General features: G+C 39.6%; 72 protein-coding genes and 1 tRNA gene (2 of these 73 running past the window's edge). 57 read left to right on the top strand and 16 right to left on the bottom strand.

Features of this window, described 5'->3' with window-relative positions:
• The 5 genes from FHT21_RS08220 to FHT21_RS08240 all read left to right on the top strand — a co-directional run.
• Positions 1–2,717, top strand: partial view of a hypothetical protein gene (locus FHT21_RS08220; protein ID WP_167294213.1) — the 3' portion only. It extends 694 nt beyond the left edge of the window; only the last 2,717 of its 3,411 coding nucleotides appear in the window; its start codon lies off the left edge, out of view; its stop codon occupies positions 2,715–2,717.
• Complete coding sequence (locus tag FHT21_RS08225) at positions 2,710–4,119, top strand: SGNH/GDSL hydrolase family protein (RefSeq protein ID WP_167294214.1); 1,410 nt, start codon at positions 2,710–2,712, stop codon at positions 4,117–4,119. Before FHT21_RS08220 ends, FHT21_RS08225 begins: the two co-directional genes overlap by 8 nt.
• A gap of 222 nt (positions 4,120–4,341) precedes the next feature.
• On the top strand, positions 4,342–6,621 hold the full coding sequence (locus FHT21_RS08230; RefSeq protein ID WP_167294215.1) for an FAD-dependent oxidoreductase: 2,280 nt from the start codon (positions 4,342–4,344) through the stop codon (positions 6,619–6,621).
• 30 nt (positions 6,622–6,651) lie between these two features.
• On the top strand, positions 6,652–8,331 hold the full coding sequence (locus FHT21_RS08235) for a sodium:solute symporter family protein (RefSeq protein WP_243853914.1): 1,680 nt from the start codon (positions 6,652–6,654) through the stop codon (positions 8,329–8,331).
• Positions 8,332–8,442: 111 nt separating this feature from the next.
• Entirely contained in the window at positions 8,443–9,366 is a 924-nt protein-coding gene (locus FHT21_RS08240; protein WP_167294216.1) for a DUF4886 domain-containing protein, read from the top strand.
• Between the two features lie 254 nt (positions 9,367–9,620).
• Here the strand turns inward: FHT21_RS08240 and FHT21_RS08245 are convergent, their stop codons facing one another.
• The gene (locus tag FHT21_RS08245) at positions 9,621–10,595 is read right to left on the bottom strand and encodes a hypothetical protein (RefSeq protein ID WP_167294217.1); all 975 of its coding nucleotides are present in this window, start codon (positions 10,593–10,595) and stop codon (positions 9,621–9,623) included.
• 355 nt (positions 10,596–10,950) lie between these two features.
• Here FHT21_RS08245 and FHT21_RS08250 point away from each other — a divergent pair, with 355 nt between their 5' ends.
• Positions 10,951–11,283 (top strand): hypothetical protein, encoded by a 333-nt coding sequence (locus FHT21_RS08250; protein WP_167294218.1) that lies wholly within the window; start codon positions 10,951–10,953, stop codon positions 11,281–11,283.
• 135 nt (positions 11,284–11,418) lie between these two features.
• Positions 11,419–11,880: a hypothetical protein gene (locus tag FHT21_RS08255; protein ID WP_167294219.1), complete on the top strand. Its 462-nt coding sequence runs from the start codon at positions 11,419–11,421 to the stop codon at positions 11,878–11,880.
• Positions 11,881–12,798: 918 nt separating this feature from the next.
• Here the strand turns inward: FHT21_RS08255 and FHT21_RS08260 are convergent.
• From FHT21_RS08260 to FHT21_RS08270, 3 genes are all read right to left on the bottom strand, one after another.
• Positions 12,799–12,871 (bottom strand) — tRNA-Lys (locus FHT21_RS08260).
• 180 nt (positions 12,872–13,051) lie between these two features.
• Positions 13,052–13,750, bottom strand: coding sequence for an NUDIX domain-containing protein (locus FHT21_RS08265; protein WP_167294220.1), 699 nt, complete (start codon positions 13,748–13,750; stop codon positions 13,052–13,054).
• A gap of 1 nt (position 13,751) precedes the next feature.
• Positions 13,752–14,423, bottom strand: a complete 672-nt coding sequence (locus FHT21_RS08270; protein ID WP_167294221.1) for an HAD family phosphatase — start codon at positions 14,421–14,423, stop codon at positions 13,752–13,754.
• A 191-nt stretch (positions 14,424–14,614) separates the two neighbouring features.
• Here FHT21_RS08270 and FHT21_RS08275 point away from each other — a divergent pair, with 191 nt between their 5' ends.
• Complete coding sequence (locus tag FHT21_RS08275; RefSeq protein ID WP_167294222.1) at positions 14,615–15,766, top strand: aldose epimerase family protein; 1,152 nt, start codon at positions 14,615–14,617, stop codon at positions 15,764–15,766.
• A gap of 89 nt (positions 15,767–15,855) precedes the next feature.
• Here FHT21_RS08275 and FHT21_RS08280 read toward each other — a convergent pair whose 3' ends face one another.
• From FHT21_RS08280 to FHT21_RS08300, 5 genes are all read right to left on the bottom strand, one after another.
• The gene (locus FHT21_RS08280) at positions 15,856–17,019 is read right to left on the bottom strand and encodes an alpha-hydroxy acid oxidase (protein WP_167294223.1); all 1,164 of its coding nucleotides are present in this window, start codon (positions 17,017–17,019) and stop codon (positions 15,856–15,858) included.
• Positions 17,020–17,167: 148 nt separating this feature from the next.
• Positions 17,168–17,989: an amidohydrolase family protein gene (locus tag FHT21_RS08285; RefSeq protein WP_167294224.1), complete on the bottom strand. Its 822-nt coding sequence runs from the start codon at positions 17,987–17,989 to the stop codon at positions 17,168–17,170.
• A gap of 12 nt (positions 17,990–18,001) precedes the next feature.
• Positions 18,002–18,331, bottom strand: coding sequence for an L-rhamnose mutarotase (locus FHT21_RS08290; RefSeq protein WP_167294225.1), 330 nt, complete (start codon positions 18,329–18,331; stop codon positions 18,002–18,004).
• A 1-nt stretch (position 18,332) separates the two neighbouring features.
• Complete coding sequence (locus FHT21_RS08295; protein ID WP_167294226.1) at positions 18,333–19,187, bottom strand: fumarylacetoacetate hydrolase family protein; 855 nt, start codon at positions 19,185–19,187, stop codon at positions 18,333–18,335.
• Between the two features lie 33 nt (positions 19,188–19,220).
• Positions 19,221–19,985 carry an SDR family oxidoreductase gene (locus FHT21_RS08300; protein WP_167294227.1) on the bottom strand — a complete coding sequence of 255 codons (765 nt, stop codon included), beginning with the start codon at positions 19,983–19,985 and terminating at the stop codon, positions 19,221–19,223.
• A 267-nt stretch (positions 19,986–20,252) separates the two neighbouring features.
• Here FHT21_RS08300 and FHT21_RS08305 point away from each other — a divergent pair, with 267 nt between their 5' ends.
• From FHT21_RS08305 to FHT21_RS08335, 7 genes are all read left to right on the top strand, one after another.
• A complete protein-coding gene (locus FHT21_RS08305) occupies positions 20,253–22,988 on the top strand; it encodes a hypothetical protein (protein ID WP_167294228.1) in 2,736 nt (911 codons plus the stop codon).
• Positions 22,988–24,541: a glycosyl hydrolase family 65 protein gene (locus tag FHT21_RS08310; RefSeq protein ID WP_208398893.1), complete on the top strand. Its 1,554-nt coding sequence runs from the start codon at positions 22,988–22,990 to the stop codon at positions 24,539–24,541. Before FHT21_RS08305 ends, FHT21_RS08310 begins: the two co-directional genes overlap by 1 nt.
• A gap of 209 nt (positions 24,542–24,750) precedes the next feature.
• A complete protein-coding gene (locus FHT21_RS08315) occupies positions 24,751–26,337 on the top strand; it encodes a glycoside hydrolase family 28 protein (protein WP_167294229.1) in 1,587 nt (528 codons plus the stop codon).
• 1 nt (position 26,338) lies between these two features.
• Positions 26,339–29,155, top strand: a complete 2,817-nt coding sequence (locus tag FHT21_RS08320) for a glycoside hydrolase N-terminal domain-containing protein (RefSeq protein WP_167294230.1) — start codon at positions 26,339–26,341, stop codon at positions 29,153–29,155.
• 3 nt (positions 29,156–29,158) lie between these two features.
• Entirely contained in the window at positions 29,159–32,791 is a 3,633-nt protein-coding gene (locus FHT21_RS08325; protein WP_167294231.1) for a malectin domain-containing carbohydrate-binding protein, read from the top strand.
• Between the two features lie 98 nt (positions 32,792–32,889).
• On the top strand, positions 32,890–34,458 hold the full coding sequence (locus tag FHT21_RS08330) for a sodium:solute symporter (protein WP_167294232.1): 1,569 nt from the start codon (positions 32,890–32,892) through the stop codon (positions 34,456–34,458).
• 57 nt (positions 34,459–34,515) lie between these two features.
• Complete coding sequence (locus tag FHT21_RS08335) at positions 34,516–35,448, top strand: dihydrodipicolinate synthase family protein (protein ID WP_167294233.1); 933 nt, start codon at positions 34,516–34,518, stop codon at positions 35,446–35,448.
• A gap of 259 nt (positions 35,449–35,707) precedes the next feature.
• On the opposite strand, the gene FHT21_RS08340 is transcribed toward FHT21_RS08335, so the two are convergent.
• Positions 35,708–36,577: an AraC family transcriptional regulator gene (locus FHT21_RS08340; protein ID WP_057935132.1), complete on the bottom strand. Its 870-nt coding sequence runs from the start codon at positions 36,575–36,577 to the stop codon at positions 35,708–35,710.
• A gap of 224 nt (positions 36,578–36,801) precedes the next feature.
• Here FHT21_RS08340 and FHT21_RS08345 point away from each other — a divergent pair, with 224 nt between their 5' ends.
• From FHT21_RS08345 to FHT21_RS08460, 24 genes are all read left to right on the top strand, one after another.
• Positions 36,802–38,436, top strand: a complete 1,635-nt coding sequence (locus tag FHT21_RS08345; RefSeq protein ID WP_167294234.1) for a fucose isomerase — start codon at positions 36,802–36,804, stop codon at positions 38,434–38,436.
• A gap of 10 nt (positions 38,437–38,446) precedes the next feature.
• The gene (locus tag FHT21_RS08350) at positions 38,447–39,115 is read left to right on the top strand and encodes a DUF3826 domain-containing protein (protein ID WP_167294235.1); all 669 of its coding nucleotides are present in this window, start codon (positions 38,447–38,449) and stop codon (positions 39,113–39,115) included.
• 77 nt (positions 39,116–39,192) lie between these two features.
• The gene (locus FHT21_RS08355; protein ID WP_243853916.1) at positions 39,193–42,291 is read left to right on the top strand and encodes a TonB-dependent receptor; all 3,099 of its coding nucleotides are present in this window, start codon (positions 39,193–39,195) and stop codon (positions 42,289–42,291) included.
• A gap of 26 nt (positions 42,292–42,317) precedes the next feature.
• Positions 42,318–44,153, top strand: coding sequence for a RagB/SusD family nutrient uptake outer membrane protein (locus FHT21_RS08360; RefSeq protein WP_167294237.1), 1,836 nt, complete (start codon positions 42,318–42,320; stop codon positions 44,151–44,153).
• Between the two features lie 30 nt (positions 44,154–44,183).
• Positions 44,184–45,119 (top strand): hypothetical protein, encoded by a 936-nt coding sequence (locus FHT21_RS08365; RefSeq protein WP_167294238.1) that lies wholly within the window; start codon positions 44,184–44,186, stop codon positions 45,117–45,119.
• A 493-nt stretch (positions 45,120–45,612) separates the two neighbouring features.
• Positions 45,613–48,879, top strand: a complete 3,267-nt coding sequence (locus FHT21_RS08370; protein WP_167294239.1) for a SusC/RagA family TonB-linked outer membrane protein — start codon at positions 45,613–45,615, stop codon at positions 48,877–48,879.
• A gap of 11 nt (positions 48,880–48,890) precedes the next feature.
• Positions 48,891–50,714, top strand: coding sequence for a RagB/SusD family nutrient uptake outer membrane protein (locus FHT21_RS08375; RefSeq protein WP_167294240.1), 1,824 nt, complete (start codon positions 48,891–48,893; stop codon positions 50,712–50,714).
• A 392-nt stretch (positions 50,715–51,106) separates the two neighbouring features.
• Positions 51,107–52,762: a polysaccharide lyase gene (locus tag FHT21_RS08380; protein ID WP_167294241.1), complete on the top strand. Its 1,656-nt coding sequence runs from the start codon at positions 51,107–51,109 to the stop codon at positions 52,760–52,762.
• A gap of 1 nt (position 52,763) precedes the next feature.
• A complete protein-coding gene (locus tag FHT21_RS08385; protein WP_167294242.1) occupies positions 52,764–54,395 on the top strand; it encodes a polysaccharide lyase in 1,632 nt (543 codons plus the stop codon).
• A 197-nt stretch (positions 54,396–54,592) separates the two neighbouring features.
• A complete protein-coding gene (locus FHT21_RS08390) occupies positions 54,593–57,754 on the top strand; it encodes a DUF6298 domain-containing protein (RefSeq protein ID WP_167294243.1) in 3,162 nt (1,053 codons plus the stop codon).
• A gap of 1 nt (position 57,755) precedes the next feature.
• Entirely contained in the window at positions 57,756–59,156 is a 1,401-nt protein-coding gene (locus FHT21_RS08395) for a glycoside hydrolase family 140 protein (protein ID WP_167294244.1), read from the top strand.
• 292 nt (positions 59,157–59,448) lie between these two features.
• Positions 59,449–60,285, top strand: coding sequence for a glycoside hydrolase family 43 protein (locus tag FHT21_RS08400; protein WP_243853918.1), 837 nt, complete (start codon positions 59,449–59,451; stop codon positions 60,283–60,285).
• A 95-nt stretch (positions 60,286–60,380) separates the two neighbouring features.
• Positions 60,381–62,213: a six-hairpin glycosidase gene (locus tag FHT21_RS08405; RefSeq protein ID WP_167294245.1), complete on the top strand. Its 1,833-nt coding sequence runs from the start codon at positions 60,381–60,383 to the stop codon at positions 62,211–62,213.
• A 191-nt stretch (positions 62,214–62,404) separates the two neighbouring features.
• Positions 62,405–63,760 (top strand): sialate O-acetylesterase, encoded by a 1,356-nt coding sequence (locus FHT21_RS08410; RefSeq protein WP_243853920.1) that lies wholly within the window; start codon positions 62,405–62,407, stop codon positions 63,758–63,760.
• Positions 63,760–66,573, top strand: coding sequence for a glycoside hydrolase family 2 TIM barrel-domain containing protein (locus FHT21_RS08415; protein WP_167294246.1), 2,814 nt, complete (start codon positions 63,760–63,762; stop codon positions 66,571–66,573). Before FHT21_RS08410 ends, FHT21_RS08415 begins: the two co-directional genes overlap by 1 nt.
• Positions 66,574–66,655: 82 nt before the next feature.
• The gene (locus FHT21_RS08420; protein ID WP_208398894.1) at positions 66,656–69,394 is read left to right on the top strand and encodes an alpha-L-rhamnosidase; all 2,739 of its coding nucleotides are present in this window, start codon (positions 66,656–66,658) and stop codon (positions 69,392–69,394) included.
• Positions 69,395–69,542: 148 nt separating this feature from the next.
• Positions 69,543–70,202, top strand: a complete 660-nt coding sequence (locus FHT21_RS08425; RefSeq protein WP_167294247.1) for a DUF3826 domain-containing protein — start codon at positions 69,543–69,545, stop codon at positions 70,200–70,202.
• Between the two features lie 93 nt (positions 70,203–70,295).
• Positions 70,296–71,432 carry a sialidase family protein gene (locus FHT21_RS08430; RefSeq protein WP_167294248.1) on the top strand — a complete coding sequence of 379 codons (1,137 nt, stop codon included), beginning with the start codon at positions 70,296–70,298 and terminating at the stop codon, positions 71,430–71,432.
• A gap of 1 nt (position 71,433) precedes the next feature.
• Positions 71,434–72,972, top strand: a complete 1,539-nt coding sequence (locus tag FHT21_RS08435) for an acetylxylan esterase (protein ID WP_243853922.1) — start codon at positions 71,434–71,436, stop codon at positions 72,970–72,972.
• 5 nt (positions 72,973–72,977) lie between these two features.
• The gene (locus FHT21_RS08440) at positions 72,978–73,907 is read left to right on the top strand and encodes a TIM barrel protein (RefSeq protein ID WP_167294249.1); all 930 of its coding nucleotides are present in this window, start codon (positions 72,978–72,980) and stop codon (positions 73,905–73,907) included.
• A gap of 197 nt (positions 73,908–74,104) precedes the next feature.
• On the top strand, positions 74,105–76,576 hold the full coding sequence (locus tag FHT21_RS08445; RefSeq protein ID WP_243853923.1) for an L-rhamnose mutarotase: 2,472 nt from the start codon (positions 74,105–74,107) through the stop codon (positions 76,574–76,576).
• A 66-nt stretch (positions 76,577–76,642) separates the two neighbouring features.
• Positions 76,643–77,728 carry a Gfo/Idh/MocA family oxidoreductase gene (locus tag FHT21_RS08450; RefSeq protein ID WP_167294251.1) on the top strand — a complete coding sequence of 362 codons (1,086 nt, stop codon included), beginning with the start codon at positions 76,643–76,645 and terminating at the stop codon, positions 77,726–77,728.
• Between the two features lie 160 nt (positions 77,729–77,888).
• Positions 77,889–79,478 carry a sodium/solute symporter gene (locus FHT21_RS08455; protein WP_167294252.1) on the top strand — a complete coding sequence of 530 codons (1,590 nt, stop codon included), beginning with the start codon at positions 77,889–77,891 and terminating at the stop codon, positions 79,476–79,478.
• A 118-nt stretch (positions 79,479–79,596) separates the two neighbouring features.
• Positions 79,597–81,762, top strand: coding sequence for an amylo-alpha-1,6-glucosidase (locus FHT21_RS08460; protein WP_167294253.1), 2,166 nt, complete (start codon positions 79,597–79,599; stop codon positions 81,760–81,762).
• 50 nt (positions 81,763–81,812) lie between these two features.
• Here the strand turns inward: FHT21_RS08460 and FHT21_RS08465 are convergent, their stop codons facing one another.
• The gene (locus tag FHT21_RS08465; protein ID WP_167294254.1) at positions 81,813–82,586 is read right to left on the bottom strand and encodes an IclR family transcriptional regulator; all 774 of its coding nucleotides are present in this window, start codon (positions 82,584–82,586) and stop codon (positions 81,813–81,815) included.
• Positions 82,587–82,862: 276 nt separating this feature from the next.
• On the opposite strand from FHT21_RS08465, the gene FHT21_RS08470 reads away from it, so the two are divergent.
• From FHT21_RS08470 to FHT21_RS08540, 15 genes are all read left to right on the top strand, one after another.
• Positions 82,863–85,622: a family 78 glycoside hydrolase catalytic domain gene (locus FHT21_RS08470; protein WP_167294255.1), complete on the top strand. Its 2,760-nt coding sequence runs from the start codon at positions 82,863–82,865 to the stop codon at positions 85,620–85,622.
• On the top strand, positions 85,619–86,731 hold the full coding sequence (locus FHT21_RS08475; protein ID WP_167294256.1) for a glycosylase: 1,113 nt from the start codon (positions 85,619–85,621) through the stop codon (positions 86,729–86,731). Before FHT21_RS08470 ends, FHT21_RS08475 begins: the two co-directional genes overlap by 4 nt.
• Position 86,732: 1 nt before the next feature.
• Positions 86,733–89,294: a glycoside hydrolase family 2 TIM barrel-domain containing protein gene (locus tag FHT21_RS08480; RefSeq protein WP_243853924.1), complete on the top strand. Its 2,562-nt coding sequence runs from the start codon at positions 86,733–86,735 to the stop codon at positions 89,292–89,294.
• A 178-nt stretch (positions 89,295–89,472) separates the two neighbouring features.
• Positions 89,473–90,633 (top strand): extracellular solute-binding protein, encoded by a 1,161-nt coding sequence (locus FHT21_RS08485; RefSeq protein WP_167294257.1) that lies wholly within the window; start codon positions 89,473–89,475, stop codon positions 90,631–90,633.
• Positions 90,630–91,781: a CaiB/BaiF CoA-transferase family protein gene (locus FHT21_RS08490; RefSeq protein ID WP_167294258.1), complete on the top strand. Its 1,152-nt coding sequence runs from the start codon at positions 90,630–90,632 to the stop codon at positions 91,779–91,781. The genes FHT21_RS08485 and FHT21_RS08490 overlap by 4 nt, the downstream gene beginning before the upstream one ends.
• 258 nt (positions 91,782–92,039) lie before the next feature.
• Positions 92,040–93,203 carry a CaiB/BaiF CoA-transferase family protein gene (locus tag FHT21_RS08495; RefSeq protein ID WP_167294259.1) on the top strand — a complete coding sequence of 388 codons (1,164 nt, stop codon included), beginning with the start codon at positions 92,040–92,042 and terminating at the stop codon, positions 93,201–93,203.
• Entirely contained in the window at positions 93,196–94,434 is a 1,239-nt protein-coding gene (locus tag FHT21_RS08500) for an extracellular solute-binding protein (RefSeq protein WP_167294260.1), read from the top strand. The genes FHT21_RS08495 and FHT21_RS08500 overlap by 8 nt, the downstream gene beginning before the upstream one ends.
• The gene (locus FHT21_RS08505; protein WP_167294261.1) at positions 94,431–95,513 is read left to right on the top strand and encodes a Gfo/Idh/MocA family oxidoreductase; all 1,083 of its coding nucleotides are present in this window, start codon (positions 94,431–94,433) and stop codon (positions 95,511–95,513) included. Before FHT21_RS08500 ends, FHT21_RS08505 begins: the two co-directional genes overlap by 4 nt.
• 269 nt (positions 95,514–95,782) lie before the next feature.
• Positions 95,783–96,223, top strand: coding sequence for a MaoC/PaaZ C-terminal domain-containing protein (locus tag FHT21_RS08510; protein ID WP_167294262.1), 441 nt, complete (start codon positions 95,783–95,785; stop codon positions 96,221–96,223).
• Between the two features lie 75 nt (positions 96,224–96,298).
• Complete coding sequence (fucP, locus tag FHT21_RS08515; protein ID WP_167294263.1) at positions 96,299–97,591, top strand: L-fucose:H+ symporter permease; 1,293 nt, start codon at positions 96,299–96,301, stop codon at positions 97,589–97,591.
• Between the two features lie 120 nt (positions 97,592–97,711).
• A complete protein-coding gene (locus FHT21_RS08520) occupies positions 97,712–101,131 on the top strand; it encodes a glycosyl hydrolase (protein WP_167294264.1) in 3,420 nt (1,139 codons plus the stop codon).
• 26 nt (positions 101,132–101,157) lie between these two features.
• Positions 101,158–101,748 (top strand): hypothetical protein, encoded by a 591-nt coding sequence (locus FHT21_RS08525; protein WP_167294265.1) that lies wholly within the window; start codon positions 101,158–101,160, stop codon positions 101,746–101,748.
• A gap of 45 nt (positions 101,749–101,793) precedes the next feature.
• Entirely contained in the window at positions 101,794–103,857 is a 2,064-nt protein-coding gene (locus FHT21_RS08530; RefSeq protein WP_167294266.1) for a glycoside hydrolase family 127 protein, read from the top strand.
• Positions 103,858–103,989: 132 nt separating this feature from the next.
• The gene (locus FHT21_RS08535) at positions 103,990–105,417 is read left to right on the top strand and encodes a sialate O-acetylesterase (RefSeq protein WP_167294267.1); all 1,428 of its coding nucleotides are present in this window, start codon (positions 103,990–103,992) and stop codon (positions 105,415–105,417) included.
• Between the two features lie 112 nt (positions 105,418–105,529).
• On the top strand, positions 105,530–107,791 hold the full coding sequence (locus FHT21_RS08540; RefSeq protein ID WP_317169960.1) for a DUF5703 domain-containing protein: 2,262 nt from the start codon (positions 105,530–105,532) through the stop codon (positions 107,789–107,791).
• A 423-nt stretch (positions 107,792–108,214) separates the two neighbouring features.
• Here FHT21_RS08540 and araA read toward each other — a convergent pair whose 3' ends face one another.
• The 3 genes from araA to FHT21_RS08555 all read right to left on the bottom strand — a co-directional run bounded on the left by araA (position 108,215) and on the right by FHT21_RS08555 (position 112,393).
• Positions 108,215–109,705 carry an L-arabinose isomerase gene (gene araA / locus FHT21_RS08545; protein ID WP_167294268.1) on the bottom strand — a complete coding sequence of 497 codons (1,491 nt, stop codon included), beginning with the start codon at positions 109,703–109,705 and terminating at the stop codon, positions 108,215–108,217.
• 289 nt (positions 109,706–109,994) lie between these two features.
• Positions 109,995–110,696, bottom strand: coding sequence for an L-ribulose-5-phosphate 4-epimerase (locus FHT21_RS08550; protein ID WP_167294269.1), 702 nt, complete (start codon positions 110,694–110,696; stop codon positions 109,995–109,997).
• A complete protein-coding gene (locus tag FHT21_RS08555; protein ID WP_167294270.1) occupies positions 110,693–112,393 on the bottom strand; it encodes a ribulokinase in 1,701 nt (566 codons plus the stop codon). Before FHT21_RS08555 ends, FHT21_RS08550 begins: the two co-directional genes overlap by 4 nt.
• 188 nt (positions 112,394–112,581) lie before the next feature.
• Between FHT21_RS08555 and FHT21_RS24920 the strand changes: the two genes are divergently transcribed.
• Complete coding sequence (locus FHT21_RS24920; protein ID WP_243853928.1) at positions 112,582–112,788, top strand: hypothetical protein; 207 nt, start codon at positions 112,582–112,584, stop codon at positions 112,786–112,788.
• Positions 112,789–112,814: 26 nt separating this feature from the next.
• Complete coding sequence (locus tag FHT21_RS24925) at positions 112,815–113,111, top strand: GNAT family N-acetyltransferase (RefSeq protein ID WP_317169961.1); 297 nt, start codon at positions 112,815–112,817, stop codon at positions 113,109–113,111.
• 13 nt (positions 113,112–113,124) lie between these two features.
• Here FHT21_RS24925 and FHT21_RS08565 read toward each other — a convergent pair whose 3' ends face one another.
• Positions 113,125–113,985, bottom strand: a complete 861-nt coding sequence (locus FHT21_RS08565) for an alpha/beta hydrolase-fold protein (protein WP_167295531.1) — start codon at positions 113,983–113,985, stop codon at positions 113,125–113,127.
• A gap of 183 nt (positions 113,986–114,168) precedes the next feature.
• A complete protein-coding gene (locus FHT21_RS08570) occupies positions 114,169–115,146 on the bottom strand; it encodes an NmrA/HSCARG family protein (RefSeq protein WP_208398895.1) in 978 nt (325 codons plus the stop codon).
• Positions 115,147–115,246: 100 nt separating this feature from the next.
• On the opposite strand from FHT21_RS08570, the gene FHT21_RS08575 reads away from it, so the two are divergent.
• Positions 115,247–115,343 carry the 5' end (the start) of a helix-turn-helix domain-containing protein gene (locus tag FHT21_RS08575; RefSeq protein WP_167294271.1) on the top strand. The gene runs 281 nt beyond the window's last position, so 97 of the gene's 378 nt are visible here — the first part of the coding sequence; its start codon is at positions 115,247–115,249; its stop codon lies off the right edge, out of view.

Raw genomic sequence — 115,343 nt, forward strand, 5'->3', positions numbered from 1 at the left:
GGGTTTGGCAACAGGTAAGTACTGCAAACATGGAAGACCACCGGGTTTTCTTAATCAGTACTAATGCTACCGCCATCCAGTTTAATAAATATTATCCAACCTGGGACAGCCAAAAACCAAAAGCATATTTTGTTTTTAAGGGTTATAAATATGCAGTTTATCAGCCTGGGGCCGATCTCAATCCTTTTGAGGCTGGTAACCTCAGCGAGGCCATTCCCATAACTGCAGAAGCTGTAGATAAACAAACCATAAAAGTTCAATATGTAACCAGGAATGGTTCTGCAATAACCGGTTTGTGGACATTACATCCGGGTCAGCAACATATTGATCTGCGGTTGATCTGCAAGACTGCCCAGCCAGGGTATTATAGCATGGGGATCGAAGCCTTCCAGCCTGTTTCCGATCAGGAGCTGGAAAGCGTATCGATGGCACCCATGTTTCAGTATAAACGGCTTTCTGACGGCCCGCAAATGATGATTACTTCAATGATGCAGCAACCCTTGGCTATTGTTTCTTCAAAAACAGGGCAAGGTATTGTTTCTAGTTATGTGGCAACAAGTCCTGAATTATTTAAAAAAGACTGGGGTTCTGTAGACTATGCGCCTGCAGGTTTTACACTAAAGAACCACAATAACCAGATACAGCCGGTTATGTTTTCTCCGGTTCTGGGAATGAATGATTCTAAATACCGTGCAGGAGAGTTAATTGACAGGCGATTTATTATTGGTGTAAAATCGGGCAATTGGGATTCGGCCATGGATTATGTGTCGAAGGAAGTGTTTGAGGTAAAGGACTATCGGAAACAAGAACAAGCTTCGCTTACTGATGCGGTATTCAACATGATTGAGCTGGTGAAAAACGACAATGCTGCGGGATGGTCGACTAAGCTAAAAGGTTTTTTTGATATTGAAGGTGACCCTAAAACAGCACCTACAGTTGTAAATGCCACACCATTGGCCAACATCGCGCTTTCTGTATTGCAGAATGATGAAGAATTTTACATCAGCCGGTCATTGCCAACTATAGAATTTACGCTTTCCAGAAGCGGATACCGATGGGCAACCGATATTGTTCCAACAGCTTATAATGCTACACGAAAAACGCTGGAGTTCAACCCGCTTACCTCTCAGTTCACCACATCTTATTACGTAGGATTGGATCGTTTATTGGGCGGATTGAATCCCTGGCTGAAAAATATAGCACTACCGGGAGATAGCCTTAGGGTGGCAAAAGGCTACTCAACAGATTTCCATTCATGGAACCAAGCGCTTTGGGCATACCAGCTCACAGGCCAGGCAAAATGGCTGCAGCAGGCAAAAAAAGATGCAGATCTTTTTATTCAGCAAAAAATATATAACAATACCAATAAAGTATTGAGTCATGTACCTTTTTACAATGCCAGTTTTTATGCACCCTGGTGGGACCTGCTGGATCTCTATGAAACAACAAAAGATAAAAAGTATCTGAAAGCCGCAGAATATGGTGCACATTTTACCATTGCGGGAATACGCAGCTATCCGAAAGTGGAAGATAGCCTGCAAACCATTCACAAGAATAATCATTATGATGGCGTTACGCACATCTGGTGGAAAGGCAACGAGCCTTATCGTTTAGGTTTTCCACGGAAAAATGGTGATGTACAGGAAAAGAAAGTACCCGAATGGCTGGTATCGCCGGTAGGCCTGGGCCTGGAGCAGCCTAGTACTTATTTTACCCGTGTAAAAGATCAAACAGTCCGTCCGGTATTTATGAGTAGCTGGGCACCCCATTTGCTGCGCTTGTTCCAATATGAAAACAACCCTATCTACGAAACCTATGCCCGCAATGCCGTAATCGGTCGTTATGCAAACTATCCTGGATATTACGCTACGGGTTTTACCGATATACCCATGTCAGTTGATTTTCCTTATAAAGGGCCGGATGTGAGTTCCATTTATTATCATCATATCCCACCACATATCGCTTTTAGCCTTGATTACCTGATCTCAGAAAGCATACAGCGTTCGAATGGAAATGTAGCGTTTCCTTATAGCAAACAGGAAGGATTTGTCTGGTTTAACAATCGGGTATATGGTGGCAGAAAAGGAAAGATCTTTGGCGATCAGGAGGCTACATTGTGGATGAATAAGGGCCTGGTAAATATTCAGAATGCAGGAATCAATTATGTTACTGCAATTTCGGATAAGAACTTCTGGATCCTGCTTTCCTCAGAAGCTGAGTCTGAGCAAAAAGTAGCCGTACAATGGACTGATGCTACGGCTGCGCTAAAGGATGGGAAAGCCCTGGTTTATGCGCAAAGCGATCAGTCAGTTTCCAAGGATTTTAAAGCGGCCAAGATTGATGTTGTTGTCCCTGCAAAAGGATTCAAAGCAATTGCTATTCCATTAAAGGCGAACCGGGTAGCAAAGAAATATCAGCCGGTAAAAGATGGAATGAAGGTGATTGACCTGGGGGCTCCCTGGGGACGTATATTCCTGTTCCGTATCCGCTCTCCCTTTGGTTGGGATACCTGCTATGGATTTGCAGAAACGGCTCCTTTAAGTGGGTATTCGGTAAGCATCAATTGTAACAACCAGCTGCAGGAAATAAAGCAATATCCTTACGAATGGAGTTTTAATAAACTGGGGATGGGCGAGGACGCAAAACTGGAACTCATTTTTAAAAGTAATGATGGGAAAACAAAATCAAAAAAAATTGTACTCAATGGTAATGAATAAAAAAGGTGTGAAAACTGCATTGCTTGCTTGTTTATTAATGCCTGTTACTGCATTTTCTCAAACCAGGCCTGATAGTGATAAGATTGCGGCCTCCCAGGCAGGGGCTTCTCCTCTTTATTTTGATGTTTCTGCATCCAATATCCCAGTAATTGAAGTTAGTAATTTCAACAATGAGCTGGAGTGTAATGTTAGGGGAGGCTTTCCGGGCTTCTTTGAAAAAGTAAATTCGGGTAAAAAGGTGGTAGTTGCTTTTATTGGAGGGAGCATTACACAGGCAAATTTTGGTTATCGCCTTCAAACGGCCAAGTACCTGGAGCAAACCTATCCTCAGGTCAGCTTTCAATGGATCAATGCAGGTGTATCTGGCACGGGAACGGAGCTGGGTGCATTTAGGATCAATGAACAGGTACTTAGCCACCAGCCCGATCTTATTTTTATAGAATTTGCCGTTAACGGCGCTTATGCCGCCGGGATGGAAGGGATGATCCGTCAAACAATCAAAAAGAACCCCAATACAGCTATTTGTTTGCTGTATACCATTTTAACTGGACAAACTGCCTTTTATCAAAAAAATGAGTTGCCACCAAATATTAAAGGATTGGAGCAGGTTGCAGCACACTACGACCTACCTTCTGTGAATTTAGGAATGGAGCCAGCAAGCCTGGAAGCAGCAGGAAAGCTAATCTGGAAAGGAAACCCAGCTGAGCAGATGAGAATTTTGTTTTCTGAGGATGGAATCCACCCGACTACGGTAGGGGGAAATTTCTACGCTGCGGCCATAGCCCGTGCTTTCAAAAAAATTGAGACAGCAAAGCCCTTAAAAAAGAAGGAGCTGCCAAAGCCATTAATTAGTGCCGCATGGGAGGAGGCAACAATGGTAGATCCATCAATTTTGCCAGTTCCTGATCAAGGCTGGAGGGTGTTACCAACTGATACTGATCCAAACCTTAAAAAATTCAGTCCCTGGTTTTCTAATGTACTTTCTGCTAATAAGCCCGGGGCCACATTTAGTTTCCGTTTTAAGGGTGATATGCTGGGTGTATTTGATATTGGCGGACCTGAGGTTGGGCAACTGGAGTGGGTCATAGATGGGAAACTGGTAAAACTAAGCAGAGAAAAGGAGGGGAGTTTTATTTATTACCAGGCAAAAGATACAACCGCTGCTGACGTGTTGAATAGATTTAACAGCTACTGCAATAACCGTTACCGCGGGCAGTTTGATGTAATTAAAGTGCCTCAAGGGAACCATTTGGTAAAGGTAACCCTGTCTGGCCAGAAAGCCGATAAACTCATGATCCTGCCTGAGGACAAGAGGGCGGATATTGTTCAACATCCTGAAAAATATGATCAGACAGTGATCTATTTAGGTCGGATTTTACTAAGAGGGACATTACTGAAATGAAACAGATTTTTAAATTAAAAAAGCATATTAAATTCTTCTGCTTTTCGGCTGTGCGCTGTTTATGTAGCTATAGAAAGTAAAATCGGTTGCAGTAAGGCATGGCAGTCCGGTAGAAAGTAATGGTGCCAATGTTTTTAATGCAAAAGGATTTCCCTTGTCGCCATTCAGAACAGACGATTGGAAAAGTATAACAGAAGGAAAGAAATAATATAAAATATTTTTATGATCACAAATCAAGGAGGCGAAAAGAGGCAGCTGCGATCTAACGAACTCGCGGCAGATCTTGCCATTATAGGGGGTGGGGTATCAGGAACCTGTGCCGCAATTACCGCTGCAAGGCAAGGGTTAAAGGTTGTACTGGTGCAGGACAGGCCCGTGCTTGGCGGAAATGCGAGCAGTGAGGTAAGGTTATGGATGCTGGGGGCCACATCACATATGGGAAATAATAACCGTTGGGCAAGAGAAGGTGGTGTGGTGGATGAGCTGATGGTTGAAAATATGTACAGGAACCCCGAAGGAAATCCGTTGATTTTTGATACGGTTTTGCTTGATAAGGTTGTTTCAGAACCTAATATTACCTTATTGCTTAATACCGGGGTGTATGATGTAGAGAAATCAGCCGCAGATCAACTGAGCGCCGTAAAAGCCTTTTGCAGTCAGAATTCTACCGAATATACGATACACGCACCACTTTTTTGCGATGCATCAGGAGATGGCATTGTGGCCTTTCTGGCTGGTGCGGCGTTTAGGATGGGAGCAGAGGCCAAAGAAGAATTTGGAGAACAGTTTGCGCCTACAAAAGAATATGGGGAACTGCTTGGCCATAGCCTGTATTTTTACAGTAAGGATACCGGCAAACCCGTAAAGTTTGTAGCCCCTTCTTATGCATTGGATGATATTACAAAAATCCCCAGGTTTAGGAATTTTAATGCCAGGGAATACGGATGTAAACTTTGGTGGCTGGAGTATGGAGGAAGACTGGATACGGTACACGATACTGAAAAAATAAAATGGGAACTCTGGAAAGTTGCCTACGGTGCATGGAACTATGTAAAAAACTCAGGCAATTTTCCTGAAGCCGAAAACCTTGCGCTAGAATGGGTAGGCACCATACCGGGCAAAAGAGAAAGCCGCCGTTTCGAAGGCGAATACATCATCAAACAACAGGATATTGTTAATCAGCAGCTGCATGATGACGCCGTTGCATTTGGTGGCTGGAGCATAGATCTGCATCCGGCAGATGGGGTGTTCAGCGAGAAACCCGGCTGCAATCAATGGCATAGTAAAGGTATTTACCAGATTCCATACCGCGCTTTGTACAGCCGCAACATCAGGAATCTTTTTTTGGCGGGAAGGATTATCAGTGCAACGCATGTTGCCTTTGGCTCTACAAGGGTTATGGCTACCGCCGCCCATGCGGCGCAGGCAGTTGCCATGGCAGCGAAAATCTGTAAAGACAAAAACCTGTTGCCAGCGGAGATCTATCACAAAGGATTTATGCCCGAACTGCAGACTGAGCTGCTGCGCGGTGGGCATCACATACCAGGTCTTGTACTCCATGATGCGCTCGATCTTGTGCGCAGTGCGCAGATTACAGCATCTTCAGAACTGTTGCTGACAGGTCTTCCCGAAAGTGAACTGTTTAAGCCACTCGAGTTTTCCGTTGCACAGATGATCCCCCTAAAAGCAGGTGCAATCGGGGCTTTTGTTGTACATGCAGAAGGGGATGCGGCAACGGAGTTGGAAGTAGAACTTAGGATTAGCAGTAAAAAGAGCAACCATACGCCAGATTTGACCATAGGTAAAGTTTCACTGCCAATAAATGTTGGGCGTAATTGCCTGCAGATTAGCTTTGATGCGATAATACCTGAAGAAACCTATGCGTTTCTTACCTTTATGAAGAATCCTGATGTTAGACTGCAGTTCTCAGCGAAGCGGGTTACGGGACTATTATCCGTGTTCAACGCCATTAATAAAGACGTATCCAATTATGGAAAACAAAGTCCGCCAGAGGACATCGGGGTTGATGAGTTTGAATTCTGGTGCCCCAAGCGCAGGCCCGAAGGGCACAATCTTGCATTTAACTACGCATCTGGTATCAATGCTTTTGGTGCTGCAAATGTTACCAATGGCATAGATAGACCAGTTTCTGCGCCAAATGCATGGGTGGCCGATTGGAAAGATAAGCATCCGGCATTAAGCATCAGCTGGAAAGAAATCAAGACTGTTAAACGGATCGAGTTGTTATTTGATACCGATTTTGATCATCCAATGGAGTCTGTCCTGATGGGGCATCCGGAAAATGTGATGCCGTTTTGCGTAAGGAATTATGTAATTAAAGATGATAAAGAGAACGTTGTTTTTACTAAAACCGGTAATTATCAAACCAGGAACATCATTGAGCTAACTGAGCCTTTAAATACCAGGAGCCTAACGATATATTTGGAACATCCTTCAGACGAGGCACCTGCGGCTTTGTTCTCCGTGCGTTGTTATCAATAATACTAAATAACTAAATAGCAGATAAATTAAATGGGAAAATTAGATTTTGTGGTAATGGCGATTTTTGCCTTACTTATATTCGGTATCGGACTTACATTTACCCGTGTGGGTAGTAAAAGCGGGCAGGCTTTTTTCGAAGCAGGAGGAGAAACACCCTGGTGGATCAATGGCTTATCCTTGTTTATCAGCTATTTTTCGGCCGGAACCTTTGTGGTTTGGGGATCTATCGCTTATAAACATGGGCTGGTTGCCAATGCAATACAGTTAACAATGGCCATCAGTGGCTTAATTGTCACCTTTTTTATTGCCGGAAGATGGAAAAAAACAGGCGTTGCAACTGCGGCTGAATACATCGGCAAACGTTTCGGTGCGGCCGAAAAACAGTTTTATACCTATATGACCTTACTGCTAAGCCTGTTCACCACTGCTGCAGTTTTGTATCCGGTTGGTAAGATGGTGCATGTAGCTACCCCATACTCACTAGAAACCTGTATCATTGTGATTGGGTTGATCATTGTGATATACACCGCTGCTGGCGGATTATGGGCGGTTTTAGTGACTGACGTGGTTCAGTTTGTAATACTTACAGCAGCGGTACTGATTGTGATCCCTATTGCTTTTTCTCAGATCGGCGGACCTGCAAACCTTGTGGCAAAAGCGCCGCCCCACTTTTTTGAGCCTTTTAACCAGGACTATACCTATGGGTTTATGCTGGCTTTCATTGTATATCAGACCTTTTATATCGGTGGAAACTGGTCATACGTGCAACGTTATACCAGTGTGTCAAACCAAAAAAACTCAAAAAAGGTAGCAGGTATATTTACCATCTTGTATTTTGTAAGTCCTTTTATCTGGATGATCCCGCCAATGATCTACCGGGTGATCAATCCAAATCTTCAGGGACTGGAAAGTGAAGATGCATACATGATGTTGATCCAAAAAGTAATGCCGGCAGGTTTGATAGGGCTTGTGCTGGCCGGAATGGTTTCTGCCACATCCAGTAAAGCCAATACAACGATCAATATGGCCTCAACTGTTTTTGCGCAGGATATTTATAAAAACCTGCTAAGACCAAAAGCCTCAGAAAAAGAAGTGATCTGGATGGCCCGATTCTTTACCCTGGTTTTTGGCGTTCTAACAATTGTTGTTGCCATTTGGATTCCAAGCGCCGGGGGAATTGTTGAAGTGGTTTTAAGTACTGCCTCTATTGCAGGTGGAGCATTGTTTGCACCGATCATCTGGACACTTTTTTCTAAACGTCAAAGCGGATTTTCAGTAGTTACCGCTACTGTGGCATCATTGCTGATCAACCTTTTCTTTAAAGTAATTACTCCCGGTATTTGGGGCTTAAAATTCGATCGTACCATGGAAACCTGCATGGGAATGGGTATTCCAATAGCGGTACTTTTGTTTTTTGAAATATATTATACTGCCAAGGGGCATATTTCTATTAAAGTAGAAGAAATGGAGCAGGAAAAAAGAGTTACCGCGGTACGGGTTGTAGATCCGGCCCTACATATAGAGGCTGCAAAGCAAAATAAATTCGGGATAGGTGTTATTGCACTTTCAATGGGCATTGTGGGGATAGGCATCGGAATACTTGGGTATATCGCAAAGGATTTTTCAATAACCGTAATGGCAGTTGGCGGTTTAATCCTGATTTCGGCAGGGTTAATATGGCGGGTAGCCAGCAAAAAGTTAGTTGTTTAATACAAACAGTACAGAAGTTTTTGGGTGGGTGCTTTTTTACTATCAGGAGCAGAACGCTATAAATACAGGAAAACCCATCCAAAGGTGAGGTAAAAACAAAAATATATAAATATGATACGATTCTTTTTAAAGTACAAAGGCAGCAGATTATTCATTTTTTTGCTTGTTTTTAATCTTAATGCTTTCAGCCAAACCAATAACAATACATTACACTTATTTGTAATTGGAAACAGTTTCTCGCAAAATGCGACCACTTTTCTGCCTCAAATGGCCAAAGAAACGGGTAAAAATTTAGTTATTGGTAGGGCAGAACTTGGCGGTCATTCTTTGGAGCAACATTGGGGTTATGTAGAAAAATTTGAAAAGGATTCAACCGATGTCCAAGGAAAGCCATACGGAGGCAAATCGTTGAAAATGTTATTGTCGCAAGGTACTTGGGACGTAGTGACCATTCAGCAATATTCATACCTTTCGGGCGATTCATCAAGCTACAATCCATACGCGAAAAAACTTGTAGACTATATTAAAAAGCTTCAACCAAATGCAGAAATCGTGATTCACCAAACTTGGGCTTACCGTGCTGATGCAAAGAAATTTGGGAAAGTTGGGCCAGAGCAATTGGCTAAAAACCAGTTTGAAATGTGGCAAAAATCTCGTGAAGCATACCACAAACTAGCAAAACAGTTTAATGCCAGGCTTTTACCTGTTGGCGATGCGTTTGAAGAAGTAGCGACCAATAAAAAATATGGCTATAAAAAGGATACGGCTTTCGATTTTGAACATCCTGTTGCATCCAATTTACCTGATCAAACTCATTCTATCAATGTGGGCTATTTTTGGAACAAACAAGAATTGGCCTTTGATCCAAACCATGCGAATGATGCGGGGAAATATTTAGGCGGTTTGATTTGGTACGGGATACTTTTTAAAGATTCCCCGAAAAAAATAGGATTTAAACCCGCATCTGTTTCAGATGATTTTAAAAGTTACCTGCTTGAGGTTGCCAATAAGGTTATAAAGGTTTCCAAAAACTGATTTTTGTGATTTCAATCTCCTTCAATAATGTTATTTGGCAATTACTTTTCTCTTTCCTTTCTCATTTTCATCAGTCTCCCAAGCTCATTGTATTCTGTCATCTTGGTGTCTAGTTCTGCAGTCCGCTTTAAATTAGCTATAAATTTATTGCTTATCCGCACGATCGTTGACCCACAGTGGGGCAAAGATTTTTTCGCTACACTCGTTTTTGATTGCTCTAAAATCTACAGCATCTATGTCATTATCATCTTTATTTATCGGAGAATTTCCAGTTTGTCTGAGCCTTCAGGTTTATGCAGATAAAAAGTATGGGCTTTTGGCATCATATTTTTTGCTGTTTTAGAAATAAGGGGGGAATAACCATAGGTTTGAGGATCCTTACAGACTAATGTAACCACTTTTCCTCCGCCATAAAATTTCAGTTCTGCATCTGGGCAGGGATAGATGAAACTTCTCTTTTCAACAGCATAATCTGCCATCGATTTGGTAAGATCTTTTTCTGCATCTTTATTCCAGGGGGTAGAAGCCGCTTCTTCGCGAATGCTTTGCTTCAGCATTGATAAATATTTTTGCTGATTTCCTTCTTCAAGTGTTTTTTTGAAATCTAAATAAAACGCATCCACTTCTTTTCGGATTTTGGCAGAATTTTGAAGATTCTGGCTTTTGTCCCAGCCGGCTATTTTCCAGTTAATGTCTTTATTATCAAGAATAAAAGATGTTTTGTACTCAGCAAAGTTTTGTGGTTTATTATCTAATTTTGGAGTCTGATAACTAAGAACCTGCCACTGATATTGCTGACCTTTATCTTTGGCATTCATCTGATCTAAGATTGACATTGGCTCTTTATTTTTCGAAATTTCGACCTTGACAGATGAATTCGGGGAAAGGGAAGGAGCGAACACGGTTTCATCCTTTTTAGCGGGGTAAAGGCGAATGGTAACCTCTTGTTTGCCAGGCTGAAGAATATACTGATTGAGATTTACCGTCAATCCTGAGCGTTCTCCCAATCCGAAATGACTTGTAACTGGCATGTCGTTAATTAAAATTTCATAAGAACAATCTGCATGTTCGTATTTTAATCTAAAAAGCATTCCTTCCTTTTGATAGGGTGAATCGTTCTCACCTGTTTTTTTGGCTGGATACGAGTGCCTTAGTGGTTTTTCTATCTGTGAATAAACGCTCATTGTTGTCAAAAGCAATCCTAAAATTATTATAGTTTTTCTATTCATATGTAGAGTTTCAGATCAATTATAATAATTTTATCACATATTCGAGATTTATTTTAAATTGCTTTCAGGTTTATTCCTGCTCAAGAAGATAAAGCGGATTCGGTTATATTGGTAGATACGATGAAGCGCTAAACTTATAAAACCTTTAAACGGGGGGGTACGACTAATGATATTGCTAATATGTTTTTTTATAATTTAAGAAGAGCGTCACAAATATTAAAATGAATCCCAGAAAGCGTCTTGCGATTGATGATGTGAAAAGCAAAGGACATGAAGCCATTTTCGAAGGTTATGGAAAAGCAGCCGATTACAAATAAAATAAGAAACAAAATATATGTCGCATATAAATTTAGTGATGTCTTTAAAAGATTTTTCTCAATATGTTGAAGATATTATAGAGAAAGAGAATGGTAGTTTTTTTATTGAGACAAAAGATGATGATGAAATTTCCTTACAGAAAATTAATCACGGAGAGGCAGATAAAATTAAAGACAACAGAGAGAAAAGTCTTAGATTTTATATAGTATCGGAGAATCTGGATACTATTTTCCAAACTGAAATTTTTGATGAACTGGAGCCTATCATAATAGATGGGGAAGGAGGTAGAAAAACTGATGAAAGCTGTTTTATACAAATGATAATTTGCAGTATGGGCTGTTCACCAATAATGAACAAAAGCTTTATTTGATCAGATAGATAGGCAGGGTGTTCAGCAACCTAATACCGTTTGATAAGGACAGTCTTTAAAATAACATCGCATTTGGCCATTTCAAGTATGATGTTATTGCGTTCTTCTGATCTGCAATTAAAAATACTTTTTAAAATGAAAAATAAATTATTACTAGCGATCCTCATCGCGCTGTCCGGTATTCATGCATCAGCACAAAGTGTATATACCGGCTATGTTAAATTCAAAAAGAGTGGTTATAGTTTAGTGGTTGATAATGCAAAAACGGAGAAAGAGAAAAGAGAAGGAGAAAAGTTTATCAGAAATTTGATTTTGCAGGTGTATGGTAACGATGCCTTAACAAACGGACTAGGTACCGATATCGAGGAGCATGTTATTGTTGTAGGCAGGAGTAAAGATGCAATTGAATCGATGAACGCTTACTACAAGGATCAGCTAAAGGGTAAGAGCATTGAAAATATATCAATCGCCATTTACAGTATATTAAAAATCAAAGGTGCTGTCAGTTCAGAAGCAGGTGGGTATTCGCTGATAGACCTGAAAAATAAGAAGGCCTATGACCTTTATGATGAAAGAATCATTAACTTAACGATTTAACTTTTTTCGTTGAAGATCTGGAAAAGTCACAATATTTCTGGACTGTGGCTGTTGGGAAAAAAGATTATAATAAAATATAAACGATATCAAAATGCATATATGGCTGGGCTGTATATTTCATCAAATGTAACCCCTCTAATTCAGGCCAAGCTGGCCGCCAATTTAGTTGCCAGATGTAGTATATAATGTTAATTCCCTCTCAACAGATATAAACATTGGTACCAAACTCCCTTTTCCTTATCGCATGCCCCGTCAGGTCTAACTCAAGACCGATTTTCTTGCAAAACCAGGCATTTACATGTCCCAAGTTAGAAGCGACACCTCAAATTCCAAAAAAAAACGGCATGATTGACTCAAATCAATAGCCAGGTCACAAGAGTCGCCTCGCATAGAGATGCTAGACTAGAGCCTCTTATTTTACGCCAATCTGAAAAGTTATTACAGAAGAATATGTTGAAAAAAGTTTGATCTGAAGACCAAAACGGCCAGTTTGCCCTGAAATGGGGTGATCAGCTTAAAATGAAACAGGGTGTCAGCTTAAATGCGAAACGCGCGGCCATTTTTCCTGAAATACCCACATTAACAGTTATTCTTAAATAAACTGGCACACGGCCGCCACGATAGTTTTTCTGCCTTTTAAGATAAAAAAGCAAGCTAAAATTAGTTTTCATATAAACTGAATTAAGGTTAACAAAATTAGCCCTGCAGTCTGAAAACGTCAAGATGTTCGATGATCGAATATCTTGTTAATCAAGTGATTATATGTAATTCGATGAGTAATTTTAGTTCCAGAATTACTCACCGAATCGCACACACTTTTAATATGAGAATCGGTGAGTATTTTGATTTTTCTGGTAAACAAAAAAGCTTGCAATCATTTGATTTGCAAGCTTTTAAGTAGTTTGATACTATCTTCTGTGATCCCGCTGGGATTCGAACCCAGGACCACTACATTAAAAGTGTAATGCTCTACCAGCTGAGCTACGGAATCATTTCCTTTTGTTTAAGGAGGTGCAAATATAGGGATTTATCCTTTTCTTGCAAACATTTTTTAAAAATGTTTTTGATGTTTTTCTCTGAGGTTAAAAATAGCCACTCTAACTACTTGATTTTAAATTTTCTACAATCAAAATTAACCTTAAAATTTACTTTATCCCATCAACAATCCACATTACTTACTGGCTTTAGGGATAAAGTTTAAAAATGATTGGAATTGTGCTTTGTGCTTATTTTTATCCAGTTTAAAATAAAAAGCACCACGACGCGAGCTTGATTTATCCTTATCAGCCTGTTTGATTAATAATCCACTGGCTGTAATCTTACGGATAAAATTTCGGTTATCAATTGGCGAATCGTAAACCTGTTCGTACAAGGCCTGAAGTTGTGGTATGGTAAACCGCTTGGGCAATAGCTCAAACAAAATAGGATGTAGGGCAGCCTGATAGCGAATTTTATCCATCGCTGCCTTAACCATCACATCGTGGTCGAAAATTAGTTCTGGAACTTCTTTAAGTTTGAACCACTCAGCATGATATTGGTCGTTTATCTGTTTATGGTATTTATTGATGTCTATCAGTGCAAAATAAACTACCGAAACCGTTCGTTCAATAGGGTCGCGATCTGGGTGGCCGTATGCATGCAACTGTTCCAGGTATACATCGTGTAAACCGGTTAATTCCAGTAAAATCCTTTTAGCGGCACCGTCAAGATCTTCTTGCTCACCAATAAAACCACCCATCAAACTCCATTGATCTTTTACCGGTTCTATTGCTCTTTTTATCACCAAAAGTTTTAGCTGGTCGCCGTCATAACCAAAAATAATGCAGTCTATTGCAACAAGAACAGGTTTTTGATTTAAATATTTTCCCATATTAAAATAGCGTATTTAGTTTAGCATCGTTATAATCTGTAATATAACCTAAGATATTCGGATAACCTTCAAACTCTTCGATTGTATGTGTGGTGGTTAATACCATACAGGGCATACCTGCATTTAAGGCAGATTCTACACCTTTCGGCGCATCTTCGAAAACCAGGCATTCTGCTGGTGTAATATTCAATGCTTTCGCTGCCTTTAAAAAAGTCTCTGGATCTGGTTTGCTTGTTTTTACATCATCTGCACTAATTATGGCATCCAGATAATGACGGATATTCAAGCCATCTATTACAAAATCTATATTAAAAGGTATTGCTGCAGATCCGATCGCCATTGGGATGTTAGCCTGTTTTGTTCGGTCCAAAAATCGATCTAATCCATCAATCAAAGCCAGGTGCGGCATATAACCTTGTTGATAACGCTTTTCTTTGTCGATAGAAAGGCGTTCTATTTCTTCAGCATTAAATTTACCTTTCCCGAAAACACGTTCTAAAACTTCGTGGTTCTTTCCATACATTTCTTTTTTTACGCTTTCGTAATCGAGACTGGCACCTAAGTCTTCCGTCATAATACTATACCAGGCCAAAGTATGGTATTCCATATCATTAATCATAGTACCGTTCAAATCGAAAAGAAAAGCTTTAGGCTTAAAATTCAAATCATACATATAGCTGCTAAATTATGTGATTTTTTTTACTGTTGGCAATCCTCTTCTATATTATGAAAAATAATAAGTATAATCGTTACTTTAACGTTAATAAATTTTTCCTACTTTAGCCTTAACCAAAAATAAATTAATATGGAGCCGAGTCTAATTTTGTGCGCAATTGTAGATCCGCTTTCACAAATTTTTAATCCATGAAAAAAATATTCTTTAAGGCTTTGCCCTTCGCTACACTATGTTTAGCCATTTCTTTTACTTCATGTAATCCTAAATCTGATAAGGAAACACAGGCAAACGTAAAAACCGATTCGTTAAAATACAGCAGCACCATTGATGGTAAAGCCGTTAAACTTTACACGTTGAAAAACAAACAGGGTGCTTCGGTATCGATTAGCAATTACGGCGGTAGGGTGGTTTCGCTGCTGGTGCCAGATAAAAACAATAAATTAACAGATGTGGTATTGGGTTACGATAGCGTGGGTGCTTACCGTAAAAAAGGCGAGCCGTTTTTTGGGGCCTTAATTGGCCGCTACGGAAACCGTATTGGCAAAGGTAAATTTACTTTAGACGGAAAAGAATACCAGTTACAGCTTAACGATGGGGTAAACACCTTACACGGCGGTACCGATGGCTTTTTCGGCAAAGTGTGGGATGCGAAACAACTGGATAGTACTAAGCTTGAATTAAGCTACGTTTCTAAAGATGGCGAAGCGGGTTATCCGGGTAAACTGGATGTGAAGGTAACTTATACTTTAACTGACGACAACGCCCTGCAAATTGATTACGTAGCAACCACTGATAAAAGCACCATTGTAAACTTAACCAACCATGCTTATTTTAATCTAAACGGCGAAGGTGATAGCACCATTTTAGACCACGAGCTAACCATTGATGCGAATGCTTATACACCAGTTGATTCAACCCTGATTCCGACAGGTAAATTGCAACCTGTTGCAGGTACTGCTTTCGATTTTAACAAAGCCAAACTAATAGGCAAACAAATTGGCGATAACGATGAGCAACTGAAATTTGGTAAAGGTTACGACCATAATTTTGCCTTAACCCATCACGATGGTAAAACACCGGTGGCTGTGGTAAAAAGTGCTAAAACGGGTATTATTTTATCGGTTATTACCACCGAGCCTGGCTTGCAGTTTTACAGTGGTAATTTCTTAACGGGTGTTGATAAAGATGGTAAAGGGGGTAAATCGTATCCACACCGTTCGGCTTTCTGTTTAGAAACACAGCACTTCCCTGATGCACCAAACCACCCGAATTTTGCTTCAACCGTACTTAAACCGAGCGAAACTTATAAAACGAGTACAACTTATAAGTTCTCAAAATAAGTTAATTGGTTAACCGTAAGTGTATGAAAGACCTCGCAGGTTTCTAAAATCTGCGAGGTCTTTTTATTGCAAAGACTATCTCCCTTAAATTACAATAACCTTTCAGGGAATTGTGAAATTTTTTCGATGGTGAGCTGTTGCATAATCTGATATAAATGCGCTTTAAACATATTAATGGTATGATCTCCGCCTTCGTTACCCAATGCACCAACGCCATACATAAACGGGCGGCCCATAAAGTTGAATTCAGAGCCTACCGCATGTGCCCTGGCTAAATCAACGCCCGAACGGATCCCTCCATCTAACATGATTTTAAGTTTAGATTTATAGGCTTCATTTCCGGCAAGTTTAATTAAAGAGTGGATAGATGATTCACCCGCATCAATTTGTCGTCCGCCATGATTCGAAACAATAACCCCATCAACACCGATCTGTATAGCTGCCTGCATATCTTCATCAGTAGCAATGCCCTTTAATACCAATGGTCCTTTCCAGATTTCGCGAATAGCCGAAACCTTTTCTATGTCAACTTTCCCTGTAAACGTTCTATTCATAAACTGCCCCAGCTGCGACATATCCATTCCTTTTTCCATATATGGCTTTAACGTAGCAAAAGAAGGGATACCATGTTGAAGTGTTTTAATGCCCCATAATGGCCTTGCAAATGCCTGTAAAATATTGTTTACCGACATTTTAGGTGGTATAGAAAGGCCACTTTTAATTTCTTTATATCTTAACCCGAAGGCGGGAACATCTACCAGCACAACCAAAACCGGGCACTCAACCGCTTTTAATCGCGATAAAATATCATCCCTCAGTTTATTTTCAGTAGGGTGATAAAGCTGAAACCAGGCTTTTCCTTCAGAAACTTCTGCAATGCGCTCGATACTGCTGGTAGATACCGTACTCAGCGTATAGGGAATATCGTGTTTGGCTGCAGCCTTGGCCAGAATCTCAGGTGCATTGGGCCACATTAAACCCTGTAAACCAATAGGGGATACGCCAAAAGGTGCACTGTATTTACGGCCAAAAAGCTCAACCGACATATCAATATCTCCACCTACACGTAAATAATTTGGTTTTAAGTATATATCATCGAAATCTGTTTCGTTACGGGCAAGGTTAAGCCCTTCGTTACAGCCACCTTCTAAATAATCGAATGCAAATTTCGGTATCCTGTTTTTTGCTTTACGTCTAAGGTCAGCTACAGAAGGATATTGAGGGTGATAAGGAAACGTAATTTTTTTGCTCATTATTTAATTATTGTCTTAGCTGAAGGCATGTTAAAAATCGAAAACTAACACAATATGTTGTAATCTCCGTCCTGCACTATCGGCTATATTTCGTTTTTTGGAGAATTTAGGCACCAGGTATTAGCTCTGGCAGCGTAAAAAGCAATCTTTAAAGGCTGTAAAATCTCTTCGCATTATCAGAAAAGATCATTTTTCTTTCAGCAACCGTAAACCGTTCTGTATACTTATTTACCAAATCAAACCAATCTTGGTAAGGCCTGCTGATTAACATCACCGGCCAATCGCTACCATACATTAACCGTTCAGGGCCAAACTGTTCAAATATGACATCGAAGCAGTTAAACAACTCTTTTTCGGTCCAGTTTTTCCAGTCAGCCTCGGCTAACAGGCCAGATACTTTACACAATACATTTGGGTTGGCAGCCAAAGTTTTAATATTTTCTGCCCACACTTTCAAATCCTGACTTTTTACATCCGGCTTGCCGCAATGATCCAATACAAATGGTTGATCGGGAATTTGATCAACCATTTGTATAATGGCTTCCAACTGATTGTGGTAGCACAACAAATCGTAAGTATAATTGTACTTTTTTAACCGCTTAATACCTGTAATAAAAGCCGGATTAAGGATAAAATCGCGGTTCTCGGCCTGCAGGACATGTCGCCAGCCTTTAATAGTTTTATGATTTTGCCAAAAGCTTAAACGTTCATCCAGATTGGGGTTAAGCAAATCAACCCAACCCACAATACCTTTTATAATTTCGCTCTGCGCTGCCAATTTCAAGAGAAAATGGTTTTCCTCTTCAGACTGACTGGCCTGCACAGCAATACATCCGGTAATATGCAGATTGTTGTAAGGCTCCACCAGGTTTTCAGGAGAAAAATCTTTTTGGATGATTTGCATATCGTCATTAATCCAGTTATCTCTAACCGAGTCAAAATTCCAAAAATGTACGTGGGTATCAATCATATTAAAAAAGCACTAAAGTTTAAATATCTGGTCCATTAAGATCCATTTTTCGCCCGGTTTGGCACCAGGTAGAGCCTGCTGGAATTTCCACATGAGGGTTTCCCATTCCTGCACTTTAGGATTGGCTAAATCAGCAGCGCTTTTCGCTTCAAAAGAAAAGCTTTCGTTCACTTCCATAATCATAAACAGCCTATTACCAGTGTGGTATATATCCAGATTTTCGATGCCAGACGAGCTGATACTTTCTTTAATTTCAGGCCAAACTGATTGATGGTATTGCTTATATTCTTCAATAAGCTTTGCATCATCAACCAGATCGAGTGCCAGGCAATATCTTTTCATATTAATTTTCGCTGTAAGCTTTAACAGTTTGCTTGCTGGTACCTAAACCATCAATACCTAATTCCACTACATCTCCAGGTTTTAAATACCAAGGCTCAGGTTTTTGGCCTAAACCAACACCCGCAGGCGTACCCGTTGTAATTACATCGCCCGGTAAAAGGGTCATAAACTGACTGATATATGAAACCATAAACGGCACATTGAAAATCAGGTTTGAAGTGTTACCATCCTGCAATGTTTTACCGTTAACAGTTAACCAAAGGCGTAAGTTATGCACGTCGGCAATTTCATCCTGTGTAGCAATAAATGGCCCGATCGGCGCGAAAGTATCACAGCTTTTTCCTTTTACCCATTGGCCGTTTCTTTCAATCTGAAACTCACGTTCGCTATAATCGTTGTGCAACACATAACCTGCAATATGATCCAAAGCATTTTCTTCGGAAACATAACTCGCTTTTTTACCCACAACAATGCCCAATTCTACCTCCCAGTCGGTTTTTTTACTGTTTTTAGGAATAATTAAGTCATCATTTGGGCCAACTATGGCAGAAGTAGCTTTAAAGAATAAAATCGGCTCTGAGGGGATTGGCGCATTGGTTTCTGCAGCATGGTCTTTGTAATTTAGACCTACACAGATAATTTTAGAAGGGCGTGCCAAAGCCGGACCAAGGCGTACACCTTTATCAACCTGAGGCAAATCAGCAGATTCGATGTCTTTTTTAAGTTTTTCTAAGCCATCGCCACCAAAGAATGCTTCGTTATAATCGCTAACCAATGCAGATACATCAAAATAATTATCGCCGATAATTACACCGGGTTTTTCTGCTCCTGCTTCGCCAAATCTTATTAATTTCATTATAAAACGCTTTATCGTATTTAAAAATATTTATTAATTGTTTAATGTTGTAAATCCGCCGTCAATTGGGTAGTCGCAACCGGTAATAAATGCGGCTTCATCGCTACATAAATATAAAGCTAACGCACCAATTTCCTCAGGTTTAGCCATACGGCCGATAGGTTGTGTTTTAGATAACTTCTCAAACATTTCAGAGATGTTATCCGGGTAGTTTTTCTGTAAAAAGCCATCTACAAATGGTGTATGCACCCTTGCCGGAGAAATAGAATTACACCTGATATTTTCACCGATGTAATCTTTGGCCACGCTCATGGTCATGGCTTTTACAGCGCCTTTTGCTGTGCTGTAGGCAAAACGATCTGGTAAGCCAACTAATGCGGCAATAGAAGCCATATTGATGATTACACCACCACCAGCTAAACGGATTTGCGGAATAGCGGCATACAAACAGTTGTAAACACCTTTAACATTTACACGCATTATCCGGTCGAAATCGCTTTCTTCAGTGGTATCGGCTTTGCCAATATGTGCAATACCTGCATTATTTACTAAAATATTGATGCTTCCAATTTGCTCAAAAACGGCTTTAACCGCCTGGTGATCTGAAACATCGCAAGCATAACTGTAAGCTTCACCGCCATTTGTTTTAATTTCACCTAAAGTATCCTGAGCCTGTTCGGTTCCCAATTCGATGATATGAACCTCAGCACCCTGTTTGGCTAAAATAGTTGCAATAGCTCTTCCTATGCCGCTTCCCCCGCCTGTAACTACGGCTTTTTTGTTTTTTAGTGAAAACATGTATATGATTGGTTATAAATTATAATTGATTAGGATACAAATAAAATAAATATTCTTGATTAAAAATTTTATCTTCTTGCCTAAATATTAACAGATATTGTCATACGTCATTCTGGATATTCCAATAGCCTTACCTTGCATAAATTTTACAAAGCCGATCAGCATTATTACTTATATTTGAATATTATATTTATATTTAAAAATAAATATTAACCAAATATTACATATAAACCTAGCAAATGGGTTTTGTTATTAGAGCCAATTTGAATGAGAAGTTTTCTGATTTTTATTTCCTGTTATTTTCTATCGATATCATTTTCTAATGCCAGTGTTCGGGCGCCGAAAACAATTGTAATTTCTACGGAAAATCATGTTCGCGTGCGTTTTGGCGCAGAAAAGCTATCAAAAGCTTTAGTGAAGTTGGATTATTCAACCAAAATCGAACAAAAGGATAAACTTGCTGCAAATAACAATGTTATTGCAATTGGGGTGTTTTCAGATAAACTTTTTGTCAATAATCTTCCAGCAGAGATTAAAAATAAGATTTCAACGGCAAAAAAAGAAGGCTTTCATATCTATACAGGGAAAAACGGAATGTTTTATGTAATTGGGAATGATGCATCGGGTGCGCTGTACGGATGTATAGAACTGGCTGATCAGATCAATAGCACAGGTAAATTACCTACGGAGCTGGCATTTTCCGACCAGCCAGAAATGGTATTGAGAGGTACTTGTGTCGGTCTACAGAAACCAGATTACCTGCCCGGACATGATGTTTATGAATATCCCTATACACCAGAAACTTTCCCATGGCTTTACGATAAAGCTTTATGGATCAAGTACCTGGATATGATGGTCGAGAACCGCTATAATTCACTTTATTTATGGAATGGACATCCTTTTTCGTCGTTGCTGCGCTTAAAAGATTATCCTTATGCAGTAGAGGTTGATGATGCTACTTTAAAAAAGAATGAAGAAATCTTCCAGTTTTTAACTAAGGAGGCCGATAAACGAGGTATATGGGTGATTCAGATGTTTTACAATATTATTATTCCAAAACCCTTTGCCGATAAACACGGCTTAAAAACACAAGATCGAAACCGTCCGATTATTCCTTTAATTGCCGATTATACCCGTAAATCGATCGCCTCATTTGTCGAGAAATATCCGAATGTAGGCTTAATGGTGGCTTTAGGCGAAGCAATGGAAGGCGTGGGGCAGGATGATATAGATTGGTTTACCAAAACAATTATCCCAGGGGTTAAAGATGGATTAATAGCAGCTGGCATTAAGGAAGAACCTCCGATTGTACTTCGTGCACATGATACTGACGCACCAAGTGTGATGAAAGCTGCTTTACCTTTATATAAAAATTTATATACCGAAAATAAGTTTAATGGTGAGGCTTTAACTACTTACACACCGCGTGGAGCATGGGCTGATTTAAACAGGAAATTAGCTGCGATTGGCACTATCAACATTTCAAACGTCCATATTTTAGCTAATCTAGAGCCGTTTCGTTATGGTTCGGCAGACTTTATTCAGAAATCAGTTCAGGCAATGAACAAGATTTATGGTGCAAAAGGTTTGCATTTGTATCCTCAAGCCAGTTATTGGGACTGGCCATATGCTGCAGATGATGTAAAAGGAAGGTTATTGGAAGTAGACCGCGATTGGATCTGGTACAAGGAATGGGCAAGATATTCGTGGAATTCGCAAAGAGAACGTAGTGAAGAAATTAACTATTGGGCAAATGAGCTGGCTAATAAATATGGTGTTAATTTAACTGGAGGTAAAGCTATTCTGAATGCCTATGAAGAATCGGGTGAAATATCACCCAAACTTTTGCGTAGGTACGGCATTACCGATGGCAATCGACAAACGTTAACCCTAGGCATGTTGATGACTCAGCTCATTAATCCGTTCCGTTACGGGTTGTTTACGTTAATGTACGAATCGGAAGCCCCAGAAGGCGAAATGATTATCGAATACGCTGAAAGAGAGTGGAAGAAACAAGGCCATATTGGAGAAACGCCAGTTCAGGTAGCACGCGAAGTGGTTGAACATGGCAAAAAAGCCATTCAATCTATTAATGAGGCTGCACCCAGCATAACAAAAGATACTGCAGAGTTTAAGCGACTTAGAAATGATATCTACTGTTATGATGAAATGGCTAATTTTTATGCAGAAAAAGTTAGGGCAGCCTTATGGATACTGCGGTATAAAAATTCGAACCAGGTATCCGATTTAGAACAGGCATTGCCTTTTCTTCAAAAAAGCGTAGATCATTATGCTAAACTGGTTAAATTAACTGAACACAGTTACCTGTACGCCAATAGCATGCAAACCAAACAACGGAAAATCCCGATGCGTGGTGTAGATAAAACTTTTATCCATTGGAAAGAGATGTTGCCTGTGTTTAATAAAGAACTTGATCATTTTAAACATAGCATTGATTCTCTAAAGTCAACAAAACAGGGAACAGTTGCTGCAATTATACCTTATAAAACTGCCGATATTAAAGTCTTAAACGAAACAGAAAGTTATGTGGTAGCCAAAGATGCACAGCTTTTTACAGATACTGCAATTAAGATTAAAGAAGTTGCAGCGCAGTTACTAGGTTTAAAGGGAATTAAACTGACAAAGGAAAAGCAAATTAAAATTGGAACGGAAATTAAATTCAGCACCAAAGCACCTGTAAAACTGCTGATAGGCTTTTTTAATCAGAAAGATCCTCAATATCTTGCTCCTCCACAGTTGGAAACAGATGCGAGTGCCAATAACTATGGACAATCTGAAATCAAGATATCGAATGCGTTGGTGCCTTATGGCTTTCCACCGGTAAATGTTCATGCTTATTCTTTCCCTGCAGGAACACATACTTTAAATTTAGGTAAAGGGACCTGCCTGGTTTTAGGGTTTATTGATGACAAACAGGAACTGCGGATTTTTAATGCAGGTTTAGATGGTAGAGGAAAAGATATCGATTGGTTATTTGAATAATGATGAATACAAGAAATTTAATTGCAACAGCAGCATTGTCGGTGTTGACAATCACGGGCTTTGCACAGCAGAAATCAATCCTGGGTACTGAAAAGCTGAAGAAATATGTGACATATTTCAATTCTATTGACACCGAGGCGGTTAAAAACTTTGTGCCCAATGCTGAAGCCTTTACATGGTTAGCTGAGCAGATACCTTTGTTCGAATGCCCCGATTCGGTATTGGAGCAAAACTATTACTACCGCTGGTGGACTTACCGCAAACACCTGGTTAAGACTCCTGAAGGATTCATTTTTACTGAGTTTATCGAACCGGTTAAACATGCAGGGAAATACAATTCCATCAGCTGCGCATTAGGTCATCATATTTACGAAGGCAGGTGGTTAAAGGACAATGCTTATTTAAAAGATTACATTAAATTTTGGCTCTACTATGCTGATGTTGGCCAAACGAAACAACGTTTCCATCAATTTAGCAGCTGGGTAGATGATGCTGTCTATCAGAATTATCTGGTGCAGCCTGATCAGGGATTTTTGAAGGAAATTTTGCCTGCCTTGGATAAAGATTATAGCAAATGGGAATCTGAAAGGCAGCTTAAAAACGGCCTGTTCTGGCAAAATGATGTGAAAGATGGCATGGAAGAATCGATCAGTGGTTCACGTAGAGACCAGAACCAACGGCCAACCATAAACAGTTATATGTACGGCAATGCCATGGCTTTGGATAAAATTGCAGTTCTTTTAGGCGATAAAACCTTAGCTGACAAATACAAAAACAAAGCAACTGTACTCAAAAAGCTGGTTCAGGATAGTTTGTGGAATGCTGCTTCCTCGTTTTTTGAAACAAGAAAAGCCAAAGGAGGTTCATCGGATGTTAGAGAAGCCATCGGTTTTACACCATGGGAATTTAACTTACCCGATGATCAGTCAAAGTATGCAAAAGCCTGGGATCAGTTATTGGATACTGCCGGATTTAAAGCGCCCTGGGGCTTAACCACGGCTGAAAGAAGAAACCCAACATTCAGAACAAGGGGAACAGGGCACAGTTGCGAATGGGATGGAGCGCTTTGGCCTTTTGCCAGCTCACAAACGTTAAAAGGATTGGCCAATCTGTTAACCAATTATAAAAAACATGGTAAAATGACTGCTGAAGTCTTTTACCAGGAACTGTACCAGTATGCTGCTTCTCATGTTAAAAACAGAAAACCTTACATAGGTGAGTATCAGGATGAAAAAACCGGAGAATGGTTAAAAGGTGATAATCCAAGGAGCAGTTTTTACAATCATTCTACTTTTAATGATCTAATCATCAATGACCTGATCGGAATAAAACCACGTCAGGATAATGTGCTTGAAATATTCCCCTTAATCCCTAAAAACCAGTGGGATTGGTTCATGTTAGATCAAGTTTCGTATCACCATAAAACGTTGACTATTTTGTGGGATAAAACCGGAAAAAAATATAATAAGGGCAAAGGATTGTTGGTGTTTGTGGATGGTAAAGAGATTTATAAAGGAAAGGATTTAAAGCCTTTAAAAGTTCAAATGAATTAATTGTTTAACGATAAAATCGTAACACTATTTTGCACTCGTTCGGAAACGGGCGCAAGCATGATCGTCATTGCGAATTGAAGCGTTGAAATGCGGAAAGAGTGAAGCAATCTTTAAAACAGAAAATCCTCGGTCTGTGTCCTCACAGACCGAAACTTAAAATCTTGTTTCGTGAAGACACGAACCAAGGCTTGACAAAAAAATATAACCAAATGAAACATTCCATTAACATCATTAAAGCTTTAATTTTCATCCTTGCTTTTGGTATCGGCTTAACTGCAAAATCCCAGTCTTATTACAACGTAGTTAAATACGGCGCTAAAAACGACAGCAGTAAACTGGCGACGACAGCAATTAAAAATGCAATAGAAGCGGCCTCAAAAGCTGGCGGCGGAACCGTTTATTTTCCGGCCGGAAAATACCTAACTGGTGCTATACATTTAAAAAACAACATTACCATATTGATTGATGCAGGTGCCGAATTGCATTTCAGCGATAATTTTGATGATTATTTACCCATGGTAAAAAGCCGTTACGAAGGTGTTGATGTAACCAGTTTTTCGCCCTTGTTTTATGCCTATAAAGTAGAAAATATCTCCATTATTGGTCGGGGGATAATTGATGGACATGGTAAAAAGTGGTGGGATTTTGTAGAAGGGTATAAAGAGGGGCAAGCACGTTCTAAATGGCAAATTATTTTTGAGGGCTTAAATAAAGATATTATTTTGCCAGATGATCCTAAACAAATGAAACGTGGCTTTCTTCGTCCGCCGTTTATACAACCCATGTTCTGTAAAAATGTGCTGATCGATGGGATAACCATCCGCAATTCGCCTTTTTGGACCGTAAATCCCGAGTTCTGCGAAAATGTTAAGGTTCATGCCGTTACCATTAACAATCCCCATTCGCCGAATACAGACGGGATAAATCCTGAGTCTTGTAAAAATGTGCACATTTCAGATTGCCACATCAGTGTAGGAGATGATTGTATCACGATCAAGTCGGGCAAAGATGCACCAGGACGAAAAATGGCCATTCCGGCAGAAAATTATGTGATTACAAATTGTACCATGCTGTCTGGTCATGGAGGCGTGGTTATTGGTAGTGAAATGTCGGGTGATGTACGTAAAATAGCCATCTCGAACTGTGTCTTCGACGGAACAGATAGGGGGATCCGCATTAAAACAGCCCGTGGAAGAGGCGGTGTTGTTGAAGAGATCAGAGTGAGTAATATTATCATGAAAAACATTAAAGATCAGGCTATTGTGTTGGATATGCAGTATGCAAAAACAAATATAGAAGCTGTTTCTGATCGAACTCCTATCTTTAGAAATATCCATTTCAGCAATATCACCGGTCAGGTTAACCAGGCAGGTTATTTAAATGGTTTAGAAGAAATGCCTATCGATAATATTACCTTCAATGATATTAATATGGATGCCAAAACTGGTTTTTCTATTAATAATGCCAGTAATATTGAGTTTCATAACGTAACGGTGAATACCGAATTAGGTGCATCGATAAAGGCATTAAAGGTGAATAATTTAATTGTTGATGGTTTAAAAAGTAATAAACCTCATGCCAATGCCGCTGTAATTGATATCACTAATGTATCTGATCTGTTCCTGTACAATGCTTTCCCAACGAAAGAAACCGTTACTTATTTGAAATTAAGCGGGGCCGAGACTAAAAATATATACTTAGGAAATAATAATTTTAGACGAGTGAAAGAGGCCGTTAAAAAGGAGAAGGAAGTAAACAGTAACATCGAAATTATTTCAGGCGATAAAGGACAATAATATGAGGTTTAAACTTTTATTAAGTACATTATTTTTAATATTGACTGCTCATTTTAGCAGCTTTGCACAAGAAAACAACCATACGTTATGGTACAATAAGGCTGCAGAAAAGTGGACGGATGCTTTACCAATAGGGAATGGCAGATTGGGCGCCATGATTTTCGCCGGAACGGCTGTTGATCATATCCAGTTTAACGAAGAAACCGTTTGGACGGGCAAACCCAGGGATTATAACCGAAAAGGCGCCTATCAATACCTGCCAGAGATCAGAAAATTACTTTTTGAAGGGAAACAGGCAGCAGCTGAGGCTTTAGCACAAGAACATTTTATGGGCTTGCAAAGTAGCTCAGGCGACAGGAAAGTCTGGGTAAATGAAATGAAAGCCGGCAAAGGCATTCAGGGCAATCCTGCGCTTACAAATTTTGACGATAAACTTTGGAAAACCATAAAAGTACCTGCCTATGAAGGTTGGGAAACGGTAGGCTTAGCCAATTTAGACGGCACCGTTTGGTTCAGGACCACTTTTGATGTGCCCGAAAACTGGACTGGAAAAGATCTTATACTCGATCTTAACCGTATCCGAGACCAAGATTTTACCTATATCAATGGCGAACTGGTTGGCAATACCGATAATACGGAGCCCAGAAAATACACCATTCCAGCAAAGCTGATTAAAAAAGGCAGAAATGTGATTGCCATCCAGGTGCTTAATTATTTCGACAAAGGCGGATTGGCTGGTTATAAAGACAGTACAAAAAAGATTGGTATTTATCCTGTTGGCGAAAGTATGGAGCAGGGCATTTCGTTAGTTAAAGATTGGAAATATAAAATCCAGGATGAAAATCCGCCAGCCGTTCCACAATACCAGGGAAGTTATCAGCCTTTTGGAGATTTGAACCTATATTTCAAGCAGACCAAATCTGTTGTTACTAATTACAAACGGTCTTTGGACATCAGCACAGCCGTTGCACAAACAACTTATACTATAAATGGTGTAAATTATCAGCGTGAGTATTTTGCAAGTCAGCCAAACCAAGCCATTGTAATCCATTTAACGGCCGATAAAAAAGCATCTATCAGTTTCGATGCTGAACTTTCCAGTGCTCACCGAAAATCATCCGTAAACGCTTTAGGAAATAATGTAATTGCTTTATCTGTTCAGGTTAAGGATGGCGCGATTAAGGGAGAAAGCCGATTAACAGCTTTAATCAAAAATGGATCTGTGAAAATGATTAATGGCAAAATTAGCATCAATCAGGCAGATGAAGTGACACTTTATTTGACAGGCGGAACCAATTTTATCAATGCACAAGATGTATCTGGGAACCCCGCAACTGCTAATATTAAAGCTTTGAATGGATTAAAAGGTAAATCGTACACAGAAATCAAACAGAAGCACATTAAAGAATATCAAAGCTATTATAACACCTTTAGTGTCGATTTTGGCCGATCAGATAATGAGAACCTTCCCACAGACGAAAGATTAACAAAATTTGCAACGGCTAACGATCCTGCTTTCGCAGCACTGTACATGCAGTATGGAAGATATTTGTTGATTTCCAGTTCGAGACCCGATACTCAGCCAGCCAATCTTCAGGGGATTTGGAACGATTTGCTTACACCACCATGGGGAAGCAAGTACACCACCAATATTAACCTCGAAATGAATTACTGGCCAACTGAAATTCTCAATTTATCGGCCTTAAACGAGCCGCTTTTCAACAAAATCAAAGGACTGGCGAAAACCGGAGCCGAAACGGCAAAAGCATATTACAATGCCCGTGGTTGGGTTTTACATCACAATACCGATTTATGGAATGGAACAGCGCCCATCAATGCTTCAAATCATGGTATTTGGGTAAGTGGAAGTGGTTGGTTAAGTGAGCATTTATGGGAGCATTATCAATTTAGTAAAGATCGTAAGTTTCTGGAAAGTGAAGCCTATCCTTTAATGAAACAAGCTGCTTTGTTTTATGAAGATTTTTTAGTGAAAGATCCTAAAACTGGCTGGTTGATCAGTACGCCATCTAATTCGCCTGAAAATGGTGGTTTAGTGGCTGGCCCAACAATGGACCACCAGATTATCAGATCGCTTTTCAGAAATTGCATAGTAGCTGCCGAAACGCTTAATGTAGATGCGGAATTTAGAAAATCGCTAGCTGAAAAAGTTAAACAGCTGGCACCAAATCAGATAGGCAAATACGGACAGTTACAAGAATGGTTAACCGATGTAGACGATACCGCAAGTAAACACCGCCATGTTTCTCATTTATGGGGTGTGTATCCTGGAAATGATATTAACTGGGATAGTAACGAAAAGATGATGCAAGCAGCAAAACAATCTTTATTGTATCGGGGAGATGATGCTACAGGCTGGAGTCTTGCCTGGAAGATCAATTTCTGGGCCAGGTTTAAAGATGGTGATCATGCCATGAAACTGGTAAAAATGTTAATGAAACCTGCTAATAATGGCGCAGGTTCTTATGTGAATCTTTTTGATGCGCATCCGCCTTTCCAAATAGATGGAAACTTTGGTGGTGCAGCCGGAATCGCTGAAATGATTGTGCAAAGCCATCAGGGTTATCTGGATATTTTACCGGCTTTACCAACAGCCATGCCGCATGGCGAAATTAAAGGGCTCTGTGCCAGAGGTGGCTTTGAGCTGGATTTAACCTGGGATAAGGGCATGCTTACTTCACTTATAGTAAAATCTAAAACAGGTGGGAATTGTCAGCTACGTTATAAAAATTCAGTTGTTCTACTTAGAACTAAAGCTGGTGAAAGTTATAAACTGAACGGAGATTTGAAATTGCTATAAAATATGGATAATAAAATCGTCATTGCGAGGAGGAACGACGAAGCAATCTCCTTTACAAAAGACTTATTTAAAGTTAATTTTTCAAATATTTTTTGCCGCATACACCTTGGTTCGTGTCACCACGAACCAAAAAGAATTCAATTTAAACAGTTGTTTTTATTGCTGTTATTCTTCATCATATATAGAGCCAATCCCCTTTATGCACAAAGGCAAACCAGAAAAGATATTTTACTAAACGCCAATTGGCTCAGCATTGCCGATGAGAAAAACAAAAATGCTTTTGATGGCTTTCAGCTGGTTAGCTACAAAACCTTAAACTGGAAAAAAGTAAATGCTCCACATAACTGGGATCAATACGAAGGCTATCAACGCAAACTTCATGGCAATAAACATGGTTATGCCTGGTACCGAAAAACATTTCAAACCAACGAAATTAAGGTTGGAAAACGGTTTTTTCTGTATTTCGAAGGCGTAGGTTCGTATGCAACAGTTTGGTTAAACGGTAAAAAAGTGGGCTACCATGCTGGCGGGCGAACAACTTTTACTTTGGATGTTACTGCCGCAATTAAATTGAATAATCAGGAAAATATCTTGGCAGTTCGGGCTGATCATCCCGCAAATATCCAAGATTTACCCTGGGTTGATGGCGGCTGCTCTACCGAACGCGGTTTTTCAGAAGGTTCGCAGCCCATGGGGATTTTCCGTCCGGTTCACTTAATTGTGACTAATGATATCCGCGTTGAACCATTTGGTATCCACATTTGGAACGATAATCAAATCTCAGAAAAGGCGGCCATTCTGAATCTGAGTACTACGGTTAAAAATTATAGTTTAAAGCCTAAAAATATAAGCGTTGTAAACAGATTGCTAGATCTGAATGGAAAACAGATTAAAGAGCTGACAAAATCTCTTGTTGTTCCTGCCGGGAAAGAAATTCAGATCGACCAGCAGACTGACAAGATCATCAGTCCAAAACTTTGGTCGTTGGAAAATCCATATCGCTATACTTTTCAAACCACCATTATAGAGAATGGAAAAATTGTAGATGAACTGAAAACGCCCTATGGCATCCGGTGGATCAGCTGGCCATCCGATAGCTATCGGATGGGCAATCAGGCCAGTCAGAAACAGTTTTTATTGAACGGAAAACCTGTTTTTATTAATGGGATTGCTGAATATGAGCATTTAATTGGTCAGAGCCATGCTTTTAGTAACGAACAGATCAGTTCGAGAGTTAGGCAAATTAAAGCTGCAGGTTTTAATGCTTTCCGTGATGCACATCAACCACATAACTTATTGTATTCTGATTATTGGGATAAAGAAGGGATTTTATGCTGGACCCAAATGGCCGCACATATCTGGTATGATACACCAGAATTCAGAAAAAACTTTAAAGCACTTTTAACAGATTGGGTAAAAGAACGCAGAAACAGTCCTGCAGTGGTGTTATGGGGCTTGGAAAACGAAAGTACTTTGCCTGAAGATTTCGCGAAGGAATGCACAGAGCTGATTAGAAAATTAGATCCGACAGCTTCATCACAAAGAAAAGTAACTACTTGTAACGGCGGAAAAGGAACGGATTGGGATGTTCCTCAAAACTGGACCGGCACCTATGGTGGTAATCCGTTAACTTATGGCGAAGATCTTCAGAGACAGGTTTTGGTTGGCGAATACGGTGCCTGGCGAACGATTGATCTTCATGATACAGATGACAATGGTAAAGGTTATACCGAAAATAAAATGACTGATCTGATGGAAACAAAAGTTCGCCTGGCCGAATCGGTAAAAGATAAAACCGCTGGTCATTTTTTCTGGCTGTATAGCTCGCATGATAACCCTGGAAGGGTGCAAGGTGGCGAGGGATTAAGAGATTTAGATCGGGTAGGCCCGATAAATTACAAGGGCATGTTTACACCTTGGGAGGAGCCTACGGATGTATTCTACATGTTCAGGGCAAATTATGCCCCAAAGCAAACTGAGCCTATGGTATATATTGTTTCGCATACCTGGCCAAACCGTTGGAACAAACCAGGTATAAAAGATAGTGTTGTGGTTTATTCTAACTGCGATGAAGTGGAACTGTTTAATGATGTAAACGGCAAATCTTTAGGCAGAAGAAAACGTGGTGCAATCGGTACACATTTCCAATGGAACAAGCCTGATATCCAATATAATGTATTATATGCAGTAGGTTACGTGAACGGAAAAGCTGTAGCTAAAGACCAAATGGTATTGCAAAATCTGCCTAAAAGTCCAAATTTCGACACTTTAATCAAGGATAAAAAATTAACAGTACCATCTCAGGGATATAATTATGTGTACCGCGTAAACTGCGGTGGTGGTGATTATATAGATGCCAACGGGAATAAATGGTCTGCAGATAGGAATTTAAGCGCTCCTGATAACTTTGGCTCTACCTCATGGACTGCTAATTTCTCGGGTATACCTGATTTTTTCGCCAGTCAACGCCGTACTTTTCAACCCATTAATGGCACCAAAGATTGGAAGCTTTTTCAGACTTTCAGATATGGCAGAAATCAGTTGAAATATCACTTTCCGCTACCTGACGGCGAATATCTGGTTGAGCTTTATTTTATAGAACCTTGGCTGGGTATTGGCGGAGGTTTTGATGTCAAAGCCATGCGCTTATTTGATGTGGCATTTAATGGCAAAACCGTTATTAAAGATTTAGATATCTGGAAAGAAGCGGGTAGTAACACTTTATTGAAAAAAACAATTAAAGCTTCAATCAAAGGTGGCTTTTTGGATATTAACTTCCCTGAGGTGAAAGTGGGTCAGGCAGTTATTTCGGGCATTGCCATAGCTAGTTTAAATCAAAATATTAAACCTGCATCAGCAAGTAATTCGCTTTTAACAAAAATAAAAAATGCTGAATTAAACAGCTGGCTCGATATTGGAGAAGAGCAGTTTAAAGGGGAGAAATCATCATTTACCCATTTACCTTCAAATTTATATGGTGCAGAATGGTTAAAAGCTTCAAGAGGACAGGAAAGTATCGAATTTACGGCTACCGATAGTGTTGACACTTTTATTGCGCTGAATAAAAAAAGTAGTATTCCGCAAGGATTTGAAAATACTAAAACCACTTTGAGCAACAGCAATGATGAAACGTTTGATCTTTATCGCAAAAGACTTATTCCCAACGAAAGTATCATTTTTAATAGTAGAGTGGCAACCGTTTTTGTATTGCCCATTAGCCATTTACAACCCGCTTATGATTTAAAAACCACCACAACCTACAAAGCTACTGACGCTATTTTAGAAGGTAAAGATGTTGTGAAAGCAATTTTAATGGATAAACAGCGTGTAATTTTTAATGCGATGAGCCAAGGGAGCTTAACCTGGCAGCTATCAGTTGGTGTTGCCGATACCTATTCCTTAACTCTAAAATACCATAATCCGTCCGATCAGCCCTTGAAAGCCAAACTGGAATTTTTATCGGCAGATGGTACATTAATGAAAACAGAAATGGTTGAATTTGCACCAACTAAAACCGGAAAATGGAATTACCTCAGTACCAATACCGGCAGCATGATTAATGCCGGGACTTATAAACTCAAATTGATTGCTACAGAAACCAAAGGACTGGCAGTTGATGCTTTAGATGTTCAATAAGATAAGATGGTACAATATGTGGCCAAAATCTTATATTAATGTTGATATTTAGTCATGCATATTTGTTTTAACCAAATTAATAAACGAGCCAACAAATAATGAAAGGACTTCCTGTAGTCGATCTTGCAATCATCTTCATTTATCTTGTTGGAATGATATTAGTTGGGGTTTATTTTTCGAGGAAAAATAAGAACTCCGAGCAATTTACAAAAGCTTCGGGCCTGATCCCCGGATGGGCGATAGGTTTATCTATTTATGCAACATTTTTAAGTAGCAATACTTTTTTAGGGGTGCCCGGTAAGGCTTTCGGGAGCAATTGGAATGCATTTGTATTCAGCATTTCGATGCCGCTAGCAGCATGGATCGCTTCAAAATATTTTGTTCCATTTTATAGGAATACTGGCGAAATATCGGCCTATACCCATTTAGAAAAACGTTTTGGTGCATGGGCAAGGGTATATGCAGTTATTTGTTTCCTATTAACGCAGCTGGCCAGAATGGGATCGATATTTTTCGGTATTGCCCTGAGCTTACAGGCACTTACAGGTTATTCCATGCAGATGATTATGATTGTAATGGGCATTTGTATCATTGTTTATACCGTTCTAGGAGGAATTGAAGCGGTAATATGGACAGAAGTGGTACAAGCGGTAGTGAAAACATTTGGTGCCTTACTCATTCTGTATTTAATCATTTCGAATATGCCGGGAGGAGTTTCGAAGGTTGTAGAAATCGGGAAATCTGCTGATAAATTTAGCCTTGGCAGTTTTAAGCTCGATTTTGTAGGATCATCGTTTTGGGTGGTGTTACTTTATGGTTTTTTTATCAATCTGAATAACTTCGGAATGGACCAAAACTACATCCAGCGTTACCATACGGCATCATCAAGTAAAGCAGCTTCGAAATCGATCTGGTTGTGCGTATGGTTATATATCCCGGCATCATTGCTCTTTTTTATTATAGGATCTTGCTTGTACGCCTATTACGAAATCAATCCAGAATTGGTGCAGTCGATAAAACACCAGGTGGCGATAGAACGTTTGCCCTTACATGCTTCGGCAGCAGAGGTGTTGAAGGTACAGCATACATTACTGCCATCAGATTATGGCGACAAAATTATGCCACATTTTATGGTGACTAAAATCCCTATAGGTTTGGTTGGTTTAATTGTATCAGCCATCTTATCTGCGGCAATGAGTACCATAAGCTCTGGAATGAACGCTTCAGCAACAGTGTTTTCGGTTGATATTTATAAAAGATATTTTAAGCCTGATGTAACCGAAAAGCAGAATTTATCACTGTTACATTTGGCCACTATTGGCTTTGGTTTGTTGGGTATGATTGCTGGTATTGCGATGATTGGCGTAAAAAGCATTTTAGACATTTGGTGGGAATTATCAGGTATTTTTGCGGCAGGAATGTTGGGGCTATTCCTTTTGGGTATTATCAGTAGGCAAACTAAAAACCATGAAGCCATAACAGCAACAACAATCGGCATTGCCGTAATTATATGGATGACATTTTCTTCACTTCTTCCTCCAGAATATGAAGTTTTTAGAAATCCTTTACATAAAAACATGATTATCGTGATCGGCACTTTAACCATTTTTTTAGCTGGACTTTTCCTGACGAAAATTAAAAACGAAAAAACTAAAACAGCCCATTAAAAACCATTCTGGTTTTATCAGGCAATTAAATAGAACAATTTACCATATCAGAATATAATGGAAAACTCACAAAAAGGGTTCATCCCGGTAATGCTCATGCCTTTTTTAAGCAACGGGAACATCGATTACCCGGCACTTACACAGCTTACAGAGATTTATTTACAGGCTGGATCATCGGGTTTATTTGCCAATTGTCTGTCGAGCGAAATGTTTGAATTGACTGGTAAAGAACGAATTCAGGTCATAAAACATGTGATAAAAGTAGTAGATGGGGCAGTACCCGTAATAGCTACCGGGACCTTCGGGGGGGAAATCAGCAAACAGGCCGATTTTGTGAAAGAAGTAAGCGATGCGGGGGTAGAAGCGGTGATTGCAATTAGCAGTTTACTTGCCGAAGAAAATGAAACTGACGAGGTTTTTAACGAAAGGGTATTCGATCTTTTACACCAGACAGATAAAATTCCATTAGGATTTTACGAATGCCCTGTGCCTTATAAAAGAGTATTAAAACCACAACAATTAGCCGATTTTGTTTCTACCGATCGAGTGATTTACCATAAAGACACCTGCCTGGACCTTGTACAGATTAAAGAAAAACTCAAACTGACAGAAGGTAAGACTTTTGGATTATACGATGCATATATCGTACATGCGGTAGAATCGCTAAAAGCCGGAGCTTCAGGTTTATCTTGTATCCAGGGGAATTACTTTCCAGAATTGATTGTATGGCTTTGCGACCATTACAATGATGAAGCTTTTAAAGATGAAGTACAGGTGGTACAACAGTTTTTAATCGATAACATGGACGTAATGCATAACGTTTATCCAGTAGTATCGAAATATTTCCTGCAAAAGAGAGGGCTTAATATTTCGACTTTTACCCGTAGAAATGTAGGCTCGTTTACGCCAAGCATAGTAAAAGGAGTAGAAACATTGTTTGATGATTATACCTTGTTACGCAATAACTTAAATATTAAGATTTTTATATAGTGGTACAGTCGTCATCCTGAATTTGTTTCTGGATTTCTTTAGCTGGTAATTTTTGTCGGTTCGTCATACCCAATCTGATTGGGAACCATGGAGTGTTTATGAAAGCTTCTGAACAATTGTAATGTAATACGCTTTAAGATTCCTGCCTGCGCGGGAATGACGACCGATCTTTCAATGCGGTCGTCATCCTGAACTTGTTTCAGGATCTATTTTGCTGGACCTTATAGGTCTTAAAAACCTATAAGGTCTGAATAAATACTTAATTCAAATACTTCCTCTTATAGTCTAAAGGCGTCATCCCCGTTACCTTTTTAAAATGCCGGTAGAAGTTAGATACATTATTAAAACCACAATCAAAACAGATCATTTCGGTTGGTAGCTTGTTTTCAATCAAGAAACGGCAGGCGTGGCTCACCCTAATTTCGATCAGGAAATCATAAAAGGTCTTCTTCGTCATCAGTTTAAAATACCTGCAGAAAGAAGTTACGCTTAAATTACTCAATGAAGCCACTTCTTCCAATGTAATATCCTTTTTATAATTACTTAGGGTATAATTACAGATTTTATTGATTCGGAGTGTTTCAGACTCATTGCTTTGATAGAATGTATTTTTGCTCGTTACAATCGTCGAAAATTCATCCGTTTCTGCCAATGTTTTTAAGATAGATAAAAGGATAATGATCCGGTCCAAATTGGTCGCATCAACAGCAGCCCGCATTAAATCAACCAGTTTATCTTTAGCTTTCCCTTTAATTACCATTCCGCTTTTGGCTTTTTCGAATAATTTAGGGATCAGGTAAGCTTCAGGCAAAGTAAGCATGTATTTACCCAAACAATCGGGTAAGAAATGGATCACCATGGCTTCGGTTGTAAGATCGGGGTTATTTTGGAAATATTCATCTTTACAACGCCAGGTATGAGGCAGGTTTTCACCTAAAAGCACCATCTCATCTGGCACAAAATTACTGATGTTGTCGCCAATAAAACGAACGCCTTCTCCTTTGATTACATAATGCAATTCCAGTTCAGGATGGTAGTGCCAGATATTTCCAAAGTCAGGTTTGATATCGTGACGGATGCTAAATGAACTTTGTAAGGTAATTGGAACTTTATGAAAATGAGGTTTCATGTAACTAATAAATATTTGGTTAGGACTGTATTACAATATTCTACAAATTATGCCACAGTGGTCTAAAGTTAGCGAGTTTAATGATAACATCCTATATTAATTTGATAAAAACTATCAGGAAATAGTGTTTTTCATTGTTGAGTTTTGTATATAGCCGTAAAGGCGTAACCCAAATATAAACTGACAAATTATTTTTATATAAATTATTTGTTCATTAATAAATCATGAGACAAGGCAAACAAGGCGAAATTCTACTGGTTTCTAGCGGAGATTTACGGCTTTCGGCAAATCAAAACTGCTGGGCTGCTCAAGTCGAAATGGAACGGAAATTAACTTTGGCCATCGAACAATTTGGCTGGAAAGTTAAACGCGCTCATTCATACAATTCAACAAAAAAACATGGCTTTATCGATTCGCAAAGAATGGGTATGGATATCTTTAGAAATATTGATCCCAACCAGCCTTTAATTGTAGCAGAAAGCGTTTGGCAATACTCTCATCACGTATTAGCCGGACTTACCACACATCGTGGACCAATATTAACCGTAGCCAACTGGAGCGGCCAATGGCCTGGTTTAGTGGGCATGTTAAACCTAAATGGTTGTTTAACCAAGGCAGCTATACCTTATAGTACTTTATGGAGTGAAGATTTTACTGATGATTTTTTTACTAAAGGACTACAGGAATGGCTCTCGACTGGTAAAATTAGCTACGATCAGAGTCATGTGAAAGGTTTTGCACTCAGTAAAATCCCAGCAGGTGATGACAAGATAGGAAGAACCTTTGCCCGGAATTTAAAAGCGCGTAAAGTAATTATGGGCGTGTTTGATGAGGGCTGCATGGGTATGTACAATGCTATCATTCCCGATGAATTACTCCATAAGACTGGTTTTTTTAAAGAACGTTTAAGTCAATCGGCGCTGTACGCGGCTATGTTACAGGTAACGGATGCCGAAGCAGAAGCTGTTTTAGACTGGCTTTTGCAAAAAGGAATGACCTTTAACTGGGGTACTGAAGAAGAAACACAGTTAACCAAAAGACAAACGCTAGAACAGTGTAAAATGTATATTGCAGCTGTAAGAATAGCGGATGATTTTAGCTGCGATACCATTGGGATACAATACCAGCAAGGCCTAAAAGATTTAACCGTTGCGAGTGATCTGGTAGAAGGTTTGTTAAATAACGAAGGCCGGCCGCCAGTATTTTCTGTAGATGGTAAAGAACTTTACCCAAAACGTGCTTTACCGCATTTTAACGAGGTAGATGAATGTGCAGGTTTAGATGCCCTGGTAACCTACAATCTTTGGAAAGAATTAGGAATGACCGGAGAAAACACCCTTCACGATATCCGTTGGGGCGAATATTACAAAAATGATGATGTAAATGGTTTTGTTTGGTTGTTTTTAATCTCCGGAGCAGCACCACCTGCACATTTTATTGATGGTTATGCCGGAGCAAGCAGCGATAGGCAGCCAGCTATGTATTTCCGTTTAGGCGGTGGATCGTTAAAAGGTGTTAGTAAACCGGGGTTCATTGTTTGGAGCCGTGTTTATATAATGGATAATGAATTACATTGCGATTTAGGCGTTGGGGAAGTAGTAGCTTTGCCTGAGGAAGAAACCAAAAGACGTTGGAACGGAACAACACCCGAATGGCCCATTATGCATGCCATTTTAAAAGGTATAAGCCGCGATCAGCTAATGGCCAGACATAAAGCCAATCACATTCAGGTGGTTTATACCAATTATGAAGCCGGTGCACACGAAGCTTGCCGCATTAAAGCCGCTGCAATGGATGAACTTGGCTTAAAAGTGCATTTTTGTGGGGATGTGAATCTAAAAAAAATAAATACAATTTAAATATAAAGACATGAAATCATCAATTTTAGCCTTATTGTTAACTTTCTCGAGCATGACCACCATTTTTGCTCAGCGCAGCGCAGTTGCAGATAAGGAAGCTTATACCAAAATGATTACCGAGCGTTCGGCTAAAATTGTTGCCAATCTTGGGATTACCGATGCGAAGAAAAGCGAAAAAGTGACGGTAATCATCAGAGATCAGTATAGCAATTTAAATGATATTTATTCCGCACGCGATGCCCGCGTAAAAGCAATTAAAGAAAAAAACAAAGACAATAAAGTGGAACGCGATTCGGCACTGGCAAAAGATGGCCGTGTGGTAGAAGCATCATTGGCTAAACTCCATAAAAAATACATCAGTAAACTTTCTGCGCAACTAACTAATGAGCAGGTGGAACTGGTTAAAAATGGTATGACCTATAATGTGTTGCCCATCACTTACAAAGCTTATCAGGAAGAAATTTTAACGCTGACCGCAGATCAGAAAAAACAGATCCTGATCTGGTTAACTGAGGCGAGGGAGCATGCCATGGATGCAGAATCATCAGATAAAAAACATGCCTGGTTTGGTAAATACAAAGGACGCATTAACAATTACTTATCAGCTGCCGGGTACGATCTGAAGAAAGAAGGAGTAGAATGGGAGAAAAGGAGAAAAGCCAAGGCTGAAGCCAATTAAAATCAGATAAAAAAAACAAACTAACCAAATAAACTATTATGATCTTTAAAACTTTACGAAAAACCCCATGGGTTTTAATGCTACTGCTTTGTGCCTTTACGAGCGTTTTTGCCCAACAAAAACAGATAAAAGGCAAGGTGGTGGATAAAAAAGACGGGCAGCCCATACCCGGAGTCAGCGTTGGTATCCGTGGAAAAACCAACAATGTAAGTACCAATGATAAAGGCGAATTTGCCTTAGTTGCCGATCCGGCAAGTGATGTACTCGTTTTTTCTTATGTGGGTTATGTTAGGCAGGTGGTTGCCCTGGCTGGCAAATCAACTTTAGAAATCAACCTGGTTGAAGACAGTCAAAGTTTAGATAATGATGCAGTAGTAGTAATCGGTTACGGCGCCAAAAAGCGTTCAGAGATTTTGGGTTCTGTGGCCAATATTAAAGCGGAAGAAATCCAGGATCTTCCTGTACCTAATATCGCAGCCGCTTTGCGTAACAAAATACAAGGCGTTGGCGTTAACACGGTTTCAGGTAAACCAGGTTCTTCTATCACATTAAACATCCGTAATTCAACTGCTTCCGATCAATCGAAACTCTACGGCGTTACCTCCGAACCACTTTACGTTATTGATGGAATTACCGTAACCCGCGATGAATTCGACAATATCGATATCTCTATGGTAGAAGATATTTCCTTTTTGAAAGATGCTTCGGCAGCAATTTATGGCGCCTCAGGCGCAAAAGGTGTGGTTTTAGTCACCACAAAAAGGGGAAAAGCAGGTAAACCTAAAATTAGCTATACCGGTTATGTAGGTTATCAGGATAATACCAGTGATGTGAAAATGCTCAGCGCTTATGATCATGCTACTTTACTGAATGATGCCAACAAAATCAAAAATGCCCCAACTTCAGCCTTATTTTCGGATGCAGACCTGGAGGTTTTAAAAAATAATCCCAACAGAAGCTGGTTCGATGAACTTTGGAAGGTAGCCTCAACCAACCGTCATAACATCAACATTTCAGGTGGCTCGGAAACAATAACCTTTTTTGCTGGTGGTAATTATTATAATGAAACTGGTAACTACGGCGGCATTACCTATAATAAATACGCTTTCCGTTCGGGCATGAATGCCAAGATTTTTCCAGGTTTAACCGCAGATGTAACCCTAAATACCGATTTTAATAAGAAAAACAGCGATACCTATAAAAACGGCGGGGAGAACGACCAGGCCTTTTTCCAGCAGTTGATTACCACACCAATGTGGGTACCGATACAGATTGACGGTAAACCTGTAAATTACAATGGAAACACGAATCCACTGGCTGTTATCAATTCTGGAAATAACATTTACAGCAAATCGCAGGGTTTAAATATCAATGCGGCCTTAAATTATAGCCCTTCTTTTATTAAAGGCTTAACGGCCAGCGTACGTTTCGGTAAAAACAACAGGAGTGGTAGTGGTGGTCAATATATTCCGCCGTACACGGTGTACAATTTCAAAATGACCGGTCAAAACGGATTGTTGTATACCAACGAATCTACTGCAGCTATTACAGCGGTTGGTTTGGCTAACACCTTATTGTTAAAAGGTAACGATATGGCTTCAAGCTATCAAGCCATAGGATCTTTAAGTTACAACCGCCTGATCGGCAAACACTCCATCACCGCTTTAGCTGCTTTCGATCAGTCGGAAAATAACAGCGAATCGCTTTCGGTGTACTGGAGAAATCAGGTATTGCCCAATGTGAACCAATATTGGGGCTTTGACCAATCTACCTTCACCATGCAGGAAAATACCTTTGGCGAAGCTGTACAGCGTTCATTCATTACCCGTTTCAGCTACGATTTTGACAAGAAATACTTATTGGAAGCCATTGGCCGCTGGGATGCCTCCTCAAATTTCGCTCCCGGTAACCGTTGGGGCTTATTCCCAAGTTTAGGTTTGGGCTGGGTAATCAGCCAGGAAAATTTCTTTAAAGAAAACGTAAAATTTGTAAGCAATTTAAAAGTCCGTGCCAACTATGGTATGGTAGGCGAAAGCCGCGTGGATGCCCGTTTATGGCAATCGCGCTATAAAGTAGATCCGAACGGCTATTCGTACAACGAATCGATGTATGGTGGACTGAACCCATCAATTTTACCAAACCCTGATATTACCTGGGAGAAAGCCCGCACAATGAACTTAGGTTTAGATGCAGCCTTATTTAACAATAAGCTAAACATTACCTACGAATTTTACCACCGTTATTCTTATGATATGTTTGATAAAGGCAACAACGAAAACTTCCCGATGTATGCCGGCTTCGAAGCACCAATTATAAATTATCAACAGAGAACAGCTTGGGGGCACGAAATTACATTAGGTTACCGCACAAAGTTGGGTAAAGATTTCGGCATATCAACAGATGTCATGTTCGGTTTTGGTAACAGCCGTATCGACAGGATGTTTTATAACCAGTTTCAATTGTGGGATACCACTTATCCCGATCTTAAATACCAGTTTGGTACCAATCCAAATGTATACAATGCCTCAAACTATGGACTGATTTCGAAAGGAATGTTGAGGACACAGGCCGATGTTGATGCTTTATTGAACAAATACCCTACCTATACCATTAACGGATCGGTACCACAAGTAGGCTGGTTATACTATGAAGATGTTAACGGCGATGGAAAAATCACTGAAAAAGACCAGGCGCTAATGTTCAAAAGCCTTAATTCTTTTGGGGTTGGTTTTAACGTTGGCCTTACTTATAAAGCCTTTAGTTTGAATACAAATTTTGTAACCCGTTTTGGTGGAAAAGCATTTTTTGATACCAAATCTAAAGCTCCAGCAAGCACAACGATAAATGTTCCGGCTTATTGGAAAGACCATTGGACACCTGAAAATACCAATGCAGCGTTTCCACGTTTTGATGATCCTTCTATTGCTGCCGGATGGAATTCGACATTTTGGGCAAGAAGCGGCACCATGATCAGGATCAACAACATGACGTTAACTTATAAAATGCCAAGGGATTTTATGAATAAACTGGGCATTGCCGATTCGCGATTTGTATTAACGGGTAATAACCTGTGGACAATTATCAATCCTTTAGATTACAAAGATCCTTATTCATCAACCATTTATGATTACCCTACACTCAGAACCATCTCCGTAGGATTAAATATAAGCCTGTAATGCTGTACCACTCAAACCAAGCTAAAATGATTTTAAAAAATAAAACCACATTGCTGATCGGAATGATGGCGATGCTTATCTTATTCTCTTCTTCCTGCAAAAAGGATTTCTTCGATCTCGAAGATAGAAATGGAATGGACTCACGGATTTGGGACAACGAAGGTTCTATCCAGTTTCTTTTAAACGATACTTACGATGTGACTATGCCCGATTTTCCTTATGAAATAACGGCCGATAATGTAATTTACGCCAGTGATGAAGACAAATTTTCTTCTTCAGAATCGATTATGCGTAAGGCCATTGGTGTAAATGGGATTTTAACCGCTAACGATGTAAAATTTATTGCGACCAAATATCAGGGCAATAAAGGTGATAACCGCTATTTCGATATTGCACGCTGCAATGTTGCTCTAAAAGAAATACCAAAAGGAACCTTATCTCAAAGTTCTAAAAACAAGCTGCGCGGTCAGTTTTTTGCTTTAAGGGCCATTACCTATTTCCAGTTGGTAAGGCTTTATGGTGGAGTGCCTTTAGTGCTTGAACCACAGGATCCGGATAATTTAACGCTTACAGGACGTTCAAAAGCATCAGCATGTTTCCAGGTCATCGTAAACGATCTGGATTCGGCTATAAACTTGTTAAATGGTGTAACCTGGGTAGATGCTACCGAGAGGGGTAAATTTACCCGTCAGGCTGCAGCCGCGTTAAAAGCCAGGGTTTTATTGTATTGGGCCAGTCCACAGTTTAACCCAACCAATAATCCAGCGCACCCATTCGATCAAAGCAGATGGCAAAAAGCTTATGAGGTCAATAAAGAAGCTTACGATATCTGCAAAGCTGCAGGAGCGTCGTTAATGCCAAATTATGCCGATATTTTTCTTAAAGAAGGAACGGCCAATCCTGAAGCCATCATCGTTCGTTCATATTCGGCCAAACTTTCTAAAAGAGGACAAAATGTAGAACAAAAAAGCAGGCCAACAGAAGAGGGTGGCAATGCATCGGCTTTTACACCAACCTTACAATTGGTAAATGCCTATACCATGAAAGATGGTGTTCCGGTAGGGCAGGCCAGTTCTTTCACTTATGATCCGGTTGTATTTTGGGTAAACCGCGATCCCCGTTTAGACGCAACAATTGCTTATAATGGAAGTCAATGGAAATTAAGCGGTCTAGCTACCCGTAAACAATGGTGTTATAACGGTGGAATTACTGAAGCATCACCACAGGGGTTTTATTTAAAGAAATTCTGCGATCCTGATCTGGCCAAAGGCTCGGTAATTAATGCCAACGATTTTGGAGGAAACGGTTTAGACTGGGTAGAACTCCGGTTTGCTGAAGTTATTATGAATTATGCCGAATGTGCTAACGAGATTGGCAATCTGCAGGAAGCCAAAGACCTGATTAAACAGATCAGAATCAGGGCTGGCATACAACCCGGAACTAAAAATTATGGCTTAGATCTGGCTACTTCCAAAGAATTGATGCGCGACCTGATCATGAATGAACGGATGGTCGAGTTTTCTTTCGAGGGCAAACGCTCATTCGATCTAAGACGAACCCGCCGTTACCATTTATTGAGCGGCCAGATGCAGACCATCCAATGGACAGTTAAAACCGCTGCATTGAAAACCGAATTAGAAGCTGTGGGTACCAATGGTATCCGTTTTAGGGAAAATATTAACGTAAACGACCGGACTACGTTTGATAAATATTTTACAGCAACTAACGTAAATCAGGGACCTAATGGTTTTGGAATATTGGATACCTACTATTTCTTTGCCTTACCTTCAACATTTATGAATTCAAGTCCATTGTTAGATCAAACCATAGGATGGGATGGTGGAACATTCGATCCGTTGTAAATCAATATTCATCAGTAAATAAAATTTAAAATGAAAAGAAATTTAAATGTTGTTGGCCTGATCGTAATGGCAACACTTCTTTTTACAGCCTGTAAAAAAGAAACCACCAATATATTTAATATGTTTGAGGATGTTACGGTAACCTATTCGGCCAAAAGCCCTTATGCCGTAACCAGTTATAAAGATGTAAATGTAGGTGATAGTGTGTACTTAGAATACACCATCGAATCGCCGAAAACAGATATGTACGTGGCCTGTATTTTCGAAACTTCGTCGGCCATTCCCACAAAAATTGCACTGGACGATACGCAGCGCAAAAAAGCTACAGGCATCGTTAAACTAAAAATGGACACAAGGGTGGGGCTAATCTCTTACCGGATTTGGGCGTTGGATAAAGGCGGCATTTACCTGGGGGATGGATACAAAACCATTACTTTAAATGTATTGCCTGATTATAAATACTGGACATCAAGGGAGATTTTTATTCCAGATACCGTTACCAAGGTAGCCAATTCTTATATTTCCTTGACCACTGGACAACTATACAGCTACTCGAACGGTAAAGAAAATACTGACAAAATCGATCTTGGTATTTATCGTACGCCGGTAACTGCAAATGGTGTAAACGGTTATTTGTATAATGCTTATGCTTTAGATGCGAATCCGATGCCATTTACGGCCTATGATATGAGCACATGGACAAATAAACGCGCAACTTTACTTGGTGCACCAAAAACCGGACAAGCTTCAACCTTTTTAAACTTAAGAACCGGTGCGCAGATTCTTACGGCAGGTAAAAGTGCTAAACCCACACTCAAATCTATTACCACGGGATTAATACCTGGTAGTTTATTTTATTTCTTAACGCCCGAGGGTAAGTATGGCGCTTTCTATGTTAATTCCATCTCCAGCAACAATTCATCGCGCGGAGTTTTCTTAAACGTTGATGTGAAAATACAGAATTAAAATACGAAGTTTTAGATAGACAATAATGCTGTTTTTTGTTAGAATCGAGACAATTAAATTGTCTCGATTTTTTTATTTAAGAATATTTCATTTATATATGAATTAATTATATCTTGTATCGCCAAATTAAAATACTGAATGTTGTTTGTATATTTTACTTATATGTTTGATAAAATCGTATAATAAATAGCGAACATACTCGCTAAAACAGCCAGTTTTTGATTGCAACTTTGAATTACAATACTTTCTAACCAAAATATTTATCTAGATCCAAATAAAAAAAATGAGCCAAATCACATTGTGTTTTTCATCACTTTAATTTTTATAAGCATTAATTGAACTTTTTATTTTATCGATCCTAATAAAAAATACTTATAAACTGATTGATAAGGATAATTAAATACCTCAGTTACAAAAAAAATAATAAAATACAAACATTAAACTCAGGCTTATAACCAGCCTACATTATAATATTAACTAACCAAATAATAAGATGAACTTAAAATTTTTACGCAAAATTTCTTTGTCCTTGCTTTTTATTCTACTGGCAAGCACAATCCTCTTTGCCCAAGACCGAAAGATAACGGGAAAGGTTGTCGATCAGGCAGATGGACAGGGGATCCCGGGGGTAAATGTGAGCATCAAAGGTGTACCCAGTAATGTGAGTACCAATGCGGATGGTATTTATACTATTCAGGTAAAAAGCAATGCCGATGTGCTTGTATTTTCTTACATCGGCTACATCAGGCAGCAAACTCTAGTTGGTACCCAATCTACAATCAATATCAAACTGGTATCCGACAATAAAGATCTGGATGATGTGGTAATTGTGGGTTACGGTACACAAAAAAAGACCTCGCTCACCGGTTCGGTATCTACACCGAATTTGAAAAGTGTTGAAGATATACCTGCCTTAAACTTAACGGCGGCCTTAAAAGGCACAGCGCCTGGTTTAAGTGTATCTGGCGGCGCACAAAGGCCAGGGCAAGGAACAACTGTAACCATTCGTAATCCGGTGGTTTTTGCAAAAGATGGCGGTCAGGGTACCAATCCTTTATTTGTTATCGACGATATTATCAGAACACAGGCCGATTTTGATAACCTGGATATTAACGAAATAGACAACGTATCTGTTTTAAAAGATGCTGAAGCCGCAATTTTCGGGGTTCAGGGTGCAAACGGTGTTATTCTGATCAGAACAAAGAAGGGCAAGATCGGTGCGCCAAAATTTAATATCAGCAATTCACTTGGTGTATCTACGGCTACCATCATGCCTAAAATGATGAATTCATTACAATTGGGAACTTTCTCTAATGATTATACCCAGGCATCAGCGTATATACAAACTACTCCTGGAGTTCCTGTTGATAAATTTTATGATGCCGATGGATATTTGATAACAGCTGGGGTTAAAGGACCGACCAGGCTTGCCGCTTGGTACACACCAGATGAGCTGGATTATTTTTCAACACACAGTCACAATTATTTTGATGATGCTTTTGGACCTGCTTATGTTTGGCGCACAGCAGCAAACATCAGTGGCGGAAATGATAAAGTAACCTATTTTATCGGTGGCGATTTTGTAAACCAGAACAGCAATTTTAAAGGTATTAACTCTTATAAATATGGATTAAGGGCAACTGTTGAAGCAAAGCCGGCCAAAGGACTGGTTACCTCTTTATCATTAAACACCAATGTGGGTTATAACAGAAGTTATTGGTATAAATTAACCAGTACATCCGAAAGTTTGGATAACGATGCTGCATCATTACAAAATGTTCAGCCTTGGCAGGAATATTTCATCAATGGTAATCCAGTGGTAATGGGGGGAAGTAATACGGGTGGTAATGATAACATCAATTTCTTCGCCATCCAAAATTCAAACAACTATACTGGAGGCACCAATACCTCGACTAATATTTTAGCTAAAGTTACCTACGAAATCCCGGGTATAAAAGGATTGATGGCTACGGCAACATTCAACAAAAACTTAAATTCGGCCAATAACAAGCAGTTCGGTACATCATTTGTTTACTATAAATATGCTGGTTTAGGAGCCAACAATCATATTCCAGGAGGAGCATTAGTAGGTACATTTAGTGTTTTAAACGGCGATAAAGTACGTTTAACCCCAAATTTTGCAGATTCTTATCAGTTAAACGCAGGTTTAACTTATAGCCGCTCGTTTGGCAAGCACAATATTTCGGCATTGGCTTTGGTAGAACAGCGCGAGCAAAATAGTGAAGGAGTAAATGCAGAAGCAACCGGGATGGTAGCCGGGGCTTTAGATTATCAATCATTTGCGGTGGGTGCTTCAAGTTCAAATCAATCCTCAACCGTAAGTCAATTTGGTTTCCAGGCCTTGATTACCCGTGTAAATTACGATTACGATCAAAAATACCTATTACAATTGATTTACAGGGCCGATGGTAGTTCAAGGTTTGCACCAGGAAATAACTGGGGACATTTCCCCGCTGCATCAGTAGGTTGGGTAGCTAATAAAGAATCTTTCCTGGCTAACGCAAAATGGCTCGATTTGTTAAAATTCAGGACTTCGGTAGGTTTATCGGGCGTTGATAATACTAAAGCTTATCAATATTTAGCCAATTATAATCTGGGCACAGGAAGCTCTGGTGGTGCTGTTTTTAATGGTAACGATTCAAGAACGATTGCGATTAAACCCAATCTGGCCATTCCAAATGTGGATGTAACCTGGAACAAAGAGCTTAAAACTTCGTACGGTGTAGATATGGCTTTCTTAAAAAACCGCCTTTCTTTTACAACTGAATACTATTGGAACCACGGTACTGATATCTTAACTTCTTTAAGCTCATCCGTGCCAACAACAATCGGTGCCACCACGCCAACTGAAAATTATACTAATGCCAATACATTTGGTTGGGAGTTCTCATTAGGCTGGAGGGATAAGATCGGTAAAGATTTTACTTATGGTATTAGTCCATTCTATACCTGGATGGATAACAAAATGTTGAAAGTTGATCAGGCAGCTTCGATTATCGGTACGGTAGAAGATGTTACCGGAAGATCATCTGATTTAGGAGTTTTTGGTTATAAATCTTTGGGCATTATCAGAACACAGGCCGAGGCAGATGCAATTATCGCAGAACGTGCCACTGCAGCCGGTGGTGCAGCCAATGTTAAAATATTTGGACAGCCTTTACAGCCTGGTATGATCAATTATGAGGATATAAACGGGGATGGGGTGATTAGTACCGATAAAAAAGATCAGTCTTTTATAAAAAGCAGGCAGAATAACCATAATGCATTAGGTTTAAACTGGAATGTGGGTTATAAAGGAATTGTACTGAACGTAATTATGGGCATGTCGTGGGGCGGATGGACCACAATAGATGGTTTAAAACCAGCCAACCAGTCGAGCTCGTCAACAGGTGCATCAATTTATGATAACAGGGCAGTGTACTGGGTAGATCACTGGACACCAACCAATACTAACGCGGCATACCCTAATCCTTTCTTCCGAACAAATTTTGAAGTAACATCCGATTTTTGGTTGGTTAAAGCAACCAGCTTCAGCATCAGTAGTATTAATTTAAGCTATAATGTTCCAACCAATATCGCGAATAAAGTAGGAATGTCAAGCTTGAGGCTATATGCCGTTGCTACCAATCCGGTTCAGTTTATCAACCCTTTTCCAGGCAAATACAGAGATTTACAAACAGCTTTATATTCCTATCCAACGTTAAAAACTTGGTCATTCGGATTAAATGTTGGTTTTTAAAATATAGAAAAATGAAAAAGATATTCATCATAACTGCATTAAGCTTAGCCGTATTTTCGCTAACGAATTGCAAAAAGGTTTTAGAAAAACAAGATGTTGGTAATTTTACTGCCGATCAGATTTTTAACGACTCAACCACTGTAAAATTAAATGCTGACTACCTATACAGTCAAAATCAACCTGGTTGGTTTGGCACTACAGGTGGTTCTGTTCACTCTGCAGGTACTTATAACCTAACGGAAGAAAGCCAGGGAAGCAACAATTTTGTTTTAGGTACATTAACCATCGAAAGTGTAACCGATATAGGTACATCGGCAAGTGCAAATCCTGCTTATACCAAAATCAGGGTAATCAATACTTTCTTGCGAGATGTTAATGCCGGTACACTCGATCTGGCTGTAAAACGCAGATTTGCCGCCCAAGCTTATTTCTGGAGGGCTTTCAGGTATTTTGAACTGGTAAAATTATATGGTGGCGTGCCTTTAATTTTGGTTCCACTTGGTGCCGTTGGCGATGAGGCAAAACAAGAAGCATTGGTTCCCCGCGCCAAAACAAGTGCGGTTTTCGCACAGATTAAAAGCGATCTTGATTCTTGCATTAAATATCTTCCGGCAAAATGGCCTAAAACAGCCGATTATGGACGGATTACTTCTGGAGCAGCTGCAGCATTTCTTGGCCGTGTATTGTTAACTTATGCCAGTCCACAGTTTAATCCTAATAACGATATTGCCCGTTGGCAGGCTGCTTACGATGCAAACAAAAATGCAGTAAACATATTATCTGCAAATGGTTTTGCACTTTACCCTAAAATAGATTACACCATGTGGACTACAGAAGGTGCAGCAAATACAGAAGCTGTATTAGTTACAGGTTACAATAACTCATCAGTAGATGCAAATGCCAATAATAACACCTTCGATAATGGTGCAAGGCCCAAATCAGTTTCTGGTGGTGGCTCGTTTACGCCTACTTACGAAATGAGTTTAGCTTTCCCAATGGCTGATGGTAAACCTGCCAATACTTCATCAAAATATCCATATTCAATGGCTACCTTTTATAAAAACAGAGACCCAAGATTTTATACCACGCTTGCCTATAATGGCGGTACCTGGGGTTCAGTTTTAGGAGGTAACCGTTTATGGACATATTATTACTACACCGCTACCTCGGGTAATGCCAATAAAACTACAGAGGCCGTAGCGGCTAGCAATACGGGCTTCTACCTGCGTAAAGGGGTTGATGAAACGAAAACTTCTCCAACAACCTTTATGGGTACAGATTGGATCGAAATACGTTATGCCGAAGTATTACTGAATTTAGCTGAATCTGCCGCTGAACTTAATAAACTAGCTGTTACTGACGAAGCCTATGCAAACTTGATTGCCATCAGAAAAAGAGCTGGTATTGAGGTAGGTACAGATGGTTTATATGGCTTAACAGCCGGAATGGGAAGAACCGATCTTGTTGCCGCTGTTATGAGGGAGAGACAGATTGAACTGGCTTTTGAAGGTAAAAGATTTTGGGATCTGAGAAGAAGAAAATTGCTGGAATCTACTTTAAATGGTACAAAACGAAATGCTTTGATTATTCAGCTGAACAGGAGCGGTACACAGACTACTGATTATATTGCACTAACCAGAGAAGCCTCTGCGGCAAATTCTTTAGATGCATTATATGCTTCTAGCTTTACATTATCTTTAAAAGCATTAGATAACCAAAATATCAATTTCCAGGCGGGAAACTATTTTTATGGCATACCAACACTATCCATAAACAATAATATCAATTTACAACAGAATAATACCTGGGGTGGTCCATTCGATCCGCTTCAATAGATATTTCAATATCTTCGGGGTGGTTTGCTCACCACCCCATTTTTTTATTTGGTTTGGAAAAAGGGGACATTAATTTGTTTCCTTTTTTTTTATTTAAGAATGTTACATTTATATATGAATTTTATTCCTATCTTGTAACATGGCTGCGAGAATGAATTTAATTTGTTACAGGCATTTTTACCAATTGATAAGATGATACAATAGATAGCCAAAATTATACATTAAACAGCTGCTTTTTGCATGCAAATTTGAAAGATAATATACTTTCTAACCAAAATTACTTACAAGGATAGACAAAGAAATGAGCCACGATTTTCAATATCAGCGATTAGATTTTTTCTGCTAGTTAAAAATATTTCGTAACTTCTTTCTCTTCCCAACGAACAACACAAATGAAAAAGAACATTTTAAATCTGTTGCTAACAACAGCATTAATACTCTCCGCAAATTATCTATATGCCCAATATCCAAACATTCCTGCCAATATTAAAAAATCTTCTGATTCGATGATGAAAGAAGCCTATCACCAATCTGATATTGCCTGGGAGAAAGCAAAGCCTATTATTGCAAAAGAGGCAGCTCAGGGCAAGCCATATATTCCTTGGGCGGGCAGACCAAACGATTTACCACAATCAGATTTATTGGCTTTTCCAGGTGCAGAAGGTGGTGGTGCCTATAGTTTTGGTGGTCATGGTGGTAGGGTAATCGTAGTAAAAAATTTAAACGATAGTGGTCCTGGTTCATTGCGTAATGCCTGCGAACAAGGCGGCGCAAGGATTGTGGTTTTCAACGTTGCCGGGATCATCAGGTTAAAAACACCACTTATTATCCGTGCACCTTATATCACTATTGCTGGTCAAACCGCACCTGGCGATGGGGTTTGCGTAGCCGGCGAGTCGGTTTGGCTAAATACTCATGATGTTATAGTTCGCTTTATGCGTTTTAGAAGGGGAGAAACCTTTGTTGGCCGCAGAGATGATGCCATTGGTGGTAATCCGGTAGGTAACATTATGATCGATCACGTTTCTGCAAGCTGGGGATTAGACGAAAACATGTCGATGTACCGCCACATGTACAACGATAGTACAGGTAAAACCGAAGAAAAATTGGGTACGGTTAACATCACAATACAAAACTCTATTTTCTCAGAGGCGCTAGATTATTGGAACCATGCTTTTGGTAGCACTTTAGGCGGAGAAAATTGCGCCTTTGTCCGTAATCTTTGGGCAGATAATGGCGCCCGTAACCCATCAATTGGTTGGAACGGAATTTTTAATTTCGCTAACAATGTGGTTTTTAACTGGAACAACCGCTCTACTGATGGCGGCGATTATACTGCTCAATACAATATCATTAACAACTATTACAAACCAGGTCCGGTTACCGAACTAAAAGATCCGATCAGTTACCGCATTTTAAAACCAGAATCAGGACGAAGTAAATTACCTTATGTGGTTTTTGGCAGGGCTTATGTTGCTGGAAATATCATTGATGGCAACGAAAAAGTAACCAAAGATAACTGGGATGGAGGTGTTCAATTGGAAGATAAAAAAGGAAATTTAATGTCTTTCGAAGAAGCAAGTAAATATTTCGCAGCGATGAAAGCTAAGAACCCGTTTCCAATGCCTAAAATTAGCATTATCCCTACTTTACAAGCTAAAGAATATGTTTTGGCTAATGCTGGTGCCACTTTACCGAAAAGAGATCCGGTTGATACCCGAGTAATTAAACAGGTTGCCACAGGTAAAATTGAAGTTCACCCTAATGCGAAACCATCTGAATTTCAGTTCGAACACCGCAGATTACCTGGCGATTCATACAAGCAAGGTATCATTACAGAAGTTTCTCAGGTTGGAGGTTACCCGGAATATAAAGGCACGCCATATAAAGACAGTGATGATGATGGCATGCCTGATGTTTACGAGCTTAAAAATGGTTTAAACCCTAAGGACGCATCTGATGCTACTAAAATTACAAAAAGTGGTTATGCGAACATCGAAGTATACTTAAATAGTGTGGTTCCAGTTTCAATTGTAAAGCCCAACTAATATGCGTACCTGGAATTCAATTTTTAGCGTAATAACGCTTTATGCTATTGGAAATGTAGCTTTTGCGCAATATCCGGTAATCCCAGAAGCTATGGAAAAGAAAGCCGATTCGCTTTTAAAAAGCATCGAAGAAAAATCTGAACTGCAATTTTTAAAAGTAAAACACATTGTAGATGAAGATGCAAGACATGGTAAACCTTATATTCCATGGGCAGCAAAACCAGGCGATTTGCCACAAGCTAAAACAGTGGCTTTTCCGGGCGCTGAAGGTGGTGGTGCTTATTCTTTTGGCGGCCGCGGCGGAAAAGTTTACGTGGTAACGAGTCTCGAAGATTCGGGCAGTGGAACTTTACGCGAGGCCTGCGAGCAAGGCGGTGCAAGAATCATAGTTTTTAATGTTTCGGGGATTATCAAATTAAAAACGCCACTGATTATCCGTGCACCATATATTACCATTGCTGGTCAAAGTGCGCCTGGCGATGGGATCTGTGTGGCTGGCGAATCGGTTTGGATCAATACCCATGATGTGGTGATCCGTTATATGCGTTTCCGTCGTGGTGCAACCGATGTTACCCGCCGAGATGATGCTATTGGCGGAAATCCCGTCGGGAACATCATTATCGATCACGTTTCGGCCAGTTGGGGATTAGATGAAAACATGTCGATTTACCGCCATGTTTACGATCCAAAAGACGGTTCTAAACCTGTAAAATTGCCTACGGTAAACGTTACCATTCAAAATTCGATCTTTTCTGAAGCTTTAGATACCTATAACCATGCTTTTGGGAGTACAATTGGTGGCTTGAACAGTACTTTTATGCGTAACCTTTGGGCGTCAAATATCAGCCGGAACCCATCGGTTGGGATGTACGGTGATTTTGGCTTTGCCAATAATGTGATCTTCAACTGGTGGAACAGAAGTGCCGATGGTGGCGATAATGCCTCATTTTATAGTTTCATCAACAATTATTATAAACCAGGCCCCATTACACCTGCCGGAGAACCGATTTCTTATCGTATCTTAAAACCTGAATCGGGGAGAGATAAAAAGTTTGCCAACGAATTTGGCAAAGCTTATATAACCGGAAATATTATAGAAGGAAACGAAAAGGTAACCAAAAATAATTGGGATGGCGGTGTTCAGCCTGAAAGCAAAAGAGATAAGCAAAAACTATTAGATTCGATGAAAGTGGATAAACCGTTGCCAATGGCAAAAATTTCTATTATCGATACCAAAAAAGCTTACGATTATGTTCTGGCCAATGCTGGTGCATCTTTACCTGTTCGCGATGCGGTAGACCAACGTATTATTAAACAGGTTACAACAGGGAAGATTGAGCATGTTGAAGATGGGAAATTGCCTGCTCAACAAAGTTATGTAAAACGCCGCTTACCTGCCGATTCTTATAAAAAAGGAATTATTTCAGATATCGCACAAGTAGGCGGTTATCCTGAATATAAAGGAAAACCTTATGTAGATACCGATCATGATGGAATTCCTGATAGTTGGGAAACAAAAAATGGTTTAAACCCAAAAGACGCAAAGGATGCCTCAAGAATTTCGAAATCAGGTTATGCCAATATCGAAGTTTATTTGAATAGTTTGGTAGATACTAATAAAGTGAGACCGTAAAAAGGAGAAAGACCAAAGTTGAAAGCGGAAAGGCTTGGCAGTCGTATAGCAATTTTGCTTTTTGGCTGTCGTCATGCTGAATTTATTTCAGCATCTATCTTGTAATAAAGACCCTGACCTGTAGCGAAGCGGAAAGCTACGCAGTAAAATAAATTCAGGGTGACGCGTGTTTGTAGAAAGTTGATTAAAAAACATTAATGCCAAAAACTAACCACATATTAAAAGCCATGCAACTAAAAACCTTACCGATTTTGGTAATGGCGCTTTTGGCGACTAATTTTTCTTTTGCACAAAAGACCAAACCTGTTGAGCCACCAAAACCGATCTTCAAAGGGAAAGATGGTAAAATGGCTTATACCTCAGATGAGCAAGGAAACCGGATTCCAGATTTTTCTTATGCAGGTTACATGGCAGGAGAAAAAGCCATTCCTAATGCAACAATAAAGGTAATAGTTCCGGTTTCAAATGGCGATGCCACTTTAAGGATTCAATCGGCCATTAATTATGTTTCGAAATTACCTCTTGAGAAAGATGGATTACGTGGCGCCGTTTTATTAGAAAAAGGAACTTACGAAGTTGCCGGAACATTAAGGTTGTCAGCTTCTGGGGTGGTGCTCCGTGGAAGTGGAATGGGCGAAAACGGCACAAAGATTTTTGCAACTGGTTTAGACCGGATTGGTGTAATCAGGATTCTAGGTCAAAAAAACAGGATAGAAGAACAGGCAATCGCAGTTACTGATCCTTATGTGCCCGTTAATGCAAATAAAATTACGCTGTCTAATACCAGTGGATTTAAAGTAGGTGATCAGATCATCATTAACAGGCCATCAACTAAAGAATGGATCGAAACCCTTAAAACGGTCGAGTTTGGTGGTGGAGAAAGTGCTTTGGGATGGAAACCAGGGACAAGAGATATTCATTGGGATAGAAAAATTATCGCCATAAACGGCAATACGATAACTTTCGATGTGCCAATTACAACAGCTTTAGATGCTAAATATGGTGGCGCAACGGTTTCGAAATATAAATGGGATGGAAGAATTGCGCAAACAGGTATTGAAAACCTGAAAATTGAATCAGATTATCATAAAGAAAATATTAAAGACGAATATCACCGTTGGACAGCTATATGTTTAGAAAACGTACAAGATGCCTGGGTTCGTCAGGTGGTTTTTGAGCATTTTGCAGGTTCTGCAGTAAATGTTTTGGAAACTTCAAAAAGGATTACTGTTGAAGATTGTAAATCGTTAGCTCCAATTTCCGAAATCGGTGGCGAGCGCCGTTTTACCTTTTTAACTACTGGTCAGCAAACGCTTTTCCAGAGATTATACTCAGAATATGGTTACCATGATTTTGCTGTTGGCTTTTGCGCTCCAGGCCCCAATGTTTTTGTGCAGTGTCAGTCTTATTTGCCTTTCAGTTTTAGTGGCGCAATAGATAGCTGGGCATCAGGCGTTTTATTCGATATCGTAAACATCGACGGACAAGCTTTAAGTTATTTAAACCGCGGACAAGATGGACAAGGTGCTGGTTGGAGTGCTGCAAATAGTGTTTTTTGGCAATGTAGTGCCGCAAGGGTTGATAATTTTCAGCCACCAACAGCTCAAAACTGGGCTTTTGGAACCTGGTCTCAATTCGCCGGAAACGGGTACTGGGATATGTCGAACGAACAGATCCAGCCGCGAAGTTTATATTATGCCCAACTAAAGGATAGATTGGGAAGTGAAGCAGATAGCAGGAATTTTGTGCTACCTGTTGAAACGGAAGCATCAAGCAGTCCGCCTGTAGATGTGGCATTAAAACTGACCAAATTGGCCTATAAACCCGCTTTAACTGTTTCAGAATATATTGATGCAGCATCTGACAGGAACAAAATCCCAACAGATGCCAGTCAGGCAAAAAGCATAGATAAACTTGGCTTAGATCAAGTTGTTCAACCTGCTCTTGCAGGTGCGATGGGCATCAAAAATGGTTGGTTGGTTCGTGGCAGCGAAATCGTTCTGGGCGAGCGTCAGGATGTGCCTTGGTGGAACGGAAGCGCCCGTCCGTATGGATTAAAAAACACCAAGTTTCATATCACACGTTTCGTTCCTGGCCGTTCTGGAAATGGTTTAACAGATGATTTAGATTCGATCACAGATGCGATGAAAAACGGTCAGGTTAAAGTGCTCGATCATAATTACGGCCTTTGGTACGATAGAAGAAGAGATGACCACGAGCGCATCCGCCGTATGGATGGCGAGGTTTGGGCACCTTTTTACGAATTGCCTTTTGCCCGTAGCGGACAGGATAAAGCCTGGGATGGTTTGAGCAAATATGATATTACAAAATATAACCTCTGGTACTGGGATAGGTTAAAGCAATTCGCTAATCTGGCTGATCAGAAAGGCCTGGTTTTAATCCATGAGAACTATTTTCAACATAACATTATTGAAGCCGGTGCGCATTATGCCGATTTCCCTTGGCGTACCGCAAACAATATCAACAACACGGGGTTCCCCGAACCTGTGCCTTATGCTGGCGACAAACGCATTTTTATGGCCGAGCAGTTTTACGATGTCAGTAACGAGCACCGCAAGGCAATCCATAAAGCTTATATCAGAAAATGTTTAGAGAATTTTGATGGGAACACAGGTGTTATCCAATTAATTGGTGCCGAATTTACTGGTCCATTACACTTTGTTCAGTTCTGGATCGATACCATTAACGAATGGGAAAAAGAAACAGGTAAACACCCGATTATCGGCTTAAGTGTAACCAAAGATGTGCAGGATGCGATTTTGGCTGATCCAAAGCGCGCCGGAGTGGTCGACCTGATCGACATCCGTTATTGGTATTACCAAGCCGATGGAAGCGCTTATGCACCGCAAGGTGGTTTAAGTTTAGCACCCCGTCAGCATGCACGTTTGTTAAAACCTAAAAAAACCTCTTTCGAAGAAGTTTATCATGCCGTTTCAGAATATAAGAATAAGTTCCCAGAAAAGGCTGTGATGTATTCGGGTGATAGCTTTGACAGTTTCGGTTGGGCCATTCTAATTGCTGGGGGGTCGCTTTCTAATGTCGATGGAATTGATGCTTCAATTTTAACTGCGGCATCTTCGATGAAACCCTTTTTACCCACAGATAAATCTGCAAAACAATATGGTTTAGAAAACCCAGGTAAAGCTTATATTTTGTATAACGCCTCTGCAAATGCCATCAATCTCGATTTGAGCAAAGTATCTGGAAAATTCAACGTAAAAGTGCTCAACTCGAAAACAGGGAAATTACTTAAAGAAGAGAAAATTAATGCCGGCGCTATTACTAAGTTAGAGAAGGTTGGGTCAGGAGACGAAGTGCTCATCATCAATAAGATTTAACATGAACATTAAAACTAAAATATTTCTGCTTGTTGTGGTTTCTTGCTTAGCCTTTGGCTGTAAGAAAAAACCGCATTTTGGTGATAAAAGTCTCCTGGTTTCAGAGAATGGAAGATATTTAACCACCGGTGATGGTAAACCATTTTTCTGGCTGGGCGATACAGGCTGGTTGTTATTTGGTAGACTGACCAGAGAAGAGGCAAATACTTACCTCGAAGACCGTAAACAGAAAGGCTTTAATGTAATCCAGGTGATGCTGTTACATGATGTTCCATCGAGAAATGTATACCTCGATTCCTCAGTTGTACATGCAGATGTATCAAAGCCGATGCTTACACCTGGCAATAACCCAAAAGATTCTTTGGCTTATGATTATTGGGACCATGTAGATTACATTATCGATAAAGCCGCCGAAAAAGGTCTCTATATGGCATTAGTACCTGTTTGGGGTACTAATGTTAAAGCTGGAAAAGTTAAAAAGGAGCAAGCAAAAGCTTATTCTAAGTTTTTGGCGAAACGTTATACAGAGAAATGGAATATAATCTGGCTCAATGGTGGTGATATTAAAGGCAGCGATAAAAAAGAAGTTTGGAATACCATTGGCGAAACTTTAAGGGCAAATGATCCCAATCACCTTATTACTTTTCACCCAAGAGGAAGAACAGCTTCATCGCAATGGTTCCAAAAAGCCAAATGGTGCGATTTTGATATGGTTCAATCTGGTCATCGCCGTTATGATCAGGATACTTCTAAAAATGAAAAACTGCATTATGGCGAGGATAACTGGAAATATATCGAAGCTGATTATAAATTAAGACCTACCAAACCAACCATTGATGGGGAACCATCTTATGAAGATATTCCACAAGGTCTGCATGATACTACTCAACCACGCTGGACAGACAGTGACGTGAGGAGATATGGTTACTGGTCGGTTTTTGCAGGTGCTTTTGGCTACACCTATGGTCATAATTCGGTGATGCAGATGTATAAAAAAACAGATTTAAAACCTGCTTATGGTCCGAAAGACCAGTGGATCACTGCAATTAATGCACCAGGTGCTAAACAAATGCAGTATTTGAAAGATTTGATGTTATCTCATTCTTATTTCGACCGTGTACCCGACCAAACTTTGGTAGCAGGTAAAAACGGCGAAAAGTATGATCGGATTCTTGCAACAAGGGGTGAAGACTTTGCGCTGCTTTACACTTATACAGGACGTAATTTCAGTGTGCAGCTAGGCAAAATAGATGGTGATGAAATAAAAGCATCATGGTTTGATCCAAGAACGGGAAAAGTTGCCCCAATTGGAGAATTTGAAAATAAAGGAATAAAAGAGTTTAACCCACCAGGCGAGCCTGCAAATGGCAACGATTGGGTATTGGTGTTGGAGGAGATATAAATAGGTAAATCGTCATTCCCAACTTGATTGGGAATCGTAATGCTTTGGCTATTGTTTGTGTATTAAGATTCCCGCCTGTGCGGGAATGACGACTGTGAGAAACGTCATTTCGACTGAAGCGCAGCGAAATGGAGAAATCTATCGCGATCGTTATCCTGAATTTATTTCAGGATCTTATTTAGAAAATAATTAAAGAAAAACAGTGTTTAAACCCAATTCCATATCAGTATTTCGCTTAGCTATTATTGGCCTGCTTTTGTGCGGATTAAGTTCCTGTTCAAAACAAACCTATTTGTTTACCTCCTTCCATGAGCCAGCTAACGAAGGTTTGAGGCTTTTGTACAGTTATGATGCTTACCATTGGACAGATCTAAATAAAACCTTCTTGAAACCTGAAGTGGGAACACAGAAAGTTTTACGCGATCCATCAATCGTTCAAGGCCCGGATGGAACCTTTCATTTAGTTTGGACCTGTAGTTGGAAAGGCGATAAAGGCTTCGGTTACGCAAGTTCTAAAGACCTGATCAACTGGAGTGCGCAAAAGTTTCTTCCGGTAATGGAAAGTGAGCCAAAAACGGTAAATGTGTGGGCACCTGAAATCTTTTACGATAACGAGAAAAAAGAATATGTAATCATCTGGGCTTCAACCATACCGTTCCGCTTTGCTAAAGGAATAGAAGAAGAGGAGAATAACCACCGGATGTATAGTATTACAACCAAAGATTTTGAGACATTCTCAAAGCCAAAACTGTTTTTCGACCCTGGTTTTAGTGTAATCGATGCAGTTATTGTGAAACGGGCAAACAAAGATTATGTGCTGGTTTTAAAAGATAATACCCGTCCAAATAGGAATTTAAAAGTTGCTTTTGCAAAGGATGCTTTAGGTCCTTATGAAAATGTTTCGGAGACTTTTAGTCCGAAATTAACGGAGGGACCAACTGTGGTAAAAGTAAAAAATGACTGGCTGATTTATTTCGATGCCTACGGCCAAAAGATTTATTCAGCCTACAAAACAGCCGATTTTAAGACTTTTAAGGACGTAACTGCTGAGGTCTCGATCCCTGAAGGGCATAAACACGGAACAATTATAAAAGTGAAAAGAAGAGTGATTGAGAATTTATTGAAATAATAAATGAGTCGTCATTGAGAACTGAAGCAAGGGAACAAGCGAGAGCGTTCCGATGAAAAATTGGAAACGCGCAATGACGTACTGAATTGAATAACATGAAAACATTTAAAATACTTTGTTTAAGCCTAACTCTAACACTTGCAGTACAAAGCTCGCAAGCGCAGGATACGGTGCGTTATATAGGTAAAACCTTGGTTAACGCAGATTATCATCATGGCCAACTTTCGCCAGTGATGGGCGTACACAGTATTCAAACTTTCCGTGCCAACAGAGAACATCCTGAACTGGCCGAAAACTTCGGCTGGACTTACAACCATGCGCCGATGTTGGCTTATTGGAACAATAAATTTTATATTGAATATTTAAGCGATAAAATTGGTGAAAGTATCCCGCCAGGGCAAACTTTGGTACAATCTTCGAAAGATGGTTACACCTGGACCAAACCAGAAGTGGTATTTCCAATCTACCGGATTCCTGATGGAACCACAAAAGAGGGTAGAACCGATGTTGCCAAAGATTTAGATGCGGTGATGCACCAACGCATGGGCTTTTATGTTTCCACTAATAATGTATTCCTGGTTTTGGGTTTTTATGCCATCAGTTTTGACGCGAAAGACGACCCGAACGATGGTCACGGAATTGGCAGGGCAGTTAGAGAAATTCAGCAAGATGGAAAATACGGCCCAATTTATTTCATTCATTACAATCCAGGTTACTCGGAGAAAAACACCAAATATCCGTTATACACCAGAAGCAAAAGTAAAGCTTTTATTGAAGCCTGTAATGAATTGTTATCAAATAAGTTGATGACGCAACAATGGAATGAAGAGGCAGATAGAAAAGATCCTTTGATTACTTTGCAAAAACAGTATAAAGCATTCAGTTATTATCACTTGCCTGATGGAAGAGTGGTGGGTTTATGGAAAAATGCCTTAACAGCAATTAGCAATGATAATGGTAAAAGTTGGCCTGAAAACGCGTCGCGTGCACCGGGCTTTGTAAACAGCAATGCCAAAATATGGGGTCAAAAAACTGCTGATGGTAACTACGCGACGGTTTATAATCCTTCAGAGTATAGGTGGCCTTTAGCCATTTCAACAAGTAAAAACGGACTAGATTATACCAACCTTTTACTTGTAAATGGTGAAATTACACCAATGCGTTACGGAGGCAATTACAAATCGTACGGTCCGCAGTATGTTCGTGGTATTGAAGAAGGAAACGGAAAACCTGCCGATGGGAAGTTATGGGTAACGTACAGCATGAATAAAGAAGATATCTGGGTTTCTTCGGTTCCGGTACCCGTTAATGATAAAGCAACACAACATGTAAATGATGATTTTGGCAAAATGCCGACTGATAAGGCGCTCGAAATGTGGAATATCTATAGTCCGCTTTGGGCACCTGTAAAGGTTGATAACGGTACTTTGGTTTTAAAAGATAAAGATCCATTCGATTATGCAAAAGCCGAAAGACTGTTTCCTGCATCCAGAAAAATTGTTGCTTCGTTTTCGGTTATGCCAAAGCAAAATGATTTTGGTTTGTTGGAAATCGAATTGCAGGATGCGAAAGGAATGGCAACTGTACGCGTGACTTTTGATACTGCAGGAACTTTAAGCGCAAAAGCTGGTGCACGGTATAAAAACTTCATGAAATATGAAGCAGGGAAAAATTACGATATCAAACTAAAATTAGATGCATTTACCCGATTTTACACCATCACTGTCAACGGAAAAGATGCATTAACAAGTTTGGCTTTTCAACCAGTTGCCAATGTTTCCAGAATTGTTTTCCGCACCGGCGATGTTCGCCGTTTTCCTGATGTAGATACACCTGCCGATCAAACCTATGATTTAAAAAATGCTGGAGAATCAGAGAAAAAGGAAGCTGTTTATTCGATTAAATACTTAAAAACGGAGGGATTTTGATACAGTTGGCAGTTTTCAGTTTGAAGTTTTCAGTTTTTTCCTCGTTACGTTCTAAAGCGTTCGTCATTCCGACCGCCTCATCGTCATTGCGAGTGCCTGCTCCGATTTCTCGGAGAGGCACGACGTGGCAATCTTTCTTACTCATAGCCATTCTTGCTTTATTCTCCTTCTCCGCCAACGCAAAAATCCTCTTGCCTCAAATCTTATCGAGCAATATGGTTTTACAACGGGATAAACCCATTAATATCTGGGGTTTTGCATCTCCGGATGAAAAAGTCGAAGTCACTTTTGCTGGACAAAAAAAACAGACGATAACCGATAAAAATGGAAACTGGCTTATTGTTTTAGCTCCACTCAAAACATCTTCGAAATCTCAAACAATGACTATCAGCGGTTCAAATAAGATCGAACTTACCAATATCCTAGTAGGCGAGGTTTGGGTGTGTTCAGGTCAATCCAATATGGAATATGCGATGCGCAAACTGGCTAAAATCCCCAAGCCGAAAAATGAGCACTTTGGTTTTCCATCTGATGAAGTAGCCAAAGCACACAATAATCAGATCAGGATTTTCCTGGTTAATCGTAAAACATTAAACAAACCCGATTCGATCCACAAAAGCTGGTCGGTAGCCCAAGATTCGGCATTACGTGCTTTTTCTGCTGTTGGTTATTTCTTTGCGAAAGAAATTCAGGAAAAATTAGGTATTCCTGTAGGCATGATCTCTTCGGCGATTCCAGGCAGCGCCATTGAACCGTGGATTTCAGAAAATGCATTTGCGCAGGAGGATTACTTCAAAAACCAAAAAGTAAATAATGATCCGGGTAAATTTTATCCGACCATGATCGAACCTTTAACACCATTTAAAATCCGCGGATTTCTTTGGTATCAAGGTGAAACCAATTGTTTTCTGAACGAGAAAATCAGCTATGCCTATAAAATGAAAGTATTGATCAATAGTTGGAGAATAGCCTGGAAAGAAAAGGATCTGCCGTTTTATTATGTTCAGATTGCGCCTTTCAATTATTCTAAAACCAAAGGCAAAGTGCCTGTTGATGAAAATACCGAACCCGAATTTTGGGAAGCACAAACACTGTTGCTGCGCTTGCCAAACACCGGAATGATCTCTACAAGCGATTTAACTGATTCGAACGAAGATCTGCATCCAACATACAAGTGGGAAGTAGGTAGAAGATTATCGCTTTTGGCGCTAGCAAAAACATACAACAAAGATATACCTTTTTCTGGGCCGATTTACCAGTCTGTATCCTTTAAAAACGGAAAAGCATTGATGCATTTTACATACCTGGAATTAAACAATAAACCTTTTTTAGGATTTGCAATCGCGGGGAAAGACGGTAAATTCGTAAATGCTGAAGCTATCGTAAAAGACGATAAAGTGGTGGTTTCTTCAAAAGAAATTGTCGAACCAACTGCGGTTCGCTATAACTGGACAGAAAATCCAATAGGAAATTTTAACTGTTACGGTTTGCCAGCATTGCCTTTCAGAACAGACAATCCATTAATCAAATTATTTAAAACCAATTAATGAAACGCAGATTTATACTTTTCTTGTGTTTAACAACCATTTTTTGCTCCCTAAAAGCACAGCAAACGGAGAAATTATACCTATCAGGTACAGGGAACGATAACACTGTTAACTGGGATTTCTTCTGTACAGCTGGAGCAAATTCGGGCAAATGGACCACCATCCCCGTGCCATCAAACTGGGAATTACAAGGTTTTGGAAAATATAATTACGGTTTCAACAAAGAGGAAAATAAAGGCAAAGAACAAGGGCTTTATAAGTATACATTTAAGGTTCCTACAGATTGGAAAAATCGAAAAATCAATGTTGTTTTCGAGGGATCGATGACAGATACCGAGGTTAAAATCAATGGTAAATCTGCCGGAGAAACACATCAAGGTTCGTTTTATGTGTTTAGATACGATATTTCTAAATTGGTAAAACTTGGTAGTGATAATTTACTTGAGGTAAAAGTATCCAAACATTCAGCTAATCAATCCGTTAACGAGGCTGAACGAAAGGCCGATTTCTGGATTTTTGGTGGCATTTTCAGACCAGTTTATCTTGAATCTTTGCCTTTAACACTTATCGATAGAATTCAGATCGATGCCAAAGCTAACGGAAATTTCGATGCCAAACTTGCTTACACAGGCGATGCCGATAAAGTTGAAGTAGAAGTTTTTACGAAAGACGGAAAGCGCTTTGGAGATCGATTTACCACTTCAATAAAGAAAGGAACACAAAGTATAATGCTTAGCCATCAGTTTTCTAATCCGGAATTGTGGTCGTCAGAATTTCCAAATCTTTACACTGCAACATTCACTTTAGTTAAAAATGGCAAAGAAATCCATCAGCTTTCTAAAAAGATAGGTTTCAGAACGGTAGAAGTACGCGAGCGTGACGGGGTTTATGTTAACGGGGTGAAAATGAAGTTCAAAGGTGTAAACCGTCACTCTTTTTATCCATCCTCAGGCAGAACAACGAGTAAAAAAATCAGTATTGCTGATGTGCTGTTAATGAAAGAAATGAACATGAATGCCGTTCGGATGTCGCATTATCCACCAGACAGCCATTTTCTTGATGTTTGCGATTCGCTCGGTTTATTCGTTATGGATGAACTGGCCGGCTGGCATGGCACTTATGATACGCCTACAGGAACAAAGTTGATGAAGGAAATGATGCTGAATGATGAAAATCATCCATCGATTATATTTTGGGCAAATGGCAATGAAGGCGGACATAACCGCGAACTTGATCATCTTTTTGCTGAAGAAGATATACAAAAAAGGCCTTTAATCCACCCTTGGGAAGTTTTTGGAGGTTTCGAAACCACTCATTACCGCGAATTTAACTACGGGATTGGCAATTACGATCATGGTCATAATATCTTAATGCCTACTGAATTTTTGCATGGCATGTGGGATGGCGGTCATGGCGCAGGTATTGAAGATTATTGGAATGCCATGTGGAACAATCCACTTTCTGCTGGTGGTTTCTTATGGGATTTTGCCGATCAGGCTGTGGTGCGTACCGATAAAAATGGCGAATTAGATACCGATGGAAATCATGGCCCTGATGGAATTGTTGGACCTTACCACGAAAAAGAAGGTAGTTTTTTTACCATTAAAGAAGTCTGGTGCCCTGTTTTTGTTGAGAAAAGAGAAATGACAGCTGGTTTTAATGGTTCGTTTACATTAGAAAACCGTTATGCATTTACCAATCTCAATCAATGTACATTCAATTGGAAATTAAAGAAATTAAAAGAAGGAACAGATGCAGCATTCAAATTAGGTAAAGCCGATGCTCCAAACATTAAACCCTTCGAAAAAGGAAAATTACAAGTTAATCTTCCAGGCGACTGGAGGAGCTTTGATGCACTTTACCTCACTGCTAATGCACCCGATGGCAAGGAATTGTTTACCTGGAGTTTCCCGATAACACTGCCTAAAGATGATGCAGAGAAAATTGTTGTACAAAAAGGTTCTTCAAAGGTAAATATTAAAGAGGATGCGAAAGTTTATCAGGTGTCTGCTAATGGCATAAATTTAACTTTCGATAAAACATCAGGTTTGTTGCAGCAGGCAAAAAATACCAAAGGTATCATTCCGTTTTCAAATGGCCCCATTTTACAGGAGGGGGTAAATAATTTTAAAAACTTCACTCAAAAAATGGATGGTGAAAATTTAGTGATTTCATCCAAATTTGACAAAAAAGAAAGTTGGAATACTTTACAATGGACGATTTACCCATCAGGCTGGTTAAAAATGGAAGTGGAATATTTTCCATCAGATTACTTTACCACTTTCGTAGGATTGAACTTTTCTTATCCTGAATCAGAAATTAAAGCAGTTGAATATAAGGGAAACGGACCATACCGCGTTTGGAAAAACCGAATAAAAGGCACCCAATTTGGCATCTGGAAAAAGGATTATAACAATTCGGCAACCGGTGAAACACCTTGGCAGTACCCTGAATTTAAAGGTTATTATTCAAACTTGTATTGGTGTGAGTTTATTGGCAAACAGCAATCGTTTAAGGTAGTTACAGATCGAGAAGATGTGTTTTTAAGACTATTTACACCGAAAAAATCGAAAGATACAGAATATGATAATATGAGTCCGACATTTCCAAATGGTGATATTTCATTTATGAACGCAATTTCGGCAATTGGCACAAAAACACAAAAACCAGAAACAACCGGACCAATGGGAATGAAGAATATTTATTATGATTTTGATAAAGATCCAAGCAGGGCATTGAATATGACCTTGTATTTTGATTTTTCAACCAATACATCGTCATTGCGAGGAGGCACGACGAAGCAATCTCAATAAAGGAATTATAGAAAACAATAACCTTAGCAAAAAAGATTGCTTCAGCTCGCGCAATGACGAATTGATCTTTAAAGAAAATAGAATGAACATTAAAATCTACATAGCGATCATCAGCATTTGGTTCCTATCCTTTTCAAAAGTGATGGCGCAGGTCTCGTTGCAAAACACCACCTGCGAAATGCTCGAGAATCCTTTGGGTATTGATGTTTTGAAACCTCGATTGGCATGGCATATCATCTCAAATGAAAGAAATGTAATGCAAACGGCCTACCAGATTTTGGTATCTTCTTCGCCTGAGAAATTAAATGCTAATGAGGGCGATTTATGGGATTCAGGAAAGATCAACTCCCAAGAATCTATTCATATAGCTTACAACGGAAAAGTGCTTAAAAGCAGGATGAAAGCCTATTGGAAAGTTAAAGTGTGGACCAATGTTGGGCAAAGCGAATGGTCTGCTAACAACTATTTTTCTATGGGTTTGTTGTACTACAAAGATTGGCCGAAAGGCTGGATAGGTTTCGACCGAGCTTTCCCATGGGATAACATTAAAACCGATTCGCGTTTATCAGCCCGGTATTTCAGAAAGGAGTTTCAGAGTACGAAAGAAATCAAGTCTGCCACGGCATCAATCGTTGGTTTAGGTTTGTACGAACTGTTTATCAACGGTAAAAAAGTTGGAAATGATGTTTTATCTCCATCGCCTACAGATTATACTAAGAACGTAAAGTATAACACCTACGATGTAAGCAGTTACCTTCAGAACGGTAAAAATGCAGTTGGTACGATACTCGGAAATGGCCGTTTCTTCGCTATGCGCCAAAATGAAAAACCTTATAAAATTAAAACATTTGGTTTTCCGAAAATGCTGATGAACATCAACATCGTTTACACCGACGGAACAACAGCAAATATTGATACTGACGATAGCTGGAAAGGCACAACAGATGGACCAATCAGAACCAATAACGAATATGATGGGGAAGAATACGATGCAACCAAAGAAGCAGCAGGCTGGAATAAGGTAGGTTTTGACGATAGCAAATGGGCAAAAGCAGAATTTGTACAAGAACCAACAGGAACCATTGAAGCCCAGATGAATGAAAACATGAAAGTAATGAATACAATAAAGCCCGTTTCAATTACTAAACTTTCTGGTGCCCGGTATATTTTAGATATGGGTCAAAACATGGTGGGCTGGCTGCAGATCAAGGTAAAAGGCGTAAAGGGCAAACAAATCAAAATGCGTTTTGCAGAATCACTTCAAAATAATGGCGAACTTTTTACGGCTAATCTTCGAAATGCGAAATGTACCGATTTATACACTTTAAAAGGAGGAGAATTAGAAATCTGGGAGCCTACTTTTGCTTACCGCGGATTTAGATACGTAGAACTTTCAGGGTATACTTACCAACCATCGGTGAATGATTTTCTTGGCAAAATGATTTATGATAACATTAAAACGGTTGGAACTTTCCAAACTTCAGATGCTTTAACCAATCAGATCTTCAAAAATGCCTGGTGGGGCATTGCGGGAAGTTATAAGGGGATTCCGGTTGATTGCCCTCAACGCAACGAGCGGATGCCTTGGCTTGGCGATAGGGGCGCTGTTGCTTACGGAGAAAGTTTTCTTTTTGATAACGGCAGATTTTATGCGAAATGGTTACAGGACATCAGAAATTCGCAGAAAGAGGATGGCGCCATTCCTGATGTGGCACCTGCTTTCTGGAGGTATTACAGCGATAACATGACCTGGCCAGGAGCAATGCTTTTGGTGACCGAAATGCTTTACAAACAAACCGGCGATGTTTCTGCCGTTCGCGATAATTATCCGGCAATGAAAAAGTGGTTAGCTTATATGCAAGACCGCTACATGAAAGATTATATTTTAAATAAAGATAGTTACGGCGATTGGTGTATGCCACCCATTACCATCGAATTTGGCCGGGGTAAAAGTGCAGACAAAAAGTATCCTTCTGAATTAATTTCGACGGCTTATTATTATCACTTTACACAGTTGATGATATCATTCGCTAAGGTAAGCGGCAACGATGAAGATGTAAAAGCATATGAACTTTTGGGGAATAAAATTAAGGAAGCTTTTAATCAGAAATATTATAACGATAAAGGTTATTATACTTCTAATGCCCTAACGGATAACATCATTCCACTTTATTTCGGGATGGTGCCGCAGAACAAAATAGATCAGGTTTTTAAGAATATTACATATACTGTTGAAGTGACAAATAAAGGCCATTTAAGTAATGGTTTAGTGGGTATTCAGTGGTTAATGCGCTGCTTAAACGATTATGGCCGACCAGATTTAGCTTATACTGTGGCTACGCAAAAATCTTATCCTAGCTGGGGCTATATGCTTGATAATGGTGCAACAACGATATGGGAATTATGGAATGGCAATACGGCTGACCCGAAAATGAATTCGCAGAACCATGTGATGATGCTAGGCGATTTGCTGATCTGGTATTACGAAAATCTGGCTGGTATAAAATCGGAGGAGGCTGCTTTTAAAAAAATCACCATGAAACCTGAAATGATTAATGGTTTAAACTCGGTAAATGCAAGTTACAATTCGATTTATGGGTTAATCAAAAGCAGTTATAGCAAAACGGCTAATCAGTTTAACTGGAACATTACCATCCCAGCAAATACAACGGCATTGGTTTATATTCCTGCAAATAATAAAAATGAAGTTTCAGAAAAAAACAAGTCAATAAAGGATTTAAAATTTGTAAAAATGGAGCATAACAGCGCTGTTTATGAACTTGGTTCTGGCGATTATGCTTTTGTAGTGGAGAAAAAGTAATGATTCGTGAGGACACGAACCATGGAGTGCCATCGTCATTGCGAGGCAAGAAGCAATCTTACAACGGTAGCTAGGGCTTTAGGATTGCTTCGTGCCTCGCAATGACGGAAACTAAAAAATGAAATTGAGTATATAACAATATTAAATTATGAGAAAATTTTTAAACCCATTGATGTTGCTAACATTACTGCTAACCACAGTAAATGCATTCAGTCAAACCAAAGATATTGTTGTACCAGAAGAAATCCTGACAAAGGCAAAAGAATGGACTTCTGCATTAAATTTAAGCGACGCAACAAAAAAATCTGCTGTCGAAAATGTAATTGCAGTTCATTTAACAACCATTAGAGATTGGCATAACGACCACCCATCATCAACCGTTCCTGACGGAATAAACCCTGTTACAGGCAATAAACTAAGTGATTTAGATAAACAGATCATCGCTGATTCTGCTATGCCGTCAACCGTTCATCAATTGCTTATGGATGGATTGAAAAAGAATTTAACACCAGAGCAGGTAGAAACCATTTTAGATAAATACACTATCGGAAAGGTTGATTTCACGATGAAAGGTTACAAAGCAATTGTTCCTGATTTAACCGCCGATGAGGAAGCCAAGATTTTGGCTTTTTTGAAGCAAGCCAGGGAGCAAGCTGTTGATTATAAAAACATGAAGCAGATTTCAGCCATTTTCGAGATTTACAAAACGAAATCTGAGCAGATGCTCAATAACAATGGTCGCAGTTGGAGAGCACTTTACAGTGCGTATACCAAAAAAATAAAAGAGGAGAAAGCATCTAAGCAGTAGGCAGTTAACAGTTGGGAGTTTTCAGTTGCAGGTGCATAAAATAAATCTGTGAAATCAATTAATCTGTGTAATCAACCTCAAAGAGAAAAAAGCATGAAGTTTAAAAAAATATACATCACACTAGGCCTTGTTTTCGCAACCACCATTTGTGCCAATGCTCAGGTCGGAAAATGGCAAACTGGAATCGTAAAACAAGAATTTCTTTACGATAAAGCACCATTCCCATCGTGTCACTCTGCAACAATAGCAGAAACACCAACAGGTTTAGTGGCCTCGTTTTTTGGAGGAACCAAAGAACGAAATCCAGACGTAGAAATCTACATCAGTCGTTTTGTGGATGGAAAATGGCTGGCACCGGTTTCGGCTGCTAATGGTATCCAGCCTGATGGTAAAAGATTACCCACCTGGAATCCGGTTTTATATCAGGTGCCCGACGGAGATTTACTGTTGTTTTACAAAATCGGTCCAAAACCATCAGAATGGTGGGGCATGATGAGAACCTCAAAAGATGGCGGTAAAACCTGGTCGGATGCTACAAAATTACCAGATGGTTATATCGGCCCTGTAAAAAATAAACCTGTTTTGTTAAGCAATGGAAACCTTTTTGCACCATCAAGTAAAGAAGGCGATGGTTGGAAAATTCACTTCGAGGTAACCAAGGATAATGGTAAGACATGGAGAACCGTAGGCCCATTACCCGAAAATGGAATCAAAGCCATTCAACCGAGCATTTTACAACATGGCAATGGAAAATTGCAGATTTTGGCCAGAACAGCAAATCGAGCTATTGTAGAATCCTGGTCTAAAGATAACGGCGAAACCTGGTCGGCCTTAACCAAAACATCATTACCAAATAACAACTCCGGTACAGATGCAGTAACCATGAAAGATGGCCGCCAAGTATTCGTTTACAACCATGTTTTGCCTCCAGGTGATTTAGCCAAAGGACCACGTACCCCATTAAATGTTTCGGTTTCAAAAGACGGAAAAGAATGGTCAGCCGCATTAATTTTGGAAGATTCACCCATCAGCCAATATTCTTATCCCGCAGTAATTCAAACAGCTGACGGTATGTTACACTTCATTTATACCTGGAGAAGAGAGAAAATTAAACATGTTGTGGTTGATCCTTCAAAGCTAAAATTAAAGAAAATTGTAAATGGTGTTTGGCCAAAACTGAAAGGTTATACTGCACCGGTTATTACTGAAACTAAAAATGAGGAGGGTTAAGATGATAGATTTAACTAGATACGTCATTTCGAGATTTTGGCGATCGTCATTGCGAGAAGGCACGACGCGGCAATCTATCCTGTCAAGAAAGATTGCTTTGGCAGATGAAAAATCAACACTCGCAATGACAGGCAGGGTGCTTAGATATTTTGCCATATTATTTATTGCCTATATATCGGCTGTAAATAATCTCTCCGCCCAAACCCAAAATACAGATAACCTCTATAAAAAGCCTCTAGCCGAAGTACTTAAAGAGATCCAAACACGCTTCAAGGTGCAAATCAAATACTCCGAACCACAGGTAAAAGACAAATTTGTGAACTATGCAGAATGGCGCTTTCGTGCAAACGTTGATGAAACAATATCGAATGTGCTTGCCCCTTTGGATATGAAAGTAAACAAAGAAAGGCCTGGTGTTTACAAATTAAAAGAATACGAATATTACCGTTGGGAAGTTCAGGATGGCTGGGCCTATCTGGATAGTTTGGCAACGAAATACCACGACCAGACCAGTTGGGAAAAACGTAAGGCACAAATAAAGCCCGAATTATACCAAGCCTTATTGTTATCGCCATTGCCTGCCAAACCAAATTCAAAACCCATTATCACAGCGAAAAGAATTTTTGACGGGTATTCTGTAGAAAACATTGCACTAGAGATTTTACCTGGGGTTTGGATTAATGGCTCACTATATAAACCGTTAAATTTTAAAGGAAAAATCCCATTGGTTTTAAGTCCTGACGGACACTGGGAAAAACAACGATTTAGACCCGATTGCCAGATCCGCTGTGCAATGATTGCCAGAATGGGCGCTATGGCCTTTAGCTACGACTTATTTGCCTGGGGCGAATCGATGCTCCAGTTTAAATATGAAGATCACCGCAAAAGCTTGGCGCAAACCGTTCAGACTTTGGGAGGAATTAGGATTTTAGACTACTTCAGCGCGCTAAAAGAAACCGATACAGCCAGAATTGGCATCAGTGGAGGTTCTGGTGCAGGAAGTCATTCCATTTTAATGACCGCTATGGATGATAGGATTAAGCTAAGTGCTCCCGTAGTGGCGATGTCATCTTACTTTTATGGTGGCTGTCCTTGCGAAAGCGGAATGCCAATCCATCAATGTGGTGGCGGAACTGATAATGTAGAACTGGCTGCAATGGCAGCACCTAGGCCCCAGTTATTGGTGTCAGATGGTAGCGACTGGACGGCACACACACCCGAACACGATTTTCCTTACCTCCAAAAAATGTACAGTTATTATGGTGTGAAAGATAAGGTGGAGAATGTTCACCTTCCAGATGAAAAACATGATTTCGGCATTAATAAGCGCATTGCACTTTACGATTTCCTGATCAAAAACTTCAAACTAAATGGTACTGCAGTTAAAGATAAAAACGGCAAATACGATGAAAGTAAAGTAACCATCGAAAAGGAAAATGCCCTTTATGTTTTTGGCGATAAAGGCGAAAGACTACCTAAAAATGCAGTGATGGGATTTGAAAATCTGGAAAAATTATTCCCGTTAAGCACAAGCAAATAATAGATATGGAGCATCAAAACAGAAGGTCTTTTATTGGTCATGTGGCATTGCTAACAGGCGCTTTAATGATGCCCGATCAATTGCTTTTGGCAATAGAGAAAAACAGCAATTATAAAGTTGCTGTGATTGATTTAATGATTTTAAAGCGTCAGAAAATCAGTGCTTTGTCGCTTGCCAAAGAAATCGGCGCTGACGGACTGGAAATTGATATGGGTGGTTTGGGTGATCGGGAAACCTTCGACAATAAACTGGCAGACCCAAAAATCAGGCAGGAGTATATGGATAAGGCTAAAGAACTGAATTTGGAGTTCTGTTCCTTGGCGATGACCGGTTTTTATGCGCAATCATTTGCCAAGCGACCAACTTATCAGAAAATGATCCAGGATTGCTTGGACACTGCTAAAGCAATGCATATTAAAGTGGTCTTTCTTCCATTGGGTATTCAAGGCGATTTGGTTAAAAACCCCGAACTCCGCGAACCTATTGTAAAAAGGTTAAAAGTAGCCGGAAAAATGGCCTCCAAAGCGGGGATTACAATTGGAATTGAAAGTGCTTTAGATGCAAAAGGCGAATTACAATTGTTAAAAGATATTGATTGCAAGCATGTTAAAAGTTATTTCAATTTCTCGAACGCCATAAAAAATGGAAGAGATTTATACCAAGAGCTGAGAATTTTAGGCAAAAAGAACATCGTTCAGATCCATGCCACAAATGAAGATGGTGTTTGGTTACAGAACGATCCCAAAATTGATTTGAATAAAGTTAAAGGAACCTTAGATGATATGGGATGGAGTGGTTGGTTGGTTGTAGAAAGAAGCCGGGATGCCAAACAGCCCATCAATGTAAAATATAATTTCAGTGCCAATACCAGCTATCTGAAATTGGTTTTTCAAAGTAAGGATTCGTCATTGCGAGGAACGAAGCAATCTCAATAGCGATTATAAAAATGAGTTTAACTACAATACTACAAACAATACAGCTGCCTTGGTTCGTGTCTCCACGAACCAAACAATTTAAATCATTTTTAATTCTCTCTCCTTGGTCTGTGTCCTCACAGACCAATCCAGCGAAATGTTTTCCATCAAATTACTTGAATTTAAAAAGGTGTTCGATAATCTTAATAATACTAAGTTTGTTGCACCTAAAAACAAGCGCAGCAGATATTTACGTATCCTTAAATGGCAATGATGCTAATTTAGGAACCAAGGAAAAGCCTTTGGCCACACTTCATTCTGCCATCAGAAAAGCCCGCGATTTGAGACGCTTAAACGATAGTTCGGTTAAAAACGGAATCAAGATTATTATCGGCAAAGGTTTTTATCAATTGCACGAACCCGTAGTTCTTCGACCTGAAGATTCTGGCACAAAAGATAGTCCGACAGAAATTATTTCAGCACCTAACGAAAAAGTTATTTTGAGTGGAGGTATTCAAATAAAAAACTGGAAAAAGTTAAATCGCACCATTGCTGGTCTTCCAAAAGAATCTGTCGGAAAAGTTTGGGTTGCTGATATTCCAAATTTCGATGGCAGCGATCTACAGTTCAGACAGCTATGGGTAAATGGCAATAAGGCCGTTCGTGCAAAAAACTATTATGGAGAAGAAATGGGGAGGATTTTATCATGGGACAGCAAAAAGCAAACCTGTAAAATTCCACTTCAAAAAAACATCAGTTTAGCCAATATCAAAGGAATGGAAATGCTTATCCATCAATGGTGGGCCATTGCAAATCTTCGTGTAAAGTCTGTTAAAATTATAGGTAATGCTGCAGAACTTTCTTTTATGCAGCCCGAAAGCAGAATCCAATCTGAGCATCCATGGCCAGCACCATGGATTTCGGACAAAACAGGGAATTCTGCTTTTTACCTTACAAATGCCATTCAATTCTTGAACGAACCTGGAGAATGGTTTGAAGATTTACAGCATCACAAGCTTTATTATTGGCCAAAAGCATCAGAAAATATGCTAAATGCTGAAGTGATTGCTCCGGCTTTAGAAAACCTGGTTAAAATCGAAGGAACGATTGATCAACCTGTTTCCTATGTGAGTTTCAAGGGTATTTCATTTGAGCATTCAACATGGTTAAGGCCTTCAAAACAAGGTCATGTTCCTCATCAGGCCGGCATGTACATGCTTGATGCCTATAAACTTGAAAAAGTAGGGACACCAGACAAACCTACACTGGAAAATCAGGCCTGGGTTGGTCGTCCGGCTGCTGCAATTGAAGTAAGTTATGCCAATCACACTACTTTCGAATCTTGCCAGTTCGAGCACTTGGCGTCAACAGGTTTGGATTATAAAAAAGGAACTGCTGAGAACGAAATCAAAGGAAATTTATTCAAAGATATTGGTGGTTCAGCTATTCTTATCGGAATTTTCTCTGATGAGGCGACCGAAGTGCATTTGCCTTACAATCCCACAGATCAAAGAGAAATTTCAACGAACAATAAAATCGAGAATAACCTAATTACCAATGTAACCAACGAAGATTGGGGGGCAGTGGGCATAGGTGCAGGGTATGTTCGGGGGATTAAAATTTTGCATAACGAAATTAGTGATGTGTCTTATTCTGGAATCAGTATGGGCTGGGGATGGACAAAAACGAAAAACGCGATGGAAAACAATACCATCAGCGGCAATAAGATTCATCACTACGGAAAACACATGTACGATGTAGCCGGAATTTATACACTATCTGCTCAGCCCGGATCATTCATTACCGAAAATGTAGTCGATAGCATTTACAAAGCGCCATATTCGCACCTGCCTGACCATTGGTTTTATCTTTATACCGACGAAGGTTCTTCGTATTTTACCATCAAAAATAACTGGACACCAACTGAAAAGTATCTTCAAAATGCCAACGGGCCAGACAATTTATGGGAAAGCAACGGGCCAAAAGTTGCCGATTATATCAAGCAAAGTGCAGGCTTAGAAAAGCCTTTTCAATATTTATTAAAAGAGAAAGCCAATTATTCGAAAAGAGGCACCAATCAGGCCGTAGATCAATCTGTTGTATTCGAATTGGTCTTTAAATCTGATAATCTGCCAAGTAACAGCGCCTTAAAAACTTTTGCTAAAGAAAATAACCTCCTGCCAGGTTCAATTTATAAATGGGGAAATCGATTGGTAATTTATACTTCAAGTTTAAAGGTGGAGAGTTTGCAGCAAACTTTAAAACGCTTAAGTGCGGCAGAAATTAAATTGTACGACAATCTGTTTTATGATTTCAACAGAGAAAGGAATTGTGGCGATAAACCCGTAGCAGAATGGGACAATATCATTTTATCAGCCAATTTGGTGAAGGATGAAAAACTCCAGAAAGAATACCTGGCTTACCATAAAACGCAGTTCGAAAAATGGCCAGAAATTTCAAAAGGATTCTGTAAAGCCGAGTTTCAACGCTTGGCCATCTTTAAAAACGATAGACAGTTAATGCTGATTATTAGTATTCCTAAAGGAAAAAGTTTAGATGAACTAAATCCAAAAACCACTGAGAACAATCCAAAAGTAAACGAATGGAATGCAATAATGAAAAAATACCAGGAAGGAATAGAAGGAACAAAACCAGAAGAGGTTTGGGTTTTCTTTAAACCGATAGAATAGAAAACTTATTGTCCCCCTTTGGAGGGGGCAGGGGGAGGAAAATAATAACGCTTAAAAAATAATATCATGTTAAGATTAGGGATTTTAGGTTTAGGAGAGGGCAGAAGCACAATTTCTGCATCATTGGCAAGCAAAAAGTTTAAGCTTATCCAGATTTGCGATGCCAATAAAAAGCTTTGCGAAGAACGTGCTTTAGAATTTGATTTTCAAAACTGGACAACCAATTACGAGGATATGTTAACCAGTGATAAAATCGATATGATTGCGATTTATACGCCAGATCATCTGCATTTTGAGCACATTAAACTGGCGCTTGAACATGGGAAGCATGTGGTGTGTACCAAACCATTTATCGATGATTTAGCTCAGGCCAATGAGCTGTTGGAGTTAGCAAAGAAATCAAGAAAAAAGATTTTCGTAGGGCAAAGCTCTCGTTTTTTTGAGCCCGCCATGCGCCAGAAGAAAGATTTTGATAAGGGTCTAATCGGCGAATTGATCACTATCGAAAGTCATTACCATGCTGATCATCGCTGGTTTTTGGAAAAAGGTTGGTCGCTAAAACAATCATTTAAATGGCTGTATGGCGGTTTAAGTCACCCTGTTGATTTTATCAGATGGTACATGCCCGATATCGAAGAAGTTATGGGTTATGGCATGTTGAGTAGCAACGGTTTAAAAGCCGGGCTGAAAAATCAGGATACCATGCACTTTATCTTTAAAGCAAAAGATGGTAGAATAGCAAGGGTTAGCGGTGCTTACACTGGCCCAACACAGCCCGCAAGCCGCGATAGTGGTATGAGCTGTATTCTCCGCGGAACAGAAGGAGCGAGCCAGGCCGATTACCATGAATTGCGTTATTCGGTAACCACTAAAACAGGGGAGGAAAAGATAATTACCTGGGGTGATTCGACCTTAAAACACTATTTCCGTTTCGAGGGACAAAGCCATCACGCTGGTGAGTACCAAAACTACCTGGATTATTTTGCAGATAGCATCAACAATAATTTTACCGCATACCCTGATTTAAAAGAAGGCATAGGTACTGTGGCATTATTGCAGGCTATGGATCAATCTTTAGAAACGGGTTTACCTGTAAAAGTTGATGAAATTTTGAAAGCAAATCATATTACAAGGGAATCGATAGGCTTGTAATTGTTTGCCACGGAGACACAGAAAACACGGAATATAATACGCCATGGTTCGTGTTTCCACGAACCACTAGTGACAAAATCATGAAAATCTGTATCTATCCGTGTTCATCTGTGGCTAAAAACTGTCAAATAATACAACCAAACTAACCAAAATACACCTAATGGGAAACATTGTAGAACGATTAACCAGTTTAGATTACTTTATCGTAATTGCTTACCTCATTATCCTGATCATCATTGGTTATCGGGCCAGTTTTTCGAAAAAGAAGAACGATGATGAGACCTTATTTTTGGCCAATAAATCATTAAACTGGAGCAGCATAGGCTTCAACATGTGGGGTACCAATGTTGGTCCGTCGATGTTATTGGCTTTTGCCAGTATTGGCTATAGTACTGGTATCGTAGCAGTTAATTTCGATTGGTATGCTTTTATCTTTTTATTCTTACTGGCCATTGTTTTTGCCCCAAAATATCTTGCCGCCAAAGTGAGTACCATGCCAGAGTTTATGGGCAACCGTTATGGCGATTCTACACAAAATATCCTCGCCTGGTATGCGCTGGTTAAGATTTTAATCTCGTGGTTATCACTCGGTTTGTTTGCTGGAGGTTTTTTGGTCCGTCAGATTTTGGGTATACCCATGTGGCAATCGGTTACCGTATTGGTCGCTTTTGCAGGACTGTTTACCTTTTTCGGCGGTTTAAAAGCCATTGCTAAAGTCAATGTTTTCCAAATGATATTACTCATTGCCGTTTCACTTTCTTTAATGCTTTTAGGCTTGAACAAAGTTGGTGGCATTTCTGCGTTGTATGCAAAAACGCCACATCATTTCTGGAATTTAATTCAGCCGGCAAGCGACCCGAAATATCCCTGGTATGCCATTTTATTAGGTTATCCAGTTGCAGCGGTAGCCTTTTTCTGTACAGATCAATCGATGGTTCAATCGGTTCTGGGTGCTAAAAACTTAAAACAAGGACAATTAGGCGTGAGTTTTATTGGTTGGTTAAAAATCCTTTCCTTACCGTTATTTATTGGAACAGGAATCCTTTGTTATGTACTTTTTCCTGGTTTAAAAGATCCGAACGAAGCGTATATGACCATGGTAACCAATTTATTCCCGCCTGGTATGAATGGACTGGTAATCGTTGTACTAATTGCGGTTTTGGTGGGTACCATAGGATCTTCTTTAAACTCATTAAGTACCGTTTTTACGATGGATATTTATGTGAAGAAAATCAACCCACAGGCGAGTAATAAACAAATTATCCGCATTGGCCGATGGGCAGTTGTTGCAGGATGTATTTTCGTGGTTATAGTGGTTTTGGCCATCGATAATATCAAAGGATTGAATTTATTCGATGTTTTTCAATCGGTTTTGGGCTTTATTGCGCCGCCGCTATCAGTCGTGTTTTTACTTACCGTTTTCTGGAAAAGAACCACAAGAAAAGCGGTGAATTTTACACTTTCAATCGGCTCAATTTTAAGCTTGGGCGTTGGTGTAACTTATCTCTGGATTTTGCCATCGGATAAATACACTTTCTGGCCCCATTACCTGATGCTTTCGTTTTTCATTTTCGCAGGATTAATGATCATCGCGATTTTGATTTCTTTACTGGATAGATCGCCAAGTATTTACACAGTTAATGAAGAACACCAGGCCAATATCGAAAAGCCAGCCAAATCGGTCTGGATTTCGTGGATAGCGCTTGCAATCGTAATGGTTACACTTTACATTTTCTTTAATGGGCATTAAAAAATAGAAGAATCGTCATTTCGACCTTAGTGGAGAAATCTATAGGAATTATACTCCATAGATTTCTCCATTCCACTACGCTTCAGTCGAAATGATGATAAATATAAAACTAAGCAATATGAAAAACTTAAAAAAACTTATCCTCATTGCCATTTTCACCTGCTCGGCAGCACAACTTTTCGCGCAGAAAGCTTCATGGATCTGGTATCAGGGCGATTTCGATATTTACATGAGCAATGTGATGCAGAACCGCAGAACTGAAAGAGGATCTTTTTTTCCTGTCTTCTGGAAAATGGACAGTCATTATGTGTTGGTCGATTTTCACAAAGAATTTAATCTTGCTCAATCTGAAGAGGTTAAGTTGTTTGTAGAAGGCACTTACAACGTTAAAATCGATGGTCAGGCCATTGCCGGTTTTCCAAAAAGCATTCAAATTCCTGCAGGAAAACATAAATTAAGTTTGAAGGTTTACAACCAGGCTAATGTTCCTGCGATTTTTGTTCAAGGTAAAACGGTGGTTTCTGATGAAACCTGGCTGACTACTTTCGAGGATAAAGAATGGATTGATGCGAGTGGAAAAACCTCCGATAAATCGGGAACCACTTTTGTTTCAGCAGGCTCATGGAATTTAACTGATCCAACTCAATTGCCATCACAGTTTAAATTGCCTGTTAAAGGTATTGCCGCGGTAAGTAGAAAAAAGAATGAGGGGGGAGAAGTATTAGATTTTGGAAAAGAAACTTTTGGCTTCATTAAGGTTCATGGTTTAAAAGGTAAAGGCAGATTGAGTTTATTTTATGGTGAATCTGCTGAAGAAGCTTATTCTGAAGATAAATGTGAGACTTTAGATTATGTGGATATTGATTTGGCTGTGAAAAAGGATTCCATTATGCCACTTTCGAAAGCATTTAGATATGTGAACCGTCAAACAACTGGAAATGTAACAGTCGATTCTATTTCCATGCTATATGAGTATTCACCAGTAACAGAACGCGGAAGTTTTAAATCTTCGGATGAGGAGCTCAACAAAATCTACGATGTGGCCAAATATACCTTCCATTTAAATACCCGCGAGTTCTTTATCGATGGGATAAAACGCGATCGCTGGGTGTGGAGTGGCGATGCTTATCAAAGTTATTTGATGAACTATTACTCGTTTTTTGATGCACCAACTGTAAAACGGACTTTATTGGCTCAGCGTGGAAAAGATCCCGTAACGGCGCACATCAATACCATTATGGATTACTCTTTTTATTGGTTTTTAGGGATTTATGATTACTATAAATTTACCGGCGACAAGAAGTTCGTACGGGATATTTACCCGCGGATGCAGTCGCTAATGACTTACATCGATGGAAGAAAGAATAAAAATGGCCTGTTAGAATGGATGCCTGGTGACTGGATTTTTATCGATTGGGCAGATAAACTGAGTAAAGATGGTGAAGTAAGTTTCGAACAGTTATTATACGCCAGGAGTTTAGAAACCATGGCTTTATGTGCCAAGTTAGCCAATGATACAGAAGGTATTACGAAATATGAGAAACAAGCAAAAGAACTGAAAAGCAAAATTTTCGAACTTTACTGGAACCAAAACAAAAGTGCTTTGGTGCACAGTCGTATTGATGATAAACAAACCGATAATGTAACCCGTTATGCCAATATGTTTGGGATCTTCTTTGATTATTTTACGCCTGAACAAAAACTGGCCGTTAAAAAGAATGTGTTACTTAACGATCAGATTGCAAAAATTACCACCCCATACATGCGTTTTTACGAGCTAGAGGCATTGTGTGCGATGGGCGAACAACCTTATGTATTAAAGGAAATGAAAAATTATTGGGGTGGCATGTTAAAATTGGGCGCAACTTCTTTTTGGGAGGAATACAACCCAGATAAAAAGGGAACCGAACACTTGGCTATGTACGGTCGCCCGTTTGGAAAAAGCCTTTGTCATGCTTGGGGAGCCAGCCCGATTTATTTATTGGGAAAATATTATCTAGGTGTACAACCCACAACACCAGGCTACGAAACCTATACTATTGAGCCCAATTTGGGCGGCTTAGCGTGGATGGAAGGTAAAGTACCAACAACAAATGGTGATATATCAGTGTTTTGCAGTAAAAAAGAAATCAAAGTTTCTTCTCCAACAGGTGTAGGTAAACTAAAGATAAAAAGCAAAACCAAACCAGTTATGAAAGGTGCTAAAGTAAAAGAGGTTTCGAAAGGAATTTATGAAGTGATGATTGAAAAGGGAAAAGATTATCATGTGAAGTATTCGGGATAATCTACGAATGTAAACCTGGTTTTTAAAACCTGATAGGTTTGAAAAGAGGCTTAAACCCCAATCCGTTGTTCTATCTTTTTAACACATTTATAGGCCTCGGCAAGGATCACATCATTTTCAATCGCTTGATCTACGTTGATCGCATTTAACATCGAAATGGTTAAACAGGCAATAATTCCATTATTGCCATTAATACCAATTGGTACCGAAAGATCGGTTACACCAGAAACTGAATCACTATTTTTGAAATAAGAGCCAGTTTGCTGAATATCTTCCAATGAAGTCAAAAAATCTTCTTGCTGGGCTTTAGCATATTTTTTAAAAATGGAATTGTTTTTTAATGTTGTGCTGCGCTCAGCCTCGGGCATATAAGCCAGTAAAACCTTGCCCGATGCAGTTAAAGGCAATGGAAACAAATTTCCCTCTTCGATAGAAAGCGCAATTGGCCCAGGGCTTTTGGCATGGATAATTACCATAACCTGGTTCATATACAAAATACTCAAATGGCACGATTGACGAATGCTGTTTGCCAGTTCTTCTAAAGGAAACTGCGCAGCTTTACGCAGTTCATCAATAGGCGAGTGCCTGTGCGAGAGGTAAAAAAGCTTTAACGACAACCTATACTTGCCCGAAACCTCATCGCGCAAAATATAACCGCGACTTTCCAAACTCATTAACATCCTGTAAATTTCGTTTGGCGTTTTCTCAATACCAAAAGCGATTTCAGTTTGTGACAATGGGATAGATTGTGCTGATAAATACTCCAATATATCAAGTCCTTTATCCAAAGCAGGGGCTTGGTACTTTGATTCTTTTTCGTTCATACGGGTTTAAATTTGGCTGTATCGTATTTTTTACAATTTCAAACATACAAAATGCTTTCTTATTTATCCAAGAGAAGATTTTGTATAATTTAAATACGAATATATGTTTTCATATTTAAAAAAAACATTTATATTTGAATTAGAGATAGTATTTTAAAGTTAAGAAATTTATAAAGCTTAATTCAAAAGAATTTAGAATTTATTTCTGAACGGATTTTATCCCTAATAACCATTTATAAACCTAACCAAAACATCCGAAACGGTGTGCAATAGTGAATGAGCAAACTCGTAATATTTTCTTGGCTTTATCTATTAAGCATTCCGCTTTTTGCGCAAGATATTAAGGTTGCTCAATTGGATTGTGCGTATCGGAATAATCCTCTAGGCATTGATGTTCTTTCGCCAGCTTTGAGCTGGAAACTGCAATCAGCTAAACACAATATCATGCAAACAAGCTATCAAATCGTAGTTTCTAGCAGTTTAAGCAATTTAAATAAAAATATTGGGGATGTTTGGGACACCAAAAAAGTAAAGTCTGGCCAATCGTTACAGATTAAATATAAAGGTAAAAAGTTATTATCAAGCAAAACCTATTATTGGAAAGTCCGTGTTTGGGACAGTTCCGGACATGAATCTGGCTGGAGCGCTTCTGCCTTTTGGCAAATGGGATTGCTCAACACAGCCGATTGGAAAGGTGCAAAATGGATTGCCTACGAAAAACTAGCGGATTCTAACGTAAATAGTCTGCCAACGGATGGTAAAAAAGATAAATACATTGGCAATAACATCTTGCCAATGTTCCGAAAAGGTTTTACGGTAACGAAGACAATTAAAAAAGCCACAGCTTTTATTTCTGGTTTAGGCCATTTTGAAATGAGTTTAAACGGAGCGAAAGTTGGCGATGACTTTTTAGCACCTGGCTGGACGAAGTATGATAAAGAGGCCTTGTACCTGACTTATGATTTAACTAAACAGCTTAAGAGAGGTGAAAATGCAATAGGAGTGATGTTGGGCAATGGTTTTTATTATATTCCTCCAGTTAAAGAAAGGTATAGAAAATTAAAAGTAGCTTATGGTTATCCGAAAATGATCTGCAGGCTGTTAATCGAATATACGGATGGAACTTCAGCGAATATCATCAGTAACCAAAGTTGGAAAACCGCGCCATCGCCCATAACTTTTTCAAGCATTTATGGCGGTGAAGATTACAATGCCAACCTTGAGCAAAAAGGCTGGAATTTAGCAGGTTTTAACGATAGCAGATGGAAATCGTCGTTATTAGCTGATGGTCCGAAACTAAATGCCCAAAAAGAAGAACCTGTAAAGATTTTCGAAAATTTTTCACCTCAAAATATTAATCCGGTTGCCCATGGCGAATGGGTTTATGATATGGGACAGAACGCTTCTGCAATTATCGAATTGAAAGTCCGAGGAAAAAAAGGCGATACTGTCAGTATTACCCCAGCCGAATTATTAAAAGCTGATGGTTCGGTAACACAAAAAAATATCGGCGGACCATCTTATTTTACCTACATTTTAAAAGGCGGGGGGGTAGAAACCTGGCGTCTTAAATTCTTTTATACAGGCTTTCGCTACCTGCAGGTTAAAGGAGCTGTTCCAAGCGGCAAAGAAAATCCATCTAACAAATCAGTAATAGAAGCTTTAAAAGCTTTACATATCCGAAATGCTGCTGAGCAGGTGGGTAAGTTTTCATCCTCGAACGAGCTGTTCAATAAAACTTTCAGCCTGATCGATTGGGCGATTAAAAGCAACATGGTAAGTGTTTTTACTGATTGCCCACATCGCGAAAAATTGGGATGGTTAGAAGAACTGCATTTAATGGGCAGTTCTGTACGGTACAATTATAATGCAGCACCGCTTTTCAAAAAGGCATTACAGGATATGAAGAACTCGCAATTGGCTAGTGGTTTAATTCCAGAAATTGCTCCTGAGTATGTAAAATTTGAGTGGGGTGGCGATATGTTCCGCGATTCGCCTGAATGGGGCAGCAGTAGCATTTTAATGCCATGGTATTTATATCAGTGGTATGGCGATAAACAGGCTATGGTTGATTATTACCCAATGATGCAACGTTACATTAATTATTTGGGCACCAAAGCAAATAACCACATTTTATCGCAAGGTTTAGGCGATTGGTACGATCTGGGACCAAAACCTCCCGGCGTTTCTCAGTTAACGCCAATGGGCGTTACGGGTACAGCCATTTATTATTATGATTTAAAAATCTTAGAAAAAACGGCTACGCTGCTGGGCAAAAAAGCCGATGCAATGGCCTATGCAAAACTTGCCCTTGAAGTAAAAAATGCATTCAACAATCAATTCTTTGATGCAAAAAGCAGACAGTATGCAACAGGCTCTCAAACTGCAAATGCAATGGCGGTTTATATGGAATTGGCTGAAGAAATGCATAAAAATGCAGTAATCGAGAATTTGGTTAAAGATATCAGAGATCGTAAAAACAGCTTAACAGCAGGCGATATAGGTTATCGTTATGTGTTGCGCGTTTTAGAAGATGCCGGGAAATCGGATGTGATTTTTGATATGAACAGCCGTTCGGATGTTCCCGGTTACGGGATGCAGATCGCCAAAGGAGCAACGGCTTTAACCGAATCGTGGGCAGCTTTACCAACCGTATCCAACAACCATTTTATGCTGGGGCACTTAATGGAATGGCTGTATAGTGCTGTTGGTGGTATCCGTCAGGCAGAAAACTCAATAGCTTTTAAGCAAATTAAAATCGAACCAGAAGTTGTAGGCGATTTAACCTCAGCTGATGTGCGTTACAATTCTCCTTATGGCAAAATCTCTTGCAAATGGGAAAAAACAGACCGAACTTTTACACTGGAGGTGAATATCCCGGTAAATACAACAGCAACAATTTACTTTCCTGTTTTGCCGAAATATGAAATCTCCGAAGAATACAATTCGACCTTTACGGATGCAGGAATAGAAGCTGGGAAAGCTAAGGTTGCTGTGGGATCAGGATATTATAAGTTTAATTTAAAGTACAAATGAAAAAGATAATCCTCGCATTTTTCCTTTTTGTAAGTGCATTAAAATTGAATGCTCAAACCACGAATCCTGTTTCAGCCGAAACCATGGAAAAAATTTATCAGGAAGTAAAAACGCCTTACAAATATGGCTTGGTAATGGTTCCTGAAGACAATCAGCATAAAATGGATTGTCCGACAGTTTTCCGCAAGGGGAAGTTTTGGTACATGACCTACCTTATTTTTAGTGGTCGTGGTTACGAGACCTGGCTGGCAAAAAGTAAAGATTTATTGCATTGGGAAAATCAGGGTAAACTGATGTCGTTTGGAGATGCAGGTCATTGGGATGATAACCAAAAAGCGGGTTATAATGCTTTATTGGATACCAAATGGGGCGGAAATTATGCCCTGAACACCTTTGACGGCAAATATTGGATGTCGTATTTCGGAGGTAAAGAAAAAGGTTACGAAGTAGAACCCTTATCTATCGGAATGGCTTATACCACAAAAGATCCATCAATGGTTCAAGAATGGAATAGGTTAGATAAACCTGTTTTGACTTCGGGTGATGCAGATGTACGTTGGTGGGAAAACCGGAACAAACTTTTTAAAAGTACGGTGATTGAAGATAAACAAAAATTAACGGGAAATCGGTTTGTAATGTATTACAATGCTGTGGGCGATTCTTTGGTTAACAATAAAAAAACACGCTGGTACGAACGGATCGGCATGGCCGTTTCTGATGACATGATTCATTGGCGGCGGTTCAATAAAAACCCTGTTGTTCATCACCCCGCTGGCATTACAGGAGATGCTGTAATTCAAAACATTAATGGAACCTGGGTAATGTTTTACTTCGGTGCTTTCTGGCAAGACAGAAAAGGTTCATTTAACCGTTTTTCGGCCTCAAATGACCTGGTAAACTGGACAGATTGGACTGGTGACAACCTGATTGAGTCGTCAGAAAAATATGATGAATTATACGCGCATAAATCTTTCGTACTGAAATACAAAGGCACGGTGTACCATTTTTATTGTGCGGTTAACAAACAGGATCAGCGTGGAATTGCCGTGGCTACATCGAAAGATTTAGGTAAGAGTAAATTGAATTTCGTAAGCGAAACAAAGAAATAACATGAAGAGGCTAAGTAATTTTAATGTTGTATTTTTTTTAGTATTAGGTCTGTGTGCATCCCGTCATTGCGAGGCACGAAGCAATCCTAATGCGAAAGAACAGCCAACCCATAATAGTAAGATTGCTTCGTGCCTCGCCATGACGACCAATAGAGATAAGATTAGGCATGAACCCCGCATCAGAACCAGCTTTAACAAAGATTGGAAATTTCTTTTGGGAGACGAACCAAATGCAAAATCCCCAGCATATAACGATCTTAAATGGAGAAAACTCACTTTACCGCACGATTGGAGCATTGAAGGAAAATTCGATGAGAAAAACCCTGCAAAACCTGAGGGAGGTGGTTTACCCACAGGCATTGGCTGGTACAGAAAAGAATTTACAGCTCCTGCCAATTTTAAGGATAGATTAATCACAATCGAATTCGACGGCGTGTATAAAAACAGTGAAGTTTGGATCAATGGTCAGTATCTGGGCAAAAGGCCTTACGGCTACAGCTCTTTTTCTTACGAGATCAGCAAATTCTTAAAAGCTGGGAAAAATATCATTGCAGTTAAAGTAGATAACTCAGCGCAGCCCGATTCGCGCTGGTATTCGGGTTCGGGGATTTATAGAAATGTATGGCTTACATCTACAGCAAAAGTTTCAATCAAACGCAATGGCACTTTTGTGAAAACCTTCTTAATCAGCGGCGATAAAGGTCAAAGCAACGAAAGCAGAAAATTAAAACCTGGTGAAAGTATCGCGTCAGTAAATGCGGAGATCGACATTGAAAATAAATTCAACACAAAAGGTACTTATACAATCCTGACGACCATTTTGGATGATAAAAATATCCAATTGCAAAAAAAGGAATGGCCACTCCACACCAGTGAAACTTCTACAACAATGGCAATTAATGGTCTTGGGATAGCTAATCCTAAACTGTGGTCAGTTGATCATCCGAACATGTACAAGTTGGTGGTGGAAATTGCACAGGCTGATGGGAAGATTATTGATCAATATACAACACCTTTTGGCGTGCGTGAATTCAATTTTGATGCAGCTAAAGGCTTTTCGTTAAACGGAAAACCAATGAAAATTTTAGGTGTTTGTTTACACCACGATTTAGGTGCTTTAGGCGCCGCAGTAAATGTGAGGGCTATGGAACGCCAGCTGGAAATAATGAAAGCAATGGGGGTGAACGCTATCCGTACAGCGCATAATCCACCTGCACCTGAATTTTTAGATTTATGCGATAAAATGGGTTTTCTGGTTATGGATGAGGCTTTCGATATGTGGGTGAAAAAGAAAACCAAAAACGATTACCACCTCGATTTTCCAGCGTGGCATAAAAAAGATCTGGAAGATATGATTAAACGCGACCGTAACCACCCATCCATAATTCTATGGAGTATCGGTAACGAAATCCGCGAGCAGTTTGACAGTACAGGCATCGCGATTACAAAAGAATTGGTTGGTATCGTTAAAAACTTAGATAAAACCCGGCTGGTAACCTCAGCTTTAACGGAAACAAAAGCCGAAAAGAATTTTATCTACCAGGCCAATGCGCTTGATATTTATGGATTAAACTACAATCACAAACTGTATAAAGATTTCCCTACAAACTACCCTGGAGTCAAATTTTTAGCAACAGAAACTACTTCTGCGCTAGAAACCAGAGGTTTTTACGATACAGCCGATACCATCCGCCGTTGGCCTAAAGACGGAAAAACAAAGTTTACCGAAGGTAACAGCGAATGGTCGGCATCCGCTTACGACAATGTTTCAGCCTATTGGGGTTCTACACACGAAGAAACCTGGGCAGCAGCTAAAAAATACGACCATGTTTCAGGTTTATTTGTTTGGACGGGTTTTGATTACCTGGGTGAGCCTTTACCTTATCCGTGGCCAGCAAGAAGCTCATACTTTGGAATTGTTGATTTAGCAGGTTTCCCGAAAGATTCATATTACATGTACCAAAGCGAGTGGACAAACAAACCTGTATTACACCTTCTGCCTCATTGGAACTGGAAACAAGGAAAATCTGTAGAAGTTTGGGCCTATTACAACAATGCCGATGAGGTAGAATTGTACCTGAACGGAAAATCGTTAGGAAAAAAATCAAAACAGGGCGATGATTTACATGTGCTTTGGAATGTGCCTTTTGAGCCTGGAACTTTAAAAGCAGTATCCCGTAAAAGTGGCAAAGATGTTTTAGTACGTGAAGTGAAAACCGCAGGAGATCCGGCAAAGATTGAATTAATAGCCGATAGAAAAAATATTAAAGCTGATGGTAAAGATTTGTCTTTTGTAACCGTTCGCGTTTTAGACGCTGCTGGTAACGTAGTGCCAAATGCAGATAATCTGGTTGATTTTCAGGTTGAAGGTGTTGGTTTTATTGCAGGTGTTGATAATGGGTTTCAGGCAAGTTTAGAGCCTTTTAAAGCCAGTTACCGTAAAACTTTCCATGGTTTATGTTTGGCCATTCTTCAATCAACAGAAAAAACCGGAACCATAAAATTAACAGCTTCATCAGCTGGTTTAACATCATCATCGATAATTATAAAAACAGGAAAATAGAATAACAGAAATGAATCTATCGGTTGGTGTATCACCGACCTAAATAAGTAAAATAAAAACATGGTTGGTGGAGATACCAACCATTAAATCTATCGGTTGGTGTCTCACCAACTGAAAAAATTAAAATAAGAACATGGTCGGTGGAGACACCGACCATTAGATAAAAAGAAGAAATAAAGTGGAGAAGATAATTAATTTAAAAGGAATAACCTGGAACCATAGCCGCGGGCTTTTGCCATTGGTGGCTACGGCACAACGATTTTCTGAATTGCACCCAAATGTAAACATCACCTGGGAGAAAAGAAGTTTGCAGCAATTTGCCGATTTTTCAATCCAGGAGTTGGCAGAACGATTTGATCTCTTGGTTATCGATCATCCCTGGGCAGGTTTTGCCGCAAAAACAAAATCAATAGTGCCTTTGGATCTTTATCTTTCTAAAGAATATTTGAAAGATCAGGAAGAAAATTCGGTAGGTCAATCTTACGAGAGTTATTTTTATAATGAACACTTATGGGCTTTACCGATAGATGCTGCAACTCCTGTAGCAGCTTCAAGACCAGATTTATTCGCTCAAAAGGATTTGCAATTACCTAAATCTTTTGAAGATCTATTGGTACTTGCAGATAATGGTTTGGTTGCTTTTGCAGGTATTCCCATCGATGTTTTAATGAATTTTTATACCCTTTGCTGCTCTTTAGGTGAAGATCCTTGTCAAGGAAACGAAGAGGTGGTCTCTAAGGAAATTGGTAGCAGGGCTTTGCAAATGTATCGGGAACTAGCCTCCAAAATAGATCAAGCAAACTTCAACAGAAACCCGATCCAGGTTTATGAAGCAATGACTTTAACCGACGAAATTGCGTATTGCCCCTTTGCTTATGGCTACTCGAACTATTCGCGTAATGGTTATGCCCGCAAAACCTTGCATTTTCACGATATGATTTCTTTAGATGGTAAAACCAACCTGAGAAGTACATTAGGTGGAACAGGTTTAGCCATTTCAGCTAAATGCGAGGCATTGGAGATTGCTGCCAAATATGTAGAATTCGTAGGTTCACCGGCTTGTCAGTCTACTTTGTTTTTTGAAAGTGGTGGTCAGCCAGGGCATTTGGCCGCATGGAAAAATGAAGAAGTCAACCGCCAGAGCCAGCATTATTTTCTGAATACTTTACCGGCCTTGCAAAGAGCTTTTCTCCGTCCACGTTACCACGGTTCGATGTATTTTCAAGATCACGCGGGCGATGTGGTGCGCGATTATTTAATGAATGGAGGCGATGAAATCCAGGTTTTATCGGCACTGAATAAATTATATCAGCAATCTAAAAGTTTAGTGTTATCATGAACAGACCGCTTGAAGGACTTTTGGTTTTAGAGTTTTGCCAATTTTTGGCAGGGCCATCAGCTGGCTTGAAACTGGCCGATTTGGGTGCCCGTGTGATTAAAATCGAACGACCAAAAACAGGCGATGCCTGCAGATTTTTATCCATCAAGAATCTTTTTGTGGATGAAGACAGCCTGCTTTTTCACACCATTAACCGAAATAAAGAAAGTTATGCCGCCGATTTAAAAAATCCGGAAGATTTAGAACGACTTAAAAAATTAATCAGCAAGGCTGATGTAATGACGCATAATTTCCGTCCTGGTGTGATGGAAAAAATTGGTCTGGATTACGAAAATGTTCAATCCATTAATCCTAAAATTGTCTATGGTGTAGTTACAGGCTATGGAAGTGAAGGTCCGTGGAAAAACAAGCCAGGGCAGGACTTATTGGTACAATCCGTTTCAGGATTAACATTTTTATCGGGTGTTGATGTAGACGGACCAGTTCCTTTCGGACTTTCTGTTTCGGATATTATGTGTGGAAACCATTTGGCACAAGGTATTATGGCCGCTTTGATCAAAAGGGCAAAAACCAATAAAAGTGTTTTGGTTGAGGTGAGTTTGCTCGAATCCATTTTGGATGTACAGTTTGAAGTATTAACCACCTACTTAAACGATGGTGGTAAATTACCCGATAGAAGCGGAGCAAAAGGCAGTGCACACGCTTATTTAAGCGCTCCTTATGGCATGTACGAAACCAACAACGGTTATATTGCCATGGCCATGGGCAACCTGCCGAATATCTGTACGATTATTAATTGCGATATTACTGACTTATATGTTGAGGCAGGTTCAGCATTCGAAAACCGCGATAAATTAATTGTCCGCCTGGCCGAAACCTTTAAAACAGCTGGTACAAAACATTGGGTTGATCTTTTGGAAAGCCACGGGATTTGGTGCGCAGAAGTATTAAACTATCAAACTGCAACCGCCACGAATACCTATAAAAGCCTACAGATTGAACAGGAATTGGATTTAGATGATGGCAAAAAAATAAAGACAACAGTTAGCCCGATTAGACTGGATAATGAAAAGTTATTTGCCGGTAAAGCAGCGCCAAAACTTGGTTTTAATACGGCTGGGATTAATAAAGAGTTTGAATTAAATTAATTGTCACGGTGAGCCTGTCGAAACGCAGAGATAAATCTACAAAAGGTTCTTCGACTGGCTCAGAATGACAAACGAAAAATAAAATAAAGTCGTCATTTCGATCCGATAGCTATCGGATGAAGCGCAATCCCGAAGTTTCGGGAGAGAAATCTATCGGAGAAAGACTTAATAGATCTCTCCTCCGAAGGAATTCCTTTGGAACACTACGGCCGAGATGAGGATTGCATTTAGTGAAGTGACGATTTAAAAAATAAAATTATGCTACCGCTTGAAGATTATTTAGTTATCGATTTCAGTCAGTTCCTATCGGGGCCATCAGCAAGTTTGCGCCTGGCCGATATGGGGGCACGTGTAATCAAAATTGAGCGTTTGGGTGTAGGCGACATTTGCCGCACGCTCTATACCTCAAATCTGATTATGAACGGCGAATCATCTGTTTTTCATGCCATTAACAGGAATAAAGAAAGTTTTGAAGTTGATTTAAAACGTGAAGAAGATTGTGAAATGGTACGCGAACTGCTTAAAAAAGCAGATGTTATGATCCATAATTTCCGTCCAGGGGTAATGGAGCGTTTAGGTTTCGATTATCAATCCGTAATCGCTTTAAATCCAACCCTAATTTATGGCGAAATTTCAGGCTATGGCAACAGGACCGAATGGAAAAACAAACCTGGTCAGGATTTACTTTTACAATCAGTTACCGGCTTAACCGCTTTAACCGGAAATGCCGATAGTGGCCCTGTAGCAATGGGTTTATCCATTGTAGATATGTTAGCAGGCGCACATTTGGCGCAGGGAATCCTGGCCTGTTTATACCGAAAAGCATTAAAAAACGAAGGTGGTTTTGTGCAGATCAGCATGATGGAATCCGCTTACGATTTTCAGTTTGAAACCATCACCACTTTTATGAATGATGGCGGATCTTTGCCTCAACGTTCTAAAAAGAACAATGCAAATGCATATTTAGGCGCTCCTTATGGGATTTATCAAACAGAAAACGGATATTTAGCCCTGGCGATGGTGTCCATTCCACAGCTCGGCAAGCTGCTTGGCTGCGAACCATTAGAAGATTACATCGAAATCACCGAGGCATTCGATAAACGTGATGAGATTAAGGCCATTTTGGCTGATCATCTTTTATCGGCGACTACCGAAAAATGGCTTTCCATTTTAGAACCTGCCGATATTTGGTGTGCAGATGTGTTAAACTGGAATGCTTTAATGGCCCATGAGGGTTTTAAGGTGTTGAAGATGGTTCAGGAAGTGGAAATGATTGATGGTTACAGATATGAAACCACCAGATGCCCGATCCGCATTGATGGCGAATTATTAACTTCAGCAATTGGTTCGCCAAAATTAGGACAGGATAATGAGAATATTATCAAAGAATTTATAACCAAGCATAGCACTGCAAATGCATAACCAAATAGAAACTTTCAGGATAGCCGTTCGTAAATTTGCGCCATTTGAAGCTGCGATGCAGAAATTCTGGGAACAATATTGTCTCAGTTCGGGCTGTACACTAAAGTTGGATATGGTGGTAATGGACCTGCACGAACTTTACGACAGTACCATCACTCAAAAAGGATTGGCAAACGGCGATTTTGATATTGCGCACATCAGTACCGATTGGGTGTTGGAAGGCTATTCAGGCAATGATTTCGAAGTTTTAAATCCCTACATCAACAAAAACAAGCCCGACGATTTCCCGAGGGGGTGGAGCAAATCGCTTTTAGGACTGCAGCGCTTCGGCTGGGAGGTGGTTGGCCTGCCATTTCATGATGGGCCAGAATGTTTTATTTATAGAAAAGACCTGTTCGAAAGTGAAACCGAAAAAGCCCGCTATTTTGCTCAATTCGGCAAAACCTTAGCAATACCCCAAACCTGGGAAGATTTTCATCAGATTGCGCGTTTTTTCAATCGTCCCGAACAAAATTTATATGGCAGTATTTTCGCCTGTTATCCTGATGGCCATAATACTGTTTTTGATTTTGCGCTGCAATTATGGACGAGGGGCGGGACACTGGTTGACAAACATGGTTTTATCCAGATCAATACACAAGCGGCGATTGATGGTTTAAACTTTTACCGTAAAATTGTTAACGATAAAACTGCTGTCCATCCAAAATCTGCAGCATTCGAATCCGTAGCCGCAGGAATAGCCTTTTCGCAAGGTGAAGCCGCTATGATGATCAATTGGTTCGGTTTTGCAGCGATGTGTGAAGTAGATGCAAATTCAAAAGTGAAAGGCAATATAGATGTTGAACTTTTACCCTCAGCCATTAACGAAAAATCAGCTTCTTTAAACGTATACTGGCTTTACACCATTGCTAAGGGTAGTAAACACAAAGATATCGCATACGATTTTCTTCGTTTTGCCTTAGCCAGAGAACAGGATAAACAGCTCACTTTAGCAGGAGGGATTGGTTGCCGGATTTCGACCTGGAAAGATGAAGAGATCAACCAGGTTATTCCTTATTACCATAAACTGGAACAATTACACCAGGTGGCGAATATGTTGCCACAGAAACAAAATTGGGCTGCTATTGCCGCCATTATCGACCAAATGGTGTTGCAGGCCATCAATACCGATGCCGCAACCGAAGAACTCATTCAACGTGCACAGAACCAGATAAATGAAATTGACAAATGAGTATTGATATCAAATATAAACCCCAACTCCCGCAGACCAAACAGCCCATCATTATTATTGGTGCAGGCGGAATAGTGGCCGATGCACATTTGCCAGCGTATAAAATTGCTGGTTTTGAAGTGCATGGCATTGTAAACCGGACGAAAGAACGGGCACAGAAGTTAGCAGATGCTTTTGGAATTCCAAATGTCTATAATTCTGTGGCCGAAGCCGTAAAACTGGCTCCAGCCAATGCAGTTTACGATTTAACCATCATGCCTGAGCAATACATCGAAACATTAAAGCAGTTGCCCGATGGAAGTGCGGTGTTAATTCAAAAACCTATGGGCGATGATTTTACACAGGCAAAAGAAATCCTCGAACTCTGCAGAACCAAGAATTTAAAAGCGGCTATAAACTTTCAATTGCGTTTTGCACCATTTGTAAGTGCCGCAAAATACATCATCGATAAAGGTTTAATCGGCGAATTATACGATATGGAAGTCCGCGTAACGATTAAAACGCCTTGGGAGATTTTTCCGCATGTAATTATCCATCCACGTTTAGAAATTCAATACCACAGCATTCATTATGTCGATTTAATCCGTTCATTTTTGGGTAATCCTGAGAGTATTTTAGCAAAAACCTTAAAACATCCGGCGAAAAGTTTGTCATCATCTCGTTCTACGATCTTATTCGATTATGGCGATACGATGCATGCGGTAATCAACACCAACCACGATCACGATTTCGGTCCAAATCATCAGGAAAGTTATATTAAATGGGAGGGAACCAAAGGCGCCATTGTGGCTAAAATTGGCTTATTGATGGATTATCCGCACGGTGTACCAGATGTTTTTGAATACTGTATTGTAGAAGATGGAAAATCACCAGAATGGCAAACAGTTAAGTTAGAGGGATCTTGGTTTCCAGAGGCTTTTATTGGTACTATGGCCAATTTGATGTGTTATAATGAAGGTTCAGGCGATGTTTTACATACCAGTGTCGAGGATGTAATCCAAACCATGGCCGTGGTAGAAAGTGCCTACCAATCGAGTGATATTGGAGGGGTAAAGGTAAAAGAACAGTTAAATAATTAAATCGTTATTGTGAGGCAGATAATAAGCGATCGAGGTAATATGATTTAGGAATTGGACAATATATGAACGGATGCTATTTGCAATTTGAAAGGCCAAAGCACTAAAAACCGTTCCACTTAAATCCAGCCTAACAAATTTTTCGGAACGCATTGTCAAGGCCAACGCAGTTCCTTTAAAAGAAAAATTTTAAGCTGGGCGTTTTGTTTCTTTTGCAGTCAAAAGAAAAGAGCCCGTCTGGCTAAGACAAAGAAAAATTAAAAAATAATAAGATGTATTTCAAATCAACATTTTTTGAAGATTATCAATTACAAGATAAACGTGTAACGCTAGGTCGTACCATAACAGAAACCGATTTTGTAGTTCATGCAGGTCATACAGGCGATTTTTTTCCGCACCATATGGATGCCGAATGGTGTGCAACACAGCCGTTCAAACAACGAATAGCCCACGGAACGATGATTTTTAGCATTGGTATCGGTTTAACTGCATCAGAAATCAATCCTGAAGCCATGAGTAAAGGATATGATAAATTGCGATTCGTAAAACCTGTTTTTATTGGCGACACCATTCACTCCGAAATAACCATTTCTGAAAAAGGGGAGAGCAAAAGGCCAGAATATGGCACCGTAACCGAGCATGTAGAAATCATCAACCAACACGGAGCGGTTGTATTAGTCTGCGACCATCTTTTGGTAGTGAAGAAAAAGTAAGATAAAAATCGTCATTGCGACGAAGAACGGCGCGGCAATCTTTTTTTGCCAATTCAAACAAAAAAACCAAATATAATGAACCACAACACACAGCAAGAAATTGTAACTGAGCGCAATCCCTCATCAGGAAAGAAGTATTTATTGCCGTTCATACTCGTAATCAGCTTGTTTTTCCTTTGGGGAATGGCACATAACCTCGATTCTATCCTGATTCCACACTTAAAAAAAGCCTGTAACCTCAATAATCGGCAGTCTACTTTAATTGATACCTCAGTTTTCTTTGCTTATTTTTTAATGGCGATTCCAGCCGGAATGATTTTGAAAAAGTGGGGTTATAAAGCAACCATGATCTCAGGTTTACTTGCTTTTGCTTTCGGTGCGTTTTTATTTGTGCCAGCTGCCAATAACCTGTCGTACATTACATTTTTGATTGCACTTTTTATTATTGGTTGTGGTTTAACCATGCTCGAAACTTCTGCCAATCCTTATGCTGCTGTATTGGGTGATCCAACGAAAGCAACGAGCAGATTAAACCTGGCGGCATCTTTCAACGGATTGGCTGCTATGGTGGCTCCAATGATTGGCGGATTGTTTATCCTTTCAGGTAAATCGCACAGCAAAGAAGAATTGGCAGCCATGACGGAGGCAGGTAGAAACAGTTATTTCTTAAAAGAGGCAGCATCAGTTAAAACACCATACATTTCCCTTGGCATTGTTTTATTGATAATAGCCGCTGTATTTTACTTTATTCACCTTCCCGAAATCAAAACCAAAAGTATTGATGGAGAAGCAAAAGGAAGTTTTTTTGGCGCACTACGCCATAAACACCTCAAGTGGGCAGTTGTTGCTCAGTTCTTTTATGTTGGTGCGCAGGTTTGTGTTACCAGTTTCTTTATTAGAATGGCCCAACAGGGTGGAGGCTTCGATGAGCGGACGGCAGCCTCATATTTAGCGATATATGGATTTTTGTTTACTGCTGGACGCTTTGCAGGAACTGCGATTTTACAGTTTGTATCATCGAATAAACTGCTCGCTATTTATGCGGTAATCTCTATTTTATTGTGTTTAGTTGCCATTTTAGGTAAAGGTTCTTATGTAGTTTATGCTTTAGGTGCTGTCGGATTCTTTATGTCGATTATGTTTCCAACCATATTCGCGTTAGGAATCGATGGTATAGGTGATGATACCAAGCCAGGCTCTTCATGGTTGATCATGTCGATTGTGGGCGGCGCAATTTTACCATTCGGTATGGGAAGTTTAATCGATATGTATGGCGATAATATCCAGATTGGCTATAGCATCCCTTTGGTTTGTTTTGTTTTCGTCCTTTATTTCGGCTTACGGGGTTATAAAATCGCACACAAATAAAATTTAACGTCTTCCGATAGGTATCGGATGCAAGGAGGAACAACGAGGCAATCTATTCTTGAATAAAGATTGTTTCGCGGGTTGAAAGCCACCTTCGGTATTTATAATAAAATAAAAAAAATGAAATTTAGGTTTAGCAAGATTTTTATATTCATGCTGTTGTTTTGCTTTGGCTTTTCAGTAAGCCTTTTTGCGCAACGGAACGAAAGTGCAAAACCTTGGGTATTTTGGTATTGGGTTAAAGGTGCGGTTTCAAAAGCCGGCATCACAGCCGATCTGGAAGCCATGAAATCAAACGGCATCGCGGGTGCTTATTTAATGAGCATTCAAGGACCTGATAAAGTACCAGTTTATTCACCGCCTGCCGTTCAACTAACACCAGAATGGTGGCAAATGGTTGAGTTTGCCATGAATGAGGCGAAACGGTTGGATCTGAAATTAGGCATGCATGTGAGCGATGGTTTCGCGCTGGCAGGTGGCCCATGGATAACACCTGAATTGTCGATGCAGAAAGTAGTTTGGTCTAGAATAAATAGCAGTAATACAGTTACTAAGATCAATTTACCTCAACCAGAATCAAAAGAAAATTATTATAAAGATATTGCCGTTTACGCTTACCCCTCACCAATTGGTGAAAGCATTTCAACAAGAACGGTTAGCCCCAAAATTACAGCCAGCAATGGTGCTGATGCCACTGGTCTCGTTCAGCCAGGGAATAAGAAAAACTTTGGTTCAAATGAACCATGTTATATTCAGTACGAATTTGAAAAACCTTTCACCTGCCGAACGATAACCATTAAAATCAGCGGAAATAACTATCAGGCACAACGTTTGGCCATTGAGGTAAGTGATGATGGGAAAAATTTCCGATCAATAGGTAGGTTGGAAGCGCCCCGTCATGGCTGGCAGGATACCGATGAAGATGTTACCCATTCCATTGTACCTACCACCGCTAGGTTTTTCAGGTTTATTTATGACAAAAAGGGATCCGAACCAGGTTCAGAGGATTTAGATGCAGCCAAATGGAAGTCATCATTAAAGCTCGTGAATCTTGAACTGTCTTCTGAAGCGCAGCTCAATCAATTTGAAGGTAAAAACGGTTCTGTCTGGCGGATCAGTAAGAGAAGTACAGAAGCAGAAATTGCCAAAAACCTGTGTGTACCGTTGAATAAGATCATTAACCTAACGGATAAATTAAATCCAGATGGAACCTTAAATTGGAAAGCGCCGAAAGGTAATTGGACAATTTTAAGGATCGGTCATACCTCAACCGGGCATACTAACGCAACTGGTGGCGGTGGAAGAGGATTGGAATGTGATAAATTTAACCCAGAAGCCATAAAATTACAGTTCAAGAATTGGTATGGTGAAGCCTTAAAACATGGCGGACCAGAAATAGCCAAAAAAGTTCTAAGCGTTTTCCATGTAGACAGTTGGGAATGTGGCAGCCAGAATTGGTCGCCGGTATTTAAAGCAGAATTTTTAAAGCGTAGAGGTTACGATTTAACGCCTTATTTACCTATCATGACCGGATTGCCTGTAGAGAATGTATCTGTGTCCGAAAATTTCCTTTACGATGTTAGAAAAACGATTTCGGAATTGGTTGTAGATCAGTTTTATAAAACACTTGCGAAACTGGCAAAGGATCAAGGCGTAACTTTTACAGCCGAAAGTATTGCACCAACGATGATGAGTGACGGATTAATGCATTACAAAACGGTTGACATTCCCATGGGCGAATTCTGGTTAAACAGCCCTACGCACGACAAACCAAATGATATGTTGGATGCCATTTCTGGCGCACATATTTATGGTAAAAACATCATCCAGGCCGAAGCTTTTACAACAGTCAGAATGGACTGGAACGAAAGTCCAGCGAATATGAAAACCTTACAGGATCGTAATTATGCTTTAGGGATCAATAAATTGGTGTATCACGTTTTTACACATAATCCCTGGACAGATCGGAAACCTGGAATGACCTTAGATGGTGTTGGCCTTTATTTCCAACGCGATCAAACCTGGTGGAAGGCTGGAAAAGCATGGGTAGATTATGCAGAAAGAACCCAAAGCTTGTTACAACAAGGCAAACCTGTTGTAGATATCGCCGTTTTTACTGGTGAAGAATTACCACGCCGTTCTGTTTTACCAGATAGGCTGGTAGAAACCTTGCCCGGTATTTTTGGTGCTGATGTTGTGGAGGTTGAAAAGAAACGCCTCGCAAATGTTGGTGAACCTTTAAGGCAAATACCAGCCGGTGTAACCCATTCAGCAAATATGTCCGATCCCGAAAATTGGGTAAATCCTTTACGTGGATATGCTTATGATAGCTTTAATCCCGATGTATTGAGTACAGCAACTGTTAAAGATGGCAATGTTGTTTTCGAAAGTGGGGCAACCTATAAAATTTTGGTAATACCGGGTAACATGAAAATGAACCCGAATTATCAGCATATGAGTTATACAACTGTAAAAAAAATATTTGAATTAATTATAGCGGGAGCTAATGTGATTGTAGCAGACATGCCTTTGTATCAAAATGGTTTACAACAAGTTAGTAAATCTGCGTTTAACTCGGCAGCGGATGAAATTTGGAAGAATAATTTTCATGAGATAAATAATCATCATCATCCTGTTTTAATGAAAGTAATGGATAAAGGCAATCTGTTTAAAGCTCCTTTTAATGCCGATAATTTTAAACTTGTAGGAATTGAACCAGATCTTTATGTAACGGAATCCAATCCGAACAGTAAGCCAATTACTTATGCAAAAAAAGTTGCTTATAATCACAGGAAAACTGACAAAAAGGATATCTATTTTATTTCTAATCAAGAGGCTAAAGAAAGAAATTTCTGGTTTTCATTTCGTGTAACCAATAAAATACCACAAGTTTATGATGCTGTTGCCGATAAGTTAACTGACATTAATAATTGGTCTAGTAAAGGGGGGCGAACAGGTTTTACTTATAAAATTGCTCCTAATCAAAGTTTGTTTTTTCTCTTCGAAAAGGAAACCCCTAAAACTCAATTTAATAATGGCAACAACTGGTCTAACTTCAAAACGATTCAGGATATTTCTAAAACTTGGCAAGCTCAATTTGATCCCACTTATGGAGGTCCATCAAAACCAATAATATTTAGCGATTTAACCGATTGGACACAAAATACAGATAGTTTGGTTAAATATTATTCAGGAACTGCAATCTACAGCAAAAACTTCACCTTCAATAACGATCTTAAAGGTAAAATCTGGCTCGATTTAGGCGAATTCTCCAGTATTGCCGAAGTAAAAATCAATGGAATAAACTGCGGCACTTTGTGGACTGCTCCGCACCGTTTAGAAATCAGTAAAGCCATTAAAAGAGGCGAGAATCAAATTACCATCGAAGTGACAAATACCTGGGCTAACCGTTTAATAGGCGATAGCAAATTGCCAGAAAATAAAAGAATTACCAAAACAACTGCACCTTTCCGATTGGAAGGTAAAGCTTTAAATCCTGCAGGACTATTAGGGCCGATAGTGATACAAGTGGAAGAGTAAATGGAGATTTAATGATTTCAAAATAAATGAAAAAAATAATTGTATTAATTCTGGTTCTTACCCAAACTATTGTTTACGCTCAACAAAAGAAGGTGAAGGATAATTTTAATGTCCAGATCAGGTTAGAAAAGGGCGATTTAAATAAAGATGGCTTGATCGACAAAACCGTAATTATGATGGATACGATCGATACAGCGGTTCCATTAAGGTTACAAATATTTTTTTTACAGCCAAATAAGAAATTTAAAATGGTTTTCTCTTCAACTGATGTAATTGAACCCCAATATGTAAACGGTGTACATACTAAAAATCAAATCCCTTATTTTTTTATTGAAAACGGATTTTTATTAATGAACACTGAAAAAAATGATGTTCGCTTAGCGTATCAATTCATCTACAAAAAAGGAATTTTTCAATTGATTAAAGTCTCTAGCGTAGTTTATGATGGGAAAAATTCGACAACCGAGACTGTATTTAATCTTTTAACAGGAGTGAGAACGGAAACTACAATGTTATTGGGTTCCGAAAAAATCTTAAAGAAAAATACAAAGAAAATAATGATCAGGCCATTACCTACGCTTCAGAATCTAAGGACTTTTGGCAATAAACTAGATTAATAACACCAAAACAAGAAACATTTGCAGTTTAAAAACTAAAAAATAATGAAAAAGCTATCCCATATAAGCAAAAATTTTGTCCTGCATACTTTACGAGTTCAGGTAATTGTTTGTGTAGCGCTTTTTCTAACGTTAAGTGCTAAAGCACAAGACAAAGCTTTGGTTAATACGTCAAATTCGCCTTATGCGAAATTGCACAGCATCAATATGACGGATGTAACCTGGACAAAAGGATTTTGGGCCGACCGCTTTAAAGTAGCTACCGAAACCATGGTGCCCAATATGTGGGCCATTTATAACGATCCCAAGATCAGTCATGCTTTTGAAAATTTCAAAATTGCAGCAGGTTTAGATACGGGTTCGCATGCTGGTCCATCTTTCCATGATGGCGATTATTACAAAACCCTGGAGGCTGTAGCTGTTTTATATGCTTCAACTAAAAACCCGAAACTGAACGAAATGATGGATAAGGCCATTGTGGTAATCGGTAAATCACAACGCGACGATGGTTACATCTATACCAAAGCAATGATTGAGCAGCGCAAAACAGGGTCTAAAAACCAGTTTCAGGATAGGTTGAGCTTCGAATCGTACAATATAGGCCATTTAATGACAGCTGGCTGCATCCATTATCGTGCAACCGGAAAAACTACTTTGCTCAACATTGCTAAAAAAGCGACAGATTATCTGTATAATTTCTATAAATCTGCTTCGCCAACATTAGCACGAAATGCGATTTGTCCATCGCATTACATGGGCGTTGTAGAAATGTACCGCACCACAAAAGATCCCCGGTATTTAGAACTGGCCCAACATTTAATTGCCATAAAAGGTAAGATTAATGACGGAACAGACGATAACCAGGATCGCATTCCTTTTCTACAACAAACGAAGGCCATGGGCCATGCCGTTCGTGCCAACTACCTTTATGCGGGTGTAGCTGATTTATATGCCGAAACGGGTAAAGATTCGCTATTAAATACTTTAAATTTAATGTGGGACGATGTCAATCAGCACAAAATGTACATTACAGGTGGTTGTGGCTCGCTATATGATGGGACTTCGCCCGATGGCACATCTTATAACCCGGCCGATGTGCAGAAAATCCACCAGGCTTTTGGCCGCGATTTTCAATTGCCCAATTTTACCGCACATAACGAAACCTGCGCCAACATTGGTAACGTACTCTGGAACTGGCGCATGTTGCAGATTACAGGCGATGCAAAATATGCTGATGTAATGGAACTCGCTTTGCACAATAGCGTTCTGTCTGGAATTAGTTTGGATGGAAAAAACTTTTTATACACCAATCCTTTGGCGCAATCAGACGATTTACCTTTTAAACAACGCTGGTCGAAAGATAGGGTGCCTTATATCGCATTATCCAATTGCTGCCCGCCAAACGTAGTCAGAACCATTGCAGAAGTTAGTGATTATGCTTACAGTACTTCAGATAAAGGACTGTGGTTTAATCTATATGGCGGTAATAACCTAAATACAACATTAACTAGTGGTCAGAAAATTTCTTTGTCGCAAGAAACCAACTATCCCTGGGATGGGAAGATCAAAATCAGCATTAAAGAAATAGGGAATAAAGCTTATTCATTATTTTTGAGAATCCCGTCGTGGACACATAATGCACAGATCACAATCAATGGAAAAACTGAAAATGTTAAAGCCATTTCCGGAACTTACGCAGAAATCAGCCGCGTTTGGAAAAACGGTGATGTAATAGAATTAAATCTCCCTATGGATGCCACTTTGATTGAAGCCAATCCTTTGGTTGAAGAAAACAGGAATCAGGTAGCGGTAAAACGCGGACCAATTGTTTATTGCCTGGAATCGACAGATTTACCTGGTAAAAGTATTTTTAATGCTTTTATTCTGGCTTCAACCAAATTTGAGGTCAAACCCATTAATATCGATGGCGCTGCGATGATGAGTTTGGTAGGAAATGCAAAAATGGTAATGCCAAACAATTGGAAAAATGTGTTGTACAGGCCGATTGAAGATAAAAATACAACAACAGAAATTAAACTGGTGCCATATTTTGCCTGGGGAAACCGTGGTCATTCAGAAATGTCGGTATGGCTGCCAGTGAGTAGATAATGTAATAGGGGCGTCATTCCCAACCTGATTGGGAACCACGAAGTGCTCATCGGAGATAATCCTAATGCAAAAAGCTTTAAGATTCCCGCCTGCGTGGGAATGACGAATATTTTTAAAGCAGAAAAAACAAAAATGAAACTAAAACTCTTCATATTCTTAAACCTCGCATGTGGTCTCGTTGCATCAGCCACAGTAAAACCTGCATCGATTTTTACCGATCACATGGTGTTACAACAACAAAGCAATGTAGCCATATGGGGCTGGGCCAAACCTGCTGCCAAGGTAAAAATCAATACCTCCTGGAACAAACGGCACTACACCATTATTACTGATCAGGCGGGTAAATGGAAAATAAAAATTGCGACTCCATCAGCCGGAGGCCCATATCATATTGAATTAAATGATGGCGAAAAACTTGTCCTGACCGATATTTTAATTGGCGAAGTTTGGTTCTGTGGTGGCCAATCGAACATGGAAATGCCCATGAAAGGATTTAAAAGTCAGCCGATAATTGGTTCAAATGAGGCCATTCTAAAATCTGCCAATAAAAACATCAGGCTTTATACGGTTCCGCGTTCTTCTGTAACCGAACGACAAGAAAATAGCAAAGCTTCACAATGGAAATTAGCTGCGCCGGAAACCGTTGCCAATTTTAGCGCAACTGCTTATTACTTTGGTTCCTTATTAAGCGAAATGTTAAATGTTCCCATTGGGATCATCAACGATAGTTATGGCGGTTCTACAATCGAGGCCTGGATGTCGCCCGAGGATTTAAAAGCATTCCCCGAGGTTAAAATCCCCTCAAAAACCGACAGCATAAAAGAAGTAAGCAGAACGCCCACAACTTTATACAATGGCATGCTCTATCCTGTAATCGGTTATGGCATAAAAGGTGCCATCTGGTATCAGGGCGAATCGAATTATGAACGTCCAGACCGTTACGAAGACTTATTGCCTGCGATGGTTTCTTCCTGGAGAAAAAATTGGGATAATGGCGATTTTCCTTTCTACTATGCGCAAATCGCACCGTACAATTATGCACAATTACCGCCTTATCATGTTGGTGGAAAATTTAACTCAGCCTTTTTACGGGATGCACAACGCAAATCCCTGACTAAAATTCCAAATTCGGGAATGGCAGTTTTAATGGATATCGGCGAGGAAAAATCAATCCATCCCGCAAACAAGAAACAAGGTGGAACTCGTTTGGCTTACCTGGCCTTGTCTCAAACCTATGGTATAAAAGGTTTTGGTGCATTAAGCCCGAACTATGAATCTTTGAACATCGATAAAAATAAAGCGGTGATCAAGTTCCAAAATGTAACAAATGGCTTAACTTCATTTGGCAAAGATTTGGCCTTATTTGAAGTAGCAGGAGCAGACCATATATTTTACCCGGCCAAAGCCACTATAATCGGAAGTAGCATCACTGTTTCAGCAGTACAGGTTAAAGCACCAGTGGCTGTTCGCTACGCCTTCAAAGATTTTGTAACCGGCGATTTATTCGGAAACGATGGCTTACCGGTTTCCTCATTCCGCACTGATGATTGGGAGAATTAATAATTTTAAAATGAATTTATCCACGAAGACACTAAGCGCACCAAGTATTTTATTTAAGAACTTAAATGTTCTGATATGCCTTATATGGTCAAAAAACGTAAACCTTTTCTTGGTGTGCTCCATATCTTTGTGCTTCCTCTCTTCAAATGCTTTTTCCCAAGAAAAATCCTCAACTAACGTAGTTTGGAATACCCAAAGCCTTAATTCATCAGCATCCATGCCTGTAGGTGGAGGCGATATCGGCCTTAACCTCTGGGTAGAAAATGGTAATGTTTACCTCTATCTATCCAAAAGCGGCACCTTCGACGAGAATAATACCTTGCTTAAGCTTGGTCGTGTAAAACTCAAATTATCCCCAAACCCTTTTCAGGGGAAATCATTTAAACAAGAACTGATCTTAAAAGATGGTTACGCCCAGGTCTCAGGCTCAAACGGTAAATTAAGTACGAAAGTCAATGTTTGGGTAGATGTTTTTAATCCGGTTATCCATTTAGACATTAAATCCAGCCAAAACATCATAACCGAAGCCAGCTACGAAAGCTGGCGCTTTGAAGACCGCATCACAAAAGGCAAAGAGAACAACCAAAATTCGTATAAATGGGCGCCTCAGGGCATTGTAAAAACCTTTAGAGATGAAATTACTTTTAAAAACAATACCGTTCAATTTTACCATCAAAATAAACCCGAGACCGTATTCGATATTACAGTAAAACAACAAGGTCTTGATGATAGAAAGGCCGAATTGTTCAATCCGCTAAAAAACCTGATTTTCGGCGGCTCAATGCAGGGAGATAACCTGTTTCCGGCAGGCAATGATGAAGGTATTTATTTAAGTACACCTTTTAAAGCCTGGACTTTGAAAAGTAAAAAAGCTTCGCGTTCAAACCACATTACCATTGCTTTACATACCGTTAAAAATGAATCAATTTCTGATTGGGAAAAACAGCTAACTTCATTAAAAATCAATAACAATCATAAAACTAGTATAAAATGGTGGAACGATTACTTTGAAAAGAGTTTCATTTACATCAATTCAAAAGATGGATCAGCCAATCAATCGGCTAAAAATTATCAGCTATTCAGGTATATGTTGGGCTGCAATGCCTTTGGCAAATACCCAACGAAATTTAATGGCGGGTTATTTACCTTCGATCCACAACTTACTGATACGGCGCTGAAATATACACCCGATTTCAGGAATTGGGGAGGAGGTACGCACACCGCACAAAACCAACGGTTGGTCTATTGGCCGATGCTAAAAAGTGGCGATTTTGAGATGATGAAGCCCCAATTTGATTTCTACCTGAATTTGTTAAAAAATGCTGAAATCAGAACGCAGGCTGCCTGGGGACATAATGGCGCCAGTTTTACAGAGCAATTGGAAAACTTCGGGCTACCAAACCCAGCAGAATATGGCTGGAAACGTCCTGCCGATTTTGACAAAGGCATGGAATACAATGCCTGGCTAGAATATGAGTGGGATACCGCTTTAGAGTTTTGTATGATGATTTTAGAAACAGAAAGGTATAATGGTAATAATATCGAAAAATATCTTCCATTGATTGAAAGTTCACTTGCCTTTTTCAAAGAACACTATACTTATTTAGCCAAACAGCGCGGGGCAAAAGCTTTAGATGCCGATGGACATTTGGTTTTGTACCCTGGCTCTGGTGCCGAAACCTATAAAATAGCCTATAACTCCACCTCAACCATTGCTGCACTAAAAACCGTTATAGAACGACTTCTGGAGCATCCCAATTTAGCTGAAAAGCAAAAATCGGAATGGAAAGCCATGCTAAAAACCATTCCACCAATCAGTTTTAGAACATTTGACGGCCACACCACAATTGCTCCGGCAAAACTTTGGGAGCGCATTAACAATACAGAAGGCCCACAGTTGTATCCTGTTTATCCATGGGGAATTTACGGAATTGGTAAACCTGGTTTAGACACCGCTATCAATACCTTTAAATACGATACAGATGTATTGAAATTCCGCAGTTATATCGGTTGGAAACAGGACAATATTTTTGCAGCAAGATTAGGTTTAACAGAAGATGCTGCAAAATTAACCACAACCAAGTTAAAAGACTCGGGAAGGAGATTCCCGGCATTCTGGGGACCTGGCTTCGACTGGACACCAGACCATAATTGGGGTGGCTCGGGTATGATCGGTTTACAGGAAATGCTGATGCAGGTAGACGGAAAAAAGATTTATCTTTACCCAGCATGGCCGAAAGAATGGGACGTACATTTCAAACTATATGCACCTTACCAAACCACCGTTGAAGGCACTTTAAAAGATGGGAAATTAATGGATTTAAAAGTATTGCCGGAATCAAGGAAAGCGGATATAATTAATATGATTAAATAATAGGCTAAGGTTTAGCCACTTCGTCAGGCTGATCCGATTGCTATCGGATTTATTTTACAAGTAGGGTAGTATTTTCAATTGTCTTGTAGCTACTTCGTGGTCAGCATCTATCTAAAAAAGCCCCTGAAATGAGTTCAGGGTGACGATCAATATAAAATTAGTAAAAAATGGATTTATAATTAAAAGAAAAAGGTTAGTCCTACCAATTATATTACGCATCAGGTTAAATTTGAAGAAGTAAAAGATAAGTTTGAAAGCTGGTTAGATCCAAAGAATGGGGTGATTAAAGCAATGGTTAGTGTAGGATTGTAGATGGTATTTTAGTTACGATCAAAGGGAATGACAATCACAGGATGACGATTGCATAAAAAAGCCGATAATCAAGTGATTACCGGCTTCAGCATTGAGCGTGCTTTATTAAAATTACTTATAAAAAACCTCATTCCAATGCAATTCATTCCTGAATTGATTGATTTTGGTATCAGCGCCAATATTTACATATTCTAAGCCAGCAATATTCGCAAAATCTAGTAAATGCTCCGTTGTTAAATTCTGGCTATAAGCCGTATGATGGGCACCACCAGCATAAATCCACGCTGCACATCCCGTTTTCATATCAGGTAATGGTTTCCAGAGCACACGGGCTACCGGTAAGTTTGGTAAATCATGTTCAGCTTCAACAGCTTTTACTTCGTTCACCAACAAACGGAAACGGTTGCCCATATCTATTAAAGATGCATTTAAAGCATCGCCACCAGCAACGTTAAAAACCAAACGCGCAGGATCGGCTTTACCACCAATACCTAATGGATGAACTTCAAGACTTGCCTTACCACTTGCCAATGAAGCATCAACCTCAAGCATATGCGAGCCTAAAACCATCGAATTTTCCGGATCGAAATGATAGGTATAATCTTCCATAAATGCATTACCACCGGCTAAACCTGCACCCATTACCTTGCAGGCACGTACTAATGCCGCAGTTTTCCAATCACCTTCACCAGCAAAACCATAACCATCAGCCATTAAACGCTGTGCTGCGATTCCTGGCAACTGGATCATACCGTGTAAATCTTCAAAAGTATCAGAGAAGCCTTTAAAGCCCCCATCTTCTAGAAATTTCCTTAATCCCAATTCAATTTTGGCCGCCTCGTAAACAGATGAATGCCTTGCACCACCTGCTTTTAAATCGTCGGCTATTTCGTAGGTAGCCTCGTATTCTTTCAATAAAGCCTGAATGGCATCTTCACTTATTCCATTAATTACGGCTACCAAATCACCTATACCATAAGTATTTACCGCAAAACCGAATTTCATTTCGGCTTCCACCTTATCGCCATCTGTAACCGCAACATAACGCATATTATCGCCAAAACGAACAAATTTAGCGCCCTGCCAATCGTGCCAACCGGCAGCAGCCCTGCACCAGGTATCGATCTGTTTAGCCACTTCTTCATCCTGCCAATGGCCAACAACTACTTTACGGTCTTTACGCATCCTCGAAACCATAAAACCAAATTCACGGTCGCCGTGTGCACTTTGATTCAGGTTCATGAAATCCATATCAATGGTATTCCATGGGATATCGCGATTAAACTGCGTGTGTAAGTGCAATAAAGGTTTTTGCAGCACATTCAAACCCCTGATCCACATTTTAGCAGGAGAGAAGGTATGCATCCAGGTAATTACTCCAATACAGTTCTCATCAATATTGGCTTGTTGCAGGGTTTCAAAAATCTCTTCGGTTGTTTTTACAATCGGCTTGTACACTACCGAAACAGAAATACTTCCGTTCTGGTTTAACGAATCGGCCACTTGTTGGGCGTGCTCCGCTACTTGTTTTAAGGTTTCTTCACCGTACAAATGTTGCGTACCCGTGATGAACCAAACTTGTAACTTTTTTAAATCAATCATTACTATTTATGTTATTTTTAATTTATTTAATCTTCAAACCTCACAGGTTTTAAAAACCTGTGAGGTTTACTCCTGCGGTTGGGTTCATGTCCACTCCAATCAGGTTTAGGTTACTTAGGTAAACCTAACTAGGTTAAACCCGACAGTAGCGGCAGCCTCCGATTTTTTCTATCGGAGTTATAGCGAATGGCGGGGCTTTCGTTTCCTAAGCACCACTGCAATTGCTTTCCATAACCCTTAATTCAATTTATGCAACCAAACTCAAAACTCAGAACTCCGAGCTCTAAACTCACTTCTGTCCATAATAAGCGCCATCACCATGTTTACGTTCGTAATGCTTATCTATTAACGAATCTTTCAGCTTTGGGGCCTGCGGATTGATCTGTTCTGTTAACAAAGCCATCTGCGCTACGGTTTCCAAAACTGCACTGTTATAAACTGCTTTCTCGGCCGTTTTGCCCCAGGTAAAAGGAGCGTGGTTACCCACCAAAATCATTTCGACTTCTTTATAACTTAAGCCTAAACTTTCAAAATGGTTCATAATCTGAAAACCGGTCTCATACTCGTAGTTCCCTTTGATCATTTCATCAACCATTGGTGGCGCACACGGAATATCTACTGTTAAATGGTCGGCATGGGTAGTTCCGAAAATAGGAATGGCCCTTTGTGCTTGTGCCCATGCGGTTCCATAGGTAGAATGCGTATGCACAATCCCCCCAATTTCTTGCCAGTGTTTATATAAAACTGCATGGGTTTTAGTATCTGATGAGGGGCGTAAACTCCCCTCAACCGTATTTCCGTCGAAATCTACAATGACCATTTTCTCTGGCGATAAATCCTCGTAAGGCACGCCGCTTGGTTTAATCGCAAAAACACCTTTCGACCGATCTGCAGCGCTCACATTTCCGAAAGTAAAAAGTACTAATCCCAATTTGGGCAATTGCATATTGGCCTGGTAAGCCTGTTCTCTTATATCTTGATAGTTGCTCATGATAAGTAAGGTTTTACATCTTTTTTGTTGTATTTCTCCAGGTACCTGCCTAGCCCCAAATATTGTTGGTAATGCTGGCGGTAAAGTTTTTGTTTTTTGGTATTTGGTTTATATTCTTTCTCAAAACCTGTTCCCATGGCTACCATTGCTGCTTCGATATCTGGATAAATACCAGCTGCTACAGCAGCAAACATCGCCGCACCTAATGCACAGGTATGCTCAAAACGGTGTATTCTAATGGGCATTTCCAATACATCTGCCATCATTTGCATAATATAAGCCGATTTTTTTGCTACACCTCCAATACCGATAATTCCTTTTACCGGAACGCCTTGTTCTTTAAAACGATCTACAATAGCTTTCGCACCAAAACAGGTGGCAGCAGCTAAGGCACGGAAAAACCGTGGTGCATCGGTTCCTAAACCTAAACCCGTTATGGCACCTTTAAGTTCTTGATTTGCATCTGGTGTTCTACGTCCGTTCAACCAGTCTATAGCCAGTTCGGCGTAGTCGCCCTCTGGTAAAGCTTCAGCTTCGTTACTTAAATTAGCAATAATTTTTCCCTCTAATTCTGCCTTTAAAGCATTCGCAGTAGCCTCATCAATTACATCAGATTCAGTAAGTAAATGGTTTAATGGCCAGCTGATTAAATTCTTGAACCAGGCATAAACATCGCCAAAAGCAGATTGACCAGCTTCTAAACCTGCCATACCCGGAATTACAGAGCCATTAACCTGTCCGCAGATACCGTTAATCAATTTGCCATCTAAATCCTGATTAGGAGCCACTAAGATATCGCATGTACTTGTACCCATTACTTTACTTAGGTAATAAGGTTCAATCTGTCCACCTACTGCACCCATGTGTGCATCAAATGCGCCAACGCCAACAACTACATCAGTGTTTAAGCCTAGTTTTGTAGCCCATTCTTCGCTCAATGTTCCTGCAGAAATATCAGAAGTATAGGTGTCGGTAAATAATTTATCTCTAAAGCCTGCTAACAGCGGATCGAGACTGCTAAAAAAATCTTCAGGAGGTAAACCGTTAAATTCTTCTGCCCAAAGTGCTTTATGCCCAGCAGCACAACGGCTGCGTTTCATTTCTTTGATATCTTTTCCACCACAAAGTAAAAACGGAATCCAGTCGCAGTGTTCTACCCATGAAGCTGCGCCTTTTTTTATAGTCGAATCAACCCTTAAAATATGTAGTAATTTAGCCCAGAACCATTCTGACGAATAAATGCCACCAACATATTTAAGATAATTAGTGCTGAACTTGGTTGCATGCTCATTAATCTCAGCCGCTTCTTTAACTGATGTATGATCTTTCCAAAGTACAAACATGGCATTTGGATTCTCTTCAAAACCTTTGGTTAAGGCAAGGGGAGTACCTGTTGCATCAACCGCCACTGGGCTAGAACCAGTTGTATCAACTGAAATTCCCTTTACCAAATGTGCAATTTCTGCACCACCAGCTTTGGCAAGACAATCTTTTATAGTGTGTGTTAAACCTTCAATATAATCTAAGGGATGCTGGCGGAATTGATTAACAGCGGGTTTACAATATAAACCTTTCTGCCATCTTGGATAAAGAAAAACCGATGAGGCTAATTCTTTTCCGTTTGCGGTATCGACTAGAACAGACCGGACAGAATCTGACCCGTAATCTACTCCAATTACATAGTTTGCTGTGCTCATAACAATAAATAAATGTCTAATTAACGTTTATTTATTTAAATTAAAAAATTTTATTATTTTTTTAATCAGAAACATCGAATTTAGGCTAATAGAGACATTATTTTGTTAAGGAGTTGTTACCAGCTCAAAATAAGAATACAATTAACAGAGTAAGATTAATAACTTTATTTAGCATCAAAGAGTTGCAAATGATATTAATTAGAAAAATAGAAAATGATGAGCTGTATAAGATCAAAGAGATTGATCGTTCAGAAGAAATTTTTGAAATGTATAAGCATAGCGGAGTTGATTTAAAACTTATTTCACATGCTGAAAATGTTTCAGGCTTCGATGAATTAGAATTAACAGAGATTATAACCCGGCAGCTAAAGTTAGCAAAGCGTGGCGGAGACTAGTAGTTGGCGCATTTGATGAAGCGAAAATAGTAGGTGTTGCCTCTGTAGAAAAGCAGAAAAGGGGCGCCCAGCAAAATTATTGCAAAATGGACATTCTTTATGTTGATAATCAGTATAAAAGGCATGGAATCGGCAGTCAATTACTAGCGGCCTGTAAAAAAGAAGCAAAAATATTTGGAGCAGAAAAGCTTTATATCTCTGCAACGCCTACCAAAAATACAGTTGATTTTTATTTAAGAAGAGGAGCTCGGCTGGTAGTAGAATTAGATCAAGTTTTGTTTGCTAAAGAGCCTGAAGATATTCACCTGGAGCTGGATATTTAGTATTTAATTAAACCTATTCTTTTTTAATTACAGGATATAAAAATTTAAAAGAATTGGAAACGGCCTGATGCATGATGGTGGCATGGTTTTCTAAAGGCAGATAATCGAAATATACCTTTACGCTTTTAGCTTTAGCATCTTTAATCTTTTCGGCCAAAAGGTTTGCATCCACCTCCATCACCCTTGGTATTGCTGTTGGCGTTAATCCCTCTTTACCTACGGCAATGTAAACCTTTGTAGTTTGATTAGAACCATTTTCGGTAAAATTTAATTGCTCATTCAATAAAGAGCCATTATTCCACCATAAACTAGGGCTAATAATGATGTATTGATTAAAAAGTGCGGGTTTTTTGATTAAAATTTCGGCGGCCAGCAGGCCTCCTAAAGATTGGCCGATAATGGTTTTGCTAGTATTCGTTTTATATTTTGACTGAATATAAGGCTCAAGCTCTTTTTCGATAAAGGAAATAAATTGATCGGAATGGCCTGTTGTTGGGTAGTTTTTCTTATCGCACTCAATTGATGTAGGAAAAGTGAAATCCCTTTTACGATCGACAGTTGCAATGCCAACCACAATTGATTTTGGAACCTGATTTACCCATTCGAAACTATTAAACTGTACGAGGCCTACAATATGAATGAAATCTTCATCGGCAGAACCGTCAAGCAAATAGATTACCGGATATCTTGTGGTATCATTCTGTTTATAACCTTCGGGAAGATATATGTTTAAAATTCTCTTTTCAGCAAGTGCTTTTGATTGTATTTCATCTATTATGCCTAAAACAAATGGTTTACTTTTAGCAGTATCTGCTGATCTTTTTTTTGTCCGAAAACTATGGCCGTAGAAAAAGTTAAAAGAAGAATTAAAAATACTTTATTCATATATTTCTTAATGGGATGCACAGTATGATAAGATACACTTAACTTATGCGTTTTTTTGGGAAAAATACAATTTTCAATCGGCCTGTTAAAATTAATACTGATTTAATGGTGCCAGAAAATAGCTGACTGGAGTGTCTAAATTTACGCTTAAGCCTGTACTAGGGAGAGGCAATTAAAATGCAAGTTTCTCACCTTGCCAGCCGGTATACTGTAAAAACTTTTCCCAGGTAATGCTTTTATCGTTCAGTTGTCGACTCCATTGCAAGTCACGGTCTTTTTTGAAATAACCATATTCAACAGCGTATTCTGCCATTCCCAGAATTTCACTAACTAATAGTTCGTTAGTACCAAATTCCGGGAAATGATGAAGCATTTGCTTCCGCGTAAACGCAGAACTGTAAACAGCCTTCTTTCCTGTAACCTGCACAAAAGTATCAACCATTTCTTGTGGAGAAATGATATCGCCGATTACGGGCAACGACTTCCCTTTATAGTACTCGGGATGCGAAAAAATTTCGAGTACAGCCGGGCCTGTGGCTGTAAGGGGATCTACAAATGGCGCACGGAAGTCTTTTGGTAAATAAATAGGGAATACCAGTGTATCTCCCTCCATACGAGGAGGGTAAAACTCCATCAGGTTGGTATAGAAAAAAGCCATATAGATAAACGAGCTTGTAATTGGAAGTGTACGTATATATGCTTCAATTTTGGCCTTGTCTGTAAAATGAGGTGCAAATTTCTTTCCCTCCGTAATTTTATCTACATTTTCCAGGCTACTAAAAATAACATGCTGCACGCCAGCCTCAACGGCTGCATCGGCTAGCTGTATGCCCAGTTCCATCTCGTGGGTTTGCGGAGGAGCAATGCTCGGTGTCATCAAGAAAACACCATACGATCCCCGAAATGCTTCAACAAAATCTTTTTTATAGCCTAAATTAAGCGGTAAACTAATGAGTTCTGCTCCCTTTTGGGCTAAAAGCTGTGCCTCAGGCGAGTCAATCCGCCGGGTAATGCCGCGCACACGGTACTGTCCGCTTTCTAATAGCGTACGTGCAGCACTCAGGCCTTGCTTCCCTAAAACACCAACTATAGTAATCAGGGGTTTCACTTTTTGTTCCATTGCCTCTTGTACATTTAAATCTGATTTCATTATTTATTTATATTTTAACTATAAAAATTATAGTTGCAAAACTATTTTTAGTAAGGTAGATTTGCAATAACTATCCAAAACGATAGGCTAAAAAACATCGATGAAAACAGAATGTATTGCTGATAATGTAAAGTTAGGAGGGAAGGTTTATCCTTGTACGGTGAGCCTTGCGATGGATTTGATAGGCGGTAAATGGA

Origin of the sequence: Pedobacter sp. SG908 (assembly GCF_011759615.1) — a bacterium.
Taxonomy (GTDB): domain Bacteria; phylum Bacteroidota; class Bacteroidia; order Sphingobacteriales; family Sphingobacteriaceae; genus Pedobacter; species Pedobacter riviphilus.

Excerpts from the sequence above, each read along its gene's own strand:
- FHT21_RS08290 (WP_167294225.1), bottom strand. The coding sequence starts at position 18,331 with ATGAAAAGATATTGCCTGGCACTCGATCTGGTTGATGATGCAAAGCTT.
- FHT21_RS08255 (WP_167294219.1), top strand. The coding sequence starts at position 11,419 with ATGAAAAATAAATTATTACTAGCGATCCTCATCGCGCTGTCCGGTATT.
- FHT21_RS24920 (WP_243853928.1), top strand. The coding sequence starts at position 112,582 with ATGATATTAATTAGAAAAATAGAAAATGATGAGCTGTATAAGATCAAA.
- FHT21_RS08305 (WP_167294228.1), top strand. The coding sequence starts at position 20,253 with ATGAGAAGTTTTCTGATTTTTATTTCCTGTTATTTTCTATCGATATCA.
- FHT21_RS08285 (WP_167294224.1), bottom strand. The coding sequence starts at position 17,989 with ATGATTGATACCCACGTACATTTTTGGAATTTTGACTCGGTTAGAGAT.
- FHT21_RS08490 (WP_167294258.1), top strand. The coding sequence starts at position 90,630 with ATGAACAGACCGCTTGAAGGACTTTTGGTTTTAGAGTTTTGCCAATTT.
- FHT21_RS08405 (WP_167294245.1), top strand. The coding sequence starts at position 60,381 with ATGAAAACATTTAAAATACTTTGTTTAAGCCTAACTCTAACACTTGCA.
- FHT21_RS08505 (WP_167294261.1), top strand. The coding sequence starts at position 94,431 with ATGAGTATTGATATCAAATATAAACCCCAACTCCCGCAGACCAAACAG.
- FHT21_RS08535 (WP_167294267.1), top strand. The coding sequence starts at position 103,990 with ATGAAACTAAAACTCTTCATATTCTTAAACCTCGCATGTGGTCTCGTT.
- FHT21_RS08265 (WP_167294220.1), bottom strand. The coding sequence starts at position 13,750 with ATGGGAAAATATTTAAATCAAAAACCTGTTCTTGTTGCAATAGACTGC.
- FHT21_RS08495 (WP_167294259.1), top strand. The coding sequence starts at position 92,040 with ATGCTACCGCTTGAAGATTATTTAGTTATCGATTTCAGTCAGTTCCTA.
- FHT21_RS08245 (WP_167294217.1), bottom strand. The coding sequence starts at position 10,595 with ATGAATAGAAAAACTATAATAATTTTAGGATTGCTTTTGACAACAATG.
- FHT21_RS08235 (WP_243853914.1), top strand. The coding sequence starts at position 6,652 with ATGGGAAAATTAGATTTTGTGGTAATGGCGATTTTTGCCTTACTTATA.
- FHT21_RS08275 (WP_167294222.1), top strand. The coding sequence starts at position 14,615 with ATGAAAAAAATATTCTTTAAGGCTTTGCCCTTCGCTACACTATGTTTA.
- FHT21_RS08525 (WP_167294265.1), top strand. The coding sequence starts at position 101,158 with ATGAAAAAAATAATTGTATTAATTCTGGTTCTTACCCAAACTATTGTT.
- fucP (WP_167294263.1), top strand. The coding sequence starts at position 96,299 with ATGAACCACAACACACAGCAAGAAATTGTAACTGAGCGCAATCCCTCA.
- FHT21_RS08310 (WP_208398893.1), top strand. The coding sequence starts at position 22,988 with ATGATGAATACAAGAAATTTAATTGCAACAGCAGCATTGTCGGTGTTG.
- FHT21_RS08425 (WP_167294247.1), top strand. The coding sequence starts at position 69,543 with ATGAGAAAATTTTTAAACCCATTGATGTTGCTAACATTACTGCTAACC.
- FHT21_RS08435 (WP_243853922.1), top strand. The coding sequence starts at position 71,434 with ATGATAGATTTAACTAGATACGTCATTTCGAGATTTTGGCGATCGTCA.
- FHT21_RS08315 (WP_167294229.1), top strand. The coding sequence starts at position 24,751 with ATGAAACATTCCATTAACATCATTAAAGCTTTAATTTTCATCCTTGCT.
- FHT21_RS08480 (WP_243853924.1), top strand. The coding sequence starts at position 86,733 with ATGAAGAGGCTAAGTAATTTTAATGTTGTATTTTTTTTAGTATTAGGT.
- FHT21_RS08280 (WP_167294223.1), bottom strand. The coding sequence starts at position 17,019 with ATGAGCAAAAAAATTACGTTTCCTTATCACCCTCAATATCCTTCTGTA.
- FHT21_RS08530 (WP_167294266.1), top strand. The coding sequence starts at position 101,794 with ATGAAAAAGCTATCCCATATAAGCAAAAATTTTGTCCTGCATACTTTA.
- FHT21_RS08555 (WP_167294270.1), bottom strand. The coding sequence starts at position 112,393 with ATGAGCACAGCAAACTATGTAATTGGAGTAGATTACGGGTCAGATTCT.
- FHT21_RS08335 (WP_167294233.1), top strand. The coding sequence starts at position 34,516 with ATGGAAAACTCACAAAAAGGGTTCATCCCGGTAATGCTCATGCCTTTT.
- FHT21_RS08295 (WP_167294226.1), bottom strand. The coding sequence starts at position 19,187 with ATGAAATTAATAAGATTTGGCGAAGCAGGAGCAGAAAAACCCGGTGTA.
- FHT21_RS08440 (WP_167294249.1), top strand. The coding sequence starts at position 72,978 with ATGGAGCATCAAAACAGAAGGTCTTTTATTGGTCATGTGGCATTGCTA.
- FHT21_RS08360 (WP_167294237.1), top strand. The coding sequence starts at position 42,318 with ATGATTTTAAAAAATAAAACCACATTGCTGATCGGAATGATGGCGATG.
- FHT21_RS08365 (WP_167294238.1), top strand. The coding sequence starts at position 44,184 with ATGAAAAGAAATTTAAATGTTGTTGGCCTGATCGTAATGGCAACACTT.
- FHT21_RS08460 (WP_167294253.1), top strand. The coding sequence starts at position 79,597 with ATGAAAAACTTAAAAAAACTTATCCTCATTGCCATTTTCACCTGCTCG.
- FHT21_RS08550 (WP_167294269.1), bottom strand. The coding sequence starts at position 110,696 with ATGAGCAACTATCAAGATATAAGAGAACAGGCTTACCAGGCCAATATG.
- FHT21_RS08225 (WP_167294214.1), top strand. The coding sequence starts at position 2,710 with ATGAATAAAAAAGGTGTGAAAACTGCATTGCTTGCTTGTTTATTAATG.
- FHT21_RS08355 (WP_243853916.1), top strand. The coding sequence starts at position 39,193 with ATGCTACTGCTTTGTGCCTTTACGAGCGTTTTTGCCCAACAAAAACAG.
- FHT21_RS08450 (WP_167294251.1), top strand. The coding sequence starts at position 76,643 with ATGTTAAGATTAGGGATTTTAGGTTTAGGAGAGGGCAGAAGCACAATT.
- FHT21_RS08345 (WP_167294234.1), top strand. The coding sequence starts at position 36,802 with ATGAGACAAGGCAAACAAGGCGAAATTCTACTGGTTTCTAGCGGAGAT.
- FHT21_RS08470 (WP_167294255.1), top strand. The coding sequence starts at position 82,863 with ATGAGCAAACTCGTAATATTTTCTTGGCTTTATCTATTAAGCATTCCG.
- FHT21_RS08330 (WP_167294232.1), top strand. The coding sequence starts at position 32,890 with ATGAAAGGACTTCCTGTAGTCGATCTTGCAATCATCTTCATTTATCTT.
- FHT21_RS08375 (WP_167294240.1), top strand. The coding sequence starts at position 48,891 with ATGAAAAAGATATTCATCATAACTGCATTAAGCTTAGCCGTATTTTCG.
- FHT21_RS08415 (WP_167294246.1), top strand. The coding sequence starts at position 63,760 with ATGAAACGCAGATTTATACTTTTCTTGTGTTTAACAACCATTTTTTGC.
- FHT21_RS08350 (WP_167294235.1), top strand. The coding sequence starts at position 38,447 with ATGAAATCATCAATTTTAGCCTTATTGTTAACTTTCTCGAGCATGACC.
- FHT21_RS08380 (WP_167294241.1), top strand. The coding sequence starts at position 51,107 with ATGAAAAAGAACATTTTAAATCTGTTGCTAACAACAGCATTAATACTC.
- FHT21_RS08320 (WP_167294230.1), top strand. The coding sequence starts at position 26,339 with ATGAGGTTTAAACTTTTATTAAGTACATTATTTTTAATATTGACTGCT.
- FHT21_RS08430 (WP_167294248.1), top strand. The coding sequence starts at position 70,296 with ATGAAGTTTAAAAAAATATACATCACACTAGGCCTTGTTTTCGCAACC.
- FHT21_RS08270 (WP_167294221.1), bottom strand. The coding sequence starts at position 14,423 with ATGTATGATTTGAATTTTAAGCCTAAAGCTTTTCTTTTCGATTTGAAC.
- FHT21_RS08300 (WP_167294227.1), bottom strand. The coding sequence starts at position 19,985 with ATGTTTTCACTAAAAAACAAAAAAGCCGTAGTTACAGGCGGGGGAAGC.
- FHT21_RS08520 (WP_167294264.1), top strand. The coding sequence starts at position 97,712 with ATGAAATTTAGGTTTAGCAAGATTTTTATATTCATGCTGTTGTTTTGC.
- FHT21_RS08325 (WP_167294231.1), top strand. The coding sequence starts at position 29,159 with ATGGATAATAAAATCGTCATTGCGAGGAGGAACGACGAAGCAATCTCC.
- araA (WP_167294268.1), bottom strand. The coding sequence starts at position 109,705 with ATGATTGATTTAAAAAAGTTACAAGTTTGGTTCATCACGGGTACGCAA.
- FHT21_RS08455 (WP_167294252.1), top strand. The coding sequence starts at position 77,889 with ATGGGAAACATTGTAGAACGATTAACCAGTTTAGATTACTTTATCGTA.
- FHT21_RS08420 (WP_208398894.1), top strand. The coding sequence starts at position 66,656 with ATGAACATTAAAATCTACATAGCGATCATCAGCATTTGGTTCCTATCC.
- FHT21_RS08395 (WP_167294244.1), top strand. The coding sequence starts at position 57,756 with ATGAACATTAAAACTAAAATATTTCTGCTTGTTGTGGTTTCTTGCTTA.
- FHT21_RS08250 (WP_167294218.1), top strand. The coding sequence starts at position 10,951 with ATGTCTTTAAAAGATTTTTCTCAATATGTTGAAGATATTATAGAGAAA.
- FHT21_RS08510 (WP_167294262.1), top strand. The coding sequence starts at position 95,783 with ATGTATTTCAAATCAACATTTTTTGAAGATTATCAATTACAAGATAAA.
- FHT21_RS08385 (WP_167294242.1), top strand. The coding sequence starts at position 52,764 with ATGCGTACCTGGAATTCAATTTTTAGCGTAATAACGCTTTATGCTATT.
- FHT21_RS08465 (WP_167294254.1), bottom strand. The coding sequence starts at position 82,586 with ATGAACGAAAAAGAATCAAAGTACCAAGCCCCTGCTTTGGATAAAGGA.
- FHT21_RS08230 (WP_167294215.1), top strand. The coding sequence starts at position 4,342 with ATGATCACAAATCAAGGAGGCGAAAAGAGGCAGCTGCGATCTAACGAA.
- FHT21_RS08500 (WP_167294260.1), top strand. The coding sequence starts at position 93,196 with ATGCATAACCAAATAGAAACTTTCAGGATAGCCGTTCGTAAATTTGCG.
- FHT21_RS08240 (WP_167294216.1), top strand. The coding sequence starts at position 8,443 with ATGATACGATTCTTTTTAAAGTACAAAGGCAGCAGATTATTCATTTTT.
- FHT21_RS08475 (WP_167294256.1), top strand. The coding sequence starts at position 85,619 with ATGAAAAAGATAATCCTCGCATTTTTCCTTTTTGTAAGTGCATTAAAA.
- FHT21_RS08570 (WP_208398895.1), bottom strand. The coding sequence starts at position 115,146 with ATGAAATCAGATTTAAATGTACAAGAGGCAATGGAACAAAAAGTGAAA.
- FHT21_RS08390 (WP_167294243.1), top strand. The coding sequence starts at position 54,593 with ATGCCAAAAACTAACCACATATTAAAAGCCATGCAACTAAAAACCTTA.
- FHT21_RS08370 (WP_167294239.1), top strand. The coding sequence starts at position 45,613 with ATGAACTTAAAATTTTTACGCAAAATTTCTTTGTCCTTGCTTTTTATT.
- FHT21_RS08340 (WP_057935132.1), bottom strand. The coding sequence starts at position 36,577 with ATGAAACCTCATTTTCATAAAGTTCCAATTACCTTACAAAGTTCATTT.